Origin of the sequence: Roseofilum acuticapitatum BLCC-M154, assembly GCF_030068475.1 — a bacterium.
GTDB lineage: Bacteria > Cyanobacteriota > Cyanobacteriia > Cyanobacteriales > Desertifilaceae > Roseofilum > Roseofilum acuticapitatum.
Map to the genome: position 1 here is coordinate 1 of NZ_JAQOSP010000041.1, position 115343 is coordinate 115343.

General features: G+C 45.5%; 106 protein-coding genes and 1 pseudogene (1 of these 107 running past the window's edge). 49 read left to right on the plus strand and 58 right to left on the minus strand.

Features of this window, described 5'->3' with window-relative positions:
* The 8 genes from PMG71_RS05805 to PMG71_RS05840 all read right to left on the minus strand — a co-directional run.
* A partial coding sequence (locus tag PMG71_RS05805) for a XisH family protein (protein ID WP_283752707.1) occupies positions 1-415 on the minus strand: 415 nt, incomplete at its 3' end.
* Between the two features lie 34 nt (positions 416-449).
* The gene (locus tag PMG71_RS05810) at positions 450-611 is read right to left on the minus strand and encodes a hypothetical protein (protein WP_283752708.1); all 162 of its coding nucleotides are present in this window, start codon (positions 609-611) and stop codon (positions 450-452) included.
* The gene (locus PMG71_RS05815) at positions 601-891 is read right to left on the minus strand and encodes a nucleotidyltransferase family protein (RefSeq protein WP_283766274.1); all 291 of its coding nucleotides are present in this window, start codon (positions 889-891) and stop codon (positions 601-603) included. Before PMG71_RS05815 ends, PMG71_RS05810 begins: the two co-directional genes overlap by 11 nt.
* The gene (locus PMG71_RS05820; protein ID WP_283752710.1) at positions 891-1265 is read right to left on the minus strand and encodes a DUF433 domain-containing protein; all 375 of its coding nucleotides are present in this window, start codon (positions 1263-1265) and stop codon (positions 891-893) included. The genes PMG71_RS05815 and PMG71_RS05820 overlap by 1 nt, the downstream gene beginning before the upstream one ends.
* A gap of 54 nt (positions 1266-1319) precedes the next feature.
* Positions 1320-1673, minus strand: a complete 354-nt coding sequence (locus tag PMG71_RS05825; RefSeq protein ID WP_283752711.1) for a XisI protein — start codon at positions 1671-1673, stop codon at positions 1320-1322.
* Positions 1661-2077: a XisH family protein gene (locus PMG71_RS05830; RefSeq protein WP_283752712.1), complete on the minus strand. Its 417-nt coding sequence runs from the start codon at positions 2075-2077 to the stop codon at positions 1661-1663. The genes PMG71_RS05825 and PMG71_RS05830 overlap by 13 nt, the downstream gene beginning before the upstream one ends.
* 94 nt (positions 2078-2171) lie before the next feature.
* Complete coding sequence (locus tag PMG71_RS05835; RefSeq protein ID WP_347179211.1) at positions 2172-2438, minus strand: nucleotidyltransferase family protein; 267 nt, start codon at positions 2436-2438, stop codon at positions 2172-2174.
* Positions 2439-2622: 184 nt separating this feature from the next.
* Entirely contained in the window at positions 2623-3942 is a 1320-nt protein-coding gene (locus tag PMG71_RS05840; protein WP_430540998.1) for an ABC transporter substrate-binding protein, read from the minus strand.
* A 244-nt stretch (positions 3943-4186) separates the two neighbouring features.
* Here PMG71_RS05840 and PMG71_RS05845 point away from each other — a divergent pair, with 244 nt between their 5' ends.
* The 19 genes from PMG71_RS05845 (at position 4187) to PMG71_RS05935 (ending at position 25517) form a co-directional block, all read left to right on the plus strand.
* A complete protein-coding gene (locus PMG71_RS05845; protein ID WP_283752715.1) occupies positions 4187-4939 on the plus strand; it encodes a peptidylprolyl isomerase in 753 nt (250 codons plus the stop codon).
* A 43-nt stretch (positions 4940-4982) separates the two neighbouring features.
* On the plus strand, positions 4983-8063 hold the full coding sequence (locus PMG71_RS05850; protein WP_283752716.1) for a peptidase domain-containing ABC transporter: 3081 nt from the start codon (positions 4983-4985) through the stop codon (positions 8061-8063).
* Positions 8064-8135: 72 nt separating this feature from the next.
* Positions 8136-9632, plus strand: coding sequence for a beta-barrel domain-containing protein (locus PMG71_RS05855; protein WP_283752717.1), 1497 nt, complete (start codon positions 8136-8138; stop codon positions 9630-9632).
* Positions 9633-9665: 33 nt separating this feature from the next.
* Positions 9666-10214 carry a dTDP-4-dehydrorhamnose 3,5-epimerase gene (gene rfbC, locus PMG71_RS05860; RefSeq protein ID WP_283752718.1) on the plus strand — a complete coding sequence of 183 codons (549 nt, stop codon included), beginning with the start codon at positions 9666-9668 and terminating at the stop codon, positions 10212-10214.
* Positions 10211-11098, plus strand: coding sequence for a dTDP-4-dehydrorhamnose reductase (gene rfbD / locus PMG71_RS05865; RefSeq protein WP_283752719.1), 888 nt, complete (start codon positions 10211-10213; stop codon positions 11096-11098). The genes rfbC and rfbD overlap by 4 nt, the downstream gene beginning before the upstream one ends.
* Positions 11099-11109: 11 nt before the next feature.
* Entirely contained in the window at positions 11110-11340 is a 231-nt protein-coding gene (locus PMG71_RS05870) for a hypothetical protein (protein WP_283752720.1), read from the plus strand.
* Positions 11337-11627 carry a type II toxin-antitoxin system RelE/ParE family toxin gene (locus PMG71_RS05875; RefSeq protein ID WP_283752721.1) on the plus strand — a complete coding sequence of 97 codons (291 nt, stop codon included), beginning with the start codon at positions 11337-11339 and terminating at the stop codon, positions 11625-11627. Before PMG71_RS05870 ends, PMG71_RS05875 begins: the two co-directional genes overlap by 4 nt.
* A gap of 48 nt (positions 11628-11675) precedes the next feature.
* Complete coding sequence (locus PMG71_RS05880) at positions 11676-12749, plus strand: glucose-1-phosphate thymidylyltransferase (protein WP_283752722.1); 1074 nt, start codon at positions 11676-11678, stop codon at positions 12747-12749.
* Between the two features lie 167 nt (positions 12750-12916).
* Positions 12917-14362: an RNA polymerase sigma factor sigma-70 region 4 domain-containing protein gene (locus tag PMG71_RS05885; RefSeq protein ID WP_283752723.1), complete on the plus strand. Its 1446-nt coding sequence runs from the start codon at positions 12917-12919 to the stop codon at positions 14360-14362.
* A gap of 33 nt (positions 14363-14395) precedes the next feature.
* Positions 14396-15814, plus strand: coding sequence for a DUF1822 family protein (locus tag PMG71_RS05890; RefSeq protein ID WP_283752724.1), 1419 nt, complete (start codon positions 14396-14398; stop codon positions 15812-15814).
* Between the two features lie 83 nt (positions 15815-15897).
* The gene (locus PMG71_RS05895; RefSeq protein ID WP_283752725.1) at positions 15898-16143 is read left to right on the plus strand and encodes a hypothetical protein; all 246 of its coding nucleotides are present in this window, start codon (positions 15898-15900) and stop codon (positions 16141-16143) included.
* 175 nt (positions 16144-16318) lie between these two features.
* Positions 16319-19609 carry an nSTAND1 domain-containing NTPase gene (locus PMG71_RS05900; RefSeq protein ID WP_283752726.1) on the plus strand — a complete coding sequence of 1097 codons (3291 nt, stop codon included), beginning with the start codon at positions 16319-16321 and terminating at the stop codon, positions 19607-19609.
* Between the two features lie 18 nt (positions 19610-19627).
* Positions 19628-20920, plus strand: coding sequence for a hypothetical protein (locus PMG71_RS05905; protein WP_283752727.1), 1293 nt, complete (start codon positions 19628-19630; stop codon positions 20918-20920).
* Positions 20921-20984: 64 nt separating this feature from the next.
* A complete protein-coding gene (locus PMG71_RS05910; protein ID WP_283752728.1) occupies positions 20985-22484 on the plus strand; it encodes a hypothetical protein in 1500 nt (499 codons plus the stop codon).
* A 10-nt stretch (positions 22485-22494) separates the two neighbouring features.
* Entirely contained in the window at positions 22495-23103 is a 609-nt protein-coding gene (locus PMG71_RS05915; RefSeq protein ID WP_283752729.1) for a hypothetical protein, read from the plus strand.
* Between the two features lie 40 nt (positions 23104-23143).
* Positions 23144-23299, plus strand: coding sequence for a hypothetical protein (locus PMG71_RS05920; RefSeq protein WP_283752730.1), 156 nt, complete (start codon positions 23144-23146; stop codon positions 23297-23299).
* Positions 23300-23452: 153 nt separating this feature from the next.
* Complete coding sequence (locus PMG71_RS05925) at positions 23453-24133, plus strand: RodZ family helix-turn-helix domain-containing protein (RefSeq protein ID WP_283752731.1); 681 nt, start codon at positions 23453-23455, stop codon at positions 24131-24133.
* 316 nt (positions 24134-24449) lie between these two features.
* A complete protein-coding gene (locus tag PMG71_RS05930; protein ID WP_283752732.1) occupies positions 24450-24806 on the plus strand; it encodes a hypothetical protein in 357 nt (118 codons plus the stop codon).
* Positions 24807-25007: 201 nt separating this feature from the next.
* Entirely contained in the window at positions 25008-25517 is a 510-nt protein-coding gene (locus tag PMG71_RS05935; protein ID WP_283752733.1) for a hypothetical protein, read from the plus strand.
* Positions 25518-25621: 104 nt separating this feature from the next.
* Here PMG71_RS05935 and PMG71_RS05940 read toward each other — a convergent pair whose 3' ends face one another.
* The 3 genes from PMG71_RS05940 to PMG71_RS05950 form a co-directional block, all read right to left on the minus strand.
* Positions 25622-25906, minus strand: coding sequence for a hypothetical protein (locus PMG71_RS05940; protein WP_283752734.1), 285 nt, complete (start codon positions 25904-25906; stop codon positions 25622-25624).
* Positions 25907-25914: 8 nt separating this feature from the next.
* A complete protein-coding gene (locus PMG71_RS05945; RefSeq protein ID WP_283752735.1) occupies positions 25915-26943 on the minus strand; it encodes an ABC transporter permease in 1029 nt (342 codons plus the stop codon).
* Positions 26944-27028: 85 nt separating this feature from the next.
* Positions 27029-27550, minus strand: coding sequence for an adenine phosphoribosyltransferase (locus tag PMG71_RS05950; RefSeq protein ID WP_283752736.1), 522 nt, complete (start codon positions 27548-27550; stop codon positions 27029-27031).
* A 318-nt stretch (positions 27551-27868) separates the two neighbouring features.
* On the opposite strand from PMG71_RS05950, the gene PMG71_RS05955 reads away from it, so the two are divergent.
* Positions 27869-28474, plus strand: coding sequence for a DUF3038 domain-containing protein (locus tag PMG71_RS05955; protein WP_283752737.1), 606 nt, complete (start codon positions 27869-27871; stop codon positions 28472-28474).
* Entirely contained in the window at positions 28471-29946 is a 1476-nt protein-coding gene (locus PMG71_RS05960) for a DUF4335 domain-containing protein (protein WP_283752738.1), read from the plus strand. The genes PMG71_RS05955 and PMG71_RS05960 overlap by 4 nt, the downstream gene beginning before the upstream one ends.
* Here PMG71_RS05960 and PMG71_RS05965 read toward each other — a convergent pair.
* The 7 genes from PMG71_RS05965 to PMG71_RS05995 form a co-directional block, all read right to left on the minus strand.
* Positions 29931-31358: an ATP-binding protein gene (locus PMG71_RS05965; protein ID WP_283752739.1), complete on the minus strand. Its 1428-nt coding sequence runs from the start codon at positions 31356-31358 to the stop codon at positions 29931-29933. The two genes, PMG71_RS05960 and PMG71_RS05965, sit on opposite strands and share 16 nt — an antisense overlap.
* Positions 31359-31361: 3 nt before the next feature.
* Positions 31362-32684, minus strand: a complete 1323-nt coding sequence (locus tag PMG71_RS05970) for an SGNH/GDSL hydrolase family protein (protein WP_283752740.1) — start codon at positions 32682-32684, stop codon at positions 31362-31364.
* 102 nt (positions 32685-32786) lie between these two features.
* A complete protein-coding gene (locus PMG71_RS05975) occupies positions 32787-34016 on the minus strand; it encodes a hypothetical protein (RefSeq protein WP_283752741.1) in 1230 nt (409 codons plus the stop codon).
* A 207-nt stretch (positions 34017-34223) separates the two neighbouring features.
* The gene (gene moaA, locus PMG71_RS05980; protein WP_283752742.1) at positions 34224-35210 is read right to left on the minus strand and encodes a GTP 3',8-cyclase MoaA; all 987 of its coding nucleotides are present in this window, start codon (positions 35208-35210) and stop codon (positions 34224-34226) included.
* A gap of 42 nt (positions 35211-35252) precedes the next feature.
* Positions 35253-36221 (minus strand): tRNA epoxyqueuosine(34) reductase QueG, encoded by a 969-nt coding sequence (queG, locus tag PMG71_RS05985; protein ID WP_283752743.1) that lies wholly within the window; start codon positions 36219-36221, stop codon positions 35253-35255.
* A gap of 33 nt (positions 36222-36254) precedes the next feature.
* Complete coding sequence (locus PMG71_RS05990; RefSeq protein ID WP_283752744.1) at positions 36255-36683, minus strand: ATP-binding protein; 429 nt, start codon at positions 36681-36683, stop codon at positions 36255-36257.
* A 5-nt stretch (positions 36684-36688) separates the two neighbouring features.
* The gene (locus PMG71_RS05995; protein ID WP_283752745.1) at positions 36689-38386 is read right to left on the minus strand and encodes a SpoIIE family protein phosphatase; all 1698 of its coding nucleotides are present in this window, start codon (positions 38384-38386) and stop codon (positions 36689-36691) included.
* Between the two features lie 438 nt (positions 38387-38824).
* On the opposite strand from PMG71_RS05995, the gene topA reads away from it, so the two are divergent.
* Positions 38825-41413 carry a type I DNA topoisomerase gene (gene topA, locus PMG71_RS06000; protein WP_283752746.1) on the plus strand — a complete coding sequence of 863 codons (2589 nt, stop codon included), beginning with the start codon at positions 38825-38827 and terminating at the stop codon, positions 41411-41413.
* A gap of 346 nt (positions 41414-41759) precedes the next feature.
* On the opposite strand, the gene PMG71_RS06005 is transcribed toward topA, so the two are convergent.
* The 10 genes from PMG71_RS06005 to PMG71_RS06050 all read right to left on the minus strand — a co-directional run bounded on the left by PMG71_RS06005 (position 41760) and on the right by PMG71_RS06050 (position 55413).
* Positions 41760-42854, minus strand: coding sequence for a hybrid sensor histidine kinase/response regulator (locus PMG71_RS06005; RefSeq protein ID WP_283752747.1), 1095 nt, complete (start codon positions 42852-42854; stop codon positions 41760-41762).
* A gap of 51 nt (positions 42855-42905) precedes the next feature.
* The gene (locus PMG71_RS06010) at positions 42906-44672 is read right to left on the minus strand and encodes an EAL domain-containing response regulator (protein ID WP_283752748.1); all 1767 of its coding nucleotides are present in this window, start codon (positions 44670-44672) and stop codon (positions 42906-42908) included.
* Positions 44669-45787, minus strand: coding sequence for a hybrid sensor histidine kinase/response regulator (locus PMG71_RS06015; protein ID WP_283752749.1), 1119 nt, complete (start codon positions 45785-45787; stop codon positions 44669-44671). The genes PMG71_RS06010 and PMG71_RS06015 overlap by 4 nt, the downstream gene beginning before the upstream one ends.
* On the minus strand, positions 45756-47957 hold the full coding sequence (locus tag PMG71_RS06020) for a histidine kinase dimerization/phosphoacceptor domain -containing protein (RefSeq protein WP_283752750.1): 2202 nt from the start codon (positions 47955-47957) through the stop codon (positions 45756-45758). Before PMG71_RS06020 ends, PMG71_RS06015 begins: the two co-directional genes overlap by 32 nt.
* Before the next feature lie 186 nt (positions 47958-48143).
* The gene (gene mnmG / locus PMG71_RS06025; protein ID WP_283752751.1) at positions 48144-50051 is read right to left on the minus strand and encodes a tRNA uridine-5-carboxymethylaminomethyl(34) synthesis enzyme MnmG; all 1908 of its coding nucleotides are present in this window, start codon (positions 50049-50051) and stop codon (positions 48144-48146) included.
* A 72-nt stretch (positions 50052-50123) separates the two neighbouring features.
* Positions 50124-50579: a type II toxin-antitoxin system VapC family toxin gene (locus PMG71_RS06030; protein ID WP_283752752.1), complete on the minus strand. Its 456-nt coding sequence runs from the start codon at positions 50577-50579 to the stop codon at positions 50124-50126.
* Complete coding sequence (locus PMG71_RS06035; RefSeq protein WP_283752753.1) at positions 50563-50769, minus strand: hypothetical protein; 207 nt, start codon at positions 50767-50769, stop codon at positions 50563-50565. Before PMG71_RS06035 ends, PMG71_RS06030 begins: the two co-directional genes overlap by 17 nt.
* 146 nt (positions 50770-50915) lie before the next feature.
* Positions 50916-54251: a protein NO VEIN domain-containing protein gene (locus PMG71_RS06040; RefSeq protein ID WP_283752754.1), complete on the minus strand. Its 3336-nt coding sequence runs from the start codon at positions 54249-54251 to the stop codon at positions 50916-50918.
* A 91-nt stretch (positions 54252-54342) separates the two neighbouring features.
* Positions 54343-55005, minus strand: coding sequence for a Uma2 family endonuclease (locus tag PMG71_RS06045; protein WP_283752755.1), 663 nt, complete (start codon positions 55003-55005; stop codon positions 54343-54345).
* Between the two features lie 60 nt (positions 55006-55065).
* Positions 55066-55413: a XisI protein gene (locus PMG71_RS06050; protein WP_283752756.1), complete on the minus strand. Its 348-nt coding sequence runs from the start codon at positions 55411-55413 to the stop codon at positions 55066-55068.
* 160 nt (positions 55414-55573) lie between these two features.
* Here PMG71_RS06050 and PMG71_RS06055 point away from each other — a divergent pair, with 160 nt between their 5' ends.
* The gene (locus PMG71_RS06055) at positions 55574-56983 is read left to right on the plus strand and encodes an NAD-dependent malic enzyme (RefSeq protein WP_283752757.1); all 1410 of its coding nucleotides are present in this window, start codon (positions 55574-55576) and stop codon (positions 56981-56983) included.
* A 74-nt stretch (positions 56984-57057) separates the two neighbouring features.
* Here PMG71_RS06055 and PMG71_RS06060 read toward each other — a convergent pair whose 3' ends face one another.
* Complete coding sequence (locus PMG71_RS06060) at positions 57058-57630, minus strand: Uma2 family endonuclease (RefSeq protein WP_283752758.1); 573 nt, start codon at positions 57628-57630, stop codon at positions 57058-57060.
* A gap of 83 nt (positions 57631-57713) precedes the next feature.
* Between PMG71_RS06060 and PMG71_RS06065 the strand changes: the two genes are divergently transcribed.
* Positions 57714-58076, plus strand: a complete 363-nt coding sequence (locus tag PMG71_RS06065) for a hypothetical protein (protein ID WP_283752759.1) — start codon at positions 57714-57716, stop codon at positions 58074-58076.
* Here the strand turns inward: PMG71_RS06065 and PMG71_RS06070 are convergent.
* The 5 genes and pseudogenes from PMG71_RS06070 to PMG71_RS06085 all read right to left on the minus strand — a co-directional run bounded on the left by PMG71_RS06070 (position 58071) and on the right by PMG71_RS06085 (position 62923).
* Positions 58071-58730: an ABC transporter ATP-binding protein gene (locus tag PMG71_RS06070; protein WP_283752760.1), complete on the minus strand. Its 660-nt coding sequence runs from the start codon at positions 58728-58730 to the stop codon at positions 58071-58073. The genes PMG71_RS06065 and PMG71_RS06070 overlap by 6 nt on opposite strands.
* A 29-nt stretch (positions 58731-58759) precedes the next feature.
* Positions 58760-60076 carry a TMEM143 family protein gene (locus PMG71_RS06075; protein WP_283752761.1) on the minus strand — a complete coding sequence of 439 codons (1317 nt, stop codon included), beginning with the start codon at positions 60074-60076 and terminating at the stop codon, positions 58760-58762.
* A gap of 15 nt (positions 60077-60091) precedes the next feature.
* Positions 60092-60320 (minus strand): annotated as a pseudogene (locus PMG71_RS23840) (helix-turn-helix domain-containing protein); the annotation flags it as partial.
* Between the two features lie 286 nt (positions 60321-60606).
* The gene (locus PMG71_RS06080; protein ID WP_347179209.1) at positions 60607-62019 is read right to left on the minus strand and encodes an ABC transporter ATP-binding protein; all 1413 of its coding nucleotides are present in this window, start codon (positions 62017-62019) and stop codon (positions 60607-60609) included.
* Positions 62020-62095: 76 nt separating this feature from the next.
* Positions 62096-62923: an ABC transporter permease gene (locus PMG71_RS06085; protein WP_347179212.1), complete on the minus strand. Its 828-nt coding sequence runs from the start codon at positions 62921-62923 to the stop codon at positions 62096-62098.
* A gap of 228 nt (positions 62924-63151) precedes the next feature.
* Between PMG71_RS06085 and PMG71_RS06090 the strand changes: the two genes are divergently transcribed.
* Both PMG71_RS06090 and PMG71_RS06095 read left to right on the plus strand, forming a co-directional pair.
* On the plus strand, positions 63152-64594 hold the full coding sequence (locus tag PMG71_RS06090) for a circularly permuted type 2 ATP-grasp protein (RefSeq protein ID WP_283752764.1): 1443 nt from the start codon (positions 63152-63154) through the stop codon (positions 64592-64594).
* Between the two features lie 124 nt (positions 64595-64718).
* Entirely contained in the window at positions 64719-65303 is a 585-nt protein-coding gene (locus PMG71_RS06095) for a peptidoglycan-binding protein (RefSeq protein WP_283752765.1), read from the plus strand.
* Between the two features lie 149 nt (positions 65304-65452).
* Here PMG71_RS06095 and PMG71_RS06100 read toward each other — a convergent pair whose 3' ends face one another.
* The gene (locus PMG71_RS06100) at positions 65453-65668 is read right to left on the minus strand and encodes a hypothetical protein (protein ID WP_283752766.1); all 216 of its coding nucleotides are present in this window, start codon (positions 65666-65668) and stop codon (positions 65453-65455) included.
* A gap of 221 nt (positions 65669-65889) precedes the next feature.
* Between PMG71_RS06100 and PMG71_RS06105 the strand changes: the two genes are divergently transcribed.
* Positions 65890-66846: an alpha-E domain-containing protein gene (locus PMG71_RS06105; protein WP_283752767.1), complete on the plus strand. Its 957-nt coding sequence runs from the start codon at positions 65890-65892 to the stop codon at positions 66844-66846.
* A 19-nt stretch (positions 66847-66865) separates the two neighbouring features.
* On the plus strand, positions 66866-67726 hold the full coding sequence (locus PMG71_RS06110; protein WP_283752768.1) for a transglutaminase family protein: 861 nt from the start codon (positions 66866-66868) through the stop codon (positions 67724-67726).
* On the opposite strand, the gene PMG71_RS06115 is transcribed toward PMG71_RS06110, so the two are convergent.
* Positions 67723-68490 (minus strand): proteasome-type protease, encoded by a 768-nt coding sequence (locus PMG71_RS06115; protein WP_283752769.1) that lies wholly within the window; start codon positions 68488-68490, stop codon positions 67723-67725. The two genes, PMG71_RS06110 and PMG71_RS06115, sit on opposite strands and share 4 nt — an antisense overlap.
* A gap of 98 nt (positions 68491-68588) precedes the next feature.
* On the opposite strand from PMG71_RS06115, the gene PMG71_RS06120 reads away from it, so the two are divergent.
* Positions 68589-68960: a hypothetical protein gene (locus tag PMG71_RS06120; protein ID WP_283752770.1), complete on the plus strand. Its 372-nt coding sequence runs from the start codon at positions 68589-68591 to the stop codon at positions 68958-68960.
* A gap of 187 nt (positions 68961-69147) precedes the next feature.
* On the opposite strand, the gene PMG71_RS06125 is transcribed toward PMG71_RS06120, so the two are convergent.
* Positions 69148-70050, minus strand: coding sequence for a hypothetical protein (locus tag PMG71_RS06125; RefSeq protein WP_283752771.1), 903 nt, complete (start codon positions 70048-70050; stop codon positions 69148-69150).
* Positions 70051-70144: 94 nt separating this feature from the next.
* Here PMG71_RS06125 and folK point away from each other — a divergent pair, with 94 nt between their 5' ends.
* From folK to PMG71_RS06140, 3 genes are all read left to right on the plus strand, one after another.
* Positions 70145-70678, plus strand: a complete 534-nt coding sequence (gene folK, locus PMG71_RS06130; RefSeq protein ID WP_283752772.1) for a 2-amino-4-hydroxy-6-hydroxymethyldihydropteridine diphosphokinase — start codon at positions 70145-70147, stop codon at positions 70676-70678.
* Between the two features lie 61 nt (positions 70679-70739).
* Positions 70740-71636 carry a glycosyltransferase family 2 protein gene (locus PMG71_RS06135; RefSeq protein WP_283752773.1) on the plus strand — a complete coding sequence of 299 codons (897 nt, stop codon included), beginning with the start codon at positions 70740-70742 and terminating at the stop codon, positions 71634-71636.
* A 1-nt stretch (position 71637) separates the two neighbouring features.
* Positions 71638-72690 (plus strand): glycosyltransferase family 4 protein, encoded by a 1053-nt coding sequence (locus PMG71_RS06140; RefSeq protein WP_283752774.1) that lies wholly within the window; start codon positions 71638-71640, stop codon positions 72688-72690.
* A 61-nt stretch (positions 72691-72751) separates the two neighbouring features.
* Here PMG71_RS06140 and PMG71_RS06145 read toward each other — a convergent pair whose 3' ends face one another.
* The gene (locus tag PMG71_RS06145) at positions 72752-73495 is read right to left on the minus strand and encodes a class I SAM-dependent methyltransferase (protein WP_283752775.1); all 744 of its coding nucleotides are present in this window, start codon (positions 73493-73495) and stop codon (positions 72752-72754) included.
* Positions 73496-73593: 98 nt separating this feature from the next.
* Here PMG71_RS06145 and PMG71_RS06150 point away from each other — a divergent pair, with 98 nt between their 5' ends.
* The gene (locus PMG71_RS06150; protein ID WP_283752776.1) at positions 73594-74652 is read left to right on the plus strand and encodes a glycosyltransferase family 4 protein; all 1059 of its coding nucleotides are present in this window, start codon (positions 73594-73596) and stop codon (positions 74650-74652) included.
* On the opposite strand, the gene PMG71_RS06155 is transcribed toward PMG71_RS06150, so the two are convergent.
* The 7 genes from PMG71_RS06155 to PMG71_RS06185 form a co-directional block, all read right to left on the minus strand.
* Positions 74633-75325, minus strand: coding sequence for a class I SAM-dependent methyltransferase (locus PMG71_RS06155; protein ID WP_283752777.1), 693 nt, complete (start codon positions 75323-75325; stop codon positions 74633-74635). The genes PMG71_RS06150 and PMG71_RS06155 overlap by 20 nt on opposite strands.
* A gap of 9 nt (positions 75326-75334) precedes the next feature.
* The gene (locus PMG71_RS06160; RefSeq protein ID WP_283752778.1) at positions 75335-76081 is read right to left on the minus strand and encodes an SDR family oxidoreductase; all 747 of its coding nucleotides are present in this window, start codon (positions 76079-76081) and stop codon (positions 75335-75337) included.
* 66 nt (positions 76082-76147) lie between these two features.
* Positions 76148-76942, minus strand: a complete 795-nt coding sequence (locus PMG71_RS06165; protein WP_347179210.1) for a YdcF family protein — start codon at positions 76940-76942, stop codon at positions 76148-76150.
* 148 nt (positions 76943-77090) lie between these two features.
* Positions 77091-77414 (minus strand): hypothetical protein, encoded by a 324-nt coding sequence (locus PMG71_RS06170; protein WP_283752780.1) that lies wholly within the window; start codon positions 77412-77414, stop codon positions 77091-77093.
* A gap of 5 nt (positions 77415-77419) precedes the next feature.
* Positions 77420-78208, minus strand: a complete 789-nt coding sequence (gene cysH, locus PMG71_RS06175) for a phosphoadenosine phosphosulfate reductase (RefSeq protein ID WP_283752781.1) — start codon at positions 78206-78208, stop codon at positions 77420-77422.
* Between the two features lie 65 nt (positions 78209-78273).
* The gene (locus PMG71_RS06180) at positions 78274-79668 is read right to left on the minus strand and encodes a folate/biopterin family MFS transporter (protein ID WP_283752782.1); all 1395 of its coding nucleotides are present in this window, start codon (positions 79666-79668) and stop codon (positions 78274-78276) included.
* A 121-nt stretch (positions 79669-79789) separates the two neighbouring features.
* Positions 79790-80200: a hypothetical protein gene (locus tag PMG71_RS06185; RefSeq protein ID WP_283752783.1), complete on the minus strand. Its 411-nt coding sequence runs from the start codon at positions 80198-80200 to the stop codon at positions 79790-79792.
* A gap of 205 nt (positions 80201-80405) precedes the next feature.
* Here PMG71_RS06185 and glpX point away from each other — a divergent pair, with 205 nt between their 5' ends.
* The 5 genes from glpX to PMG71_RS06210 all read left to right on the plus strand — a co-directional run bounded on the left by glpX (position 80406) and on the right by PMG71_RS06210 (position 86276).
* Entirely contained in the window at positions 80406-81443 is a 1038-nt protein-coding gene (gene glpX / locus PMG71_RS06190) for a class II fructose-bisphosphatase (protein WP_347179213.1), read from the plus strand.
* Positions 81444-81681: 238 nt separating this feature from the next.
* Positions 81682-82980, plus strand: a complete 1299-nt coding sequence (locus PMG71_RS06195) for a glutamyl-tRNA reductase (protein ID WP_283752785.1) — start codon at positions 81682-81684, stop codon at positions 82978-82980.
* Positions 82981-83362: 382 nt separating this feature from the next.
* A complete protein-coding gene (locus tag PMG71_RS06200) occupies positions 83363-84262 on the plus strand; it encodes a Uma2 family endonuclease (protein WP_283752786.1) in 900 nt (299 codons plus the stop codon).
* A 142-nt stretch (positions 84263-84404) separates the two neighbouring features.
* Complete coding sequence (locus PMG71_RS06205) at positions 84405-84977, plus strand: pilus assembly FimT family protein (RefSeq protein WP_283752787.1); 573 nt, start codon at positions 84405-84407, stop codon at positions 84975-84977.
* A gap of 156 nt (positions 84978-85133) precedes the next feature.
* The gene (locus tag PMG71_RS06210; protein ID WP_283752788.1) at positions 85134-86276 is read left to right on the plus strand and encodes a citrate synthase; all 1143 of its coding nucleotides are present in this window, start codon (positions 85134-85136) and stop codon (positions 86274-86276) included.
* A gap of 92 nt (positions 86277-86368) precedes the next feature.
* On the opposite strand, the gene PMG71_RS06215 is transcribed toward PMG71_RS06210, so the two are convergent.
* Entirely contained in the window at positions 86369-86821 is a 453-nt protein-coding gene (locus PMG71_RS06215; protein ID WP_283752789.1) for a hypothetical protein, read from the minus strand.
* 230 nt (positions 86822-87051) lie between these two features.
* On the opposite strand from PMG71_RS06215, the gene nuoH reads away from it, so the two are divergent.
* The 7 genes from nuoH (at position 87052) to PMG71_RS06250 (ending at position 92248) form a co-directional block, all read left to right on the plus strand.
* A complete protein-coding gene (gene nuoH / locus PMG71_RS06220; protein ID WP_283752790.1) occupies positions 87052-88170 on the plus strand; it encodes an NADH-quinone oxidoreductase subunit NuoH in 1119 nt (372 codons plus the stop codon).
* Between the two features lie 47 nt (positions 88171-88217).
* Positions 88218-88811, plus strand: a complete 594-nt coding sequence (gene ndhI / locus PMG71_RS06225; RefSeq protein ID WP_283752827.1) for an NAD(P)H-quinone oxidoreductase subunit I — start codon at positions 88218-88220, stop codon at positions 88809-88811.
* Between the two features lie 5 nt (positions 88812-88816).
* Positions 88817-89428 carry an NADH-quinone oxidoreductase subunit J gene (locus tag PMG71_RS06230; RefSeq protein WP_283752791.1) on the plus strand — a complete coding sequence of 204 codons (612 nt, stop codon included), beginning with the start codon at positions 88817-88819 and terminating at the stop codon, positions 89426-89428.
* Positions 89429-89473: 45 nt separating this feature from the next.
* On the plus strand, positions 89474-89785 hold the full coding sequence (gene nuoK, locus PMG71_RS06235) for an NADH-quinone oxidoreductase subunit NuoK (RefSeq protein ID WP_271936106.1): 312 nt from the start codon (positions 89474-89476) through the stop codon (positions 89783-89785).
* 109 nt (positions 89786-89894) lie between these two features.
* Positions 89895-90818, plus strand: coding sequence for an NAD(+) kinase (locus tag PMG71_RS06240; protein WP_283752792.1), 924 nt, complete (start codon positions 89895-89897; stop codon positions 90816-90818).
* Positions 90819-90856: 38 nt separating this feature from the next.
* Complete coding sequence (locus PMG71_RS06245) at positions 90857-91558, plus strand: ComF family protein (protein ID WP_283752793.1); 702 nt, start codon at positions 90857-90859, stop codon at positions 91556-91558.
* Positions 91559-91591: 33 nt separating this feature from the next.
* Positions 91592-92248, plus strand: a complete 657-nt coding sequence (locus tag PMG71_RS06250) for a response regulator (RefSeq protein ID WP_283752794.1) — start codon at positions 91592-91594, stop codon at positions 92246-92248.
* Positions 92249-92293: 45 nt separating this feature from the next.
* On the opposite strand, the gene PMG71_RS06255 is transcribed toward PMG71_RS06250, so the two are convergent.
* Positions 92294-92485: a hypothetical protein gene (locus tag PMG71_RS06255; protein ID WP_283752795.1), complete on the minus strand. Its 192-nt coding sequence runs from the start codon at positions 92483-92485 to the stop codon at positions 92294-92296.
* Positions 92486-92824: 339 nt separating this feature from the next.
* Here PMG71_RS06255 and PMG71_RS06260 point away from each other — a divergent pair, with 339 nt between their 5' ends.
* Positions 92825-94225, plus strand: a complete 1401-nt coding sequence (locus PMG71_RS06260) for a GAF domain-containing sensor histidine kinase (RefSeq protein ID WP_283752796.1) — start codon at positions 92825-92827, stop codon at positions 94223-94225.
* Positions 94226-94823: 598 nt separating this feature from the next.
* Here PMG71_RS06260 and PMG71_RS06265 read toward each other — a convergent pair.
* Positions 94824-96455, minus strand: coding sequence for a CocE/NonD family hydrolase (locus PMG71_RS06265; protein ID WP_283752797.1), 1632 nt, complete (start codon positions 96453-96455; stop codon positions 94824-94826).
* A 269-nt stretch (positions 96456-96724) separates the two neighbouring features.
* Here PMG71_RS06265 and PMG71_RS06270 point away from each other — a divergent pair, with 269 nt between their 5' ends.
* Positions 96725-99199: a methyltransferase domain-containing protein gene (locus tag PMG71_RS06270; protein ID WP_283752828.1), complete on the plus strand. Its 2475-nt coding sequence runs from the start codon at positions 96725-96727 to the stop codon at positions 99197-99199.
* Between the two features lie 446 nt (positions 99200-99645).
* Positions 99646-100761, plus strand: coding sequence for a tetratricopeptide repeat protein (locus tag PMG71_RS06275; RefSeq protein WP_283752798.1), 1116 nt, complete (start codon positions 99646-99648; stop codon positions 100759-100761).
* 12 nt (positions 100762-100773) lie between these two features.
* Here the strand turns inward: PMG71_RS06275 and PMG71_RS06280 are convergent, their stop codons facing one another.
* From PMG71_RS06280 to PMG71_RS06305, 6 genes are all read right to left on the minus strand, one after another.
* Positions 100774-101085 (minus strand): DUF1830 domain-containing protein, encoded by a 312-nt coding sequence (locus PMG71_RS06280; protein ID WP_283752799.1) that lies wholly within the window; start codon positions 101083-101085, stop codon positions 100774-100776.
* A 301-nt stretch (positions 101086-101386) separates the two neighbouring features.
* Positions 101387-101767, minus strand: coding sequence for a response regulator (locus tag PMG71_RS06285; protein ID WP_283752800.1), 381 nt, complete (start codon positions 101765-101767; stop codon positions 101387-101389).
* Positions 101768-101777: 10 nt separating this feature from the next.
* The gene (locus tag PMG71_RS06290; protein ID WP_283752801.1) at positions 101778-102182 is read right to left on the minus strand and encodes a hypothetical protein; all 405 of its coding nucleotides are present in this window, start codon (positions 102180-102182) and stop codon (positions 101778-101780) included.
* A 113-nt stretch (positions 102183-102295) separates the two neighbouring features.
* Positions 102296-102682, minus strand: coding sequence for a response regulator (locus tag PMG71_RS06295; RefSeq protein ID WP_283752802.1), 387 nt, complete (start codon positions 102680-102682; stop codon positions 102296-102298).
* A gap of 3 nt (positions 102683-102685) precedes the next feature.
* Positions 102686-107632 (minus strand): PAS domain S-box protein, encoded by a 4947-nt coding sequence (locus PMG71_RS06300; RefSeq protein WP_283752803.1) that lies wholly within the window; start codon positions 107630-107632, stop codon positions 102686-102688.
* Positions 107633-107712: 80 nt separating this feature from the next.
* Positions 107713-109548: a response regulator gene (locus PMG71_RS06305; RefSeq protein WP_283752804.1), complete on the minus strand. Its 1836-nt coding sequence runs from the start codon at positions 109546-109548 to the stop codon at positions 107713-107715.
* A 201-nt stretch (positions 109549-109749) separates the two neighbouring features.
* Here PMG71_RS06305 and PMG71_RS06310 point away from each other — a divergent pair, with 201 nt between their 5' ends.
* Positions 109750-112914 (plus strand): ATP-binding protein, encoded by a 3165-nt coding sequence (locus PMG71_RS06310; RefSeq protein ID WP_283752805.1) that lies wholly within the window; start codon positions 109750-109752, stop codon positions 112912-112914.
* Here the strand turns inward: PMG71_RS06310 and mgsA are convergent.
* From mgsA to PMG71_RS06330, 4 genes are all read right to left on the minus strand, one after another.
* Entirely contained in the window at positions 112911-114200 is a 1290-nt protein-coding gene (gene mgsA, locus PMG71_RS06315) for a methylglyoxal synthase (RefSeq protein WP_283752806.1), read from the minus strand. The two genes, PMG71_RS06310 and mgsA, sit on opposite strands and share 4 nt — an antisense overlap.
* A gap of 79 nt (positions 114201-114279) precedes the next feature.
* On the minus strand, positions 114280-114540 hold the full coding sequence (locus tag PMG71_RS06320) for a DUF3146 family protein (RefSeq protein ID WP_347179214.1): 261 nt from the start codon (positions 114538-114540) through the stop codon (positions 114280-114282).
* Positions 114534-115193, minus strand: a complete 660-nt coding sequence (pth, locus tag PMG71_RS06325; RefSeq protein WP_283752808.1) for an aminoacyl-tRNA hydrolase — start codon at positions 115191-115193, stop codon at positions 114534-114536. Before pth ends, PMG71_RS06320 begins: the two co-directional genes overlap by 7 nt.
* Before the next feature lie 9 nt (positions 115194-115202).
* Positions 115203-115343: the 3' end of a TatA/E family twin arginine-targeting protein translocase gene (locus PMG71_RS06330; RefSeq protein ID WP_283752809.1), read on the minus strand. It continues 153 nt past the right edge of the window; 141 of the gene's 294 nt are visible here — the last part of the coding sequence; its start codon lies off the right edge, out of view; its stop codon occupies positions 115203-115205.

Below are 115343 nucleotides of genomic sequence, written 5' to 3' on the forward strand. Positions count from 1 at the left end.
TTTTCCATTGGATAATCATCTCCTGCTTGATATCAAATATTATTAAATTCAAGTCATACCTGCTGATTGATTTTTGAATAAAAGGATCAACAAAAAAATCTTCGTAAGTATCAGACGAAATCGCAAGATAGAGTTGGCGATCGCTTTCTATCTCTTCTAAGGCTAGACGATAGTTAAGAAACTGACCAAGGGCCAAATGAAACTCCGTCAAACTGGAAAGACCGACAAAGCTTTTGATTTCAACAGCAATTTTACATCCTTCTCGTTCTGCACCCAGAAGTTTTTCTGCTCCAATGTCCAGATACAATGCAATCTTCTCACTCACTCGAAGATAAAGCGGATCGTGAGTTATCTCCCAACCATCCTTTTCAAGGGCTATACGAACAATCTGGTGAAAAAGATCTCTAGCTGGCATCAGTGAGGATGAATTGTTTCATAGCTATTATATACTAAATACGAAAATCAATAATATTCATTACGGCGATTCTTAGACGAGAGCCAGAAACCGGGTTTTTTGGAAAAACCCGGTTTCTATTTTTTGGGGTGATTTCGGAGCAGAAGAAAAAGGCGCGGAGGATATCTTCCAAGTACAGACGCACACTACGCGACATAAATTGCCTCCTGTTCTACGGTAGAACGAATCAGAGGTTTGAGCATTACTCGACTCACCAAATCGACTCGCGTCCCTAAATGATCCTCTAGATAAAACTTGACATCCATATAGCGATCGAAGGTCACCAATCCGTCAAATTCTACTAAAATATCCACATCACTATCGGGTCTAGCTTCATCCCTAGCAACAGAGCCAAATATCGCCAGCGAAGTTATGCCAAACTCTTTTAAGGCTTGCTGGTGTTCTGCCAAAATCTCCAATACTTTGTCCCGTTGCATCATTTTTTAGCCTCACGTTTGGCTTTAGCTGCTTTAATTTTTGCTCGAATCTCTTCTTGACCCGGTTTCGGTGGCATGGCGGCAATTTTGGCAATCAGATCGCGATTTTTTTCTTCATAATATAGCCGCAGTTCTTCCGCTTCCTTCAAAACTTGCTGATATTCGGCTTCAACCAGAGCGCGATTTTCTTCAATATACGTTAAAGCGTCGTTGATTTGTTGTTCTGTTAGGTCAAATAATCCCCGGATAAACTTAGGGGGATATTGAGCGGTCACATAGTCCATAATATCGTAGATCGTAATCCGTGTTCCGGCGAGGGTTAGTCCTCGTTCTGTACGGATAATTCCGGTTTGTTCATTGGATGGGTTGGTCATGATTTTTCCCGAAAGTCTAGTTGCTGAAGGTCAATTTTATTTTAAACCAACAACTTAAGCTGTGGCAAATTCGGTGAACTGCCGTTTGCTAGGATGATGGAACCCTAAAACAATATCATTTTGAGGAATGCCCGCAGCGAGTAAATCATCGACAATACAGAAATTAGTTAAGTCTTGTTCCACCCAAACTTTGCTATCTTTAATTTTTAAATAGATAATGATATGCTGTACTAGCTTCTTATCCTTCCAGCCAAAGCGAAACCACAGATATTCATCTCTAATTTCATCTAAAGCTAGGCGATCGCTGACTTCACATTCAGGATTTTTCTGGACTTGATGAATCTTCATACCATAATATTCAGTCAAGATTCGTTTTATGATCCGGCGGTAATGTTCTAAGTCAGCCATTTGACCAGTTCCTCCTTCGCTGTATCTACTACCATTAACAAAACTCGATTATCTTTAATCACTGCTTGCACAGATTTTCTTTGAAAAAAATCTTCATAGACCAGATAATCAATTGCTAAATACAGGGTATATTCTGGTTCAGTACGTTGAATTAGATTTCGATATACAATGTATTGTCCCAATGCCCCATGAAAGTCATACATTAGGGATTTTCCCACAAAGCTTTTGACTTCAACAACTATTTTTTTGCCTTCTCGTTCTGCGGCAATTGGTTTTTCGGCTGCTAGATCCGCATAAAGTTCAGCATCTTCATATTTGATGAAGTAAGGATCGTCGGTAATCAGCCAACCATCTTTGATTAAGGCATTCTTGACCGCATCATGATAAATGTCTTTGGCAGGCATAGTGCAAGGGAGTTGGTAGTAATTTTATTGTACAGTACATATTTTAATGACTTTGGCACAACAAGTGAGGATATCTTCCAAGTACAGATGCACACTACGCGACATAAATTGCCTCCTGTTCTACTGTAGAACGAATCAGAGGTTTGAGCATTACTCGACTCACCAAATCGACTCGCGTCCCTAAATGATCTTCAAGATAAAACTTGACATCCATATAGCGATCGAAGGTCACCAATCCGTCAAATTCTACTAAAATATCCACATCACTATCGGGTCTAGCTTCATCCCTAGCAACAGAGCCAAATATGGCCAGCGAAGTTAGGCCAAACTCTTTTAAGGCTTGCTGGTGTTGTGCCAAAATTGTTCTTCTTGTTGCTCTTCTGGCGTTTCCTCTGGCATGGCTCAAACCGAGAATTTTACCCGTATTATAAGCCCTCTCCCTTTCATGTCCGCTTTGCGGAAAATCCCTCTCCCACGGGGAGAGGGACTTTTGCTCCCCATCCCCCCATCTCCCCATCTCCCTATCCCCCTATCCCCCCATCTCCCTATCCCCCACCCCTACTCAACAGGACGCGAGTTTCTTTCGCTGCCAATTCCATAGCTCTCTGGGGGGTTTCTCGACCGGTTAGAGCGGCACTCAGATACCGTTGCAGAATGTCTGAGGCTTGGGCATATTGGGGAATGGGAGGACGCAACACCGAGTTATCGAGAACGGGGAGCAAGCGGGGGAGATAATTCGATTCAGTGATTAATTGACTATCATAAAAGAGCGATCGCCGAGCGGGAACATATCCGGTTTGCTGAAAATATTGGCGCTGTACCTCTGGCTGGTTAAAATACTCGATCGCTTGCCAAGCTGCATCGGGATGTTGAGACGATTTAGCCATACCTAACCCCCAACCCCCTAAACACGCGCCACTCGTATTTCCTGGAGTATGCATCATCGGTTTAATGGCAAATTTGCCCGCCAAATCCGAATCCGAAGCCAGGGAATACACATAGGGCCAGTTGCGTAAAAAAGCCGCTTTTCCATTTTGAAATAGGCGGCGGGTTTCTTCTTCCGAATAGGTGGTTACCCCTGGAGGCGAAATCCCTTCTGCTAGAGTATCGCGCAAAAACTCAACTGCGGCGATCGCCTGAGCTTCATCTAATCCTACCGCTTGCATTTGCGGATCGATCCAAAATCCCCCATATCCAGCGAGAATTTCCACAAACATGGCCGACAACCCTTCATACTGCTTCCCCTGCCAAACATAGCCCCATTCCACTAAATTGCGCTCCTGTAGGGTTTTGGCAATAGTCATCAACTCAGCAAAAGTTTCTGGAGGAGCTGCCCCAATTTGCTCCAACAAATCCCGGCGATAATAGAGCATTCCCCCATCGGTTTGAAACGGGATGCGGTAGAGCTTCCCTTGATAGCGTCCCCCCTCAATATCCCCCTGCAAGTAAACATTTAACTCTTCTGGAGTCATGCGATCCGATAAATCCGCCAACCATCCCGCAGCCGCAAACTTTTGTACCCAGACAATATCCATATAGACCAAATCGTAGGGAGAATCCCCCAATAAAAAGGCCGAAGTATAGAGATCTTCGACTAAATTGGTATTATTGGGCCCCTTAACCACCTGTAACTGAATATTCGGGTGGGTTTGGTTAAACTGGGTTACTAGGGGTTGCCAGTGGGTGGCATCGATCGCCTGAATTAAGACTTTAACCGGTACTGGGGTTTGGGTAAAGGCAGGAGTCCCTAAGAACATGAACATAGCGCAGATCAAGGAGAATACTACCCCTAACCCATAAGCCCATAATCTGGAATCACTCAACCAACGCTTGACTCTAACTCTGATGTGACTCAGGTAAACCATCATCAACCCTCATAAAATGTCTTCTCTCCATTCCCCCATTCCCCCATTCCCGTCTCCAATTGACACTGAATCGCGATCGGGATGCTATCCTATTTTGGAAGTCTGTATCATTAAAAAAACTAAAAGGTCTATCCTTCCCTGAATCCGTTCATGTCCGCTTGCGGAAACTGTCCTCGTGACAGGAGGGAGAGGCAAGGAAACCGTTCAAACTCAACTAACTGCGATCGCTTATCGATGAGAACCCATGGTAGAAATCCTACAAGTCGGCAACCGAGTCATTCAGACAGACGAAATTTTAAACCTACTCACCCGCTATCAATTAATGCCCCATGTAGTCAGGGGATTAGTCATTGATGGGGCGATCGCCGATTACTCTTGCACCCCCGAAGAAATCGAAGCGGCTCTCAAATCCGTCCACGGTCAGCTCAAGTTTACCACCCCGGAAGACAAAACCGCTTGGCTGGAAAATCAGGGCATGAATGCCGAACAATTCCAAGAAATCACCATTCGTCCCCTGCTGATCGAAAAATTTAAACAGGCCAAATGGGGAAACAAAGTAGAATCCTACTTTCTCAGTCGCAAAACCCACCTCGATCAAGTCGTCTATTCCCTGATTCGCACCAAAGACCTGGGATTAGCCCAAGAAGTCTACTTTCGTATTCAAGAAGAAGAAGAAAGCTTTGCCGATCTCGCTCGCGAATACTCCCAAGGGCCGGAGAGCCATACAGGAGGCGTGTTAGGGCCGGTCTCCGTTGCTACTCCTCACCCGATCTTAGCCAAACTCCTCTCCATTTCTCAACCGGGTCAACTCTGGCCACCCCGTAATTTAGGAGAATGGTATGTTATTGTCCGATTGGAAAAGTTCATTCCTGCCAAATTTGATGATGCCATGAGACGACAACTCATTGATGAATTGTTTGAACTTTGGATGCGAGAAGAAGTCCAAAAACTAGGGCCCATTCGCTCCCTCTGGTCATCTGACAAACCAGAAACCTGATGCCACCCAATTTTTAATTTCTAATTTTTAATTTTTAATTGACATGACTCAAGCTGTCTCCCCTTCTCAAATCCAAGGATTTTTAGCGAAAATACCGCCCTTCGATCAGCTTAATCCCCATACCCTAGAGCAACTGACCTCTGGGTGTAAACTGCTGCGCTATGCGATCGGGCAACCGATTATCATTCGGGAAAAAGTGCCCGCCCAAGTTTCCATCCTTTATCAAGGTCAAGTGCGGATTTTAGGCTATGACCAACGGCGACAAACCACCGTGAGCTTAAAACGGGCTGAACCGGGGGAGGTGATGGGATGGGCGAGTTTGTTGCGCCAGAGTGGGTGTGAAACGGCCCTTGCTTCTACGGAAGTTATTTGTATCACTTTAGATGCCCAAGACTTTCTGCGCTTAATCGACCAGGAACCCCAATTTAGGGAGAGCCTAGGTCAACAAGTATCCCTGAGTGAGGTCTTTGAGCTGCTGAGTGTGGAACTGGGACGCAGAGCGGATGGCGCAGCCGACTTAAAAGAACTGACCTTTAAGGCGATCGCCAATACCACGGCCGTTAACCTGCCCTCTGGCAACCTGCAAGTCAGGGATTTGATTAATACCCTCAATCCCTCCCGCCTCTGGCTCGTCAGTAGTGGAACCGTAGGCGACTTTACCGCCGGCTCAAATGTCCCCCTGGATGACCTGGCCGAACAACCCAATCAAAGACTACCCATTAAAGGCAGATGGGGAGCCAGATTATTAGGGGTTGACCTCTTCCAAGAAACAGAAGACCCCATTGCCCCTCCCACGGGGCCCCAGACGGCTTCACCCGCTCCAGTCAAGCCCCCCCTGAAAAAAGCCCCCATTAGCACCCTATCCCCCAGGAAACAGCTAGAGGGAGAAGACAGTGGCCTCGATATCAGCCGCGCTCCGGAAAATATCCCAGAATTAGAACAGACCAGTGGCGATCGCATCAGCTATCCCTTTATACGCGGCAAAGGAGAAATCGATGCCCCCATGGCCTGCTTCAAAATGTTGAGCCAGTTTATGGGCTGCTCCTTCCGTCGGGATGTAATTCGCAAAATTCTGGAAAACCAACTGCGGAGCGTCGGCCAAATCTCTATAAACGCTTGTGGGGCGATCGCCGAAATGATGGGACTCCAAGCCCAAATGGTACAACTGCCCGCCGCCTCCATCAACCGCATCAAAGGCCCCGCCATGATTCCCTGGGGGCAAAGCTTTGCCATCCTCTACCGGATCAGCGAGCGGGAAATCGTCATGGCAGTGCCCGAAAAAGGCATCGCTCGCAGACGAGTCGCCGACTTCGCCGAAGAATGGGGCGTAGTCCAAGGACAAGTCTTGCTACTCCAGTCTCCCCCAGAGCGACAACGGGAAAAATTTGGTCTCAATTGGTTTGTTCCCGCCCTAATTAAATATCGGGGCATCCTAATCCAAGTCTTCATCGCCTCCTTCTTCGTGCAGCTCTTTGGCTTGGCTAACCCCCTGATCACCCAGGTGATTATCGATAAAGTTCTGGTACAACGGAGCATTGACACCCTAGATATTTTGGGACTCTTCCTCCTAGGGGTAGCCATCTTTGAAGCCATCCTCACCCTCTTAAGAACCTATCTGTTTGTCGATACCACCAACCGCATTGACCTAGGACTTGGCTCAGAAGTCATTGCCCACCTGCTCAGGTTGCCCCTAGAATACTTCGATCGCCGACGAGTCGGGGAACTGGCAGGTCGGATTAACGAGTTAGAAAACATCCGCCAATTTCTCACCGGAACCGCCCTCACCGTCGTCCTCGATGCCGTCTTCTCCGTCGTCTACATCGCAGTAATGTTCGTCTATAGCTGGCAACTGTCCCTCGTTGCCCTAGCGACAGTTCCCCTGTTTGCCCTAGTCACCATTGTGGCTTCCCCCATTGTCCGCCGCCAACTGCGCCATAAAGCCGAACGCTACGCCGACGTGCAATCCTATCTGGTGGAAGTGCTATCGGGGATTCAAACCGTTAAAGCCCAAAATATTGAGCTAAAATCCCGTTGGCAATGGCAAGAACGCTACGCCAAATACATTAAATCCGGCTTTCGCTCCGTTCTCACCTTCAGTACCGCCGGTTCCATTAGTGGATTCCTGAATAAACTCTCTGGACTATTGATTCTCTGGTTTGGGGCGCAAATGGTACTCACCACAGCCGCCACCGATAACCCCTTTACCCTGGGACAGTTAATCGCCTTTCGGATTATTGCCGGGTATACAACTTCGCCCCTCTTGCGCCTGATTCAACTGTGGCAAAGCTTCCAGGAGACTGGGCTATCCATTGAACGACTCTCCGATGTCTTAGATGCCGAACCCGAAGCTGATGAAGCCAACCGCTCCAATATTTCCATGCCTCCCATCCATGGCCATGTGAAGTATGAGGATGTGTCATTCCGGTTTGCTAGTGCCAATACCTGGCAATTGATGAATGTAAATCTAGAGTTTCCCCAGGGTAGGTTTGTGGGCATTGTCGGCCAAAGTGGTTCCGGTAAATCCACTTTGATGAAACTGCTGCAACGGTTGTATGAACCGGGTTCAGGCCGTATCTTGGTAGACCAGTTAGATGTGAGTAAGGTGGAGTTGTATTCCTTGCGTCGCCAAATTGGGGTGGTTCTGCAAGATACCCTGTTGTTTAATGGTTCGGTGCAAGAGAATATTGCTCTAGCGAATCCTGATGCTACGGAGCAGGAGATTATCGAAGCGGCGAAGGTGGCTGTAGCTCACGAGTTTATTATGTCCCTACCCCAAGGCTATAACACGGTGGTGGGCGAGCGGGGGGCGAATTTATCCGGGGGACAACGACAACGGATCGCGATCGCCCGTACCGTCTTGCAAAGACCTCGCTTACTGATCCTGGATGAAGCCACTTCTGCTCTAGACTATGACAGTGAGCGGCAAGTGTGCCAAAATCTAGCCCAAACCTTCAAAGGAGAAACCGTTTTCTTTATTACTCACCGCTTAACTACGGTGCGGAATGCGGATGTGATTATTATGATGGATCAAGGTTCCGTTGTAGAACAGGGAACCCATGAGGAACTGATGGCTCTTAAAGGGCGGTATTACTGTCTATTTGAGCAACAGGACTCTCAGTTGTAGATCAATTAAAAATTAAAAATTAAAAATTAAAAATTGATTCTACTGTACCCATACCCATTACTCATTACTCAAATGAAAGCACAAGCCAGATACACAGAAACTTATGTCGAACAGCCCATATTGCTAGAGCGGCCGGTGATTTGGTCTCAAGTCCTGGTTTGGCTGATTCTGTTGATTACGTCGTCGGGAATTGCTTGGGCGGCGATCGCCAAAATAGAACAGTCCGTTCCCGCTCAAGGGCAACTGGAACCCCAAGGATCGGTCAATGAAGTGAAATCTCCCACCAGTGGCATGGTGCGGGAAATCTTGATTAAAGATGGGGATGTGGTACAACAGGGTGAACTGTTAATTACGTTTGACCCCACGGCTCCCCAAGCGGATATTGAATCCCTGACTAAGCAACAAATTACTCTGAAAGAAGAAATACAAATTTACGATCGCATCCTCTCTGGGGGAGATATCCAAAGCGGCCCTCCAGAACTGGCTTCCTTAGCCCGTTTGCGCCAAACCCTATTGGCAGAAAATCAATACTTTAATGCCCAACTCGATGGCTATAACCCCAATCAATCGGTTGATGGCGATGTTCGCATCACCCAAGACCGCTTGCTGACAGCTTCCCGCGCTGAATACCAATCTAGGGTAGAAGCAGCACGGCTGAAAATTGCCGAGTTGGAGAAACAGATCAATCTGATCCAACGCCAAGCCATGGCGATCGCCCCTCGCATAGAGAAGACCAAAGAAACCTTAACCATTAACGAGAACACCTTAGACCGCATTCGCCCTGTAGTCGAAGAAGGGGCCCTCTCTCAACTCCAGTACGATCGCCAAGAACAGGAAGTGCTGCGCTATCAGGACGAGTTGCTGGCTAGGGAAGGGGAACTTGAACAACTCCAGCTAGAGGAACAACGGCTGCGGGTGGAACAAGCTCAGTCCCAGGAAGCTTTGTCTAATGCGATCGCCATTTCTGCCAAAGATATCTTAACGAGAGTGGCTGATAACCAACGCCGGATTGCCGAGATCGATTCCCAACTGGCTCGCGCCAAAATTGAAACCAACAAGCGGTTAGCCGAAGTCGAAGGGGAGCTGATCAAAGCTCAACAAGCCCTAGGTTATCAAGAATTGCGAGCGCCCGTTAGCGGAGTAGTCTTTGATTTACAAGCGGGTACGGGATACGTCGCCCAAGCCACAGAGCGCCTCTTATCAATTGTGCCGAATGAGGCCTTAGTTGCCGAGGTTTATATCCAAAACAAGGATATTGGTTTTGTCGATGAAGGAATGCAAGTTGAGTTAGATGTCTCCTCTTTCCCTTCTTCTGAATTTGGCACAATTAAAGGAACCCTGACCTGGATCGGTTCGGATGCTCTAGAACCTACCCAAGTGCGACCGTTCTACGCATTCCCGGCCAAAATTGAGTTAGACAAACAGTATTTCACAATTAATGATAAGCAACTGGATCTGCAAGCGGGGATGGATATTAGTGCCAGTATTAAAGTTAGGAAACGGACGGTTTTAAGTCTCTTGACCGATAAGTTTGACACCAAGATTCGTAGCTTGGAAACCGTTCGTTAGTTTCTATTCCCTGTTCCCTATTCCCTGTTCTCTATGCAATATATTCCTACAAAAATTCCTGATGTTCTGATCCTAGAACCCAAGGTTTTTGGAGACGATCGCGGCTTCTTCTTTGAAAGCTATAATCACCAACGCTTTGCCGAACTGACTGGCCAATCTGTGGAGTTTGTCCAAGATAATCATTCCCGCTCCGTCAAAGGAGTGCTAAGGGGTCTGCATTACCAAATTGAGCAGGCCCAGGGTAAGCTCGTCCGTGCTGCGGTGGGAGAAATCTTAGATGTAGCTGTGGATATCCGCAAAAATAGCCCCCATTTTGGCCAGTGGGTCAGTTGTCTGTTAACTGCCCAAAATCACCGCCAGTTGTGGATTCCGCCGGGATTTGCCCACGGATTTGTGGTGCTGTCGGAGATAGCAGAAGTGCTGTATAAAGCCAGTGATTATTATGCACCCCAGCACGAGCGATCGATTTTGTGGAACGATCCTGATATTGCCATCGATTGGCAAATTGATGGGTTAGAACCTACCTTATCAGCCAAAGATAAAGCCGGTAAACTCTTGTCAGATGCTGAGGTGTATTCATGACCCGAATTTTGGTAACTGGGGCCCAAGGGCAGTTGGGCCAAGAGCTAGTCACCCTGTTGAAACCCTTGGGAGAGGTGACGGGGATCGATCGCCAGGAACTGGATTTAACTGAGTTTGACAAGGTGGCAGCCTTTTGGCAAGACTTACAACCGGATATTGTAGTGCATGGAGCGGCCTATACCGCAGTGGATAAGGCTGAAGAAGATGCGGATCTGGCTATGCAGGTGAATGGGGAAGCACCGGGACAATTAGCCCGTTTAGCAGCCGCTTCTGGCGCGAAGTTAATCCATATTTCTACGGATTATGTATTTGATGGGGGTAAAAATCAGCCCTATCTGGAAACGGATAAAACCAATCCTCTGAGTTCTTATGGGCGATCGAAGTTGCGGGGGGAAGAGCTTGTACAAGAGAGTGGCGCAATGTTTGCCATCCTCAGAACCGCTTGGGTGTATGGGAATGGAATTACCGGTAATTTTGTCAAAACCATGTTCCGCCTCGGTCAAGAGCGGGAAGAGTTGCGTGTAGTCTACGATCAGGTGGGTTCCCCGACTTGGACGGTGGATTTAGCGGGGGCGATCGCCCAATTGATTCCCAAGCTGAACGCGGAAACTGTGGGTATCTATCATTACACAAATGCGGGGGTGACCAGTTGGTACGATTTTGCGATCGCCATTTTTGAAGAAGCAAGCAAGTTAGGCATTCCCCTAAAAATTAAACGAGTGCTTCCCATTACCACCGACCAATATCCCACCCCCGCCAAACGTCCCGCTTACTCCGTTCTTTCAGGTCAAAAACTCGCTGATCTCCTGGGAAACCCTGCCCCCCACTGGCGCGAAAGTTTGCAGAAAATGTTAGCCGAATATGCCGAAAACTTAGTGTATTAGGGGTAATTTTTATGAGTCAATATTTTAAAACATCTGCTTTTCAAAAAGTGATTGAGGAGATAGAAACCTTCTCTTTGGAAGATCAAGAAATTCTCCTCGATATCCTCAATAAGCGTTTAGCAGAACAAAAGCGATCGCAATTACTCAAAGATGTTGCTGAAGCAAGATTAGAATATAGAATGGGAAATTTTCAATTGGGAACGGTAGATGAATTTTTAGCAGCATTGGACGAAGAGGAATGAAGATTGCTTGGAGTCCTAAATCTCTACGTTCATTTAAACGTTTAACACGCAAAAATCCTGATCTACGCTCTTTAATTGAAGTAACCATAAGACAGCTCATTGAAGATCCTTTTCATCCCAGTTTACGAACTCATAAGCTCAAAGGAGATTTTTCAGGATGTTGGTCATGTTCAATTGATTATAGCTATCGGATCATTTTTGAGTTTGTACCAGATCAAGAAGAGGAGGAAGAGGAAGAAGAAGTTATTTTATTGCTCAATTTGGGCACTCACGATCAAGTTTATTGAAAATTAAATTCTGTCCTCTATAACAGAGAAAGCTGTTGTAATTAAATCATGAAAGCACTTATTTTATCTGGTGGTAAAGGCACTCGCCTACGCCCCATTACTTATACCGGAGCCAAACAATTGGTTCCTGTCGCCAATCAACCGATTTTATGGTACGGCATTCAAGGAATTGTCGCTGCCGGAATTACCGATATTGGCATTATTATTAGTCCCGAAACTGGGGAAGAAGTTAAAGCCACCACTGGGGATGGGGAAAGGTTTGGGGCGAAAATTACCTATATTTTGCAAGATCAACCCGCCGGTTTAGCCCATGCTGTAAAAGTGGCGCAGCCGTTCCTAGGAAACGACCCATTCATTATGTATTTGGGCGATAACATCATTCAAAGTGACTTAACCCCATTTTTGACCCAATTTAAGGAAAATAGCCTAGATGGGCTGATTTTGCTGCGTCCGGTGTCTAATCCCAGTGCCTTTGGAGTTGCTGAAGTTGATACTCAGGGAAGGGTCTTAAAATTGGTAGAAAAACCGAAAAACCCGCCCTCAAATCTAGCGCTGGTGGGGATTTACTTCTTTTCGACTGCCATTCATGAAGCCATTTCTAGTATTCAACCGTCACCACGGGGTGAGCTCGAAATCACCGATGCAATTCAAGTCTTAATCGATCGCCAAACTCAGGTCGAAGCGCGTCAAATCGAAGGATGGTGGCTAGACACCGGGAAAAAAGATGACCTGTTAGAAGCCAATCGCATCATTCTCGATACCCGCTTAGAATCAGAACAGCAAGGAACCATTGACTCCCAAAGTCAAGTGATTGGTCGGGTAAGCATCGGTGCGGGCACAAAAGTGATTAATAGCACAATTCGCGGCCCCGTTGCCATTGGCGAAAATTGTCATATTGAAAACACATTTATCGGCCCCTATAGTAGTATTGCCAGTGGCACAACCTTAAGGGAAGTTGATATTGAACACAGCGTGATTTTAGGAGAAGCTACCCTAGAAAACATTCAACAACGGATTGTTGATAGTGTGGTGGGTAGACGCGCTCGCTTAAATGTTGCGCCCCGTCGTCCCACAGCTCTCAGATTTATGATTGGCGATGATTGTCAGATTGAATTGGTTTAAGGGGCACACATCGCCTTTGTGTCATATGAAGGACTCACCGCCGAGTCAATCTAAATCACGTCAGTTTTGCAGAAACTTTTGCAGAAAATTGCATAATTCTATAAAACTACCCTGATAATTATGTAAGGTTTCAATAACACAGTAAGGATCAGGGAGATAAATAGACCATGAAATCGCGCAAAGATACTGTTGAATTATTTTCAACATTTCTTCAAATCGATGACCAATATGACCGAATTGGGCCGGGGTGGCACAAATCACCCCGTTTGGCCAAGTCCATGACTCAGAAGGTGGAGAAAGAGCCAGGAATGCACAAAGAATATTGGGCCCAATACTGGCTCAGAGCATCAATGGTAGAAGCTCCAGTTAATCGGCTGGCACGAGAACATCTGGCTGCCTATTTAGAAGAGACCTGTTGTCGGACAGCATGGAAAGTTTCCCAGCAGTATTCAGAGCGAAAAGTGGATGTTTTCCAGATGGCTAGAATGGTGGTACTAAATCCAGTTAAGCTGTTCAAAAGTTATGATTATAAAAGTAGTGGCGTGAAAACTTACGCTCAGTTTCCCCTGGAAAGTGCTGTTCGCGAACAACTACGGTGTAACGGTATGGAATTAGACAAATATAGTTGGCCGGCACTGCTACGAAGGATCACAAAAAAGAAGCTCAAAGAGGCTTTGTCTAAAGCTGATGTTAAAGAGCCTACTTTTTCTCGTTGTTTGCAAGCTTGGCAATGTTTTCGGGAGCAATATGTACCTAGGAAAGCTGATGGGCGTAAACAATTGCAACCCCCGGATCGGCAAGAATTAGACCAGATAGCCTCTCACTATCATCAACGCTATCCTTCTGAGGACTTTACCCCCGATGGTGCAATGATTCAAACCTTACTCGATCTAGCAGTTCAAGCGATTCGAGAGAGTTTTAATACCAAGATTGTAGCGCTAGAAGATAGTGTGTTTGAACCCGCTAGTGTTTCTGAGCCATCCCTAGAAGAGGTAGAAGAGGCAGAAGAAGAAACGGAGCGTTTTAGACAAATTGGTGCAGTTCTTTCTCGAAAGTTTGATGAATTTGTAGTAGCCGATCGGAGGTTGCTTAAGCTCTGGTATGGCTTGGGGATGACTCAATCAGATTTAGCGCTTATTTTTAGCTTTGAACAACAGTATCAAGTGTCTCGTAAAAAAGACAAATTGAAAAAAGTTTTGCTGAAATCTTTAGCTCAATGGAGTCAGGAAACTCTGAAGGTTACGATTACGTCTAACCAACTGAGCGAGACAGCTAATATTTTGGATATTTGGCTGGAAAAAATCGGTTGCTTTGACTTTTGCGCTCGCCTAAAGCAATCCCTGATGAATCAAGGCAATTTTGATGAGCTTAAAATCTTGAAGTTACACTTTGGTAAAGGATTGAAGCTTGAGGAGGTTGCCCAGGAAATGGGACGGGGACAAGGGGAGATTGAGCAGGTGATCGCCGAAATCAAGTCGAGGCTAGAGCAAGAATTATACACTCTAATTGCAACCGAGTTTCAGCTTTCTTTACAAGGGTGCAAATCAGACCACAAAGCGATCGCTAATTTTGTCCAGATGTGTCTGTATAAATTGCCTTATGGCTCCCTTTAAATAATCAACAGGAGGAATGAGACCATGTTAACGATGAATGAATCACTGATGCTCAATTCTAACCAGGTTTTGCTGGAAATTTCACCACAGGACAGGGAAACGGCTTGGCCGCCCGATAATCAATTTGCGACAGAAAAGGGACAATGGAATGCCTATTTGAACCGCCTCTGTCTCCAGGCGGTTTTGTCTTGGATGGCAGAAGAATCGGGGATTGAACCGCAAATTTACCCCAGTGCAAGGAATGCGGAAAAATTGTGGGAAGGGATTAATGGAACGGCGATCGCCCTGGAAGAGACTCGCATCGTCATGATTCCCAGTGAAGCCATCGATACTGAGGAATTTATTGTCCCTCAAGAATGGGTAGATATTCCAGATTGGAAAGCCAATTATTATCTGGCAGTCCAAGTGTTTCCCGATGATGGCTATGTGCGAATTTGGGGATATGCCACCCATCAACACTTGAAAACATTAGCCGTCTATGATGCAGGCGATCGCACCTACAGTCTAGATGGAGTGGATGTCATTCAAGACCTGAATGTGATGTGGGTGGCGAGGGAACTGTGTCCGAATGAACAAGTAGAAGTTGCAGCTTTACCGATTTTATCTGCCCAGGACGCTGAACAGTTGTTAGCGCAACTGAGTTCGCAAGCCATTCATTACCGCCGATTTGGGCTTCCTTTTCCCCAGTGGGCTGCGTTGTTGACTCAAGGAGCTTGGAGAGAGCAGGTATGGGAAACGACTACTACTCTAGAGAGAGTAGAGGCGATCGCCACTGATTCATATCCGCTTGCGGAAACCCTAACCAATTTATCCAATTGGTTGGAAAACCAGATTGAAACTCAGTGGCAAACCCTGGAGCAATTTATGGCATACTCAACGGGTAATTTAAGTTTGGCCTTTCGCAATCTAGACATGACCGTAAATCCAGAAGAACGTATTCCCATTCTGATTAACCGGATACAAACTAGTGCGGATGAAGGTCAAGTGAAAATTGCGGCCGAAGAGTTAGGCACAATGGGTCAAGGTCATCCGCAAATTATTCCCGTTCTGGTCAATTTAATTCAAACGACCGAAGATGAAGAAACCCGTTGGGCCGCAGCCGAAAGTTTATGGACAATTTCCCCAGACCATCCCGGATCGGGCGTTCGTAGAATTGCTGATTTAGGAATGCAATTTGGCAATTATCCCCTAGCTTTAATGGTGGCGATTTTACCTAAAAGAGAAGATAATCGGGCGATTCTCCTGCGATTAAATCCGATGGGGAACCAGATGTATCTCCCTCCTGGAGTCGAGTTAACGGTGCTGGATGACGAAGGGGAGACGTTCTTGGAAACCGAAAGCCGAGAGCGTGATAATTATATTCAGCTTAAATTAGGCGGCGATCGCGGCGAACGTTTTAGCGTTAGAGTCGCCCTTGGTGAGACGGCAATCACAGAGGGATTCGTAATCTAAAAAGATTCCGATCGGACGGACTGCATAAATTGCTGGAGTCATCCCGATAAGTAGATGTAGAGAAAAATTTAGGAGTCACTCCGATGTCTGCTTCTGAAACTGTGATGCACCAAATGTTTGCGAATCTGGTTGCCGAATATCATCCCTTTGCCAACTACCTCGGTTATCAAGAAGGCGAAAATGGCTTTATTATCATCTATGATGGCGGCAATGGCCGGCAAGCGATGGTGGTTGATACCCATGGCAATATTGTCCAAGATACGACCTTGGGAACCACCCGCACACTGGGATTACTGGCCCTAGGGGCTTGGTTATTGGGCGATCGCTAATCCTGAGCTGTATTCACATTCTGAAACATTCGCTGACAAGAAAAGTTACATTCTTGTCAGCGAATTTAGTGTATACTCCGTGACGAGGAAGATAGCGGCTAGATCAATTAAAAATTAAAAATGGGTAAGGTCGAAGATTGTTGACCCGATAGGATACTACATTCAGGCCAAGTTTATGACTCAATTAGTCATTCTCAAACTAGGGAGCGGTAGTTTCGCCCAAGGTTTTCCGGTCACGCTCCAGATTGGTAAAGACGGTTCGATTCCGTCAGTTGAAGTGAGGGGGACATTGCCTCCGGCTCCGAAATTGGGCGATCGCTATACGCAATGGCAAGTTGCCTATCGCGGTTTAGGGCTATCAGCGCGACTAGAGAAACCGAAGAAACAAAAGACTCAAGTCTCGCGATCGGGGCTATGTACGGAAGCCGCCCAGCAGCTTAAAGATCACCTCAATCAATGGCTCAACTCGGAAGAGTTTCGCCCCATCAAAGAAGCACTGCTGAAAAAATTACAATCCTCAGAAGTCATTCGCTTCATCATTCAAACCCAAGAGCTGCAACATCAGCAACTACCTTGGCACTTTTGGACACTTTTAGTAGAAGACTACACCAAAGCCGAAATTGCCCTCAGTTCCCCCGAATATCAGGACGTGGAGCGGATCGAACGTCCGGGAGAGCCGCTCAAAATTTTGGCAATTTTGGGCAATAGTGAAGGCATTGATGTTCAAGCCGATCGCGAATTGCTCCAACAACTTCCAGGTGCAGAAGTAACCTTTCTCGTGGAGCCAAAGCGCAAAGAACTCACCGATACCTTATGGGCGAAAGGATGGGATATTCTCTGTTTTTCTGGCCATAGCTCAACGGAGGGCGAGACGGGAAAACTAGCGATTAATCAGACGGATAGTTTAACCGTTGCCGAACTCAAAAATGCCCTCAAAACCTCTATTGCCCAAGGATTGCGCTTGGCCATTTTCAACTCTTGTGATGGCTTGGGATTAGCTCGAAATCTAGCAGATTTGCATATTCCCCAAGTCATCGTCATGCGCGAACCCGTGCCCGATGTGGTGGCTCAGGAATTTCTCAAATATTTCCTCAAAGCCTTTGCCAGAGGTCAATCCCTGTACTTATCCGTCAGAGAAGCCAGGGAGAGATTACAAGGCATTGAAGATCAATTTCCTTGCGCCACTTGGTTACCCGTCATCTATCAAAACCCGGCAACTCTTCCTCCCACTTGGGAAGACTTGGGGGGAATTTGTGCCGATATTGGCTCGGAAAAAATCCTCGCTTGTCCCTATCGGGGATTATCCGCTTTTCGGGAAGAAGATGCGCCCTATTTCTTTGGTCGAGAAACCTTTACCGAACAGTTAATTCAGGCAGTTCACGAGAAGCCCTTCGTGGCCGTCATTGGGGCATCCGGTAGCGGTAAATCTTCTGTGGTGTTTGCCGGTTTAATTCCTCAATGGCGCTCAGATAATCATATCATTCTCAGCATCCGTCCTGGAGACCAGCCCTTTGTCAGCCTTGCAACCGCTCTCATCCCCCACCTAGACCCCCAACTAAGCGAAACTGACCAACTCATTGAAGCCAAAAAATTAGCCAGCGCCTTATCTTCTCAAGCCATATCACTGCGAGAAGTGATTGAACGGATTTTATCAAGATCTACTCATACAACGGGGATCTTGTTAGTGATTGACCAATTTGAAGAACTGTATACTTTAGGTAAGAATCTTCAAGAGCGACAGCAGTGGTTAGAGAGTTGGTTAAGCGCCATCAAAGTCATTGCTCAACTGAAAGTGGTCATCACTTTACGCGCCGACTTTTTCACCCAAGCCATCGACGACCGACCCTTAACCGATGCTCTGCAAAATGCCGATGTCAAACTCGGCCCCATGAACCGGGAGGAGTTGGAGCGAACCATTACCCAACCCGCAGCTAAGGCGGGAATGTTGATTGAGCCAGGGTTAACGGATCGCATTTTGGAGGCCGTGCAGGCAGAACCGGGAAATCTACCCCTGCTCGAATTTGCCCTCACTTTACTCTGGGAACACCCCCGAAATGGCCGTTTGAATCATGCGGCTTATAAGGAGATTGGCGGCGTAGAATTGGCTTTAACTCGCTATGCTCAGGAGGTTTACGACCGACTTGATGGGACTGAGCAAGAAATTGCCAAACGGATTTTTCTGGAGTTAACCCAGTTGGGAGAAGGATCGCAAGAAACGCGCCGCCAGGTCTCGAAGCAAGAGTTACAGCGAATTGCCCCCTTTCCTTCTGTGTCGGGTACAGAAGAGCTAGTGGAGTCGGTGATTCAGAAATTAGCGGCGGCTAAGTTGGTGGTGACTAGCGAAACCTCGGTGGATATTGTCCATGAAGCTCTAATTCGCCACTGGCCGCTGTTGCGGGAGTGGTTGGAGGAAAACCGAGAGCAACTGCTGCGTCAGCGAGCCATTGAGGGAGCTGCGAAAGAGTGGCAAAAGCAGGGAGAACCGGAGGAGTTAAGTTATCTGCTCCAGGGGGTGAAGTTAGCGGACGCGGAGAGTCTGCTGGACTCGGAGGGGATTGCCCTGTCGAGTTTAGCTAGGGATTATATTATCATCAGCCAGGCTGTGCGCGATCGCCTCCTGCAAGAAGAAGAAGACAGACGCGAGCGGGAGTTACAGCAGGAGCGCAAAGCCAGAATTGCCGCCCAGAGAACGACCCTCGCGGCAGTTGCATCGTTTTTTATTATACTGGTGGCTGGGGGATTTTCCTGGTGGCAGCGACAGCAGTCCCTTCGCATTCTTCAGGATGTTTCGGCGGGTATCGAGGTGGGGACACCGCAACTGTTATCGCTGTTGCCGGATTTTTTCAAGATTGCCAACCAACAGAAGCGTAGGGGAGAGATTGACCGCGCTCTGGCCTATTACCGCACAACTTTAACCGAGTCCAAGCAGTTACTCCAGCCTGCCGAAAATGAAGCGATTCAACTCAGTGCTGCCGAGCAAGAGCAGTTAGAAAACCTGGTTCTGGACACTGAACAAGCCTTAGTCGAGACGATTGAAACCCATCGCCTACCGGAACTGGAGGCACAACTGAGTCAGGGGGAAATCGGCCAATTGCTCGATGAGACTTCTTTACTCGATTATGAGGAGCAATATACGGAGGGAGCGCTAAAAACCACTTACGCTATCCTCCTGCGGGAATGGGGAACTAAAGCGGATTTGAATGACAATGGGGAGCTGCAAACTCCAGAAGAAGCCGAGTATCTCCCTTGTGAGCTATTAAAGGCGATCGATGCTCTTTGGCGCAAGCATAGTGGCGATCGCTGCGGTTGGTTTGCTCAAGATTCTGCCTATCAATCTGCCGAATGTGAAGAGTTAGATGAATTAACCCTAACCCAGAAAATATTCCTCGTTCCTCCCTTTGATGCGGCCATTAATCGCCTGAATAGCTGTGATGTTACCCATGCTCCTGTCTCTCTCAACCCTTAATTCAACCCTCAAAGAACCATGATTAACCTACTCCATACCATCAGGAAAACGAAGAAAATTCTATTCGCTCTGGTGAGTCTTCTGACCTTAACCTTGATTCTGATAACCAGCCTTCCCAGTCACGGACTCATCCCCGATTTTGCCTACATCGTCAAATTCCAAGGCAGTCGCCTAACCCTAGGTGCAGGAAACAGCCGAAATCGACAACCCGTTCAATTACAAGACCGCCTCGAATCGAATCGTATTCTCTATGTTCCCGGCGATAATCAACATTGGGCAAACCTCGCATTTATCACCAATTCCCCTATAGATTCAACTGGATTAATGGTTACAGCCGGCCCCCATCGTAGTGCCACCCAATGGAGTTTTCCTTGTACAGCCAGAGGCCATTTTACGATTGGTTGGCAACGGGGAGGCGATAGGGGATGTGAACCCGGTATTCGAGTGCAATCAAGTGGTTCTGCAACCAGTCAATTATTGACACGAAAAGCGTTAACCGCTCAAAGCACAAATGAAGTTGTTGTTGTTCCCACTCCAGGAGAAAGTTTACTGCAAACTTCAGATAGTTCTACCGGAGTTGTGGTTGATGTTTTAATTGGAGACGTGCAAGTTCAGTCAGACAGATATCCCCAAGGCAGACTGATTAGAGCAGGACAAAGATATGCTTATCCAGAAGATACCGTAACTCCCATAGATTCCAATGCCATTCTCAATTCTCCAGAACTGCGAAACTTCCGCAATCCCAATAACTGGACATCACCGGATTTACCAGATAGAGCAGCCAGTAGTATTGTTTCCCAGTTAACTGAATTGGAAACAGCTTTGCGTCAATTACCACAGCAAACAGCGAGTCAATCTACACCAACTCAAGCAAGTAATCAACCTCAAACAACAACTCAATCGGCATTGGGGAATCAGTGGGCTCTAATGTACGATGTATTTGTTTCCAGCCAACTTACAAATGATTGCCATCAAGCGGGGGGTCTAGCAGCATTAACTTTAATTAACTCTTCTCTAACGGGCTACACGGGGTCGCTTTCAATACCCAATAAAACATGGACATTAAATGAACCGTCAATTCACTCAGATCAAATAAATGGCTCTATCAATGGAGACCAAGTACAATTAAGGTTTACAGACACCATGGATTATCCCTATTATTCTATTGATTATATACTCAATGGTTCAATTAATAACCAAGGTTTTTTTGAGGGAACTGGTAGAGTATCAGGGGGGGGGTGTGAGGGACGAACTTTCTATTTTAGATTAATGAAAAAAGAGCAAGTTGTAGAGTATCTACAGCGATCCTAAAATTTACTATGCTATAAACTAAAAGACTCAAAAAATAGTACGTCAACACTAATTTGAACTTAGCATGATGATCAATAGACTTTATATTCTACGCAGAGTTAAGCGATTACTCTTCGCTTTTGTCAGTCTCCTGACCTTAACCTTGATTCTCCTAACCAGTCTTCCCAGTCAAGGACTCATCCCTGATGCTGCCTACATCGTTAAATTCCAAGGCAGCCGTCTAACCCTAGGTGCAGGAACCAGCCGCAACCGCCAACCTGTCCAACTGCAAGACCGCCTCGAATCGAATCGTATTCTCTATATTCCCGGCGATAATCAACATTGGGCCAACCTCGCATTTGCAGTCGATTCTCCTAAAGATCATACCGGATTAGTTGTCAGAGCCGGCCCCCATCGTACTGCATCACAGTGGAGCTTTCCTTGTACTGCCAGAGGCCGTTTTACCATTGCTTGGCAACGAGGAAGAAATCGGGGATGTGAGGAAGGAATTCGAGTACAATCAAGTGGCTCTGCAACCAGTCAATTGTTAACACGAAAAGCCTTAACCGCTCAAGGCAGAAATGAAGTTGTTGTTATCCCCACTCCAGGAGAAAGCTTGATTCAAACTGCCGATAGTCCTACTGGAATTTTGGTTGATGTTTTAATTGGGGAAGTGAACGTTCAGTCAGACCGATATCCCCAAGGCAGACTGATTCGAGCAGGACAAAGATATGCTTATCCAGAAGATACCGTAACGCCCATAGATTCTAATGCGATTCTCAATTCTCCAGAACTGCGAGATTTTGTAAACCCTGATAACTGGTCACCAGACCTTTTCGATCGCTTTGCTAATGGTATTGTTGCACAGTTGACTGAATTGGAAACCGCCATCAGATCGAATCCTCCAACCCTGGCTTCACCCCCTCCAAGTCGTCAACCCAATACTCAACCTACAGCATCAACCACTGGAACTGATTTAAATGGTGATTGGCGATTTGATTTTGGTTGGTTTACTTATTCATCGCAGGAAGGATGTACATCTGTTTCTCCAGGAACGTATACCGGTCTCATGACTATTAGTCAAAATGGCAACCAACTGAGTATGTCACCTGATGGGCCAGTTCCAATGGATGATGGAACTTTATCAGGCAATCAATTTCAAGCTAGAGGAGGAACTCCCATGCGATGGGTAGGCACAGTCAGTAGTGATGGTAATGAAATTAGTGGAGATGGAATTTGTGATAGTTTTACTATGCCTTTTAAGTTGACACGCTTACCTGAAAATAATATTCCTGATGGGGCGATCGATATTTCAGGAAAATGGGTTTTAGTGATTTTAGGTGGGAGCAATATAAGAGCTGTAGATACCATCGTTCAAACAGGCAATGAATTCCAATTACTCTCAGGAATTTCGGGTCGTTCTATCAAAGGAGAAATTGAAAATAATGAAATCCTAATTTATTTTACCAATACTCCAGAGCGCGGAAGAATAAGTGCCGATCTCAACCGAATAGAATTTCCAGACCAAATTATGATCCGTTTGGGTTCACCAGGCTGTTCAGACTCCCAAAGTTGTCAAATATAGAATTAAAAATATGCCCTACAGCCAGTTCACCACCATCACCAAAGTCAAAGAAGCCTTCAGCCTCACCACAGTAGAAGGGGTGCGCTTTTTTCCAGACCTCCCACCCATTGAACCGAGTCAAACCCTTTCAGAAACCCTGAGCGAAACCCTTCCCCTAGCGGTAGCAACGGGTAGTGAAAAAGCCCGTTCCGAGTTAATCATTAGTCCCCTTTTAGTCGAAGTGCGCCGTATTCTTAAGCGTCAAATTAGTCTATTTTCTGGGGAAGAATTTAATGTTGATGAATCTTTAGGACTCAATGGGCGCTGTGACTTTCTGATTAGTCACTCTAGGGAACAATTGGCCATTGAAGCCCCAGCGATTCTGATTGTAGAAGCCAAACAAGCGGATCTGAAAACCGGAATTGGTCAATGTTTGGCGGAAATGGTCGCTGCCCAACAATTTAATCACAGTAAACAAAACCCTTTACCGACAATCTATGGTTCAGTAACCAATGGCTTCCAATGGCAGTTTTTAAAGCTGGCAGGTACTGAAGTAACAATTGATCTCAATCTTTATCCTCTGCCCCCCGTGGAGACGATTTTAGGGATGTTCATTTGGATGGTAAATGAAGGGAATTGATCTCAAATCCGTTACCCATTGTTAATTGTTAATTGACATTATGCCCTACAGCCAGTTCACCACTATTACTAAAGTGAAGGAAGCGTTCAGCCTAACCACAGTGGAAGGGGTGCGTTTTCTGCCGGACATTGAGCCAGTGTCCCCCAGTCCCATTTTACAGGGTCTGTTGGAAACCAATATTCCTTGGGCGATCTAGTTCAGTAAAGATCTGATTTTCCTCAGTCCGTTGCATAAAACCCTGGAGTCATCCCAACAAATTAATAGCAAGGGAAAAGCTACTCATTGACCTCTGTTGTAGCCAATACCTTGCTGCTGAAACAAGATTGTGCAACATTCTGAGGAAATCACCATGAAATTCGCCACCCAACTTCCCCAAGCTCTCGTTAAAGTTAGTTTAGCGGCTGCTGTTCTTTTACTCGCCAATGGCTGCTATCAACCAGAATCCCTTACTCCAGAAACCTCAGAACCAACTCCCTCCATAGAAACGCCTTCAGAAACCCCCAATCCAGAACCTGCGGCTTCTCCATCATCCATACCTTCTGAGGAGAACGTATCTATTGACGTGCAAACCCAAAACCCTCCAGTTATTCCCTCTGTTCCAGACTCTAATTCCACTCAACCCATTCCCAATTCTCCCTTACCTCCTTCAACTTATCGGCCTCCTCAGATAGATTCTAGCAGTCCACTCGATGGAATTTGGAAATTGCAATATAGCGTTCATGGAATCATTTATCAAAGTGTCTTAAAGATGGAAGGCAATCAAGGAAAAATGCTCACTCGTTTCTTTAATGTCAATGCGGGACAACCCGAAGAAGTCGAACAAACCTTAAAGATTGAACCTTCTGCTCACGGACTCCTATTACTCGGTTCTAACCCCGTTTATCCAGGGACAAATACTCCCTATCCGACGTACAGTGCTGATAATTTTCTGTTTACTGTCAATCCAGATGGTTCACGATTTGCCTATACTTGTGATACAGCTAATCGATGTTCTCCCGTAGAAATGGAGTATGTGGGAGCGAGTTTTTAATTGTAGTCGATTCGATTAAGATTGATACAATTATGATTGGTCTATTGTAGGGGCGGGTTTGAAACCCGCCCCTACAATGTTTCATTGTTAATCAAATTAACTTATTTATTAGATTAAATCCTTAAATAGTTGCTACTGTCTGTGTACTGTAGAGACATGGTGGGTTCGTGCGGGTTTAGAAAAATAGTTGTCAGTCTACAAGATTTGCGTATAACCCGCCCCTACAAATTTTATATAGGCCAGAGTCGGAGTGCATAAATCTAGATTTCTCTCCCAATAGATAAGCACAAGAACAAATCAAGTTGAGGGAAACACCATGAATCCTACTGGAGACAACAAAAACAAAATTGAAACTATCCATGCAGAACTGGAAGCCCAAAAGTTAACCCAAATGGTTAAACTCTCTGAGAAGAGTTTGTGGGCTACGATTGCTCTGGGTATTGTTTTTCCTATCGGAGGATATATTTATACTAGGCGCTGGCTGTCGGGTTTGGGATTTATGCTCGGAGGTATGGGTTTGGCGATCGCCGTTTACGCGGTCGAGCCAGACCAGTACAGAGCCGATCCCATGGCGTTCACATTATGCTCGCTTTACGGTGCGATCGTTTCCCCCCTCGATAATAGTCGTGCGATTTCCCGCGCTCGTGAACGAGTCAGCGATCTATCGGAGTAGATCTGGCTCAATCTGAATAGCCTATCCTACGGTAAACCCCCAGTTCTTAACCAACTGGGGGTTTTCTTTAACGCTACAAATTGCCAAAACAGCTTTTGGGTTGATCTGCATAATTTCTTGAACCTTTCCCTATAAGAGTACAGAAGCTAATCAAGCTTCAGGTTCAAATTCACTCTACTCGTTCATTCCAGGAGCAACGTTATGAATTCTTTTATCACCTCTTCTCTGCAATCTGTTTACCAAGCTACTACCAACTTTATGAAACCTAAAGCTACAGTTAAAACCGCGATCGCCCTCTTTTCTGGTCTGCTAGTTGCTGCTCCTACCGCCGCGTTTGCGAACCGCTATACGGATGTCGTCTACCAACAGTTAATGGATGCTGCTATTGGTTTGGGTATTTTAAGTAACTATCAAGTGGTTGATACTCCTTATGTAAATACCTTAGATGATAATCGCTCAGAAACGATCTCCGTCACCCTTTATTCTGGCCACTCCTATGCTCTACTGGGAGTGTGCGATCAAGATTGCCGAGATCTAGACCTGTATCTCTACGATGGCTATGGGAACTTAGTTGATTCTGATACCAGCAGAGATGATTATCCCATCGTTGAGGTGTCACCTAGCCGGAGCGGTCGTTTCTATGTTAAAACTTCGATGGCCAGTTGTTCAGCGTCTTACTGCTATTATGGCGTGGGTCTGTTTGGGAGATGATAAATAATACTAATTTTTTCTTGAAAAATAAGTATATTAACTGAATTAATCACTTCAGCAAAACTGAAGTGATTAATTGCTTTAGAGTCTAAAGAGCTATAACTTTAAATGAATGACTCCCGTGCCATGAATTCCACCCTGGGGATTAAGGGATCTTGAACTAACCCGACTCCCTGATATCCCCAACGATTTAAGAGAGCGCTTAATTGGGAACTTACTAAGGTTTCTACTGCAAATTTCTGGGTTAAATCGGGGGCGTGGGTGTTGAGATAACTGTAAGCTTCAAAGTCTTGTTGAAAGAGTAATATATATTGGTTATCTCCAAGATGAGCGGTGATGTATTGACCGTCATTTTTAGAGCGAATGAGATAATAGGTTTGAAAAGCCATAAATAGGTTTATTTGAGGTCTTCTAAGCGAATACGAGGGTCAGCGAACTTTAACATGAGGTCGGCAATTAGGTTGCCGATAATGAGCATGACTGCTCCCATCATCAGGCTGGCCATAATTAAGTATAAATCTTGGGATTGCACGGCACTGAGAATTAAGCGCCCTAAACCTGGCCAGTTAAAGAAAAATTCGGTAATAAAGGAGCCACTTAATAAGCTGGCAAACTCAAAACCTAACAGGGTGATTAGGGGGTTGATGGCGTTGCGGAGAGCATGAACATAAATAACCCGATTTTCGGGTAATCCTTTAGCGCGAGCGGTGCGAATATAATCTTGGCGCAAAACGTCTAGAAATTGTCCTCTGGTGAGGCGTTGGAGTCCGGCAAATCCGGTGATACTAAGAGCTAAGACGGGTAAAATCATGTGCCAACCAATATCCAGGATTTTGCCGGGTAACGTGAGGTCAGAAAAATAGATGCTGGTCATGTCTCCGACGGGTAAGAGGGGGGATACACTTTGGGCAAAAAAGAGGAGCGCTAGGGCAGTAATAAAGCTGGGAAATCCTTGGCCAATGTAGCTGAGAACTCGGAGACTTTGATCGAGTTTTGTGTTTTGTTTGAGAGCAGCAATAATACCTAATGGAAGGGCGATCGCCCAGTTAATCACTAGAGATATAATCGCTAACAGGAGGGTATTGGCCATCCGTTCCCACAGTAGCGAGGCTACGGAGCGCTGATAGACAAAACTCTGTCCAAAATCTCCGTATCTTAAAATACGCCACAGCCAGCGAAAATACTGTTCATAAGCAGGCTTATCTAAGCCAAATTGTTGGGAGAGTTGTTCCAGGGTTTCGGGGGAAATTTGGGGATTTTGCCGCAGGGTATCGATGTAGTTACCAGGGGCAAGTTGAATAATGGTAAAGCTTAGGGCAGAGGCTAATAACAGGGTGATTAATCCTTGTAAAACCCGCTTGCTAATGTAAAGGAAGACTTCGTTACTAAAGAGTCCCCGGAGATTGTAGGAGAGGGTAGAGTTCATGGATTGGAATGGGGGAGTGGGGGAATGGGGGAATGGGGAGACACGGCAATTACCTATTACCTATTACCCATTACTTATGACCCAATTAGTATTGGATGAGACTAATAATGGGGACATCGGGGAGGTTTTTGCGTCCTTCTAATGCTCCTAATTCAATGACGAAGACAAATCCGGCTAAGATGGCTCCGGCTTGTTCAATGAGTTCGGCGGTGGCTTTTGCGGTTCCCCCAGTAGCGATGAGGTCATCAACGACTACGACGCGATCGCCGTTTTTTAAGGCATCTTGATGCATTTCTAACTGATCCTGGCCATATTCGAGATCGTAACTCTGTTGGTAAACTGGGGCGGGCAGCTTTTTCGGTTTGCGTACTGGAATAAAGCCACAATTCAATTGATACGCCACTGGTGTACCAAAAATAAAGCCCCGTGACTCCATGCCCAAAATATAGTCCGGAGAGAGTTCTCCACAGCGTTGTGCCAAGAGATCGATGGTGGAGCGAAACCCTTGGGGGTGCTTCAACAGCGTAGTAATATCGCGAAACAAGATCCCCGGTTTCGGAAAATCGGGAATATCGCGAATGAGAGCCTGAATGTCTTGAATATCCATAATCCAATACTTTTGTGATGATCGAGTTATAGGAGTGTACGCTTCCAAATCCTAACCGATCGCCAGGCCAAATCTATAATAGAGAAGCACGCGATCGCCTCTAGGGGTTACTCTAGAACAAAGGGTGAGCGATCCGGTAATATGCACTTAGTATCCTAGACTAACTCCTAAACTATTTATTAGCGATCGTGTTCCCCTTGGATGGTCTAATTAACCTGGTTCATTCGTCATCAGAGATCCTGATAGTATGCCCTGGCAGTTGAACAGTTCAGCACAAGGGCAGTCGCTAACACGATTTGAATGTTTCTTGAGAACCCAATGCAAACCAACAGTCCACCCCTGAATACTACTCCCCTAATTCTGGAGAATTTGGTCGATCCGCCCCTCAATTCCTCAGAATGTCCCCGTCGTACTCGCTGGCATCTCGATTTAATTCTGCTGGCTCTCGAAGCCCTCGATTTAGGTGGCTCAGAAGCTATGCTCGCTGCGTCCCAAACCCTGCAACTCCAAGAAATCATTAAAAATCGTGTGACTCTATGGCGCTTACGCAGTTCTAACCCCTTTCGCCGTGCCCATATGCGCCGTTCTCTCAGTTTAGAAGAAGCCAAAGCATTAGTGGCGATCGCCGCTACTCTTGCCCGTAAACGCACCGTCCTCATCCGTCAACTGCTGGTTGCCTACGACCAACTCCAAGACAGAAATTTGTCTGTAGAACATCATTTTCGCCTTTCCGAATACCTCGATCGCTTCCGCGCTCATTTTCGCTCGCGTATGAACCTTAAACGCTCTGCCTTAGCCAAATATGAAGACGATCAAACCCTCAATGAACTGGGCATATCTTTGCTCAGTCAACTGCTGTTTTGCACCGGAACAAAAGGAATGCAACGACTATGGATGAGCTTATTTGATGGAGAAGTAGCATGAGTATCGAACGTCAATATCGTTTACCCAACTGCACCTTGACCCTCTGGGGATGGAGTGATGCGAACGAGGGAAGTTCCTTAGACTTCCAGTCCCTATCCATGCTCACCAATGCAGAATGTCAAATTGCCGGAGTCAAATTAACCGGGGGAAAAGAATTTTTTGAAAGCCTGGTTTGGGCAGTCAGCGCCTATGCTCAACAAGTCTTAAGTGGGGTTGCCTATCCCCAAGACCATCTCCCCGGCCCTAAATGGATACATTTAGAAAAACTCAGCGGCCACTACCATCGCCTGTGCCTAGTCCATCATAGCCCCGATCCTGCTGCCACTGCCGCGAACCCTACAGAAGTTAAATTAAGCGATGTGCAACTGTTTGACCTGGTAGAAGCAGTGGATCAATTTTTTGCCGATACCCAAACCCTACCGAGTCTCTCTTGGTCTCTGGCTCCCACCCCTAAACGCTATGTGCAATCCACTATTCCTGTGAGTCAACGGGCTGCTCCTGCGGCATTAGGGGTCGTGGGTTTGGCGGTGGCTGCTGGGGTGTTTCTGATGATGCCCGTGCCTACGGTTAACCGGCCCAATCAAGTGGAGGAAGTTAAACCCTCTAGTTCTTCTGAGTCCGGAGACTCGGATCTCCCGCCTTCCCCTTCCCCCAATACGGATGGGAATGAACAAGGGCGTAATGGAGAAGGGGCTTTAAATGTTTCTGATTCGAGTACGGTTAATCCTTTGAACACTGAGCGTTCATCACGACAACCGATTGAAGATATCGATCGCCTAGTAGAACAGCGATCCTCAATTAACGATCCCACAGAAATAGGGAGTTTAAACCGGAGATTACATGAAGATATTGACCGAGCTTGGCAAAGTCGCGAGGATTTAGAGAAGGATTTAACCTACCGGGTGGCCGTGGGAGAGGATGGCGCAATTTTGGGCTATCGAGGAACTGATGCAGCCATGAGTCCCCAAGATGATCAATTAACTCCGTTGTTAGAGTTAGCTTATATTCCGACGGCCGATGGGGGGACGGAAACGGAATCTATTGCCGAGTTTAAGGTGGTCTTTCGGAAAAAAGGGGTGGTTGAAGTTAGTCCTTGGAATGGTTTTCCCCCAGGTTCTCAAAGTTTAGGCCCGGAAATTACCGATCCGTTTTTGCTGGAAAATTTGAATGAGGAACTCTATGACCAAATCGATCGGGCCCGGATTCGGAAAGTGGATTTTCCCAGGGAACTGAATTATCGGGTGGCGGTGAAACGAGATGGGGAGATTGCTGATTATGAAGCGCTGAATCAAGCGGCGTTTGATTATTTGGATCGAACTCCTCTACCGAGTTTACTGCAAGTGACTGAAAATACTAACTCTGCTGGAGAGCAAGACAGTGCGAATGAACCTTTAGCTCAATTTAAGGTGGTGTTTACTGCGGAGGGGATTTTACAGGTGAGTCCTTGGCGGGGATATTATGGGGTTAATTGAGTTTTTTTGCTGTTTTGAATCTGGGGTAGGCTGGATAAAGCCCGTTGTAAATGGTCTAGGGTAATGGGGGTTTCTGGGGATTCAAGGGTGGCGAAAATAGTGGCTTTATGGGCGATCGCCTGAATTTGTCCTCCAGTGAGTTTCCAGCGCTGTGCTATCTGTTCCCAGTTTAAGGATGAACTGACTTGAATAGGGGGAGGAAAGGCTTTTTGCCAGAGTTGGAGGCGATCGCCTGCTTGGGGAAGGGGAAAGACTAAAATTTGCTCGATTATGCCTTCTCGAATCCATTTTTGTAACCCAATAGACCCTTGATAGGCGGGATCGAGGGTTAAAATAGTGATTCCTGGCTGTTGCTGGCGATCGCGCAAAAAGGGAGTGATGGAGGCTTGAATGCCTCGTTTTAACCACAAATGAGCCGATTTAATCAGCAAAAGGGGAGCCTTGAGAGCCTGAAGATCGGATAATCCGGCGATCGGATCGGGCCAAAGCTGAAGATCGACTTGCGTGATATTTTGGTTAACCTCAGTGGCGATCGCTTCAGTCGCCGTAGCTTTTCCGGTTCCAGCTATTCCCGAAAATACAGTAATTTCTCCCGGATGGATTGCCCCCCGATCCTGTTGATATCGGTAAGCGATATACTTGAGATTTTCTTGTAAAGTCGAAGACACTATTAAATCTGACCAAGATTTTTGGGGGCTATAGGATTGAAGCTTGAGCGCTTCTCTTTTTGGGTATAATAAGTATTCTAAACTTTGCTCATCGGGGCGATCGGCTAACAGATAGTTAATTAATCTCGGCGCAAGTTTAACCCCACTATGTAAAAAAGTCTCGGAGTTTGGCGGCCAAAATTCGACTAAACCCAATTGAGTTAAAATTGATGTAGAAGTGAGACAAATTCGGGCTTCTCTCCATTGATGATCTCCGCGACAAAATAAGCGTAAGATCAGATCCACTGTGGGTAAATCACTCTGCTGATTATCTTGTAAATACTGGTAAAGACGGGAATAGCGATGATTGACTTCTGGGGCTAAACTGGCTAATACGAGATGTTTTTCAAATAGAGTTAAAGGGGCGCGATCGCACAGCAAAGGTAATCCTAATTTTATCCCCTGCTCATGGCTGGCGATAATCTTTTCTTGGAGTTGCTGCTGATAGTTTAAGCCCTCTGACTTATGGGCAAAGACTTCGAGTTTACCGATCTCATCTCGTCCCACCGTTCCTTCTAGGGTAACTAAGCCTTTCCACCAATCACTACTGGCGCGATCGCCTGGAGTTTTAGCCACCCGATCGATGGCTGTTCTCTCCCGTTGTCGTCTAGCGACAGCTAAACGGAGAATGCGATCGAGCCAATTGAACTCGGTTCTTAAATAGCCCCAGTTATCACTAAAAGCAGTGGTGCGATCGCTTGACATTCTTCAGTTTTCCTTTCTATCTACCGTGGAACTGAGGAATTGACAGACTTGGGGGGTTAAGACTTGGGCAGCGATCGCATGGCCGCGATCGTTCCAATGTCCCCCACATTCTACTGCATTAGCAAACCCATGTAAGCAGACCTGGTTCTCTTGGGCGTAGGTTTGCAGAGTGGGCGCTAAATTGACCACCGGAAAATTGAGGCGATCGCCTAAAGCCTTAATCCGATGATCGGGGTAAAATAAATCCGTAATTCCATTACTAGCAACAAACCCATCCCGAAAAGCTGGATTGGGGTTCACTTGCACCTCATTGGTTAAAGTAACCACCATCAACTCTGCATTTTTTTCTTGCACTTCTTGATGCATTAACCCCATTACATCCTCGGTCACTCGCCAAGCATTTTCCCAAGTCTCATCCTCTGGTTCCCGATACAAATAATTATAAGTATACTGGCGCAGAGCTTCTAATTCTCGGTTTTTCATATCCTTTTCCACATTTCGCACCAACTGCAAAATCCGAGAATGATTCACTAACCAACTGGGCAACATATCCACCCGCGATAGATTATAGGGCGGTAGGGTTTTATCGGGATTGCGGAAGGACATATCTAGCTCTAACTGGCCCTGAGTGTTATAGACAAAATAGGGACGATTGCGAGCATCTAAAGGTTTATAATTATCGGCGATATCATTACCGGTAAATACGGCTAATAAGATCATATCCGGGCTATAGGGCCATACATCTCGACGCAAGCGTAATAATTCTTGTGCGGTTCCATAGTTGGTTACGCCAAAATTAATCACCTCTGGGGTTTTTCCCTGGAGTGCCGGACACTTTTGTAAGCCTTGTTCCATTAACCACCAATAGGTTTGTTCTAGGGGCACTTGTAGGGCTTCCGAAAAAGAATCCCCTAAAATGGCAATGCGGAAGGTATTGGGCGGTTTTTCTAGAGGATGTTCGCGATCGCGCAATCCAACACTATTAATCTCAATATAGGCTTCTCCCTCTGCTGTCCACCATCCCGACACCCCCGGTTGATGACTCCATCCCAAATCCTCATCCGTTTGGAAAAAGTTCGGTTGAGGGCTTCCCGGTGCAGGTTTGGGGGGTGTATTTCTCTGGGAAGGCAGAATATTTTCCTGTACTGGAGGGGGTGAAGGTGCGGGAGTGGGAGAGGGTTCTACAGGAGAAGGAGTCGGTTCTGGAGAACTCGATGCTTGGGGTTGGGGTTTGGCTTGAGGGGGAATATTAGCGATGCGTAACCCCACTTCAGCCATTAATAGGGCAAAGAGTACACTTCCTGCGGCTAACCCCAGGTTCCCCATCCATGTTTTTAACCCGTTTGTCTTCATTGAGCGTTTGAGCGTTGAGAGTTCTAGAAGCTCTGATTTTAGCAGTTGGTTGAACCGGTGATGGGAAATGACACCCTAATCACAAGGATGCAATCGACTTACTCCCCTACGAATGCGTAACCATTCACTGGCTAATCGGGTTTCCCCTGGTTGAATTCGGCGATCGCCTAATTGGGGATTTCGAGCATAAAATATGGCATCAGCCACCCGATCTAAATCTTGGCTCTCTAAGTTCACACCATCGCGAGATAAGCTATCATAACTTGCCAAACCGACTGAATGCCCCAGCCTACTTTGACATCCATGATTCTCGGTGACTAGAAGCTCATTCATTACCCTTTGAATGGCATTCCATTCTTGGATATACTCAGTTTCATCCGGTCTAATTTTGCGCTCTGACAGTTGGGGATTGACACTGTAGAAAAAATGATCTGTCCAGTCATCAATCGCCTCTGATGGGATTGACTTTCGAGCCTCCGTCATATACCCCATTTCTTGTAGGAAGGTGCGTAACTCCGAAAAAAATGAACGGCGATCGTCATGCTGATAAACTTGCTCTATCCGTTGCCAGCCATCTTCTGATTCTCCCAGTAAATATTTAGTGGCTAAATACGCCCCTAAAAAGCCCCGCACATTAGAGGGATCATCTCCATATTCTTGCTTTCTCTGTTGATAATATTTCCAGAGTTGAGTGGCATGGCTATAAACCTCTTCAGGAAAAAGAGTAGTAACTTCTCTCAAACCGTCTGAATCATATTGCCAAATTTGGGGAGGAAAGCCAGAATTAGCATAAGCCGTAAATGCATAAGCAAAACGAGAATCCATGCTGTCAAATTCTATGATGCCATCGCCATCTAAATCTTTGAGGATAGGGATAGCGGCTCCATCTCCCCAGTCATGGGTAAGATAAGTATAGGTTTCAGAGGCTGGATCGTAGCGGTAAATCAGGGAGTAGAAACAACAGTGAGCGCCACCAGTAAAGAGAGTTAATATAATTTCGGGTTCTGAATCTCCATCTAAATCTTGAACCCAAGAGGACGGATTATTTTCGCGAAAGTAGGGGCGATCGAATTCTTCACTTCTTCTAGGGACGAGCTGATTGAAGAGGATTTTACCCTCTCGAACAATTTTTAAGCGCAGGTTCAAAGCGCGAAAACTATTTTCTTCTTGGTCATAGGAAATTTCGGCTTCAACATTCTGGAATTCAGCCCTGTGAATGGTGGCATGGGCTTTTTCTGGAGTGAGGAGGAATAGGGCGCTAATGAGAGCAGAAATTCCACAGGTTAATAAGGAGGATGTGTTCATCTTACAGTTTCTTTGAGTTAATTGTAGTGTCATGACCGCACTAAAATAGGGCATTAGCGTAGGGTGGGTTAGGCGGCTAAAGCCTAGACTGTGAAAGCAATCTATCAATCCGTCGTAACCCACCATTTTAGGGTTGTCACTACAGTAGTTTGGAATGACTCTATTAGAGAAAGGCTATAGTGAAATGTTTGAGCTAAATATAACGCATCATCCTCCAATTTGGGACATGGTGCGAGTATATGTGCCTTGTGTTCCAGAGTCTCGTTGCTTGAAATTAATTTCTGGTTTAATTTGTAGGAGATCGGCGACTTGTTGGCGTAATTCGGTTAAAGGAGTGTGCGATCGCAACCCAGTTTTGAGATCGATCTGTCCCGTTTCATTGAGCAGACAGGGACGCAACCAACCATCTGCCGATAATCGCATTCGATTACAGCGATCGCAAAAACATTCAGACATTTGACTAATAAATCCTAATGTTCCCTGAGCGCCAGGAATTTGGAACACATCAGCCGGCCCATTTCCTCGCACCTCACCTTCCGTAAGTCCCCAACGCTCCCGAATTCTCTGGCGCAATTCCTCCGAAGGTATCCAGGCTCGCTCGGTAAATAAATGATCATTGCCAATAGGCATAAACTCAATAAATCTTACATGCCATTGCCGCTCTAGGGTCAATGCTGCTAAATTTAACACCTCATGGTCATTGACCCCAGGAATCACCACCACATTCAATTTTAAGGGATTGAACCCCACCTCATACGCCTTCTGAATCCCTGCCCAGGTGCGTTCCCAGCGACTTTTCCCCCGATTGCCGATAATTTGGTCAAATGTCTCTGGTTCTAGGGAATCCAGGCTAATATTAATCCGTCTTAAACCCGCATCATAGAGGTCTTGTGCCAGGGTATCGAGTAAGAATCCATTGGTGGTCATGGCTAAATCTTGGGTTTGGGGCAGTTGGGCAATTTCCCGCACCAAATCAACGACACCGGGACGCAGTAAAGGTTCACCTCCAGTCAAACGAAAGCGAGTAAAGCCTACGGGGATAAATACCTCATTTAAGAGGGTGAGCAGTTCATCAGCAGTGAGGAGATCTTGACTTAAAATATAGTTGAGTTCTTCCCCCGTCGGCATACAATATTCACACCGAAAATTACATCGGTCAATTAAGCTAATGCGAAGGTAATCTACGGTATTCATAAGTATTGACAAGAAGGATCGGATGAGCTAATAAAACGTATTCTAGATACTTTTCTCCGTATTTTTCAATCGGGACAAATTAGCGCGGGCATTTCTTCTCCACATTTCGGGTTTGATGCGTCTGAGAGCAGAAGCGCGAAAGCGTCGATCCCACTCTTGTTCGGAGAGGTTGGCTAAATCGATCAGTTTGGGGGCAAGGTTTTCTGGATAGGGGTGGAAGTCTTGGATCTCGGTGGGTTTAGCAAATCTCTGATTCCAGGGACAAACCTCTTGACAAATGTCGCATCCTGCTACCCATCCGTTCAGGTTTTGGGCGATCGCCTCTGGCAGTTCTGTAGCCCGGTTTTCGATCGTGTGATAAGCAATACAGCGATTGGCATCCACCACAAAGGGTTCGGCGATCGCCCCCGTCGGGCAAGCCTGAATACAGCGCACACAAGTGCCACAATGCTCTGTATGGGGTTTATCCGGTTCTAAGGGCAAATTCGTCAAAATCTCCCCTAAGAACACCCAGGAGCCAAATTTACGGGTAATTAGATTACCATTTTTCCCCACCCACCCCAAGCCTGCCCTTTCGGCCCAGAGTTTATCTTGAACCGGGCCGGTATCCACATAGGCTTTAAGTTGGATATCTTGCCCCTGTTGCTGTAACCACCCACTCAAAGCCTTTAACTTTTTGCCCATGACTCGATGATAATCCCGTCCCCAAGCATAGCGAGAAATTTTGCCATACTCTAGCCCTTGGGGTTGAGCATAGGGAGCATAATAATTGAGTGATAAACTAATAATCGAAGCCACCTGGGGGAAGGCGGTGCGGATCTCTTGGCGTTTCGGATTAGCCATCCAATCCATGTCTGCATGATAGCCCTGAGCTAACCAGTTTTGTAGTCTTTGAGCTGCTTTTTGGGCGATCGCCCCCTCCACTACTGCTATCCCCACTTGACTGAAGCCCAGATCGAGCGCTTTTTCTTTCACCTGTTCTGAACTTAAGGTTCCAGAATCATCAGACATGAATCCTACCCAAACTCACCTTTTATGTCTGAGTTATTCTTTCTTCAAAGCGGGGACACTTGCTTCTAGTTTCAAGCAATTGCGACCCTCAATTTGCAAGCGATACTCGACTCTATCCATCAACCGATTCATAATCAGCCAGCCATAACCCCCTTCTTGTTTTTGCTCTGGATCGGGAGGTAAATAGGTGGCTAAATCATAGCCTTGACCATGATCCCAAACCTCTAGAGCAATATCACTATCCTTCATTTCTAAACACATCACCACCGGTAATTCTGCCTTTTCTTTATGGGCATGACGAACCACATTAGAATAGGCTTCTACTAAGGCTAATCGAAACCGAGTCGATTGTCTTGACCAATCCGGGGATTCCCCCAGTTCCACTTCCAAACAGCCCAATAACCAGGACTCAACTATTCCTAGAAATTTCAAATCGCTTGGTACATTTAGCTCAGTTTTCATCAGACCTACAAAACCTCCAAAGATAGCAGCGTTTGATCATCTTCTTGTATAGCATTATCTGCGCGAACACTATCAAGCAGTTGGGTTAAATTTAATTTTCCGGGTTGTTGAATCAACAGCCTCCATAACCCTTCTTGATTGAGCATAGCCTCCGAACTCGATTGACCTGCACCCGGATCTTTTGCTTCCGTAATGCCATCACTGGTGAGTAACAGCACATCTCCTGGTTCCATTTTCACTTGTCCAGACTGAGCCTTCCAAACAGGCAATATGCCCACCGGAATACCCCGCACTTTGAGAATATTGGGTTCTACCGTTACCGGTTCATTGGCAGCCAATTGCTCCATCAGTTTTTTGTGAGACCAAATCAGGGGATAAACATGGCCGGCACTGGCATAGGCGAGTTCCTGAGTTGAGGGACGATAGCGAGCTACTGCCATGGTGATGAAAGAGTTGTTATTCGTCAAATCATCAATCAGGGAACTATTGAGGTTGCGGATGACTTCATTCGGCTCCTGGGAGGTGTCCTGAGAGAGTTCTCGACGCAGTACGGAAATGGCACTAGCCATAAATAGGGCAGCCGGAACGCCTTTACCGGATACATCGCCAACGGCTACCCAAATATCGCCTTGGGGATGGACATAGACTTCAAAGAAATCTCCGCCGACTTCCCTTGCGGGATAGCAATAGGCTTGGACATCCACTGCATCAATTTCGGGCCAACTTTGCCGCAGCAGGTTTGCCTGAAATTGACGAGCAACTTCGAGTTCTGATTGCAATTGATTGGCGAGTTTAGTTGCTCTTTCATAGAGTTTGGCTTGGGAGAGCGCTAAGGAGGCTTGTTCGATGATGCTCTCTAGGAGTTGCACATCCTCATCGGGCCAAAGTCCATCGGTATCATATTGGTAGAGGGAGAGGATACCAAAGAGGTTCTCTTGATAGCTTAGGGGGACGGCTAAGTGCAGATAGGGGCGATCGCCTTCTCCATACCGTTGACTTTGGGTTTGATGACTCTCGAAAGCCGCTTCAATTAAGGCTTGAGAGTCTGGAGAATTGAGTAAATTGGTCTCGTCTGCCTCTTCAGACGGATTACGATAAGTAAACCGATGTTGGGTTAGCTTATTGTCTTCCACAGACTGAAGGCAACAGAAATCCGCTTCAAAATTCTTGCCCACTGTTTCGCTGATATTTTGCAACATGCTGTTGTAATCCAGCTTATCTCTGAGGGTGGTCATCACCGTATTTTGAATCGATTCCCGTCGTAGCGATCGCCTCAAATTATTGGTGCTTTGTTTAATCACATCATAGGTTTCTGAGGCTTGCTCAATTAAGGCCTTCAGTTCCGTCGGGTTCCAGGGTTTAACAATATACTTAAACACCTTGCCCGCATTAATGGCCTCAACCAGGTCTTCTACATCCGTATAACCTGTTAACAAGATGCGGATCGTATCTGGATACTGTTCTACCGTTTTTCCCAGAAACTCCGTACCATTCATTTCTGGCATCCGTTGGTCAGAGATAATGATCGCCATTTCTCCTTCTTGATCCAGAACCTCTAAAGCCACCTTTGCACTTTCAGCGCGGTAAACTTGAAAATCTCGTCGAAAGGTTCGATACAGTAGATCTAAGTTATCCCGCTCGTCATCAACGACCATTAATTTGGCCTTTTTGCTCCGTCTTTCTCGGCGTTCACCCTGACTCATGCCACGCTCCCATTGCAGGTTGGTTTGACACTATGGTACAGAAAGTCACCCAGTGGGGATAAGACTTTCGGTTTAACGGGCCCTTCAAAGCTGCTATCTTTACTAGATTTCATGAGGTTTGTCAAGGTCATCTCAATCTACAGGATCATTTGCTCCAAGCAGTTGACTATTTTGGGATATTGATCCGCATTATTAGACAGTTTACACTGACTCGACTAGCCCTGGATAGGGGGAGATGGGGGAATGGGGGGGATGGGGAGATGGGGGGATGGGGAGATGGGGAGATGGGGAGTGGGATATAACTAAGGAAAGGGAAATGGGCATCGCCCATAAATCTTAATAATTTATCCCTTGACAATTGCACAAAAATCTTTCAAGTTGACAAACTAGCTAGAGATTCATTCATCCATCTCAGCCGATCTATTCCCCCAATGCCCTATGTCAACTCTCGTTATTGTTGAATCTCCAACCAAAGCGCGAACCATCCGCAACTTTTTACCCACAGGCTATCAAGTGGAAGCCTCTATGGGTCATGTTCGTGACCTCCCCTCGGCGGCTGATGAAATTCCCGCCAGTGTTAAAGGCGAAAAATGGGCCCAATTGGGAGTCAATGTAGAATCGAACTTTGAACCGCTTTATGTGATCCCCAAAGATAAAAAGAAAGTGGTCAAGGAACTCAAGGATGCGCTCAAAAAAGCGGATGAGTTGATTCTGGCCACTGATGAAGACCGAGAAGGTGAAAGCATTAGCTGGCATCTGAAGGAACTACTAAAACCGAAGGTTCCCATCAAACGGATGGTCTTTCATGAGATTACCCAGGAAGCGATTCGGGCAGCCCTACAAAACTGCCGGGATATTGACTTGCAATTGGTTCATGCTCAGGAAACTCGGCGGATTTTAGACCGTTTGGTGGGGTATACGATTTCTCCTTTGTTGTGGAAAAAAATTGCGCCGAAGTTGTCTGCGGGCCGGGTGCAGTCGGTGGCGGTGCGGTTGTTGGTCGCTCGCGAGCGGGAGCGGCGAGGGTTTCATCAGGGGTCTTATTGGGATCTGAAGGCGACTTTAGAACAGACCAAAATGGCGTTTGAAGCCCGGTTAACCAGTCTAGATGGGACGAAGATTGCTACAGGTAGTGATTTTGATCCAGATACGGGGAAAATTATTAAAAATCGTAAGGTGAAGCTGCTGAATGAGGCGGAAGCGAAGGCGCTACAAAAGCAGTTAGAGGGGAAAACTTGGACGGTGACGGAGGTGGATGAAAAGCCGACGACGCGCAAACCTTCTCCTCCTTTTACGACTTCGACTTTGCAGCAGGAAGCGAACCGAAAATTGGGGTTGTCGGCGAAGGAGACGATGCGGACGGCGCAAAATTTGTACGAGCAGGGTTATATTACTTATATGCGGACGGATTCGGTACATTTGTCGAAGGAGGCGATCGCCGCCGCTCGCAGTTGTGTAGAACAGAAATATGGCTCGGAATATCTCTCGCCTCAACCGCGCCAATACAGCACGAAAACGAAGGGAGCGCAGGAAGCTCACGAAGCGATCCGTCCGGCTGGGAATCACTTCCGCACCCCCCAAGAGACGCGGTTAGAGGGTCGGGAAGGGAAGCTTTATGACCTGATTTGGAAGCGCACAGTGGCTTCTCAGATGGCGAACGCCCAGTTAACCCAAATTGCGGTTAATCTGCGAGTGGAAACGGCGGAGTTTCGTTCTTCTGGTAAGCGGATTAATTTTCCTGGCTTTTTCCGCGCTTATGTGGAAGGTTCGGACGATCCTGATGCAGCGTTGGAAAATCAGGAGGTGATTCTGCCTGAACTGAAGACAGGGGATCATCCTGATTGTAAACAATTGGAGGCGATCGGTCACCAAACTCAACCTCCGGCTCGGTATACGGAAGCCTCCTTAGTCAAAACCCTGGAAAAGGAAGGGGTGGGCCGTCCGAGTACCTACGCCAGCATCATTGATACGATTATCGGCAAGGGGTATGCCCAAATGATTAATAAGGCTCTTGTGCCTTCGTTTACGGCTTTTGCGGTGACGAACCTGCTAGAGCAACATTTTCCCGATTTGGTGGATACCCAGTTCACTTCGCGCATGGAGCAAACCCTAGATGATATTTCTACGGGGGAAGTGGATTGGTTACCCTATCTGAAAACCTTTTATCAGGGTGAAACGGGTCTAGAAACCCAGGTTAAGGAACGGGAGAGCCAAATCGATCCGAATACGGCCAAAACCCTGGAATTGGAAGGTTTAGAGGCGAAAGTCCGTTTAGGGAAATATGGCCCCTATGTGGTGGTGGAAAATGGTGAGGATGAACCGCTCACGGCTTCTATTCCTCCGCACCTCACTCCCGATACCCTCGATCGCGAACAGGTGCAAACTCTACTGAAGCAAAAAACGGAAGGCCCTGACTCTGTTGGTGTTCATCCGGAAATGGGAGAGGAAATTTTTATTCTCAATGGCAACTATGGCCCCTATGTGCAGCTTGGGGAGGTTTCGGAAGAGAATAAGAAACCTAAACGCGCTTCTCTGCCGAAGGGGATGAAACCGGAAGAGGTGACGCTAGAGATAGCTGTGGGTTTGTTATCTTTGCCGCGACTGTTGGGTAAGCATCCTGAAACGGGGGCTAATGTTAAGGCGGGGTTAGGTCGCTTTGGCCCCTATGTGGTTCATGACCAGGGTAAGGAGGGCAAAGAGTATCGCTCTTTGAAGAAGGAAGATGATATCTTAACGATTGGCTTGGATCGTGCCCTGGAATTACTGGCCCAACCGAAACGAACGAGGGGAGCGGGTCGCGGAAAGACGAAGGAACCTCTACGAGAGTTGGGCAAACACCCAGAGGATGGGGAGGTGATTAATGTCTATGATGGCCCCTATGGCCCCTATGTGAAGCATGGTAAGGTGAATGCGAGTGTACCCAAGGAGCGGCCGGTGGAAGAGGTCACTCTAGAAGAAGCTCTGGAGTTACTCAAGGCGAAGAAAGGGACGAAAACGACCAGTTCGCGGGGTCGTAAGAAGGCCTAATCCTCAATTTGTCTCTTCCCCCTCTTTTGTCTATTGGCTAGAAGAGGGGGAGTTTTTTCCTCAGAGCCTTGTGGAAAAACGCAAGATCCTGTGGAAAAAATGGGGAAAACTTGGTTCGATCGGGGGTGATACAGCGCTTTGCGCTGTGATGGGGGGATGAGGGGATGAGGGGATGAGGGGATGGGGGGATGGGGGGATGTAGGGATGAGGGGATGGGGGGATGGGGGAATGTAGGGAGCAAGATGCTCCCACTCCAGTAATATCACTCAGATTGAGGGAGTGCGGGCATCTTGCCCGCTAGTTTTTTCATGTCCGCTTGCGGAAACTGGACTTGATATGAGAGCGCCTAATTACTCACGGGTAAGGTAATGGTGATGGTGGTTTCTCCATCGGGTACACTGGCAATGGTTAAATCTCCTTGATGGATTTGGGCTATCCGTTTGGCGATCGCCAAACCTAAGCCTGAACCCTGTTGTTCGTGAAGCTTACGATTAAATTGCATATAGGCTCCTACTTGCTCGATTTGTTCTGGACTCATCCCCCGTCCGGAGTTGATAATAGTTAAGATGACGGAGCGATCTTTGACCTTTGTCGTTACCTGTACTGGGGTTCCATTTGGGGAGAATTTGAAGGCATTCTCGATGACTTCTTGTACCAGTTTATGCAGTTGAGTGACTTCGATCTGGACGGGAGCATCTTCTAATTGATATTTCAGATCGCTTAAACGCTGCCATTGGTCGGCAGTTATGCCGATTGCTTCTTCGACGGTATCGCGAATTGATTCAGTGGATTGGGAGCGCCATTGATTGATGCGATCGCTGTTTTTGCTGGCTAATTCCAAATCAGCATATAAGAGAAAATTCTGAATTAAACGGTGTAATCTTTTTCCCGATACCAGAATTTGCTCGGCCATCTCGCGGATCTCTTCTGGTTTTAAGTCTTCTGCTTCATAAATCATCAGTTCCGCAAATCCCATAATTCCATTGAGGGGAGTGCGTAATTCATGGGGAAGCGATCGCGTAATGCTCTGCCGTAGCTCATCCAATTGTCCCTGAGAAGCTTGTTTAATCCGGGCTTGTTTATCTAAACGGGTATTAATCGCTTTGAGCAATTCATCCGGTAAACAGGGTTTGGTTAAATAATCATCTGCTCCTAACTCCATACCAGAGCGGAGATCGTTTTTTTCTGCTTTCGCTGTTAAAAAAATAAAGGGAATCATCGCCGTTTTTGGGTCGGAGCGCAATTGCTCTAATACCCCATAACCATCTAATTGAGGCATCATTACATCACAGAGAATCAGATCCGGGATTTCAGTTTTAGCGATTTCTACCCCAATGCGGCCATTTTCTGCTCCTAGTCCTTCAAAATCCTCTGCTTCTAAGAGATCGAGAATATTTTCTCGAATCAGTTCTTCGTCTTCAATGACTAATACTTTAACCATCCCTATCGTCTCCTCAAGTCTTACATACTCAGTGTTTTTTCTAGTTTAACCTTAATTTTTGATGTATTTCTCCCAATCTTTACCCCGATTAGCCAGGAGCATCTTAGGCAGTTGTTTTTGGGTGTTCAGGATTTGTTCTTCAAAATCCTCCTGAGCGAGAGGCTTACTGAAATAATAGCCCTGAATGATTTCACAGTTCTGAGCCTGTAAAAATCGCACTTCGCCTTCCGTCTCCACTCCTTCAGCCACTACTTTCAAGTCTAAGGCTTGTGCCATTTTGATAATGGCAGATACGAGGGATTGTTGTTTCGTACTATGTTCAATTTTCTTAATAAAACAACGGTCTATTTTTAAGATATCAAAAGGAAAATCCTTGAGGTATTCTAGGGAGGAGTATCCAGTACCAAAATCATCTAAGGCTAGTTTAACACCAATGGACTTAAGGGAATTTAAGATTTTTAAGGCTTCTTGTTTTTGTTCAACTAAGGCAGTTTCAGTTAACTCTAATTCTAGGGTCGAGGGAATATACCCAATTGAAATCAAAGCATCTAAAAGCCATTGATGCAGGGGAAGTTGAGTGAGTTGACGAGGGGATAAGTTGACGCTCATTTGAAAATCGGGGTTGAATTGTTGCCAGCGTTTGGCTTGTTCGCAGGCTTGCACGAGTACCCATTTACCAATGGTATCAATTAATCCGGTTTGTTCGGCGATGGGGATAAATTTAGCGGGAGATACCCATCCCCGTTCTGGATGTTGCCAGCGAATGAGGGCTTCTGCGCCGATGACTTTGCCGGTTTGTAGGCTGACTTGGGGTTGATAATGAACTTGTAGTTCTTGGCGATCTAGGGCATATCGCAAGCTGGCTTCTAGGTTTAGGCGATCGCCTGAACCGACATAGAATGTGGGAATATAGAATTGATATTTATTACCTCCCCGTTCCCTGGCTTGATTAAGGGCGCGACTGGCATTTTGAATGAGGGGATCGATGTCTTGGCCGTCCCTGGGATAATAGGTAATGCCGATACTGGCGGTAATGGCTAGATTTTCACCGTTAATGTTGAAGGGTTTAGAGAGTTCTGCGATCAGGGTTTCCATCTGTTCCATGACTTCATGGCGGGCGATCTGTTCTCCTAAAATGGCTACAAATACGTCATCACTGAGGCGAGCGAGAAGGGGTGAGTGGGCTTTGAGGATTTCGCCAATGGATTGAGCTACAGCTTGCAGGAGGCGATCGCCGATATCATAGCCCAGAGTGTCATTAATCCGATCAAAACGGTCTAAACCAATACATAATACTGGGATGAGTTGTTCTTGTCCCACCACCAAGGTAGAGCTGTTTTCCACCAAGGTTTGGAAAAGATCCCGTAAACGGGTACGGTTCGGCAGATGGGTGAGCAAATCTTCTGAAGCTTGGCGTTGTAGTTCTTGCAGATAGTGGGCATTGAGGCTCGCTTGTTTATCCAACCGTGCTGCCACTGCTCGCAGAATTTCATTGGGGAGACAGGGTTTCATCAAGTAATCATCCGCCCCTAGCTCCATGCCATAACGAAAATCCAGGCGATCGCTTTTTGCCGTCAAGAAAATAAACGGAATATGGGAGAGCATTGGATTCTCCTGTAGCGTCGTTAATACGGCATAACCCGTTAACTCCGGCATCATCACATCACATAAAATCAAATCCGGTATGGCATTTTGGGCAATCTTCAACCCCTCTCGACCATTTTCTGCACCCAGAGCTTCATATCCCTCTGATTCGAGCAATTCGAGCAAGTTTTCCCGAATGGCTTCATCATCTTCAATGACTAGAATTTTTGTCATAAGTTATTTACAGATAAGTTTAACGGTAAAACCACAGTGAATGTGCTACCCACTCCCACCTCACTTTCTACTGTAATCTCTCCCTGCTGTAAATCGATAGCCCGCTTAACAATTGCTAATCCTAACCCCGTTCCGGGAATATTTTCCACCGCATTACCCCGATAGAAAGACTCAAACAAGTGTTCTTTTTCCGATGAACTAATCCCCATGCCCCGATCTACCACTTTTAAGATTAACTTTTGAGGATCATTATATAGCTCCACAACTACACGGGAACCCGATGGCGAGTATTTGACTGCATTCGAGAGTAAATTATAAGCAATATGATCCATTAATTCTGGGTCTAAATAAACTTGATGAGTTTCTAAAGCATCCGTTTTTAACTCAATTTCTACCTTGGTTTTAGGAGATGCTTTGATTTTCGCGATCGTGTGGGTACATAGATGTTGAATATCCATCCATTCAGGTTGTACTTTTACTTGGTCAGACTCAACTTTACCAATCACTAAAATATCTTCTAGAATCTGAGTCATGCGCTGGACACCTGACTTAATTCGTTCAAAATGCACTTGTTTTTTGTCTTCTGTCCATTTATAACTATATTTTTCTAATAAACCCGTAGAAAAGAGAATGGTTGCTAAGGGAGTACGAAATTCATGGGAAACCATTGTCACAAACCGAGATCTTAATTCCAGTAATTCCCGTTCTCTCAATAGATTTTTGGTCATTTCCGCTTCTACTTGAGCGCGAGATAAGGCGATTTCTAATGTGGTATGTAAGTCCCTTTCTTCAAAGGGTTTAACTACATAGCCAAAAGGATTCGTTTTTGTCGCTCTCTCTAGGGTACTGGGATCGGTATGAGAGGTTAAGTAAACTACGGGTATATTAAACTCGTGCAAAATTTTCTCCCCTGCTTCTATGCCATCCATATCTCCTTTGAGAACAATATCCATTAATACCAAATCTGGCTTAACTTTTTGAACTTTTTCTAAGGCTTTTTCTCCGGAGCTGACTATCCCTAACACTTCATATCCCATCCGCATTAAGCTATTGCGGATATCCATCGCAATGATTCGCTCATCTTCAACTACTAATATTTTGATTGAATTCATCATTTTGATCTGCCTTTTGATTATGAACCCAAGGAAAAGTAACCTGAATTTGGGTTCCTTGATTCCCTATGATATTTAAGTCTCCTTCAAGTTGCTCGACTAGATTTTGGACTAATTGTAATCCCAAAGAATTGATTTGTTCTAGATCAAAATCTTGGGGTAATCCTCGACCGTTGTCTTCAACACCAAATCTGATTTCCCTAGGAGATTCCTGTATAAAATAAACTTCGATAGTTCCAGTAGATCGTCCTAAAAAAGCATACTTAAAACAGTTAGATACTAATTCATTGACTATTAATCCACAAGGAATTGCTGTATCTACATCTAAGGCAATTGATTGTAGGCTAAAGTCTATTTTAATTCGTTCTGATGATATGCCATAGGAACTGACTAGATTGTTGACTACTGTATAAATATAATCTTGAGCATCTACTTCTCCCATCTCTTGGGAACGATAGAGTTTTTCATGAATCAAACTCATGGATCGAACGCGATTTTCACTATCTTTGAAGAGTTCTCGATCTTGGGGATTTTGCACATAACTCGATTGTAATCTTAGGAGACTGGCAATGACTTGTAAGTTGTTTTTGACGCGGTGGTGCAGTTCTTTCAGTAAGGTTTCTTTTTCTTGGACGGATGACTGAAGTTTTTCGTTGAGATGCCGTAATTGAGCCGTTCTTTTTTTTACTCTAGACTCTAAATCTTCATTCAAAGATTCTAGGGATTCGGCGGCTTTTCGCTGGCTGGTGACATCACTAAAACAATGAACTCGACCGCGAATCTGACCACTGAGTTCATAGGGTCTAGAGACCAGTTCAATTACGCGATCGTCAATGAGTTCAATGAGATTTTGGTGAATTTCTGTGGGGTCTTGATAATCTTGATTGATCAAGTTGATAAAGTCTTCTGGATAGCGGACTTGATCGAGTAAGAAGGCATTAACTAACTGGGAGTCTCTAGAGGATAAGATCTCTGGAGGAATGCGCCACATTTGCACATATTGTTGATTAAAATTGAGGATATCTCCTTCTGGATTTAAGACTAAAATGCCATCAGCCGTAGAGTCTAATGTGGCTTGCAGCAGGGAAATCGAGCGCTCTAAAGCGACTTCGGTTTGTTTGCGTTCGGTGATGTCTTCGGAAATGGAGGCTAAACGATAGACGCGATCGCCAGACGGATGACGCACGGGGAAACATCGGGTACGAATCCAACGAGTGACACCACTGGGGTGTAAGATGCGGTATTCCTGTTCCCAGGGGCCGTGACGTTGAGCGGGTAAGGTGACTTGAATGCGATCGCCTTCTTGAGGATGAATCATCCTTAACCAGGATTGGGGGTTTTCATATAAACTATCACAGGATTCGCCCCACACTTTTTCATAGGATGGACTGACATAAATCATTGCTTGGCTCTCGATGTCCATGAGCCAAAAGACTTCATTGAGATTTTCTACCAAATGGCGAAACCGCTCTTCTGAATCTCGCAGCGCTTCAATATTGAGGGTAGTTTCAGTTAAGCTATTACCCAGGCAAACTTGACCAACCACTTCTCCATCATCATTTTTCATCACCATCCCTTTGATGCGGTAGGGAATGGGCCCCGCACGAGTGAGCAGCAGGGTATCAATTTCATGTTGTCCGTCTTGAAAAGCTTTTTGGATATGTTCCCGCATCATCGGTTGCTCTTCAGGAGGAAAGAGATTTAAAACCGATTGATGTATTAAGCGCGTTGGGTTTAAACCGGTAACTTTTTCTAGAGCTGAGTTCCACCGTTTCAGATAATATTCAGTGTCGATGGAATACAGAATATCGGGTAAGCGGTTAAACAGGCCTTGGCGAGCGTTTAAGCGTTGCGATCTCTCATAGGCCGATAAGACTAACCGTAAAAACTCCTCTTGTTCCTCCCGATTGTCCTCCCCTAAGTTAGCACAGGCAAGCTGATGGCCATGCACCACATCTACTACACTGATACCGGAAGCTAAAGCCAATTGTCCTAAAAAGATATTGGCAGATATGGGAAGGGTAGGAACAAGCAAGCCATTTTTCTGACCTGTTGCTAAGGTTTCACAGGACTGGGTATCCTCTGGATGAGTGGCTTTTCCCTGAATATAGGCATTCAATTCTATGGCATAACGCTGATGAAACTCAGCTAATGTCTCATCTTTTGAGACCATTATCCCTCCAGACTACTGATATTGTAATAATTTCTATAGGGGTTTGGACATTTGGATTGCATGATTATTATTCTACCGCAGTTGGATCGATGGGCGATCGCCGATCGCAGCATGAGGGGATGACAGGACATGGACTTGGGACAGAAGAGAGACCCTTCTTAGCCATGAGCCATCACCCCATCAAGATTAATGGTTCAGAGTTAATTTACCCAGACGATTTTGTACCTCTAAATAAATCAACAACGCATTCATATCGGCAGGATTAACCCCACCAATTCGAGAAGCTTGACCCACCGTCAATGGACGCACCTGGTCTAACTTTTCCCGCGCTTCCATCGACAGAGTTTCAATTTGGAAATAATCCAAACTCTCCGGCAACTTCTGATTGGCATGACGGTTAATTTGGTCGATCTGATTTTGTTGGCGTTGGATATAACCCGAATATTTAATTTCAATCTCTGCCCCTTGTTTTTCCTCCAAGGCTAACTCTGGATTGCCCAATTCATAGCGCTCTAAATCAGCATAATGAAAGCGGGGACGGCGCAATAAATCCGCCAGGGTAATCGACCCCTTGATTTTTTGCCCGGTATCGGCGACAATCTGCTTGCCTACGGGATCGAGTTCTTTGACACGAGTTTCATACAGCCGTTCTTTTTCGGCGATAATCTTCTCTTGTTTCTGGGTGAAAAGGCTCCAGCGTCGGTCATCAATTAGGCCAATTTCTCGGCCCAAAGGTGTTAACCGTTGATCGGCATTATCAGAGCGCAACAGCAGACGATATTCTGAACGGGAAGTGAGCATCCGATAGGGTTCGCGCAGTTCTTTGGTACACAAATCATCAATTAATGTCCCCAGATAACTTTGTTCGCGGGCAAAAATAATCGGCTCTTGTCCGCGTACTAAGCGCACGGCATTAATTCCGGCTACTAATCCTTGAGCGGCTGCTTCTTCATAACCGGTTGTGCCATTAATTTGTCCCGCGCAAAACAAGCCTTCTACCTTCTTCGTCATCAATGTGGGATAACATTGGGTGGCGGGTAAATAGTCATATTCCACCGCATAGGCTGGACGCAACATCACACAGTTTTCTAAGCCGGGTAAAGAGCGTAACATCCTCAATTGCAACGTTTCCGGTAAACCCGTAGAAAATCCTTGGATATATAACTCCGGAATGGTGCGGCCTTCGGGTTCAATAAAGATCTGATGGGAGTCCTTGTCGGCAAAGCGAACAATTTTATCCTCAATACTGGGACAATAGCGCGGCCCTTTGGCATCTACCCATCCGCCATAGACGGGGGAAAGGTGCAAGTTATCACGAATGAGTTGATGGGTTTCGGCGGTAGTGCGGGTAATATGACAGTCCATCTGTTCCCGTGTAATCCACAGTTCCGGGTCAAAACTAAACCAACCGGCTTCATCTTCTCCGGGTTGCCGCTCCATTTTGCCATAGTCCACGGAGCGCTTATCCACCCGCGCAGGGGTTCCGGTTTTCAGCCGTCCGGTTTCAAACCCTAAGCGGTTCAGGGTTTCCGTGAGTCCCACGGCGGGAAATTCTCCAGCTCGTCCGGCATCCATGGATTTTTTACCGACCCAAATTTTACCACCGAGGAAGGTTCCGGTGGTGAGAATGACGGCGCGACATCTGAAGGCGACTCCAAAGTAGGTTTCTACACCAATAATTTCATCGTTGTTTCCCAGTACCAAGTCGGTAACCATGCCTTCGCGCAAGACCAGGTTTTCTTGGGTTTCGACGATGGTTTTCATGACCGCAGCGTATTCGCGCTTATCGGTTTGAGCGCGTAGGGCCCAGACTGCGGGGCCCCGTGAGGCATTGAGGATGCGTTTCTGGAGATACGTGCGATCGCTCATTTTACCAATTTCTCCCCCCAACGCATCCACCTCATGGGTCAATTGGGACTTAGCCGGGCCTCCCACAGCCGGGTTACAGGGTTGCCAGGCAATTTTATCCAAATTCAGCGTCAGCAGCAGGGTGCGACATCCAAGGCGGGCCGAGGCGAGGGCTGCTTCGCACCCGGAATGGCCTGCACCGACAACAACGATATCAAATTCATCTTGGAAGTCTACGGAAGTCATGGCGTTGCGGTTGAACGGAAAACATAGACTTTTATTGTAGCAATCTGACAACCTGAAGAAACTTGATTTTCGTTAAGATATCAACTTGCTCGGATCGATCGCCTCAATTTGAGAACACCAAGCAAAATCCTTGGTATTAAAAGTATAAATTGTGCTAATTTTATGGGCTAACATAATGGCAATATGAAGTAAATCAAAGACTCCTCCATTGGTGACAGGACGTTCTTCCAATAAAGTGATCCAACTCTCAAAGAGATCCACCGGAGTTGACAGCAAGCAGATATGGGGCATCTGACAAATCCGTTTAATGCGGATAATTGCTTCTGTTGGCTGTAAAGGGGTGGCTAAAATAGCCGGATTAGTAATATAGGAGTAAAATTCTGCTAAAACCTGAGATGAAACACACAAAATTTCCCGGTCGGTAGGTCTAAATATTTCTAAGGCGGCTTGATGTTGAGGAGCTTTGAGATTAGCAACATAAGCGAGTATATTCGTGTCCAGATAAATTCGTTTAGCTTCTGTTGCCATAAAGCATCGTCCGATTAAAGGGCTGGAGAATTTCGCTGGCAAAAAACAAGGAATTTAGGTCTGATTCTGAGGAATTTTCTGGGGTTAATTGCTTCTGCTGTTGATTTCGCGTTTTAAAGGTTTCTATCATCAGAGAAATTTGCTCGATTTGTCCTGGGGTGAGTCCAGTGATATCAATAGTTTGAGTCATTTTTGAGTTGGGTTCTAGGGGTTGTTGACATTTTAGCTAATTTTGGCGCTCAGGGTCAGAAAGTGGGTTTCTTGGGTGCTTAAATCTCCTCTAATACTAAGTCTACAAGAGTCATGGCACTGCGGTTGAACGGAAAACATAGACTTTTATTGTAGCAATCTGACAACCTGAAGAAACTTGATTTTGGGTTGGGAAGTGCGAAGACCAAATATACGAGCCAAATAATAGTGATCTGTGTGTTCGGAACAGTCCCACTCAGCGCGACTGACGTAAAATGGGATGCGATCGCACTGAGATTCATCTGTAACTGTTGTTTTTGCGTCAATATACAAAAATTCTGCACCCTGTTCATCCAGAATTACAAAATCATAGGGTTGGCGTTGTTCTCGCTCTTGGTTAAGCCAATGAACACGATCTTCACCAAATTTTTCCACCAACCGATGATATAAAAATTCTTCCCCTTCCCGACCAATTTCAGCAAGATTTTGTTTATAGTAACTGATACTGACTGGGGATAAATCTTGAATCTGAATAAAACTGAATGGGTCTGAAAATTGCACCTTTTTCGGTGGAGCAAAGAGATGAACGACAGCCTCATAAATTCCCAATTCATGCAAGGCAAACACTAAGCTAGAATCATTGCCGATTTCTGCCGCATCTTGTAAAAGATTAACTACCGATAATTTTTCCTTACTTTCAATTAACTCAGTCACTTCCTCTAACGTAACCTCTTGCACTAAACGATTAAAGCTCTCAAACTCCCGATCGGTCATTTCCTGTCTCACCGCTTGAAAGTCTTTAAATTGCTGCGTATTTTGGGCAAAATAGTCTAGATCTTGCTCAGAAACCTCTGGATTTTCTGCCAAGCGACTTAAAGCCGAAAGTTTATCCTGGTGATTGAGAATCTTAAAAATACCGGTACTGACTTCTGGATCGTTCACAGTTTTCAGTAATAGATTGGCTCTGTTTTTATAAAAATAGCGAAATATATCTTCAATATACGGATCTGAGTAATGATTAGACCATTCAAGTAATTTCGTGATTATTCGAGTAAACTTAGGATCTCCAACTTTATCTTCTCTCTCCCAATTTTCTAGCGCTTCGTCAATCTCTCTAGCAATATCTTTAATCGTTTTGATCTCTTCTTGCTTATGAAAGAGATTTTCAGCATTAACGAATCGTTTATCCAACAGAAAATCATTCCAATAGTCAGACGTGAGCATTTCTAGGGCTTCTTTTAACTCTTCTGGGATATTCTCATCTTTCTTGAGATCTTCTTTCTGCATCAATTTACCGCATTGATTAGGCAAAAGGCAATGCTCTTCAAAGATGGATTGATCTTGTTGATAAAGAAAACAGCAAAATTGATCTAGCCATGCAATCACCCGATCTTGCTCCCAGTCAAAATATTGCACTAAACTATCAAGCGTTTCTTGGTTTTTAATATCAGCAGCAATAGAGCTAAAAATCCATTCATGAACGAGACTCCAGGAAAAAGACCCCATATTCTCTAAGTGTTTTTTATCGGGAATTTCTCCAGGATAAAAATCATGGGAAAATTCCCAAATCTGATGTTTGATAGAGGTTTGAGGCTCGGAGGTAGGGAAATAGCTAATTAAATGATAGATGGGGCGACTCAAGTTCCAATACTCTGAAGCATCTTCTTCCTTTTTCGCAACTTTAATACAAGCATTAATTTCATCAGAAATATTTTTAACTGCCTTCTGATCAATGTGATTTTCAAACCCTGTAATTCTCCGATCTAAGAGAATTTCTCGACAGGGTAAACTCAGCATTTCCATCACATCTTTCAGTTCTTCTGGAATGCGATCGTCAAGGTAGCACCCTTCATTGTTGATTAATATCCCCTTTTGATTCGGGAGAAGACAGTATTTTCTCAGGAATTTATCATGATGATCTCGAACAAAGTGAAGTACAGAATTCAGCCATTGCAGTGTTTGTTCAATACTCTGATCCAGATGTTCTGCGAGTGCTTCAACGGTTTTGAGCCGATGAATATCTTCTAACAAGTTCTCAAACGTATATTTGATATCCTCTGGGAATTTTTGACCCAAGACTGATTTAAGAATGTCGTGCCAATCTAAAATCTGATCGGCTTGGGGTAAATATTCAGGATAAAACTCAGAGGCTAACTGAGCAAACTGTTGGACTTTGGATCGGTTTTTGTAACTGGGAATTAGGGCTTCTTTAAGGGGAATTCTTCCTCCGGCAACGGTATCGACTAAGGTTGTATTACTCAGTTGAACGACTAAGTTATCTAGAATTTGCCTGTTGTACCATGGTTGGTCAATATTTTCTGGCAGTTTAGCACCCTCTTTTAGTTTTGCTAATAGGTGAACTTGATGCCAATTGGAGGAGACTAAATGGAGTAATTCAGCATAAAGAGCGTTTGCTTCTTCTAAAATTTCTTTATTCTGAGGGGTTTTGATGGGATTATCAGGATTGAGTAAGATGCTATCTCTGGGTTCGGTGGGATTGAATAAGGGACTATTGATGACGACAGGATAGGGAAAAGTTTCTGAACCAATGAGGGGAAATTCACAGAAGAGGGTTGGGATTTCGTCGGCAATTTCTTGGATGGAATAGAGATGATTTTCTCGTGGTTCAACTGCAATTGCAAGGGTAAGGGTTTCCTGAGAATTGGATAAGCAAGCAATGGTTTGTTGGTGTTGTTCTGAATCCCCCTTTTGTTGCACAATGGTGACGATTGATAGGTTATGGATTTGATGACGCTCTAGGGTGGTGTAGCTGTAGGTGATATCTTGCGTTCGATCGCATAGGGTGACGGAAGTAATGGTAGGGATAAAAGCCAGTGCATAGGCGATCGCATGATGCAAGTCCTGAATCCCAACTTGAGCTACCTTAAAGCCAGCTTCATCTAATACATAGCGAAAGCAGGTATCACAGGTTTGATTGGGTTGATAGTTCTCGATGGGAGGATAGGAGCGATCGCTATCGATATCTTCAAAGAGCGCAAACGCATCATCTACGTTTTGGATCATTTCGTCTAAGTCGGTTGCACTGCGATCGAGAAGAATCTTAAATGGCTTGTAAATCAAGGTTTGATCGTCCTGATTTTGCAACACTCCACTGACTTCAACCTTACGCGAGAGTAAGTGAGTCGTCATGAAGCCTGTGCCAAATTTTCCTGTAGTTTTAGGCGTTTGATGTTCTTCCCGTTTGCGCTCTTTACTAGAAACCTGTTCAATTAAGTAAGTAATATTTTCAATAGAAAAGGGATTACCATTGTGTCGAAACTCTACATACTCCGGAGTCAAGATGATTTCCACCTTAACTTGCTCATTGGCTACATCTTTAGCATTTTGGAGCAGTTCCCAAATCCACCGTCGCTTAGAAGATGCTCGGTTAAAAAGCTGATCGATCCCATCGAGGAGTTTAGTCGCGATCACTTTCTGGTAGGCTTTTTTCCTCGCCTCTTCTGCCTGCTGTCGGATACCCATGTTTTCCCTGATATGTGAGTATCGCTTATTGTATCATACTCTAGCTTGACTGCGATCGCCCCCTACTCCCGAAAAACCTTGGATCTAAACCTTATGTTGGCTGACTCTCTAAAATTTCTCGGATTCTCTCCCGAAACGATCTCACCGCCAAACGCTGACCAACTTCTTTACTTTGCTCAATGAAACCGGGTATTTCATCCAAAGGTAAAAAGGGGAAAGCTAGACTTTTATCTGACCGTTTATATTCCCCATCGATCAGTTGATAAACTTGTAGGGTTTCCTTCGTATATCTCCACAGTTCCGGCACTCCCAACGCTGCATAAATCGTAAATTTCTTCAGGGATGAGCGAGTGTAATCTGACTCAATTGCCAAATCTGGAGGTGGATCGTTAGGCAGTTCAATATTTTTACTTCTGACTAAAGCTTCATTCTGAATATAAAAGCACGTATCAGGTTCAATAGCACGACTTAAATCTTCCCGTTCTAAGAGCAATGAACCAACATCCATCACCTCAATTTCTAATTCATCCGCGATCGCATGAATAAAACGGGCTATTAGTCGATTAGGGACTTCATGCTGTTGTAATGGCATCCTCAGTTCTAATACTCCTTCCTGATAAGCAATTCTCCACCCCCGATCCTCGCCCACATCTGCCATCAGTGCCTGATAGGTTGACCAGCTTACATTGCGTAAAATGATGCGATTTTCTGAGGAAACTTGCTCTTGTATGGGAGCCAAAGTTTTACTTGCCATTCTCAGTCTCCTTGGACTCATAAGCTTACACTGAAAGATTTTTTTCATCCTGTCAATGGGTCAGCCGACAGCATAATCAGTCATTTCTCGCATAATTGGAGGGAAAAAACCAAAAACGATATCCTGTTTAGGTACACCCAAGTCAACTAAATCGGCTGCCATATCATGCTCGGTTGAGTTAGCAAAAATCCAGATTTTTTCATTGCGAATATCCATATGCATCACACAATGATGTACCCAGCGCTTATTGAGCCAACCGAGATAAACAATTTGATAATGATTTCGCTGGGTGTCAAAAATAGTCAGCACTTCAATTTCACCATAAGCTGGCTTGACTTTTGCGTAATCGATTAGCAATTGCTGAACGATTTGTTGATAGTGGGTTAATTTATCGCTCAGTTCTTCCATAGGGCAATTTGCTCCAATTCAATATTGTAAACAAGAAGCTTAACGGATTTTGCGTAAATCACTAAACTAATAATATTATAAGGTATTCTAAATGACGATCGCCAGAACCAATCTGGTTAACACTAATCACTGAAGCGATCTTTTACATTCGAGGACATTCATGACTGAGCCATCTCAATCCGCTAAACTCAATCCTAGCTCTAGTTTTAGCGTCAAAATTCGGGTTAAACTCCATAATCGTGCGGGCGCTCTCGCAACGGTTACTGGTGCGATCGCATCGGTTGGCGGTAGTTTAGGAGAAATTAACCTTTTGCAGCGTACCCTAGATTTTACCCTGCGGGAAATCACCGTAGACGCTGCCTCAACCGAACAAGCCGAGGAGATTGTCCAAGGGATTAAAGCCTTGCCAGACATTGACGTATTGGAAGTCTCCGACCAAACCTTTGACCTGCATAAGGGCGGTAAGATTACCATTAATAGCAAAATTGCCATTAAAGGTCAATCTGACTTGGCGATGGCTTACACTCCTGGGGTGGGTCGGATTTGTAAGGCGATCGCCGAAAATCCCCAAAAAGCCTTTGATTTAACCATCAAAAGCAACACTATTGCCATTGTCACCGATGGTAGCGCAGTTTTGGGATTGGGCAATCTCGGCCCCTTGGGCGCTCTGCCAGTTATGGAAGGGAAAGCCATGCTATTTAAGGATTTTGGCGGTCTCGATGCCTTTCCCGTCTGTCTAGATACCCAGGATACCGAAGAAATTATTGCCACCGTTAAACGCATGGCTCCCGTATTTGGGGGCGTGAATTTGGAAGATATTAGCGCTCCCCGATGCTTTGAAATTGAGCGCCGTCTTAAGGAAGAGCTAGATATTCCCATTTTCCATGATGACCAACATGGAACGGCGATCGTAACTCAAGCTGCCCTCTATAATGCCCTGAAATGGGTTAAAAAGAGCCTAGACAAGGTACGAATTGTGATTAATGGGGCCGGGGCCGCTGGGGTGGCGATCGCCCATTTGTTGCAAGAAGCAGGCGCAAAACATATCGTCATGTGTGACTCCAAAGGCATTCTTTCTAAACAACGCTCTGACCTGAATGCCGCTAAACAAGAATTTGCAGTAGATGAATCTGGCTCTTTAGCTGATGCCATGAAAAACACCGATGTGTTTGTTGGCGTGAGCGTGCCAGGGGTGTTAACTCCAGAAATGGTCAGTACCATGGCCAAAGATCCGATCGTCTTTGCCATGGCTAACCCCATTCCCGAAATTCAACCAGAGCTAGTCACCGATCTCGTCGCAGTTATGGCCACTGGACGCAGTGATTATCCCAATCAGATCAATAATGTCTTAGCCTTCCCTGGGATATTCCGAGGTGCTTTAGATTGCCGCTCCCGCACGATTACACGCAAAATGTGTATTGAAGCAGCAGCAGCGATCGCCTCTTTAGTCAGTCCCATGGACTTAGGCCCCCATAATATCATTCCCTCCGTGTTCGATCCTCGTGTTGCTCCTGCCGTATCTGCGGCAGTGCAACAAGCTGCCCGGGCCGAAGGGGTTGCCCAATGTTAAAAGAGTAGGTGATGGGAATGGGGAAGATCAACTTTTGCCTATTCCCCATTCCTTAAAAGAAGTCAAGAACGAAATTAATCAAACAGATCCAGATTCAAACTAAATCCGGGTAATATGGACTCGCCAGATAATTCTGTAGGTAAATTTCGTACTTCTACTTCTTTTTGTGGCCGATAAATTTCGACTTGTTGCTGTTGGGGATTAATCAACCATGCCAATTGTACACCCGCATCCATATATTCCCTCATTTTGGTACGCAACTGTTCTAAACTATCCGTTGCTGACCTTAATTCAATCGCAAAATCGGGCGCAATGGGCGGAAATTTCCGTCGCTGTTCTGGCGTTAAGGCTAAATACCGTTCCCGGCGAATCCAAGCCGCATCTGGAGAACGATCTGCACCATTGGGTAACTTAAAGATCGTAGAAGAACTGAAGGTATAACCCAGGTTAGTTTGCCGATTCCAAATCCCCAAATCAGTGATTAAATCTGCTTCTCGCTTTCCGCTATCACCTCCTACGGGGGGCATAATAATGAGTTCTCCTCTAGCATTTCGTTCAAAGTTTAACTCGCGGTTATTTTGACATAAGTGATAAAATTGATCATCACTGAGGTTAACGGTATCTAAATGTAATATCAAAGGACTCATAAACCCATTCTTAACCAAAACTGACGTTAATATTATATCGCTATCTAATTTCCTATTCCCGAAACTGTAACGCCCAGATAACCATGAAAACTCTTTCCCATTGGATCGGTACTACCTTTAGCACCCTTATTCTGAGCTATCCCTTTGTGGCTTGGGCAGGGCCAACCCTATACTATGAAAAATTATGGTTAAATCTGTCGGTTCCGGCTTGTTTGCAGAAAGCAGAACAGGCGATCGCCTCTACGGAGGTTCCCGTCTTAAATATCAATGCTAACCGCGTGTTAGCCGTCAGTCCCACCGTCTCCGTGGCTATTGACTGTGAGGCGATCGACAATAGAACCCGCAGTATCATTATGGTCAGCAGTGATGGCGATCGCCCCATGACAGCTATTAACCTAACCCAAGCCTTAAAAGAAGCCATGAGCCACATGAATGAGTTCCTATAATTCTAGGCGATCGCTCGTTACCCGCTCCATTTGCTGACGATCGTGACTTGTCCAAATACAACATCGATAAGAATTGTCCCCCATCCAACGATCGATTAACTCTTCTACTTGTTCTGTCGTTTTTGGGTCGAGAGATGCCGTAGGTTCATCTAAAAACAAAATCATCGGATGCAATTGTAGAGCGCGAATTAAACTCAGAATTTGCCGCTCTCCTCCAGATAGATTCATCGCTGACTTTTGCAGAAAATCTGAAGAGCGATTGAGTTGGGTGAGCAAGATTTGAACATCCTCTAGGTTATAGGTTTTACTTTGATGAATTCCTAGGCTATAAACAATCTGTAAATTTTCTTCAACTGTACCTTCAAATAGACTCGGTTGTTGATGAATATAAATGGCTTGGGAACGATAATAGGGTAACAAATTTGGGTTCAGATTACAGTTTTTTCCTAGCTCTTTTGACCATAAAATACGACCCTCATCCAGAGGATCTAATCCTGCGAGAGCGCGTAATAATAGAGTTTTCCCTTTTCCAGATGCTCCCACTAAACCCAGACGAGATCCTGGGTTTAGGCTAAAAGTTAAGTTCCTCCAGAGCCATTTTCCTTGAATTCTGCGCCCAATTTGATGAACCGATAAACAAGTATTGCTATTCATATGTCTATTGCCTATTCCTCACCAACGACCTAGCTTTGGCTATAGCGAAAGGCATTATCCCATAAATAATCTACGATCTCTAAGGAATCATCTAAGGATTTAACTTGGCACTTTCCCCACTCATCATAGCTGAGTAAAGGAACATCGGATTGGGGTTTTCCCTGCATAGTGTTTAATCTTCCGCGAATATGATATAAATTATTTAGGGGGCCATTAATGTCAAAATCAATGCGACGATTCCAAGTCGTTTCCATCCAGGACTCAATACGATCGTCTAAGTCTTCTGGAGTCATGGGTTTGCCACTGGTAAGCAGATGATAGTAGACCAAAATAATCTCTTTACATTCTTCTTCCTCTGCGGCATCGATGAGAGTATGAAAAACAGTGGTATTATTGGCTAAATTCTTAAAAAATAGGGTATCAGTTACTTTTTTCTGAAATTTGAGTCTCTTAGTTTTGTAGCTACTATATTGCTTAAATGCAAATCCCCCCAGAGTGAGCAAAAGAGAGAGGGTCGTGAGCAAAACTGGAGTTAAATTCCGTACCTCTTCTTCATTCGCTTTCAGCTCTTCCATTCCCGGTAGAGTGCCGGTGAAAAATAGGATGATACCAACAATAATTACAATTTGGGGCAAAACCTTGATAACCAGAGGAACGGCTGCACCAATCGCTGAGGCAATTAAGATCAATCGGTCTTTCCAAGTCATGCTGACTTTGACATTGGGAAAGAGAAATTCTAAATCAAATTTAGGAACATTTTGATAATAAAAGAGGTAAATTTTTCCCGGACTAAAATTGAGAGCTTTATGACCTGCGAAATAGGAGTTATCTTTGAATTTCATGGCGATAACTACTCGCTCAAAGATGTCCAGTTTCTCCTCAATACTGCGAAACCACTTTCTACGGGTAATCAGTTCATAAATATCTCCCTGACAGTAGAATAGAATTCGATCGAAGTCGTTGAAATCAACATCAGTGTTCAGTTCAATCAGGGATTGTTGATTAAAGGCTTGTTCGAGAGTCTCTTGGGAAAGGGGAAAATAATTAGCCCGTTCTAGAACTTGCTCAAAATGGTTAAAGAAATCAGCTTCCATCTGCTGCTGCTCCCTAGAGGTAAATCCCTGAAACTCGGAGAGAGTTTCATAAGGATTAAAGGGGGTATAATAGTGTTTGAGATCTTCTAAAATTGAATGGAAGTGAAAATGGTAATAGGCGGATAAAAGCTGACAAAATTGGCGAAATTTATCCCGATCGCCTTTGGACAGCTTTCCATCTCTGAGACATAATTCAATCAGATGATGGCGGTCAAAGGGAATATGGGCTTCGCGATCGCTATAATGAGCCATAGGTCAGAGAATCATTAGAGATTGCTGCAACGGAACGGATGAAACACCAGACAGCCAGCTTCTAGTCTCACTCTTCTTTACCTGAGTCAACATTGCAGAAAGTTTGTTGTACCCAGGGTATTTATCGGACACAACGAGAAGCTAAAGCGTCGTTCCACACGACCCGAACACAGCCAAACAACTGAGCTAGGCTCTGTCGCTGTTGGTCGGTTGGATAGAAACTGTTTTGATATCTCGCTTTCATTGCTTGTGCTAGAATTGGTTTGTAAATTTATTCTAGCTTGGTCTACCGGAAATGGCAACCCATTTACGCAAGGAAAGAAACAGTATTTCAAGCCTTAAAGTTCACTGGGTTTGTGTGACTATGATATAATTTTGTCCACTTCAGCGAGAGCGTCTCCTAAATGGTGGTGCGATCGCCCGAAAACGGTAAACCCGATGTTCTGGGTCTAAATAGGAGAGTAATTGCTCAATGCCTACGCTACCAACGCCGATGTAGAAGAACGGTAGTCTGTAGGGATTTAAAAAAATCAGCTCTTATCATCTAGAACTTCCAGTTTATAACCTGGATTGTCTGTGTATTGGCTTTCAAAGGTTAACTTAGGATCAATCTTGAAATCAACTGTGCCATTGCCGCAAACAGCTTCATCGGGATTAACCCGAAACATAGCCGCATCAATACAACGAGCTAGATAAATAAATTCTTCATCGACTATTCCGGAAACTCCGGCATTGAGGAAATAAACTCCAGGATGAAGGAAGCATTCAAAGGAAAATTGAACGGTAATCACTTGATTGGGTTCAAAGTGAGCAATTTTATGGAAAGAAGGGCTGACAGAGGCTCCACCTAATTCTAGTCCACTGATGGTTTTAATTAACATGCCAAAGCGCACGTTTTGAGCCATTTTGGAAAAGCGGACTTGGAAGGTGTAAATGTAGGATTGTCTGCGAATCAGATGATTGACCACTCGACCGGAGAGGGTTTCAATATGAGGGTCAAGAATTTCTGCGCCTCTGGTGGTGTAGGAAAGGGTATGTTCGGGGTTAAGATGGGGATCGTAGTAGTCTCCTAATGTGGGTATGGATGGGGAAGAGTTGGAGTCTTGAAGAGGGGAAGATTGACCGTTTGTTTGTGCTTTTTCTGGAGTTTGAAGGCTTTGCTGTTGATGGGATTTTTTCAGTTCTTCGCGCAGGATGTGGCTTTTGTCTGAGGGAGCGTAGATCAGTTCTTGATATTTAGAAACAACAAATTTCGGTTTATTGTTGAGGATAATTTCACCTTTGTCCATGAGAATGGCTCGATCGCATAATTCCACAACCGACGAAGCAGCATGAGATACAAATAACACTGTACCGCCGCGATCGCTAATTTCCTGAATTCGAGCAAAACACTTGCGCTGAAACGCTTCATCTCCCACGGATAAAGCTTCATCGACTACCAAAATATCCGGCTCCACACTCGTTGCCACTGCAAACGCCAAGCGCACAAACATCCCACTAGAATAAGTTTTTACTGGCTGCTCAATAAATTCACCAATATCGGCAAAGGCAACAATGGAATCAAACTTAGTCTGAATTTCATCCTTAGTTAAGCCCAACAACTGACCATTAAAAAACACATTCTGCCGACCGGTAAATTCCGGATTAAATCCACTACCCAACTCCAACAGCGCCGATAAGCGACCATTGACCTGAACTTCCCCCGTCGTCGGAGTCAAGGTGGCGGCAATAATTTGCAGCAGGGTACTTTTTCCCGAACCATTACGCCCGACAATGCCCAGAGTTTGCCCTTGGGGAATTTCCAAATCAATATCATGCAGCGCCCAAAACTCCTGCCCCCTTGTTTTTCCGGGTAGCAATAGCTCTTTGAGGCGATCGCCCGGATGGGCATATCGCTTAAACGACTTAGAAACACCTTTTAGTGAAATCACCATTTCACTCATGGAAACACAATATCTTTAGTCCGTGCGATCGTCAACCAACCCGACACTCTATCACCAATAACCATCCGTCCCTCCCCTAGATCACATCAGCAAACGCAGGGCGCAGTCGTCGATAGACCCATAAACCCCCTGACAACAGTACCAGAGAAACGCCCAAAGCACTCATCCATTCTCCCCAATGTTGCATCTGCCCCACTAAGATCAAATCCCGATAAGTTTCCGAAATAGCCGCCAAAGGATTAAGCCAAAACACCAACTGTCGCCAAGGTTCAGGAATAATGCTCACCGGATACACAATCGGAGTCATATAAAACCACAAATTGGTAATCACCGCCAAACTTTGGGGAATATCGCGCAAAAAAACCGTTAAGGCCGAGACCAAATACCCCAAACCGGCCGTGAGCAATAACTGGGGTAACCAAGCCAAGGGCAATAATAACAGCGTCGGATGCAGCGTCTGGGTAATTAAGCCCGTTAAAACAATTAGGGCAATTAACCCCATAGAACTTTCAATAAAGGCGCTCAGAACCGGCACAAGGGGCAACAAACCCAGGGGAAAGACCACTTTCTTCACTAAATTCGGTTGACTAATCACCGCATTCGAGGACTGAAGCAAACCCGTCATAAAAGCAGTCCAGGGCAGCAGTCCCGCAAATAACCATAACCCAAATGTGAGGTTGTTGGCCGCCATGCCCTGAAGATTGAGCTTCACCTTCAGCACAATCGAAAACACATAGGTGTAAATCAGCAATTGGGAGAGTTGATTGAGCAACGGCCACAAATTTCCCAGTACCGAACCCTGGTAACGGGCTGCTAAATCCCGGTGAACTAAGCTTTTGAGTAAATTAGCTTGCAGCAACCATTGACGTTTTCCCCAAGATTTGGCGATCGCCTCTAACCCTATTCCTCCCTTATTTGCCCTCAACAAAATGTGTCCTCTCTCACCACTCAACAATAGCGCAATCCCAGACTCCAGAGAGTATGGCTCTCAAATTCTGACACTCTCCCCGACTAGCGTGCAACGGTGTCTTTACCCAAAGTTTTGTAAAATCGTAGTCTCGGTTACAGCAATCTAGTCTATCCCATCTCTATATCATAAAGTGTTCAACTCACTCGAATTTTATCCATTAGTGTGAACTTTGATTCCTACAATCCAGGGGACTTCTACGATGAACTCTTCGGCCCCGACGGTAATCCCCGGCCCGAATGCAAACCCCTTATAGACCACTTAAATCATCTCTCTCGCGAACACCTTCACCAACGCCAACAAGCTGCCCAGATTGGACTCTTCAAGCTGGGAGTAACCTTTAATGTCTATGGTGCAGAAGAAGGAACCGAGCGGATTTTTCCCTTCGATCTCATTCCCCGTGTCGTCTTATCTCACGAGTGGAAAACCCTACAACAGGGACTCAAACAACGGATTGAAGCCCTGAATTTATTTATTGCCGACATTTATGACCAGCAAAAAATCATTAAAGATAAAGTCATTCCCGAAGAATTAATTCACTCGGCCACCGGCTTTCTCAAACCCTGTATGGGACTCAAACCCCCCAAAGGAGTCTGGTGTCATATTACTGGAACCGACTTGGTGCGCGATAAAGACGGAAAATGGTACGTTTTAGAAGACAATTTGCGCTGTCCTTCCGGCGTTTCCTATGTCCTAGAAAATCGCCGGGTCATGAAAAGTACCTTTCCTCAAGTCTTTAGCTTGATGGATATTGAACCGGTCGATCAATATGCCGGGGGTTTACTCGATACCTTACTTAACCTAGCCCCCAGCCATGTCCCTGAACCAACAGTAGTCGTATTAACTCCTGGAGTCTATAACTCGGCTTATTTTGAACATTCATTTTTAGCCCAGCAAATGGGAGTGGAATTAGTGGAAGGCCGGGATTTAGTCATTGCTGATGGCTACCTGCAAATGCGAACCACCAAGGGACTGCAACGGGTGGATGTGGTTTATCGTCGCATTGATGATAGCTTTATCGATCCAACCGTGTTTAATCCCGATTCCTTATTAGGGGTTCCCGGTTTAATGGAAGTCTATCAGTCGGGACGAGTGGCCTTAGCTAATGCTCTCGGAACTGGGGTAGCTGATGATAAGGTGATTTATTCTTATGTTCCCGAAATGATTCGCTATTATTTGGGCGAAGAGCAAATTTTAGCCAATGTTCCGACTTATTTATGTTGGGAGCCAAAACAACAAGAGTATGTCCTCAACCATCTGGAGGAATTGGTTGTTAAAGCAGCCGATGAATCCGGAGGTTATGGGATGTTAGTTGGCCCCAATTCTACAGCCGAGCAACGGGAAGAGTTCGCCCAACGGATAAAGGCCAATCCCCGTAAATATATTGCCCAACCCACCCTCTGTTTATCTAGGGTTCCCACGCTTTTAGAGGGCAATATTGAAGGCTGTCATGTGGATTTACGTCCCTATATTCTCTATGGTGAGGAGATTTCTGTAATGCCGGGAGGCTTAACCCGAGTTGCTCTCAAGCGAGGCTCTTTAGTTGTCAATTCTTCTCAAGGGGGGGGGAGTAAAGATACTTGGGTTTTACGAGATGAGCTGGTTTAACGAGGTTGAATGTCATGAATATAACAATAAGTGAATTTTCGTGAATTATTGCTAACCCTCAGTTGGCGAAACTCAAGATCATCTCGTATGCTGACAGTAATGAGTTTTTGATGACATAACAACGATGATGGAATCACTTGCATTGACCCATGCTTCCCTGGCTTATGAAGATCCGAACCCTGCTCCAGAATTACGGTCTTTTGAAGTCATCAATTTATCCCTAGCTAAAAGTGCTGTAGGCGTTCTGGCTTTAGGTGTGGCGCTGTCGATTTTTAGTGCAGCAGAAAATGCTATGGCCTATCTAAGTTATGGGTCTAGGGGTAGTGATGTTGTTTATCTGCAAGATTTACTAAAACGTGCAGGTTATTTTCCCTATACGGTAGGATCGACAGGCTACTATAGTGATATTACTTATGATGCAGTAGTAAGCTATCAGTACGATATGGGTCTAGCCGTAGATGGTGTTGCTGGGTCTCAAACCTTTGCTTCTTTAGAAGCGGGTGGTGGTGACCCCAACATGGGTGGTGGTAGCCATATGGTGGTAGCTGGAAGTGGCTTAAATGTCCGTTCAGGGATAGGAACATCGTTTCCCGTTATTGGTGGACTCGGCTATGGACAACGGGTTTATGTGGAATACTTTGACCATAGTGGTTGGGCGAAACTTGCCGGTGGTGGATATGTGTCCGGTGACTATCTGGCGGCACTTTAATTTCTAAGCTGGCTGATTGACTATGGCGATCGCTCCTGTGGTATCAATGTGGGAGCGATCGCTCTGTATACTCTTTTTTAAAGATAGTATAAGTTATTGTCAATTTCGGACGCTGGGGTAAACCTTCAAAGTACCAACGGGGTCAAGCCTTAACCGGCCAAAGAAGAAGGAATTAAATGGACTTTCCCTCGCTGTACTGCTCGCAGCAAACGGTTAATAGACTTGCGTTCATGAGATTCTAAATGAGAATAGCTAGAAACTAGTTGCAGGGTATGATAATCCGCGAAAGACATAACACCGGTTGCACCTACTGAGCCAAAAATGTCGGAAATGCGGTCAGATAACTTTTCGGTTGGAGATAACATAGCTTTTGGTCATCAACTCATCTTATGTCCCTATTCTCCTCCCCTTTCGCTGAGTGTGGGGTGATAACCCCCACACTAGGTTTGTGATTTACGTTGGATATGTTGGTGAGATGGGGGAGATAGGGAGATGGGGACTGGATTTCCGTTTACAACGAGCAGAATTTTGCCCATACGATCCGATAATACGGAAGTTAGGGTTTAACTTCTGTGTCAGGTAGTCTATGTTAAGTCGTGTAGCAGATGCAATCTATTGGCTCAATCGCTATGTGGAGCGAGCGGAAAATACGGCTCGCTTTATTGATGCCAATTTGACCTTGATTTTGGATTCCCCCGTTGGGGTAGCCCATCAGTGGGAACCCTTGGTGATTACCACGGGCGATCGCCAAGTGTTTTGGGATCGTTATGGGGAAGCAACAAAAGAGAATGTGCGCCACTTTCTCACATTCGATGCTAAAAATCCCAATTCGATTTTATCTTGTTTGTGGATGGCTCGTGAGAATGCCCGCTCTATTCGAGAGGTGATTTCTTCGGAGATGTGGCAGCAGATTAATGAGTTTTATTATATGGTCAAGGAGACTTCACCAGAGGGGTCAATGGTGGAGCTATCGGATTTTTATGATGAAGTGAAGCGCTGTAGTCATTTGTTTACAGGCTTAATGGATGCCACCATGTCCCATAATGAGGGATGGCATTTTGGTTTAATTGGCCGGTTGCTAGAACGAGCAGATAAGACTTCGCGAATTTTAGATGTAAAGTATTTCATTTTGTTACCTTCGGCTCAGGATGTGGGCACAACCTTAGATGAAATTCATTGGATAGCCCTATTAAAGTCGGCGAGTGCCTACGAAATGTATCGCAAACAAATCCACCGTCACCAAATTACTCCCATGGGAGTGGCGGGATTTTTGTTGCTCGATCGCCATTTTCCCCGTGCGGTGCGCTCTTGTCTGTTTCGCTCTGAGCAATCTCTGCATAGAATTAATGGTACAGCACCGGCTACCTGGAGCGATCCGGCCGAACGGGCCCTAGGTCGTCTGCGATCGGAATTAGAGTATATTACCATTGAGGAAATTGTTAAGCAGGGATTACATGAATTTGTAGATCATTTACAACAAGAGTTGAATTTTGTGGGTGAGCAGCTTTATCAAAGCTATTTCTGTTTAGAGTCAGTCTGTTAAATCACGAAAAAGCCAAACCATGCGCTATAAAATTATTCACTTTACTCAGTATATTTATAGTGAGTTTGTAGCCCTGAGTCCCCATTGGCTGCGATTGCGATCGCGCTCCGATGGTCAGCAAACCCTGCATCACTTTCAGCTAGAAATTGACCCACCACCCACAGGCTGCTCCTCTGTCCTGGATGCAGAAGGCAATGTACTCGAAAAAATTTGGTTTGACCGTCAGGAACTCAAAGCGCTGAAGATTACTGCCATTTCAGAAGTAGAAACCCACTGTACAAACCCATTTAACTATCTCTTAGAGCCTTGGGCGGTTCAGTTTCCCATCGATTATCCTTCGAGTTTATTAGCTCGGTTATCCCCCTATTTTGCACCCAGAACCTTACCAAATCCAGTCGATCCGAAGGTTTATGCTTGGGCGGTGGAAATCGCCGATCGCGTCCAGTATCAAGTTGTGCCCTTTCTGAGTGCCATCAATCAGGACATTTATGAACGGTGCGATTATTATATTCGCGATACCGGCGATCCCTTTCCTCCGGGCGTTACCTGGGAGCAAAAAGGGGGAACTTGCCGAGATTATGCGGTCTTGTTTATGGAAGCTTGTCGCGCTATGGGATTAGCCGCAAGGTTTGTCAGTGGCTATCAAGAAGGCGATCGCGACACCACAGACCGTCACCTCCATGCTTGGGCAGAAGTGTACCTTCCCGGAGCGGGATGGCGGGGCTATGACCCTACCCTCGGTCTAGCTGTTAGCAATGGCCATATCGCCGTCGCAGCCAGTGCCATCCCCCAAAATACAGCTCCAGTTTCTGGTACACTGCACCGCTCCCAGGTACAGAGCCAAATGGACTTTGATTTGGCGATCGAATTTCTAGATTAATCCGTACTTAAATCGCTCTCTTCTCCCTGGGCATAATACTCCCAATCAATATTAGGAATACTTTCGACCGCATGGTTAAGAGCAACTTCCCAAGTTTTGCGAAGTTTGCCCAAATAGGGGTCTCTCAAGGGTAGCTCAAGCTGGTGGCGAACCACCAAACTATCCCGTTCATACATGACCAGATTAATGGGCGGGCCCACGGAAATATTGGATTTCATAGTAGAATCGATGGACAAAATCGCCGCTTTCGCTGCCACATCTACCGGAGTGTCGAAGTGAACCGTGCGATCGAGAATCGGTTTACCATACTTAGTCTCCCCAATTTGTAAAAAGGGAGTTTCTGGAGTCGCTTGAATGGAATTGCCTTGGGTATAGATCAGATACAGTTCTGGATCTTCTCCCTGAATTTGCCCCCCCACCAAAAAATTACAATGGTAGTCAATACCATCTTTTTCTAACCAAGGTCGGTCTTGCTCTAGCAGTTGGCGGGTTTTGCTCCCAACGTAGCGGGCAATTTCATGAAACGTGGGCAGAGAATGTAAATTAACATCCTGCTGTACTTTAATATCTTTCTTCAAACTAGAGATCACCGCTTGGGTAATGGAGAGGTTCCCCGAAGAACAAAAGATAATCACTCGTTCCCCCGGTAGGGAAAAATCAAACAACTTGCGATAGGTGGAAATATAATCCACTCCAGCATTGGTTCGCGAGTCAGCGGCCAGCACCAGTCCGGAATTGGTGATAATGCCAAGACAATAGGTCATAAAAGCTAGATAACAACACCTTACTGATTGTACGGAATTTAGGGAATGTGGTAGGGCTGAGGTGTATATTGACCTATTGAGTTCATCAGGAAAAGGGTATGAATGCCCTGAAAACTACTGCCTTAATCTTCACAGGTGCTTGCTTCAGCCTCTGTTTGACTGCCTCTCCAGCCCAGCCACTGCAATTGCACTTTCAATCTCCGGATGGTCGGACAAGTGCAGATCTCTTGTTTGGAGACTATGTTACCAATTTTAATCCGGCTTGGACAAGTTACAATGCCGTGGGGATCGAACTTCATCAAGATCCCACTAAAGACCCAATTGATTCTTTTCTCAAAGGTGAGAGTTATAAGGCTTATTACCACAATGGTTCTCCCGATCCCAATTTGATTGAGCTAATCAAGACTAGTATTCAGGCTAATAAACCTTACAAGTGTTCTCCCACGGAATGTTTATTCCCCCTTAACTAAGGAACACAACTTAAGTTAAGGAGGAAACTTACCCCTCTTTTGTCACTTTTTCTGTAGAGAATTTTAGGAATCTGGCGTTACTTAGGTGTATATTTACTTAATTGGGCTTGTTGTTGTTCGGGAGTTGGGGGTGGTTGAAGTATCGGAGAAGTTAAATTATAGAATGACGGTGAGTATCTCAACTCCCCTATTCTCCTTCCTTTGCAAATCGCTCTAATAGATCTTCGCGAGACAGGTGTAGCAACAGAGGAGTAAACTCTGCTGATGGCAGAGTTGCTATTTGCTCCACAATAGCTGCCAGTTCCTCATCTACTTCTTGGAAACGGACGCGCAAAATATCTGCTATCAACCGGAGGGTTGCTCGTTGTTCTCCCTCTTGTCGCTCTTCTTCACGCAGTTGAGCGATCGCCTCTTCATACAATTGAGTTAGAGTCACAATTAGCACCTCATCATCTCGATCGGCTTCTTGGTTTTGCCGCGTGGCTAAAATAGTTAAAAGATTATAGACCAATCTTATCACATTCCCTCGCCATCGGTTAGTTTGCGGTAGGCTCTGCAATTCTTGAATGGCTTGTTGTTGCACTGTTCCTCTGCCTAGAAGTCTTAACCATAAGGTTTCTGGCGTTCTCCGCAATTGATGGATAACGATGATGGCACTTTTATACAGATCGCCTAAATAATAGACTCCTGGAGGGCCGTTTTCTGCCTCCTTTGCACGAGCATTATCTAGCAAATTCTTGGATGCGGTTGGCGTTAATATCCACAGTCTAGGTAGATCGGTTTCCCTAAGTTTTCTGCTCTCTTGATCCCGTTCCCATTTGGCTTGCACCATGAATAATTTCAACAGACAAGTGCGAATCTCATTGGCGGTTATGGGATTACGAAAGGGTTCAAAGAGTGCTGGAGTCGCTATCAGTTGTCCCAATAATCCGAGTTCCCTGACATCGAGATCGCAAGAGGAGGGCGTAAACCAAACATCGACCTCGCGCACTTCTGAGGCAATCTTTTTGCTCGTTTCTACTGTTCCGAACCGGGAGAGTAGTTCACTGAGGTAATCTTTGGCGAATTGATCGTGAATGAATCGAGTCACAATGGGCAGTTGAGCAACGAAATAAGATTATAAGCGATCGCCTCGAATAACCTGATAGACTGTCGATCGCTACTCTCTACCAGGGAATATAAGGATGGTCACATCCAATCATAGGGAAACTCCAAAATCGACAAAGAGCGCGATCGCCTTGGGAAGTAACTTGGGTGACTCGAAAGCAACCCTTAACAGCGCTCTAAGCATCCTCGATCAAACGACTGGAATTAGGGTTCAAACTTACTCTAGCTACTACCATACTGCACCGATCGGGCCGGCACAACCAGATTTCCTAAATGCCTGTGCTATTTTGCAGGTAGAGTTAACACCTCAAGCCTTACTCAATCATTTACTCCGTATCGAACAGCACTTTGGTCGAATCCGTCGAGAACGTTGGGGGCCTCGAACCCTTGATTTAGATATCCTATTATTTGAAGATTTAATTCTCTCTACCCCTGAACTGCAAATCCCTCACCCCTGTATGACCGAGAGAGCATTTGTGTTAGTCCCATTAGCAGAAATTGCTCCAGACTGGATAGAACCCGTTTCTAAAGAGGCGATCGCCCAATTAGTAAAAAAGATAGACTGTTCTGGAGTCACTCTATCTATCCAGAAAGACTCCACAGCCACTTAAAAACAGTTTCAGGATTCACCGCAAATATGGTTTGATGTAGAGAAACGCCCTAACTTTTATCATGTCGGACAAGACTCAACCCCTAGTCAGCATTATTATTCCAGCCTACAAAGCTACAACAACGATCGCCTCTACGGTTGAAAGTCTCATTAATCAAACCTATACCCATTGGGAAGCCGCGATCGCCTCCGATGATAACCTAGACTATCTTGCCCTTCTCGCCCAACAAGGCATCACCGACCCCCGCATCAAACAAACCTTCACCGGCAGCATCGGCAATGGAGAAGCCGTAGCACGCAATGCAGCCGTCCAAATCAGCAACGGAGAAATTTTAGCCAACCTTGATGCCGACGATGCCTACAGTCCCAACCGTTTGCAAGAACTGGTTCCCTTAGCCCTAGAATACGGCGCAGCCATCGATAACACAGGAGTCTACAATACAGAATTAATCCTCTACAAACAGCCTTTCCCAAAACGAAACACCCTCACCTTTGCCACCCCCGATGATATCCTCCAACCCCGCGTTCCCTTCTTCCCCGTCTTCCAAAGACAATATCTCGGTACAGGCTGGACAAAAGTGCCCTTTGCCGCCGACGTTCTCTTTAACCTAGAACTCCTTAGTCGCATCCAAAAAGTCGCCATTCACCCCCAACCCCTTTACCAATATTACAAGCGCGAAAACTCCATTACCCAATCCACCAACGCTTTTGAAACCGCCGAACGCGCCTATCAACAAATTCTCGCCTTATTAGCAGAAGAAAAATTCGATCTCACCCCAGAAATTCGCCAAGCCGCTAACGATGAATTTTCCCAAAACTTACTCCTAAATCGGCTCTTTCGCCAGTATATGGAATCCGGACGTTGCCAAAATCTAGAACAATTTCTCGACCTCACAGAAAATGGTCATGCCCATTGGTTAAAACCCGAATTAGAATCCGTTACCCTTCAGATTTTTTAAAATGAAATTACTCTTTATCTCTAGTCCTGTCAGTTCCTTAAACTCTGGTCGTCTGGGAGGGGTCGCCCTAAATCTCAAGACCATCGCCACAGAAATGAGCCAACGAGGACATCAAATCCAAATCATTGCCCCTACAGACTCCACCATAGCATCCCTACCCATCAAAGAAATCCCTGGAGAACTGCAACCCTTAATCCCCGAACCCACCTATAACGACCCCGTAATCATTCCCAATAACTCAGTTTTGGCCAATATGTGGGATTATGCCCATCAAGTTCAGGCTGATTATGACCTAATTATTGACTTTGGTTACGAATGGCTACCCTTTTACTTATCACCCTTCTTTAAATGTCCCGTTCTTCACTATGTCTGTATCGGTTCCTGGACGGGTGTGATGGATCGGGCCATTGAAAGAGTCGCACACCTCTGTCCAGGAACTCTGGGGGCCCATACCAAAGCTCAAGCTGCTACCTACTCAGTAGCCGAATCCTTTAGGATTTTAGGGGGTGCTATTGACCTAACTCAATATCAATTTTGCCCAGAACCTGGGAATAGTTTAGCTTGGGCAGGGCGAATATCAGCAGAAAAGGGACTCGAAGATGCAGTGGCTGCCGCTCAAAAAATAGGTATTCATCTGCAAGTATTTGGCTATCTTCAAGATCCAGAATATTGGCAACAGATATGCCAGGACTATCCCCAGGCTTCCCTAGAGTATATGGGCTTTTTACCCACCCAAGACTTTCAAAGCAAATTAGGAAAATGTCGAGCTTTACTGATGACCCATAAGTGGGTAGAAGCTTTTGGTCGCGTAGCATTAGAAGCCCTGGCTTGTGGCGTTCCTGTGATTTCCTATCGTCGCGGTGGCCCCTCAGAAATTGTGGTAGATGGTCAAACGGGTTGGTTAGTTGAACCGGATAACCTAGATGAATTAGTTAGAGCCATTAAGAATATTAACAAAATCGATCGCCATCAGTGTCGCCAACGGGCAGAAACAGAATACTCGTTACCAGGATTTGGCGATCGCCTGGAACAATGGTTTCAGGATGTTTTGTAATTGTTGAAGTTTTAAATAGCGAAACTTGCTATGAATAAATTGCTTCTCAACTCCTCAAGTCCTACTTCCAGCACTCAATGCCAACCATATGTGGATATTGAACGTAATCTTGCCAGAAGTCTTCCCCCAATTCCCGGATTCCTGCCTCTGAAAGAGTCTGTTCATGCCAGTGAATCTCCTTAAATCCCACTTCTCTAAATGCCCATTCATAAGTCGCTTGGCTGAGGTAATAGTCTTCAATAATGACCGTTTTTCCTTCCAACTTGTATGCAAGAGTAGGTAAAGGCTGCCCTTCCTTCAGGGAGTCGCTAACAGTTTCCTCAGATCCATATTCTTCCAAGAATCGGTAGGACTCAGGTGCCCGATCCAGTTTATTGTTAATCGCGACAAAACGACCTTCCGGCTTCAGGTTGGCAGATATAGTCTGACACATTTCGAGCAGTTGTTCTTTAGTTTGGGCATGATTCAGGGAATAGGCAGCAGTCACTAAATCAAATCTGCCAATTTGTCCAAGTTTCTGCATATCGCCGAGAATATATTCAATTCCCAGAGGCTTTTTCGCTTCTTCTTCTTTGGCTAGTGTTATCATGCCCTCGGATATATCAACTCCCACAACTCGCGCAGCCCCTTTTTCCTTAAACTTGCGGCTGTAAATACCTTCTCCACAACCGAGATCCAAAATGGATTTTCCTGTAATGTCGCCCAGGAGATTAAAGTAAGTCGGTTGCTCAATATACTGATTAAAAGGTGTGTTAGGGTGACGTTTTTCTTTGTACTGCTTGGCGATTGGATCGTAAACTGACATGATTGCTTTCTAAGATCTAAGAATAACGTATAAAACAAAAATAGCATATAGTAGACCCTATCATTATACTGATTATTGTTGTTTATTTAGAAGAATGAATGAAACTGCTTTTTGTCGCTAGTCCAGTTGGGACATTAAAGTCGGGTCAGGTGGGTGGAGTGGGTATCAATATACTGAATATTAGTCAGGAAATGCTCCGACGAGGACATCAACTAAAAGTCCTAGCCCCTGTTGGCTCTGCGATTAAGTCTTTGCCTATCGAAGAAGTTGCTGGAGAGTTTCAACCCTCAGCTCCTAACCAGACTTTTAGCGATCCCGCGATCATACCCCAAAATGCTGTCCTGGCTAATATGTGGAATCGGACTCGCGAAATCCAGAATCAATATGATATTGTTTTTAACTTTGCCTATGACTGGTTACCTTTTTATCTAGCCCCATTTTTTAACAGACCTCCACTGCATCTGATCAATTTAGTGTCTTTGAGTTCAGTCATGGATCGGGCGATCAAACAAGTGGCCTATCTATGTCCAGGAACTCTAGGGGTTCATACAAAAGCGCAAGCTGAAACTTATCGAGTGCCTTTAGAATTTTTTCGGATTTTAGGTGGAGCGATTGATATTGATCGGTATGAATTCTGTCCAGAACCTGGAGATAGCTTGGCCTGGGCAGGACGAATTTCGCCAGAAAAGGGACTTGAGGATGCTGTGGCGGTAGCTGTGGCTTTAGGGATCAAGCTCAAAATATTTGGGTATTTACAGAATCCAGAGTATTGGCAACAGATTTGCGATCGCTATCCTAATGCCCCTTTGGAATACATGGGTTTTTTACCGACGGAAAACTTCCAAGCGGAATTAGGAAAATGCAAGGCTTTGCTGATGACTCATAAGTGGGTGGAGGCTTTAGGCAGAGTTGCACTAGAAGCATTAGCTTGTGGCGTACCTATAATTTCTTACTGTCGCGGCGGCCCATCAGAAATTGTGTTGGATAGTAAAACTGGTTGGTTAGTGGAACCCGATAACCTAGATGAATTAATTGTAGCTATAAGGCGGATTGACCAAATCGATCGCCATCAGTGTCGCCAACGGGCAGAAACAGAATACTCGTTACCAGGATTTGGCGATCGCCTAGAACAATGGTTTAAGGATGTTCTCTATTGATTCTAGCCAGAGCAATATTGCCATCTTGAGTCTCGAAGTCAACATTTAGGAGCTTTTCCCATCGTTTGACAATTTCTTGTTCGCCCTGCCGATTAACATCATCAATCACAATCGTACAATTCTGACTAAAAAATGGCACAAAATAAGGAACTGCGGGATATCGAGAATACTGCGTCTCTTCGGTATAAGCTGTGGGGCCATCGACCAATAACAGATCGATCTTTATATCTTGAGGAAGCTGTTTCCTCAGTGCTTCTGGATCGTACCATGGAATATCATCCAGACCCAAGCCACTAGATTTCAAAGGAGCTTCAATGAGCATGACACTATCTAGCAGTCCCTCTTTTTTTAATCCCTTCTCTAAAAAATCAAGCCATTCCTGATTGTGTTCTATGGTATATAAATGACTGTCACTATCCTTGAGTAATCGAGCCATATAAAAGGTAGAAAGCCCTCCACCGCACTCGACAATAACCCTGCGGTTATTAATCATAATATCATTGAGAACATTAACCAGTCCACTCGGTCGCAGAGCATATCCACTCCAGGGCAGGTAATTGGTGGATAAAGGAGCAAGATAATGGGTCGCCAATATATCTTTCTGCTGCTCTATTATCTCATTGAGTTGATGCACAGAATTGGCTGGATTAAATGATGATAATTGATGTTTCATAGTTTTTCACTAATTTACAAGATATTCTCCACCATCAAGGGTGATTGTACTCCCAGTGAGAAAGTCTTGTTGCAGTAAAAATAAGGCACAATCTGTAACTACTTGAGGATTCCCTGGAATTTTTAAGGGAATTCTCTGATTGGCATACTCTTGCATAAATTTTGCCGGATCGGGATCGTTATGAGGTTCAAGAATTTGACCCAAGGCTAAAGCATTAACCGTGATTCTGGGAGCTAATTCTAAGGATAACATTTGGGTCAGATCCCACAATCCTCGCTTGGTTAATCGATAGGAAAAATTACCGGGTTTAGGACGGGGAATCCGAGCATCATTAATATTGATAATTTTGCCTTGACTATCGGGGGGAAGCTGCTGGGCAAAGGCTTGGGAAAGTTGGAATGGGGCACGCAAGTTAATGGCAAAAATTTTATCCCAGGATTCTACATCAATCTGGTTAAATTGATCGTCTTGAGGATAAATGGACGCACTATTAATCAAAATATCAACTTTGCCGAAGGCTTCAACAGCTTTGGGGATAATTGTATCGGTAGCGGATGCATCAGCCAAATTGGCTGCATAAGTCACTGCTCGTACTCCGAAAGATTCTGCTTTTTCTTTGACTTCAGAGGCTGCATCAGCCGAATTTCCATAATGGATGAAGACATCACAACCTGCTTCTGCCAGAGCTAGAACGAGAGCGCGGCCAACACGAACGCCACCACCAGTAATCAGGGCTACTTTGTTCCTTAAGTCCATGAGATTAACTAATTATTCGCCTTTCTAGTCATAACCACAAGATGAGCCATTTTACAAGCTGAGGGTTTAAATCCAGCCTTTGAGACCATAGACGAACAACCCGATATATTCTTTTAAGGCGTTGGTGGTATCTCGGAGGCGACTGCTATCAGGGATGAGACTGAGTAGGGCTGATTCCCAGCTAGTCTCGGTTTCAGTGGGATTACGACCGGGGGGACTGAGGAAGTCGGTGGGGGCGGGAATGGCTTCGATACCTTGTTTTTGGAAGACGAGGAGCGATCGCGGCATATGAGTTGCAGAAGTCACCAATAATACCCGATTAATCCCCTCTTCGTCCAGAATTTGGCGCACATTCACCGCATTTTGATGGGTATTTAAGGAACTGGGGTCTTCTAAAATTGCCTCTTTTGGAACCCCCAAAGCTATGGCAATTTGGGCCATATCTGATGATTCTGGCGGCCCACCATCCTTCCAATCAATGCGTCCACCCGTGAGGATTAACCGGGGGGCTTTCCCTTGCAGATACAACTGAGAGCCATGTAGAATGCGATCGCCAGCCTCCGAAACATCCACCCAAGGCCGGGGATAAATTTGGGTCTTAATTCCCCCTCCCAGCACCACAATCGCCTCCGCAGCAGGCAAATCCTCCGGCGGAACATGGCGCAGTTCCAGAGACTGAATCAACTCCCGATTCACCCAACTATTTCCACCCAACAATAACACCAACAGCGCCAAAGACAGGGAAATCGCCGCTCGTTTGGGCCACTTCCACAGCAACACCAAAGAAACAACCATTAACACACAACTTAACCCCATTGGGTAAACAAATAAGGGAAGTAACTTAGAGAGAAATAAAAACATATAGTTAGATCGAATCCTGAACAACCCCCTTAAATTTTGGGGCTAGGGAGCGAGACGCTCCCACTCCAGTCATACACAACTTTTTCACGGACACGACAAACTGATGTACGTTCCTTGAAATTCTTACTCATTACTCATCACTCATTACTCATTTCCGCCACTTTTCTCCCTTCGTGCGATTTTGGGACAAAGAATTATTTTCTGCCCTCGGATCAGTCGGTAAACTTCGAGCATCTTCATTCACCTCTTCCTCTATTTGCCAAGAAGTTTCAATCCACCAACTGGCCACTCCTCCCACAACGCCCCAGAGTATACTCATTGCAGGAGAAAAGTTAACCAACAAAAAAGCGATCGTAAACCCCAAACCCATCAGCACCCCTGGGGGCAGTCTTCTCTTCAATTGAGAGGATACAGGGGTGTCTTCAGTTACTGGAGAGGGAGTATTAGGCGGCTGTTCCCCTTCCTTTACCATAGCTCTTATAAACCACTAGAATCAAGACTTTGGGCCTCATCTTGACTCGTTGGTAAATGTAATCCACACTCTTGTTTAAGACCTTGGAAGCGAGTATCTCGTTCATGTTCATCGTCCAAACTGAGCGGACGAGAAGAATGCCAGTCTCCCACCGTCATATACCCCTGATCAAACAAGGGATGATAGGGCAAATCATGGGCCACTAAATATTGATAAACATCCCGTGAATTCCAATTCAGAATCGGTAAAACCTTATAAATATCTCCTTGACGGTTGATAAACTGTAAACTCTTACGATGATCCGTTTGATCGCGACGCAAACCCGCTAACCAAGCCGTTACCTTAAGTTCCTTAAGCGCTCGTTGCATCGGTTCAACCTTGCGGAGTTGATCGTATTGATTCAAGGATTCCACTGTCCCTTGTTCCCAGAGCTTGCCATAAATCGCTTCCATATGGGCAGGACTCATGGGAGATTGGTAAATTTTTAGGTTCAGATTTAGCTTGTGGGTTAAATCATGGGCAAAGCGATAGGTTTCTGGGGGAAGATAGCCCGTATCAACCCATACAATCGGGATATTGGGCACAACAGAAGTAACCAAATGGAGCATCACAGCCGATTGGATACCGAAACTGGTACTCAGGGCTAGACCTTCGCCAAATGTGCTGGCAGCCCATTGAACAATATCCCTAGCTTCTATATCCGACAGTTGTTGGTGTAGGGTTTCTGTATCAAGGTTGGGTAGGGCGGTGATGGTTGAGTTCATTAATAATTCAGGTTCCCAATGGGTAGTCATGGACTTGATTATTGATATCAGGTTATCAAAGGATGGAGACAAGAGGGGAGAATTTAAACCTTAAGTTAACTGAGGATTGAGATTGGCTCTGGAGTGCTTTCTGAGTCATTTTCTTCATCTAGAAGAGGATGAAAGGAGTTTTCTGTCACTTGTGGGGTGCTAAGGGTGTCATCACTGGGCAAAAGTTTTAGGAAGGGAAGGGGCAGAAGGGAGGAGAGATTAGTGAGGGTAACGAGCAGGGCAAGGTTATCGAAGGTATTGGGGGTAATGGCAAAGCTATGCATGAGGATAGCACCTAATTCTTGGGAGAGAACATGGGCAAGGTTGGTAATGGACATGAGGAGAGCAAATAAGGTGGCTTCGATACCGGGGGGGCAAAGTTTGGCGCAGAGAACGAGAACGGGCATAAAGGCGATTTCACCAATGACGGTGAGGATGACGCTATCTCCTAAGCTAAACCATTGATCGCCGATGCCTAAGAGTCGATTGGTATGGGTAATGAGGATGACGGGGGTGAAGCCAAACAGAACGGCTATAAGGGTACTCCAGGCGAAGATTTTCCGAAAGGGAACGGCTTTGAGGAAGCGTTGAAAAATCCAAATGCCGATTAATGCAGCAATGCTGGTGAATAGACGCACCCGGCCGAGAAATTCGGGTTGAAAGCCTAATTCGTTGGTGGTGAAGAAGAAGAAGGCTGAGTCGGAGGAGGGGGTGGCTTGCCAAAGGAAGAGGAAGAGGGTGGGTTTCCAGATGGAGGGGAGCAAGATGGCTTCTTTGAGTTGTCTGACTTGGTGTTTTACGGTGTTCCAAGCGGGGGTAGGGTCGATGATGGGGGATTCGGCGATTAATGCGGCTCCTAGGGCGACGATGAGGGGGAAGATGGCGGTAATACCAAAGACTTGTTGGGGGGTGAAGAGTTCTAATAACCATCCACTTAAGTAGGCTGCGATCAGTCCGCCCAGGGCTGATGTTGCCCAACAGAGGGATTGCAGGGAGCCGAGTTGACTGGTGGTTTCGGTTCTGGCTCGTTCGACTACGAGGGAGTCGGCGATTACGTCACTGATGGCAACGGAGAGGGAGCTAAGGGCGATCGCCCCGGTTGCTGCTCCTGCATTATCGACTACTGTTGCCAAGAGTCCCCAAGATAAACTGCCCATTAAACCGGACAAAATTAGATAGGGGCGGCGACGATAGCCAAAAATGGGCAAACCATCAGAGATAAAGCCCCACAGGGGTTTAACGATCCAAGGCAGGGCTGCTACGCCAGTTAGGGCGGCAACTTGGGCGGGAGAGAGACCTAAATCATCTTTGAGAAAAAAGCTAATGGCTAGTCGAGCCAGACTTAAGACCCCTTGAACGAAATACACCAGCAAAATGCCGAGTAATTCTGGGGTGGGTTCATTACCCAATAGCAGTTTTTTAAACAGACTCTGGGAGCCAGAGGACGAAAAGCCGATCATGTTACAAATCTTTATATTCTTTGGTAACTATGATAGCGCTCTCTTTGGGGATGGGGGGATGGGGGGATGGGGGGATGGGGAGAAATTGCCTCTTCCCAATTCCCAACTCCCCATTCCCCATCTAATCTCTGGATTTTCGGGCCCCTGTCGCGGCTGCACCGTAATTAATCCGACAGCCGATGTTAAAGACGCTTGCGCCACATTCTAGGGGTACAACCTGATCGTTAAGAATGGCGCTACAGCTCACATATTCGTCACCATTGGTGTCCTTAACCATACATTCAATGGGGGTTGCGCCAGCTTGTGATGACCAGAGCTTCATACCCAAACTGGCCACTTCATGTTGCCAAAAGAAAACCGTCAGAGCGATCGCCACCAGCACCGCGCTCACCAGTCCCACCTTGACTTGCCAACTGCCCAATAAATTGCCCAACTTCGTTGGCAGAGGCTCCAGAAAGCTGGTATCCTCCTTCTTTTCGGTCACCGTTTCCACGGATTTAGACGATTCTGAATTTCCTTGAGTTTCAGACATAGTATGGCTCCTGTAGTTTTCAGCTCAGGTGAGTCTTTGTCGATAATTATAGGAGATCTCAGCAGAACGCCCAGAAGATGCAAAACTTAACATAATCTCAGAGAGCCTCTCGTCGAACTTTGTCCCCAGACTCTGATAGACTAATACACTGAAACCGGCTAAATATAAGCATTTCACTGAATGACCTCTTGGGAGAAAAACTGTGATTGAAACCACATTGGGATTAGAAATTATAGAAGTCGTCGAACAAGCGGCGATCGCCTCCGCTCGTTGGATGGGAAAAGGAGAAAAAAATACTGCTGACGAAGTAGCCGTAGAAGCCATGCGCGAACGGATGAACCAAATCCACATGCGCGGACGCATCGTCATCGGAGAAGGCGAACGGGATGACGCTCCCATGCTCTACATCGGCGAAGAAGTCGGCATTTGCTCCCGTGAAGATGCCAAAGAATACTGCAACCCCGACGAATTAGTAGAAATCGACATCGCCGTTGACCCCTGCGAAGGAACTAACCTCGTAGCCTATGGTCAACCCGGTTCCATGGCCGTACTCGCCATTTCCGAAAAAGGCGGACTCTTCGCTGCTCCCGACTTCTACATGAAAAAACTCGCCGCTCCTCCAGCCGCTCGAAACCATGTAGACATCCGCAAATCCGCCACCGAAAACCTCAAACTCATCTCCGAGTGCCTCAACCGCTCCGTAGAAGAACTCGTGGTTGTGGTCATGGATCGCCCCCGTCACAAAAACCTGATTAACGAAATTCGCAGCGCTGGCGCTCGTGTTCGCCTAATTGCCGATGGAGACGTATCCGCAGCCATTTCCTGCGCCTTCTCCGGAACCAATATCCATGCCTTAATGGGAATTGGAGCCGCTCCCGAAGGAGTCATTTCTGCGGCTGCCATGCGCTGCTTAGGCGGTCATTTCCAAGGGCAACTGATCTACGATCCAGAAATCGTCAAAACCGGCTTAATTGGTGAAAGCAAAGAAAGCAACCTCGAACGTCTACGCAGCATGGGCATCGAAGACCCCGACCGTGTATACAATGCTGAAGAACTCGCCTGTGGAGAAACCGTCTTATTTGCCGCTTCCGGCATTACCCCAGGAACCCTCATGGATGGTGTACGCTATTTCCATGGCGGCGCAAGAACTCACAGCTTGGTCATTTCCAGTCAGTCTAAAACCGCTCGGTTTGTAGACACCGTTCATATGTTTGACTCACCAAAAAGCATCCAATTAAGATAGGATAACTTTTCAACTACAGTAATTTCTGCTGTCGAAGATCCCCCCAACCCCCCTTAAAAAGGGGGGCACTAACATAAACTGCTCCTTTTTTAAGGGAGAACTGTACAAAAGAGTTCCCTTTTTTAAGAGAAAGCCGCACAAAAAAGTCCCCCTTTTTAAGGGGGATTTAGGGGGATCGAACTTTTCTTCATAAATCCGCCCGAAATCTTAGCAAGTTGCCATTAACAAACATTAAAAAATGAATGTTGCAGTTATCGGTTTAAGTCATAAAACAGCCTCCGTTGAAGTTCGCGAAAAACTCAGTATTCCCGAACCTCAACTCGAACAAGCCATAACCACCCTCAAGCTCTATCCTCATATCGAAGAAGTAGCCATTCTCAGCACCTGTAACCGCTTAGAAATTTATGTGGTGATTAGCGACAATCAACAGGGAGTCTGGGAAGTTACCCAATTTCTTTCCGAACATAGCCAACTGCCTCTGGCTCAATTGCGTCCTCACTTGTTTATCCTCCTCCATGAAGATGCAATTATGCATCTAATGCGCGTGGCAGCCGGATTAGACAGCTTGGTACTCGGTGAAGGGCAAATTTTATCCCAAGTTAAACAGGGACATAAACTCGGTCAACAGTATAAAGGTGTAGGTCGGATTCTCAACCGCTTAATGAAACAAGCCATTACTGCGGGGAAACGGGTACGCACAGAAACCAATATTGGTACAGGAGCCGTTTCTATTAGTTCAGCAGCCGTTGAACTGGCGCAAATGAAACTCGAAACCCTGGAAGGATGCAAGATTGCCATTATCGGCGCGGGTAAAATGTCCCGGTTATTGGTACAGCATTTGCTCTCCAAAGGTGGGACTCAAATTAGCATCGTCAATCGCTCTATGCAGCGAGCGGAAGAACTCGCTGGTAAGTTTAGCGATGCTTCTTTAGCACTCCATCCCATGGGAGAAATGATGGACGTGGTTCAGGCATCCGATTTAGTCTTTACCAGTACCGGAGCAACTCAACCCTTATTAAATCGCGCTAATTTAGAACCCATTGTTAACCCAGAAAAGCCCTTAACTTTGATTGATATTTCCGTTCCTCGGAATGTGGCTGCTGATGTGAGTGAGTTGCCCTCAGTCAAGCCCTATAATGTGGATGACTTGAAGGCAGTGGTGGCTCAAAATCAGGAAAGTCGCCGCCAAATGGCGATGGAAGCGGAAAGCTTATTGGAAGAAGAAGTTGAAGCTTTTGAGGTGTGGTGGCGCAGTCTGGAAACTGTACCCACGATTAACGGTTTGCGCCATAAAATTGAGACCATTCGCGAGCAAGAGTTAGAAAAAGCCCTTTCTCGTTTGGGGTCTGAGTTTGCGGAGAAACACCAAGAGGTAATTGAAGCGCTCACCCGTGGAATTGTGAATAAAATTCTTCATGACCCTATGGTACAACTACGGGCGCAACAGGATATTGAAGCCCGCAAGCAAGCCATGGATACCTTGAATACGTTGTTTAATTTGGAAATTGAGGCAGCTTCTAGTAATCAATATAGCTAGAAGGAATCCATGAATAATTATTCATGGGGATTTCATAGTCATTCAAAACTAATATCCTGGATCTGTAGGGGTCAACAGCCGTTGACCCCTACTGCCGTGACACAGCGAAAAATGTGCATTAGCGTAGGGTGGGTTAGGCGGCTAAAACCTAGACTGTGATAGCAATCTCTCAATCCGCCGTAACCCACCATTTTAGGGTTGTCACGGCACTACAATGCACAGAGGGAGTTATATCAAATTTTGATATGATATCAAGTCCGGTTTCCGCAAGCGGACATGAAAATTTGTTAAGAAGCGGGCAAGATGCCTGCACTCCTCTCCTCGTATCGCCGCACTACAATGAAGAGAAGCGACGCAACCGAAGTGCGAAGGAGGATAATCTATGACTCAAAGTACGGAAAAAATTATCTTACCGCCTCCTTTCCCCGACCATACGCAACTGCCAGAGGAGGATGGTACTTTTGTGAAAAATTTTCAGGAGCATCCCCAGAGTATTATCTTGACGGATTCTCTCGGCCCGATTTTAGAGCAACTTCATCCAGATGGGCAATATGCGATCGGGCAAGATAGCGGCATTTATTGGCGGGAAACCGACCCACCCCAAGATGGAGCCGAAGCGCCAGATTGGTTTTATGTCCCCAATGTCCCCCCAGATATTGATGGACAATATCGCCGTTCTTACGTGATCTGGCGGGAATTGATCGCCCCCTTAATTGCCATAGAATTGGCCAGTGGCAACGGGAACGAAGAGAGAGACACAACAGCTTTATCCCAACAGAATTTAGAGGAGAAAAAACGACCGGGAAAATTTTGGGTGTACGAGAATATTATCCGCATTCCTTATTATGGAATTTATGTGATTCAAACCGGAGAATTGGAGGTTTATAATCTAGTTCGTGGCTCTTATGAACGGATGAGTCCGAATGAGCGAGGACATTATCCCATTGAGCGATTGGGAGTAGAGTTAGGCTTATGGCAAGGCAACTATCAGAATCAGAACCAACTCTGGTTGAGATGGTGGGATAGTGAGGGAAATTTGTTGCTCACTGGATGGGAACAAACGGCGCTCGAACAGATGCGGACTGAACGAGCCGAGTCTCGCGCTCAGGAAGCTGAGTCTCTTGCTCAACAGGAGCGAGAACGGGCCGAGCAAGCTGAATCTCGTGCCCAACAAGTCCAGCAAGCAGCCGTGTCTCGTTTATTAGCCATGGGATTGAGTGCAGAAGAGGTGGCTGCAACCCTTAATTTAACGGTGGAACAAGTCAATTCAAGTCAAAATTAAGATTCTGTCAGGGGCAAGGAAGGTATCAATTCTCTACTTGTGCAAATCCCCCTTTTCTGGTGGTTGATCTGAAAAGGGGGATTTTTCTCGGATTGTAGTATAATTTATGGATGTATCGATTCAATGATTATTCTGGTCGCCAATGTTGAGAAATGGGTGCAGAGAATCCGGTTTTACCCTGATTGAGGGATTGGTAGTTATTGCCATAATTAGTATTTTAATGGCGATCGCCCTACCGAGTTATTTGCGGTTTGTGCAGATTCAGCGCCTCAACTTAGTCAGAGAGCAGATTCATCTCGCCCTTAAAGAAGCCCAAAGCAACGCCAAACGGGATAAAATCGTGTGGCAAGCCAGTTTTAGGAATAACCCCCATCCTCAATATAGCGTACATCAACGGTTACCCAGTGGCTCTGATTTAACCGGCTTAAATTGGCAAGACTTAGATCGGAATATGCTCATTATTGATGGTAATAATCAAAACGAAACCACATTTTATCAATACACCAGTGGTGTAAATAAAGGCATCTGGCGGATGCAATTTAATCATCACGGTCATCCCAATGGTCAATTAGGTAGAATTACAGTAGGCTTTAAGGATAGCGATCCAGAAAATAAGCACAGACCTCTGCGGTGCGTGATTGTCTCCACCTTATTGGGAGCCATGCGAACATCCCATGAACAAAGGACAAAGCAAGATAGCAGATATTGTTATTAATCGAAAGATAGCCCAAGGGACGACTTGAGAGGGCTACATGCGCTTCTAGGATCAGAATTTTTTCCAGAATTGGAATTTTGTGTAAATAGGCATACATTTTCTAAAGGGTTCTGGTACTCTGAGACAGTACACTTCACAGGCATGGTAAATAAAACTATGGCGACAATCGCTTGTGAGTATAAGCCAGGGTTAGAAGGCATTCCCGCAAGTCAATCAAGCATTAGCTATGTTGATGGGGGAAAAGGACTTTTGGAATATCGAGGCATTTCCATTACCGAACTAGCCCATAAAAGCAACTTTATTGAAACGGCCTATCTCTTAATCTGGGGCAAACTCCCCACCAAAGAGGAATTGGCGCAGTTTGAAGCCGAAATTCGTCATCATCGACGCATTAAATACCGGATTCGGGATATGATGAAATGCTTTCCCGAATCCGGACATCCGATGGATGCTCTGCAAGCCTCAGCAGCAGCATTAGGCTTATTTTATTCCCGTCGTGCTTTGGATGACCCTCAATACATTCGAGATGCGGTGATCCGCTTAATTGCTAAGTTACCCACCATGGTAGCGGCATTTAAGTTGATGCGTAAGGGTAACGATCCGATTCAACCACGCGATGATTTGGATTATGCGACTAACTTCTTATATATGTTGACCGAAGAAGTCCCCGATCCGATCGCCGCCAGGGTATTCGATGCCAGCATGATCCTTCATGCCGAACATACCATGAATGCCTCAACCTTCTCAGCGCGAGTTACCGCTTCTACCCTTACAGATCCTTATGCAGTGGTTGCTTCTGCGGTTGGAACCTTAGCCGGGCCTCTCCATGGAGGAGCCAACGAAGAAGTCTTAGAAATGCTAGAGGAAATTGGTTCAGTGGAAAATGTACGCCCTTACATTGAAAACTGTGTTGCCAACAAGAAGAAAATCATGGGTTTTGGCCACCGCGTGTATAAAGTCAAAGACCCCAGAGCCAAAATTTTGCAAGAATTAGCGGAACGGCTATTTAAGCAAAAAGGACACGATCGCTATTACGATATCGCCGTTGAAGTCGAAAAGGTTGTAGAAGAACAATTAGGAGCCAAAGGCATTTATCCTAATGTAGATTTCTACTCCGGACTGGTGTATCGGAAAATGGGTATTCCCAGCGATTTATTTACCCCCATTTTTGCCATGGCACGGGTGGCAGGTTGGTTGGCTCACTGGAAAGAACAACTGGGAGAAAACCGGATTTTCCGACCGACTCAGGTCTATGTGGGGAACCATGAGGCTGAGTATCTTCCCATAGCTGAACGATAACTCATATCAAGTCCGGTGAATGGGTTAAGAAGTGGGTTAACCTGGATCTGCGGGTTAACCCCCTTTTTAGACCAATCGCCTACTTACCCATTTCAGTCATCTGTAGCATCATCTTGCTGATTCTGTTGATTGAGTAGAATATCGAGGATGCGGCGATTCTCCGTTTGCAGTCCACGAGTCTCTTCTTGGAGTCTCCGAATCTCTTCTTGTCGTTGATCCATTCTCTGAAATAACTGTCGCCGCTCTTCCCCGGCTTCTGCTGCGGCATTGGCTAGAGCTTGAATCACACGAGCATTACTTTCGATCAGGCGATCGTAGTTCTTAGCTTTTTCAAATAACTGTTGCCGCTCTTCCCTCGCTTCTGCTGAGGCCTGGGTTAGAGCTTCTATCATACGACTATTGCTTTCCAGGATGCGCTCATGCCTCTCGGCTGCACGAGCATTACTTTCCAGGATGCGCTCATGCCTCTCGGCTGCACGAGCATTACTTTCAATGAGATCGGCTAAACGGTCTAACCGTTCATCATCCCAACGCCCTGTACTCATCCATGTGTCTCCTTAATTGCTCATATCATTTTTTGATCTTACATAACCGGAGCTTGGGTGTTGCGATCGCCGGCCGCCAGGTCTCTCCCCATTCCGCCAGGGGACTATTTATGGTCAAATAGGAAGCATGTTGATGGGTCTAATTAGAAGATCAGACCCAAAAAACCCTCAATAAACTCTAAAATCCATAAAGGAAGCCTGACTTCCTTTCACTGGAATCGCGAGGAAAGATGAATTTAGGAATTGACTTACAAAGAAGTTTTATCGAATTGCTGACGAACTTCGGTCTACCCCAGGGAGCTGCCAAAGCCTTGTGGATTCCCCTACCCATGTTAGTGGTTCTGGTGGGCGCAACAGTCGGCGTATTGGTCACCACCTGGCTAGAGCGAAAAGTATCAGCAGCCGTGCAACAGCGCATTGGCCCCGAATATATGGGCCCCTTTGGGGTCTTAGTTCCCGTTGCCGATGGTCTCAAACTCTTGCTCAAACAAGATATCATCCCCGACAAGGCCGATCCCATTTTATTTACCCTAGGGCCAGCCCTAGTGGTGATTCCGGTCTTTTTGTCCTTTCTGATCGTGCCCTTTGGAGAAAACCTGATGATCTCCAATCTGGGAATTGGGATCTTTTTGTGGATTGCCCTTTCTAGTGTGGCCCCCATTGGCCTGTTAATGTCAGGCTATGCCTCCAATAACAAGTATTCCCTCTTGGGAGGACTGCGGGCAGCCGCGCAATCCATTAGCTATGAAATTCCCTTAGCATTCTGCGTACTGGCGATCGTCATGATGTCCAATAGCCTCAGTACCATCGATATTGTCGATCAACAATCCGGTTATGGCATCCTCGGCTGGAATATTTGGCGGCAACCCGTAGGCTTTATCATTTTCTGGATTGCTGCTTTGGCTGAATGCGAGCGCCTACCCTTCGATTTACCCGAAGCCGAAGAAGAATTAGTCGCTGGATACCAAACCGAGTACACCGGCATGAAATTTGCCCTGTTTTATCTCGGCTCCTATGTGAACCTGGTACTCTCCGGTCTTCTCGTAGCCGTTCTATACTTAGGGGGATGGGAATTTATTATTCCCATTGAGCAGGTCGCCCAGTGGTTAGGCATACCCGAAACCACCGCCTGGTTACAAGTGCTAATGGCGAGTTTGGGAATTACCGTGGTAATTTTCAAAACCTATTTACTGGTCTTTATTGCTGTTCTCTGTCGGTGGACGCTGCCCCGCGTGCGGATTGACCAACTGTTAGATTTAGGATGGAAATTCCTTCTACCAGTTTCCTTAGTCAATCTTCTATTGACCGCAGCTCTGAAGTTAGTCTTTCCCTTTGCCTTTGGCGGATAGTGGACAGTTATCTATTTTGTGGAGTTACGAGGGATTAATCCATCATGTTGAAGTTCTTAAAACAAGTCAGTGATTATGCAAAAGGGACAGTAGAAGCAGCCAAGTATATTGGTCAAGGTTTGTCGGTGACGTTTGACCATATGCAACGCCGTCCCATTACTGTGCAATATCCCTATGAAAAGCTGATTCCTTCGGAACGGTATCGGGGACGCATTCACTTTGAGTTCGATAAGTGTATTGCCTGTGAAGTTTGTGTTCGGGTTTGTCCGATTAATCTTCCGGTGGTCGATTGGGAGATGAATAAGGAGTCGAAGAAAAAACAACTGAAGCACTACAGTATTGATTTCGGAGTCTGTATTTTTTGCGCCAATTGCATTGAATATTGTCCGACCAATTGTTTGTCAGCGACGGAAGAGTATGAGCTGGCGGCCTACGATCGCCACGAGTTGAACTATGATAATGTAGCCCTGGGCCGCATTCCCTATAAAGTCACCAATGACCCCATGGTTCAACCGATGCGTGAATTTGCTTATCTGCCCAAGGGAGTCATTGACCCTCATACCGTATCCCACACGGAGCGACGGGCTGGACTACGGCCAGAGGAAATTCTGGAACAATCGGAAACACGAAATAAGGATTAAAGAACGTGAATTTAGCTGAAGGGGTTCAATTGGTATCATTTGGGCTGTTGGCGATTATGGCGATCGCCGCCGCCCTCGGCGTAGTCTTACTGAAGAATATTGTCCACTCTGCCTTTTTGTTGGCAGGAGTGTTGATCTGTATGGCTGGGCTGTATCTATTGCTGAATGCTGGGTTTGTGGCGGCGGCTCAAACCCTGATCTATGTGGGGGCAATTAATGTCCTCATCCTGTTTGCTATCATGTTGGTGAATAAACAGGAAGACTATCAACCCCTGGTGCGGGGTTGGATTCGCAAGGGTGCAACGGCTGCCGTTTGTGGGGGCTTATTTGCTCTCTTAGGGACAATGGTTGTACAAACCCCCTGGCAACTCTCCCAAGAGGCGATCGCCGGAGATAGTGCCACAACCCTGATTGGGTTGCATTTCTTTAGTGATTTTCTCCTGCCTTTTGAGTTGGCATCCATCCTCCTATTAATGGCTTTGGTGGGGGCAATTATTCTCGCCCGTCGGGAAGAAATTCCTGAGCAACGTCCCCAAGGCAAAGGTATTTCCGATATTTTACAATTACCAGAACGACCCAGAGAATTGGTCTCATCTGGTGACAAAAAAGAATCCTAAAAGCTCTAGAGCTGGTTGATTACATTGGGAGAAAAAGGAAAGACGATGGTTTTACAACTCGAATATTTTTTGCTCATTGCCGCCGCCCTATTTTGTATCGGCATTTATGGCTTGATTACCAGCCGAAATGCGGTGCGAGTTCTGATGTCCATTGAGTTATTGCTCAATGCAGTGAACTTAAATCTGATGGCCTTTTCTAACTTTTTAGATCCGCAAGGCATTCGCGGCCAAGTGTTTACAGTGTTTGTGATTACTGTAGCAGCCGCCGAAGCTGCTGTGGGCTTGGCGATCGTGCTATCCATTTACCGTAACCGCAATACGGTGGATATGGAGCAGTTTAACTTACTCAAATGGTAAGGGAAATTCAAGGGGTTGGGTGAACCAGCCCCTTAGTTATTAAGTAATGAGTAATGAGTAATGAGTAAACATCATTTTTAATTTTTAATTTTTAATTTTTAATTGAATTGTGGAACTTAAACAGGTCATTATTTCCCATAAAGCCGGAGATGCAGAGAGTCGTAAATGGGCCGAGCGGTGTGCAAAAGAGTTAGATGCTCTCGGTTGTCGGGTACTTATGGGGCCATCGGGAGCGAAGGATAATCCTTATCCGGTATTTTTGGCTTCAGCGCCTGAACCCATCGATCTGGCGGTAGTTTTGGGGGGGGATGGCTCTGCTCTGGCGGCCGCTCGACAGTTGGCGGCCGAAGGTATCCCAATATTGGCGGTCAATATTGGCGGACATTTAGGGTTTTTAACGGAGTCTGCGGATAATTTTTATGACACGCAACGGGTTTGGGAGCGGTTGCAAGGCGATCGCTATGCGGTGCAGCGTAGAATGATGCTAGAAGCAGCAGTTTATGAAAGCAATTTGCGGTTTGTACCTCCCGTGAGCGATCGCTTTTTGGCCTTGAATGAAATCTGTATTAAACCTGCTTCCCATGACCGTATGATTACCTCCCATCTAGAAATTGAGATTGATGGGGAAGTCGTCGATCAATATCAAGGGGATGGTTTATTGGTCTCAACGCCCACCGGTTCGACTTGTTACAATCTCTCGGCCAATGGCCCTATTATTCATGAGGGAATGGAAGCGATGACGGTTACTCCTATTTGTCCCTTAAGTTTATCGAGTCGTCCCATTGTTATTCCTTCTGGTTGTATCGTCAGGGTCTGGCCCCTCGCAGACTACGATTTAAGTACCAAACTCTGGACAGATGGGGTGATGGGTACGGCGATTTGGCCGGGTCATCGGGTAGATGTGCGGATGGCCGATTATCAAGCCAAGTTTATTATCCTAGAAGAAAATCACTCTTACTATCGCACCCTCCGTAATAAGCTTCAATGGGCGGGGACAAGAATTGAGTTTAATAATAATCACCGCAAAAATTAAACACGAACCTGTGATGAGAACAAGAGAGGGTAACTTTTATGGGATTTTGGACTCAATTCACCAATAGTCTTCTGAACCTATTTTTGCGCCCGAATTGTCCGATGTGCGATCGCCCCACGGAAGGAGAAGTGCTATGTTCCGCTTGTAGTCGCTCCTTGCGCCAATTGCAGTTTTGCCCCTCCCATCGCCAGCTCTACACTTGTCACTCCCCGTCAACTCCCGTCTGGGTTTGGGGAAAATATCAAGGACAGCTCAAACGGGCGATCGCCAGCTTAAAATATGACAATCATCCCGAAATTGCCCAACCCCTAGGTCAATGGTTAGGAGAAGCTTGGAGAGCCACCACAATCTCTCACCGAGTTTCGCCCCTTGTCATTCCCATTCCCCTACATCCAGAAAAACTCAAACAACGAGGATTTAACCAAGCAGAACGCCTAGCCGCCAGTTTTTGCCAGGTTACGAGTTTACCCTTATCTGCAAACGGCCTCATTCGGTCTCGTCAAACCGAAGCCCAATTTGGCAAAAGTGCCGATCAACGCCATGCTAATCTTAAAAATGCCTTTACCGTGAACACAGCTCAGATTTCCCGTTATCGTTCCTCCCCTGTGCTATTGTTAGACGATATCTACACCACAGGGGCAACCGTACAGTCTGCCACCCAAGCCTTACGTCATCAGGGGATATCGGTTCATGGTGTAGTGGCGATCGCCACAACGGGTGTAGCGCAAGCTCCCAGTTAATCCTTCCTATTTTCTTCATTATCAAATGCAACTATGCCTCCTTCCCCAGAACACCCCACTCTCTTAAGGGTTCTCATCGTTGAAGACGACCCCATGATGCAGCTTGGCTTAGAACAAACCTTAACCGAATTTCCCCACTTGGAAATTATCGGCCAAGCCGAAGATGGTTATCTAGGAGTCCAAGCCGCCAAACAGCTCAAACCCGATTTAATCGTCATGGATATTGGTCTACCTCGCTTAGATGGCATTGCCGCTACCCAACAAATTAAAGCGGAACTCCCCAACACGCGGGTCGTCATGCTCACCTCCCACACCACCGAAAATGAAATCATTGCCGCCCTCTCCAGTGGTGCAGATGCCTATTGTATTAAAGGGGCTAATGTAGACCGACTGTTAGCCGCCATTGCCGCAGCCCAGGAAGGGGCAACCTATCTCGATCCCCAAATTGCCCGTCAAGTCATTAGTCATCTCAAGCCGCCCACACCCCAAGGCAATATTGCCAATTTATCCGAACGGGAATCCGAAGTGCTGAAATTAATGGTAGAAGGCTATAGCAACCCCCAGATCGCCCAACAGCTCTATCTCAGCCCCAATACCGTTAAAACCCATGTACGGGGCATTATGAATAAGTTAGCGGTCGATGACCGGGTACAAGTCGCCGTCAAAGCTTTAAGAGAAGGGCTGGTGTAGTGATGCCTGTGCCCTATACCCTTCTCCTTGTCAAAGGAGTGAAGTCTAAGCCTGTCGATTTTTCTCGGTTAACCCTAAACCAGCTACTTCCATCAGGAGAGCTGTACCGGGTAATCCAGGGGGGATACTTTTAAGCGCCAGCAGCCCAGAAGCCACACAGCCACCACCGAGCAAAAATAGGGCAGCACCGCCGGTGACTAATCCTTGGGCAACTTTGGTTTGGAGTTCAGGTTTCATACGGTTCTTTAAGTTTTTTATGTGCTTTAGGGAATTTTGAGGCTTGTAATGTTAAGCAATAATAAGTCTTTTTGAGGATTTTGTCATCTCATTACCGCCTGAGAGTCAGACCGATCTCATAGAAACTTTACCCTCTGGGACTCTCGCCCTCCGGTATCGGTCACTTTAATAAAGATTAAATTTTGTTATAACTTTAATGAGAAATTCTCAAGTTGATTGAATTTTCACCGAGATCAAACGGATTACCGGTCTAAAGTTAGATACCCTTGTAAAAGATAGTTCTTAGACCTGGTACTAAAGCTAATCTTGATTCTAAACGACTTGCAACTAGCTACAGCCATGAGCATTCAGCCTCCGAATTCCCATCCATCTTCTTTAACGTCTGACAAAAGTTCACCGAACCTGGACAGAGTTGAGCAACGAACCAGTCAACTGGAGCAAGCTTTAGAGTTTGAGGCTATGCTCAAGCGGATTACGGATAAAGTCCGAGATAGTTTAGATGAAACCCAAATTTGGCAAACTGCGGTGCGGGAATTGACGTTAGTGTTGGGGATTAAAGGGTGTAATGCCTCTTTGTATGATTTAGAGAAGGGAACCTCGACGATTTGCTCGGAATATGCGGCTACTATTCCGGCGATTCATGGACGGGTGGCGAAGTTAGCTAAGTTTCCTGAATTGTATCAACAGTTGCTGCGAGGACAGTATTTTCAGTTTTGCTCTTTGTTGCCGAATCCAGAACGGGGGCGATCGGCGATGTTAGCTTGTCCAATTTTTGACAATCAAGGGGTACTGGGGGACTTGTGGTTGGTTCACTCTGCGGAGTATGAGTTTAGCGATCTAGAAATTCGATTGGTGCAACAGGTGGCGAATCAATGTGGGATCGCCGTCCGCCAAGCGCGTCTGTTTCAATCTTCACAAGCTCAGGTGAAGGAATTGGAAAAACTGAATAATCTCAAGGATGATTTTCTCAGTACCGTTTCCCATGAGCTACGCACCCCGGTGTCTAATATGAAAATGGCCATTCGGATGCTCAATATTTCCTTAGAGCGATATTTGGCTCCTGAATTGAATCCGCCACCGGAGACTCCTAACCCCCAACGGGAAGCCTTAGAGAAAAAAGTGACCCATTACTTGCAAATTTTAGGAGCTGAATGCGAACGGGAAATTAATCTGATTAATGATTTGCTCGATCTACAACGGTTGGAAAATCAGGAAGCTCCCAATGAACTAGATCGGATTAACTTAGGGAGTTTTATGGAAAAAATTCTACCCTCATTCCGCGATCGCGCCCACAGTCGTCAACAGAATCTTGCCGTTGAAATTGCTGATGAGATTCCGGAGTTTCTCTCAGAAACCTTTAGTTTAGAGCGAGTGATTGCCGAACTGCTCAATAATGCTTGTAAATATACCCCTCCAGAGGAATCGATCCGATTGAAGGCTTGGTTACAGGAACCTCCTGAATTTTTACCCACCAATCCCGATCGAATGGCGATCGCTCGTCCTAAACTGTGGATTGAGGTCAAAAATACAGGTATAGAAATTTCTGAGTCTGAACTCGATCGGATTTTTGATAAGTTTTATCGTATTCCCAGCGCCGATCCTTGGAAGCAAGGGGGCACAGGTTTAGGACTGGCTTTAGTGAAAAAATTGAGCGAGCGTTTAGGGGGAAAAATTCAAGTCACCAGTGAGAGTAAATTTGTTTGTTTTACGGTGGTTTTGCCGATTCAGGTGGTTGTGTAGCACTTGGGTAGGATATTTTTGATCTCCAATTAAAAATCCAGGGAGCAAGATGCTCCCACTCCGGTAATATCAAGGGATTAGAGGAGTGCGGGCATCTTGCCCGCTAGTCATACAGCGCAAAGCGCTGTATCGGTGGACAGTAGGAAAAGATCCCCCTAAATCCCCCTTAAAAAGGGGGGAATAGGAAAGTCCCCCTTTTTAAGGGGGATTTTCCGCAAGCGGACATGAAAGGGGGATCAAGATGTCCGACATAAAGCGCGAAAACTGCTGTATCAAGTCCGATTGTTCATGTCCGCGAAGCGGAAATACCATGATTAAAAACTTAGGGAGCAAGATGCTCCCACTCCAGTAATATCAAGGGATTGGAGGAGTGCGGGCATCTTGCCCGCTTCTTAACAAATTTTCATGTCCGCTTGCGGAAACCGGACTTGATATCATAGCAGAGGAAACTGCTGTATCCCTAAAAACAACTGCCTCCTCTATAAACAGAAGGAGGCAGTTATTTTCGAGCTTATCCTGTAGCCAGGGCTATTCTAGCTCACCCTTTTGGGCAATATGGTAACTATGACTACGGGGATCGCACTTAAATAAGGAACATTCAAAAACTTGATTCTAGGGGTAAGAGGAGACGGGAAGGAGAAGTGCCGCCAGATTGAAGGGAGAAGCTGATAACCTGGGCATCGATTAGACGGGTTTGACCAGGGTTTTGGCCTGTACCAGGATTGACGGGATAGGCGGGGAAACAAGCGCCACTTAAACTTAACCGCAGACTACTGCCAACCGGTAGTTGTATACAAACTGATTGCAGGCGAATTTGTTGATAGTTCTGGGGTTCTGTTACACAGAGATAACCTTGAGTAAAGTTATAAACTCGACCATCGGGTTGAACTTGGGAGAGGATGGCGCAGAGGTCAAAGCTGTGGGTAGAGGCTTGTACATAGACTTCAACGATCGCCTCTCCTAAGATACACATGGCTTCCGTTAAGGGTTCGCTGGTATAGGTTACGGTATCGGTGCGGCACTCTAGCAGGGAGCGATCGCACGCTCCAAAGGGACTATAGACATGGCCACCCAAAGCCGGAAAGGGTCGCCAGGGGTCATGAACCCAGCGATCGACACTAGGATTAGGAGGCGGATTTTCAATTAAAAATCCTTCCTTATCGCTCATATTCGCCAGTCCCGTACTAGAGAGATAAAAGGATTTATGGGGATGTTTGGGCCACTTAGAGAGCGATCGCCATCGGTTACTTCCCATCTCAAACACGGAAATGGGGGGCATATCCAACCGTCCCGTATCTTGACCTTTGAGAAATTGATTAAACCAATTCACTTGAATCAGATCCACCGGACTGGCTGCGGCTGCACCATAATCCAATTCTCCCACCTTACGCCCCCAAGGGAGATGGGCCCAGGGGCCAACGATCAGATGTTGAGGATAGCTACTGCGTCCGGCCAGCTCATGATACCAGCGCAATGTGCCTCGCAAATAGGGATCGAACCAGCCGCCAATATGGAGCATAGGCAGATCGACTGCATCTAGTTTTGGCGATAAGTCTTGCCAATAGTCATCGGGTTCGGCATGTTCTAGCCAGCGATAATAAAAGGCATCGGGGCAATATTTTCGTAGGGTTTCATCTAAGCGCGGTTCTCGGCCGTGGATAGGAAGATTTCGGGAGGCACTGTAGAGAATTTGGTGGGCGATCACATCATTTTTTAATCGTGCGGTTTCAGCCGCTAATTGCAGGGCCCAACTTAAATTACCCGCTAAACAAAAGGCTCCCCCTTCATAGGCCCAATCTGCATATAAATCATAGGCAATCATGGCGGGACAAATGGTTTTTAAGGCTTTCGGTTTCCCGGAAGCGGCATATAATTGGGTCATTCCCTGATAGGAAAACCCATACATTCCCAGCTCTCCCGTACTTCCGGGGAGTTGGGCCGCCCAATTGATCGTATCAAGGCCATCTTCGAGTTCATGGGTAAACAGGTGAAATTCTCCTTGGGAGGTTCCCCGACCCCGTACATCTTGAATGACGACAATATAGCCATGGGCTGCATACCATTGGGGGTGAGCATAGACGACCGTTGAGGCAATTTCCCGACCATAGGGTTGCCGCATCAGCAACACCGGATAGGGGCCGTCTCCTTCGGGTTGATAAATATCAGCATCGAGTCTGACTCCATCACGGGTAATCAAGGATGCAGTTTGTTTGGGACGCAGAGTTAACATAATTGCCTGGAAATTCTAGGACTGGGGAATACCATTACTAATAGCGTGCCTAAGCATCCCACGGGAGAGGGATTGAGGGAGAGGGCATTTCCTGTTGCACAACTCATTTAGACTAGCTATAACTGTGAATATTACTGGAGTAAATGCATCTGGCTCCCTAAATTTTAAATTATGGTGTTTTCCCTTCTGAGTCCTCTTCCTAGCGCATCACGCTATACAATATACGATTAGCGCCTGTAGAGTAGAGGGGAGTGTTAACTACTGTGAGTATGATTGAAAATCAACAGCTTGAGGAAGGAATGAGCGATCGCATCCTAACATCGTTTCTGCAAGCAATGCTTCCCTCATGCGACTCCTTCAATAACACCATCTCTGACAACGATGAGATGTTTCTCATGGCTCTAGAGAACACAGACGGCGATCGCACCCAAGCCGCTATCCGCTATCATGGCAATGGACTCCGCATCTTCCAAGCCATCCAACAAATTATCAGCCATCACTTCGGCAGTTGGGATCAGCTCTCCACCTTCCTCGACTTTGCCGGAGGATATGGACGCTTTACCCGCTTCCTGACTCAAGTTCTCCCTGCCGAACAAATTTGGATCTCCGATATCTATCCAGAAGCCGTACACTTTCAAATCGAACAATTCCAAGTTCAGGGTATTCCCTCCACCCTCACCCCCACAGAATATCAAATCGATCAAAGCTTTGACTGTATTCTTGCCAGTTCCTTCTTTAGCCACATTCCCGAAAGTACCTTTATCCCTTGGCTCAAAACCCTCTACCAGCATCTGAATGACGGGGGATTACTGATTTTTAGCACCCATGACATTACTCTAGCGGCTAACCCCTTCACCCTCTCAGCTTCTGGAATTCACTTTATCCCCCAAAGTGAAAGTCGTACCCTAGATCCCTCGGTGTATGGTACAACCTATGTTAGTGAAGAATTTATTCAACATGCCCTCAATCAAATTTTAGGGCCCAGTGCCACCTATCACCGTATCCCCAAAGGACTCGCCGACCATCAGGATCTGTATATTATTAGTAAAAATAGTAGCCCAGACTGGTCAAGCTTTACGTTTATCTATCCTCCCCAAGGCTCTCTGGAGAGTACAGAACTGACTTCTTCTGGAGATTGGGAATTTAAAGGGAAAGTCTGGAGTCTGAACCCAGGAAACGCCGCGAAATCGATTGAATTGTGGGTGAATAATCGGATCATTCATCGCGGTGTTCCCCGTAGTGAAGGCTCTTGGGTGTGTCATCTCAACCATACTCAAGTCGAGCGCTCTGATGTGGTGATGATTAAAGCGATAGGTACGAATGGAGAGTTACAACGGATGCTGGTTTGCCAAACTTTGGAAAAATTGGCGAGTTTAGAGTCGGGACACTCATCGGGTAAAGGGTTGGCTGAAGGGATCTTTATTCTGGGGGGAATGCACCGCTCTGGCACTTCTCTTACTGCGTCGTTGCTGAATAATTTGGGGGTTCATTTGGGCGATCGCCTCGTAGCCACTAAAATAGGTAACGATCGCGGTCATTTTGAAGATCTAGACTTCGTAGAATTCCACCAAAATGTTCTCCGCTCCCAAGGCCTAGAAATCGACGGACTCAGCCTAGAATCAGAAATTATGGTCGCCTCACGCTACCATCAAAGCGCCAAACTGCTGCTGAAAGAGAAAACCGAGCGCTCGCTCTGGGGATGGAAAGATCCCCGGACTACCCTATTTCTCAAGTTTTGGTCTGAGTTACTCCCCTCAGCCTATTTCCTCTTAGTCTATCGCTCTCCCTGGGAAGTGGTAGACTCCCTCTATCGTCGCGGTTCTGATGAAGTCGTGGCTGCTTATCCAGAAAAAGCGGTAGAACTCTGGATGCATTACAACCGGCAGATGCTCGAATTTGCCCAAACCTATCCAGATCGCTGTTTAGTTGCTAATCTTGATGCTATTGTTGATCATCCCCAGGCTTGGATACAAGCTATTGAGGAAAAATGGCAGCTCTCTTTGGGTGAACCGGATTCATCCTTGATTGAAACTGAACTGCTCAGACGGGATGTTTCCCAAACGGATAAACCCGCCTTAATTCAGGCATTTTTCCCAGAAGCGATAACCCTTTATCAGGAGCTGGAAACCCTAGCGGGTTCTTTGGCAAGTGTAGACTCAACTGTACCTGCTCATCTCGATCTAGAGGTAGAGTTGGAGAAAATTGCATCTTTAAGTCCCCAAGATTGGGCGTTTCGCAGTTGGCAGGAAGTGGGAAGTGCGGCAAAATATCAGAAACTGCTGAAACTGAAACAGAAGGAACTGGATCGACAAGCTCAAGAGTTGCGAAGGATGCGATCGCAGTATGAAGAATCAGAATACCAAAAATCTCTGATTCAGAAGAAGATGCAGGAAAATAAAGCGCTCTTACAACAGGCTGAAGACTATAAACATATGGCCAATCAACTGCGATCGCAACTTGAACAAGCCAATTATCACCTGGAACAAACCCAAAAAGAACTGAATCAATCCCACGCGGAAGCGGTACAAATTAATCAGCAATTGATTAATACTAACGCTGAACTCCAACATACCCATAACCTTTCAGCCGACATTCAAGCTCAACTCAATGCTCAACTCCAGGACTTAAATAGTCAACTCCATCACCGTAACCTGGAATTGGCAGCGATTAAAGCCAATAAAACTTGGCGTTTGCGGATGAAATGGGTACAACTGAAGAAAAATCTCGGTTTGATTAAGGAGTAAGGAAAGGCAAAGCTAGTAGTGCGAGCGTCTCGCTCGCTGTCTATCTCTAGCAAGCAAGATGTTCTTTGCCTATCTAGTAGTGCGAGCGTCTCGCTCGCTGTCTATCTCTAGCAAGCAAGATGTTCTTTGCCTATCTAGTAATGCGAGCGTCTCGCTCGCTGTCTATCTCTAGCGAGCAAGATGCTCTCTTTGCCTATCTCTAGCGAGCAAGATGCTCTCTTTGCCTATCTCTAGCGAGCAAGATGCTCTTTGCCTATTTAGTAATGCGAGCGTCTCGCTCGCTGTCTATCTCTAGCGAGCAAGATGCTCTCTTTGCCTATCTCTAGCGAGCAAGATGCTCTCTTTGCCTATCTCTAGCGAGCAAGATGCTCTCTTTGCCTATCTCTAGCGAGCAAGATGCTCGCACTCCTTTAAATTGATACTCAAGAGATTACCCGGACATGATTATGACTCTAACTCCCAACCCCCGACTCCTGACTTCTCAGCGTATAGTGCTATATCTAGCTCCTTGGATTATTGGCTGGGGAGGGTTATGGATGTTGCCCGTTGCCGCCGATTCTGTAAACTCTGAAGAGCTGGATACATTCCATCAGCAGGCACTAGAGTTACTGAATCAGGGCGATAAACTCGCAGCTTTTCAACTTTGGCAACGGGAATTAGAGTTACGCCAAGGGTTGGGAAAAATTGAGGAAATTCAAGCCTTGTCGAGAGTGGGAGAAATTGCTTGGTCAGAAGGGGAGTCGGCGATGATTCGAGCCATTATCGCTCGCTTAGACGAAATTCAAGGGGAAGTTGAGGAGGGAGATAGTGAAACTTTACGGGAATTGGGAATAGCTTATCAGCAGTTGCGATCGCCCCAATCTGCCCTAGTAGTCTATCAAAAACTGTTGGATCTGGCCATTGAGGAGTCTGATGAGGAGGAACAAGCAGCGCTACTGATGCAAATTGCCCAAACTCAGCTCAACTGGTTTGACTATCCCCAAGCCATTTCAGGCTATGAAGCGGTGTTGAAGTTTGCCCAACAGCAGGAGGATGCTCTGACTCAAATTCAGGCTTATCAACAGTTGGCTTATAGTTACGAGCAGATGGAGGACTGGGAAGGGGCGATCGAAACTCGATTGAATCTGATTAACCTGTATAATCAGTCAGGGCAAGTTAGTGAAATTTCCAAGGAGCAAATGGCGATCGCCAAACACTACCAAACCCTAGGAAACCTCAAAACCAGTGCCCAACTCTATGAGCAAGCCTACCTGAGTGCCTTTCAACAACAACAGCTCGCCCATGCTGCTCAAGCCTTACAATCCCTTGCTCAACTCTATCAACAACAAAAGCAATTTCCCCAAGCCCTAGCCGTTTATCGGTCTCTTCTCGGCACTCAAGCCCAAGCCTATGATGCCTATGGTATGATGAATACCTATGAACAAATTGCCCAGATCCATAAAGATTTGAACCAACCCAATCAAGCCTTATCAGCCCTAGAACAAGGACTAAAATTAGCCCAGCATCTCAACTTAAAAACCGATTATTTCTCCCATCTGATTCAAACTCTTCAAAACCCATAATTTCGATTCCGGTTAAGCACTACGGTTAATTGAAACAACCTTTAAATTCGCCCGGCCGCTCAATTCCGAGTCTAATCCATATCGAACCCGAATTTGATAACAGGGAAGAACTTCTACAATTTTCTCTTCACCCACCGATTGATAATGAATGCGTAATTGAGCCATTTCTGGTACTTCAAATGCCAATCTTTCTTCTGGACAAACTAGCCGCTCAAAGTACCAATCCTCCACATTATCAATCGTTAAAATTTGTACTTGTTGACTTTCATTTTTGTAGTAACACAGCATCCAGTTTTTTTGGTCAAAGGTTTGGGGATATAACATGATTAATGTCTCCTAAATGAAAAAGTGATGAAGCGATGTAAACAAGGATGAATTTATGCACCCATAGCCAACATTTTTTGGTTTTTATACCTGAGCCATTCTTCAATAAATGGGGAAGTCATAGGACGATGACTGTCTAATGGTCGCATGAAACTAACTGGCATTTCTTGATGACAATGACTACAGTACCAATACATTCCTGTAGAGCTAATATGTCTGAGTAATGGATAAGAGCAACAAGGACAATTTACTTCTAACATCAGGTCTCCTCCTGTGGAGTTTAGTCAACTAAAGCAAAGGATTAAACATAGGTGGGTTGATCCAGCAAATAAGTCTGAATATTTTGTCGCAATTGGTCAATATTGACCGGCTTAAACAAATAATTATCTACTGTATAAAGAGATTTACGATGTTCAATAATATGAGCCGGGTGAATTACCGCAATCAAGGGAATGTGAGGACGTTCAAAACTGCCATTAACCTGTTGTGAAAATTCATATCCATGTAATTCGGGAAGTTCAAAGTCCACGAAAATCATATTGGGGGATAGATGATCGCATAACTGTAATGCTAAGGAAGGCTCAGTGGTAGAAATAAAATTAAATGTTGCAAAAGAGCGAATCTCATTGAGCAACTCCCGCAGTTCTCCAGTCTGTTCAATCAATAGTATCTTTGGATACATGACTATTCTCCTAGATAGACAAGCGAGTTGAGGCAAACCAGGCTGTCGTCCGAGGATCTCGATAATCCCAATCAGATTTGGATACAGAAGATCGATCCTGGAGATCGACATAAGGCATTAAGCAGCCTGAATGGTCTAAGATCCACTGATGGGTATTTCGATCAATCTGAGCGAGTTGATCGACAGCATCTTGAAGAACTCCTTCGATTTGGCTTGGTGTAGGCAAAACCATCAAGAAATCAGTCAGCGAATGGATGAGAGCGGGATCTTGAGTTTTGAGAACATCGATCGCCAGGTTAATATAGTCGATGTCCGTCCATAGTCCGTCAACAGATGGTGAAACCTGCATACTTTGCCCTGCTGCACCGCTCACTTTACTATCCCCAGTTGTAGGACTCCCAGATGTATAGCCCATAACTGTTTGACCCCTGAATTAATCTTTGCCCCCAAACTATAAAAAACAAATGTGAGGATTTTGTGATTCTGTTTGTCTAGGGAATAAAAGTTAACAATTCTTTATATATAGCCCTAGAGTTCTGACCAATGGAGCAGTGAACACATTTGTTGCACTAACCCCATCGCATCAAAGGGTTTAGTAATCACCCCAGTCACCCCTAGATCTTCAATAAACTGCTGTTTTTCACTATTTTTGGCCTTAGCCGTCAGGAGAATGGTGGGAATCTTCTGAGTTAAAGGATTGGCTTGTAGTGCTTGGTAAGTTGCCTTACCATCCATGCCTGGCATCATCATATCTAAAAGAATGGCATCCGGCTGTTCAATCGCTGCCACCTCTATCCCCTCTTGCCCTGATGAAGTAGGGATCACATCCCATCCAGCCGCCGCTTCTAGGGAAATCTGAATAATTTCCCGCACGCCATCATCATCATCAATCACTAAAATTCGTTTGCTTGCCATAATTTACCCTTCTCCTGGGCTATCAATGGGTAGGGAAAAAGAAAACCGACTCCCTTGGTTTAACTGACTTTCTACCCAAATCCTGCCCCCATGTTGTTCGACGATACTGCGGCAGATGGCTAGACCTAAACCCGTGCCTCCCTTGCGACGGGAGTCGGAGGCATCCACTTGATGGAAGCGCTCAAAAATGGACTCTAATTTATCTTCTGGAATACCCCGGCCACGATCTTCAATGCTAAAGGTGAGATGGGAAGCAGAACTCACCCTGACCATTAACTTTACGGGATCTCCAGGATCGGAAAACTTAATCGCATTACTTAACAAATTGGTCAGCACTTGTAACATACGGTCTATATCCGCATAAAACTCTACGCCTGAAGTCTGTTCCGAGACCACAAGGGTTACTCCGGCGCGGCTGGCCATCACCTGCATTTGCTCTACTGCAAGAAGCAATAATTCGTTGACGGCGATCGCCTGTTTTTGTAAACGGATTTTACCGGACTCTAGGCGCTCTAATTCCAGAATATCATTGACTAATCGCACTAAACGTTCCGCACTATCAGCCGCAATATCGATTACATGCTTTCCTTTGGGCGAACTGGGATTGACCAAGCCACTCGATAATAAATTTAAGCCTCCATGAATGGAAGTTAAAGGGGTGCGAAGTTCATGGCTGACTACAGAAATAAACTCATCTTTCATCCGCTCAATGGCGTAGCGTTCTGTAATATCTTCACCAATACTCATTGTACCGATCGCCTCACCCTGGGCATTCTGTAACTGAGTGCTATTCCAGGCAATCATTTTCTCTTCTCCCGACTGGGTAAGTAAGGTTTGTTGATAATGGGGATTGCCTTCAGGAGTCAGAAGCGCTTGCAGGATACGACGGACTTTGGTGTAAGCATGGGCGGGAATGAGAGTATCAAACCAGTTTTTACCGATGATTTCGGAGGCTTGATAACCGGTTAACTCCAGAAAAAAGGGATTGACATATTCGATGGTTCCCTGACAATCTAGCCCTACGACTAACAACCGTACATTTTCCAATAGTGTCCGCCACCGGCGCTCGGCTTCCTCTAAAATAGCCTTACTTTGTTTTTGATCGGTAATATCCTGCATCACCACCATACCGGCAAAGATCTGGCCCTGCTCATTTTTCAAGGGATTGGCGCGATAGTGATAAATTCGTTCTTGGTAAGTAATTTCTGTGGTGACAGTCTGGCCTACTAAGGCAGCATGATAGATAAACTCTGTACTTTCGAGCAGCTCAGGGGGGAGAACCTGGGCAATGAGTTGCCCTTCTAGGTTTTCTGCCTCAAGTCCCATGGCGGCTAATCCTACACCATCGGCAATGGTATAGCGAAATTGGCGATCGAAGAGGAAAACGGCCCCTTGGGGAAAGTTCTGGACAAGGGTGCGATATTGTTGATGGGAATTTCGCAATTGGGCTTCTGTTTGTTGTCTTTGTTCGAGTTCAACTCTCAGCCGTAGATTGGCTGAAGCGAGTTCAGTGGTTCTTTGAGCGACTCGGACTTCTAGATGTTCGTTGGTGCGTCTGAGGAGTTCTTCTGTTTCTTTGCGGGTGGTAATATCTTTGGCAATTCCTGCCCGTCGATAGATTTGGCCGTTAGCATCGACAATGGGAAATCCTCGATCCCAAATCCAGCGAATTGAGCCATTGGGTTGTTCGATCCGATATTCGAGATCGAAGGTATGAGAGGATTGGAGAGCAGTGATTATTCTGGGGCGATCGCTCGGATGTATGGCTTCTACAAAAGACTGGGGGCGCTGATACAAGCTCTCTTGAGTGCGTCCCCAAATTTTTTCATAGGCAGGACTGACATAGAGGACTTCTTGTTGATTGCCGCTCGTCATCCAGAAGACATCATCGATATTTTCGGCCAATTGGCGAAATTTTTCTTCGCTTTCTGCATGGGCATGATGGGTTTTCAGGGCAATAATCCCATAGGTGACATCTTCACTCAATTCAGATAAAAGTTGAATTTCAGAGGCATCAAAGGCATCGGCTTGACTGGAGTAGAGGTTAAGGACGGCAAATACACCTTGGTCAGTCTTTAGGGGGAGAGCGATGGAGGAGCGATAACCCCGTTGTTCGGCTTCTTGTCGCCAAGGGGTATAGAGGGGGTTGGTGAGGATGTTTTGGAAGGCACAGGGCCCCGCAGTGCGAACTGCGGTTCCTGTGGGGCCTCGGCCCAGTTGGGTATCGGCCCAAGTAAGCTGGATCTGGTCGAGATAACCGCGATCGTACCCGGCTTTGGCGATGGGGGTGATGCTTTTCTGGGGGTCTTGTTGGACATAGCCGATCCAAGCGAGGCGATATCCACCCACGTTCACCAGGATCTCGCAGATGCGATGGAGGAGGTCGGTTTCCGTGGTGGAAAGGAGGATGATGTTTCGCATGGCTGAGGCGATCGCCTGGTTACAGTTGCTGAGGGTATGCAGGGCGCGGTTGAGGCGATGAAGTTCGGCTTCATGGAGGATGCGATCGCTGATATCGGTGTAGTGTTCGATGCGTCCACCGGCGTATAAACCGGATTGGATGGGTTGGCTCAGGTGTTCTAACCATCGTTCTGGATGGGTTTCATGGGCGAGGATATGGCATTCAAAGTTTTCGATATAGGTGTTATTGTCGTAGGTGGCCAGGACGGTATCATGAAACCGTTGGGGGTTGGCGAACAGGTATTGAATGCGATCGCGAATCAGGTCTCGTTTATCCCGACCGATAATCTCTTCTCGCTTGATGCCAAAAAACTTTTCTAGGGTTTCATTGACCCACACGACCTTAAATTCGCCGTCGAGAATGAAAATACCAACGGCAGATTTATCGAGTACATCATTGGTGAGGGAACTATAGCGGGCTTCACTTTCTCTCAGGGCTGCTTCTGCTTGTTTGCGATCGCTAATATCCGTGTGCGAACCCACCATTCTTAGCACATTCCCCCCTTCATCCCAGAGCGCTTGTCCCCGGTCTAAAATCCATTTATAAGTTCCATCTTTGCACTGTAATCGATGCTCATTCATATAGAATGGAGTTTCTTGATTAAAATGCTTCCGAATGGCTCGCACAGCCCAGGGTAAATCATCCGGATGGACTCGTTTCGTCCATTCATCTAGGTTATCAGCAATTTCCCGATCGCCATAGCCTAGCATTTCTTTCCATCTTGGGGAAAAAAAGACTTCATTGGTTTGTACATTCCAATCCCATATTCCATCATGATTGCCTTGAATAGCCAGTTGCCAACGTTCTTCACTCTGCCGAAGCGACTCTTCCACTTGCTTGCGATCGCTAATGTCAATCACTTGCGAAATTAGATGTAAAGGATGTCCCTTATCATCATAAATTAAGGAGACTTTCAAAAGAGTATAAACAATTTCTTTGTCTTTATTGATCAATCTTTTTTCTAAGGTGTAATCATTAATGGTACGATCGATAAGTTGACGACAAAAATCTTGCTCAACATGCAGATCGTCAGGATGAACAAAGTAACGACTCGGTAATTGCTTAAACTCAGCAAAACTATATCCTAAAAGATGCAAATAGGCTTCATTGACTTGGACAACTGTACCATCTAAATTATTTAAAATCATCCCAATAGGCGACTGTTCAAATGTGATCCGAAAATGGGCTTCACTTTCGCGCAGAGCCGTTTCTGCCTTGTGGCGATCGCTCACATCCTGTACCAAAGAAAGAATCGATAACACATTCCCTTCTTCATCCCGCAGAACAGAGTGATACCATTCACAATAAATAACTGTTCCTTCTTTAGTCAAATTCCGATAGCTAGAAATTTGTCGATCCTGACTGCCATCAATCAGGTTAAAAACAGATTGCTTAAACTCTTCGAGATCTGGTGCAAAAACAAAGGAAAATTGAGACCAATGTTGACCTTGTACCTCCGCAAAACTCCAGCCTAAAATATGCTCGGCTTGCCTAGACCATTGACTTACCCGAAATTCTTGATTCCACTCAATAACGGCTAGGGGAGAATTTTCAAAATGGAACGTCAGTTTTTGGGCAACCAGACGTAATTTTTCCAGAATAGCAGATTGGGTAATCGCAATTCCGGCTTGATTACTTAACTGCTCAATTAAATCAATTTCCCAAGATTGCCATTTGCGGGGATGGGCACATTGGTGAAGAATAATAAATCCCCAGAGTTGATCTTGACTAATAATCGGAATGACCAAATTGGCTTGAACTTGAAAATATTCTAAAAAATCTCGATAACAAGAATCTTGATTGAGGCTTTCAATTTGGTTTAATTGACCAATACGGCCTTGAAGATATTGGGAGGTATAGGATTGCAAGCAGGGGTCATAAATTTTCTGTCCCAATAAAGACAGCCATCCCGGAGCAACGGATTCTTGAATCACCAGAGCCGAGCCATCGGTTTGCAGTTGTAAAATTAAAGTACGGTCAGTGTGGAGTAATTTACAAAGTTCAGTGGTGGTTGCTTCTAAGATGTCGGCTAAATCTAAAGACTGGCGAATTTTGAGCGTGATTTCTGCTAGAAGGGAAGGAAGACTCGCCGGTGCAGAGAGGAAAGTCTGGGGACAAGAAACCCACAGAATCGTATTTTCAGCGTAAGGGTAAATTTGTGCTTGAAAAGAGCGCGTCAGTTGGTTGCTATGGGTTAATTGATATTCAAAGGATTGGGAAGTTTGAGTGAAGATCGCCTCCTGCATCAGGCGAAACACACAATCTCTGGATAATTCTTGTATGGTTAGTTCTATCCAATGACTCTGTATATTCGTAGGAATTACCTTAATCTCGTGGCGATCGAGATCGATGATGAGCATGAGGTGTTCCATAACAGCCAAAGCCTTATGAATTTCCCGATCAGTAGCCAATTGAGTCTTAAACCGCTCTGAGCATGGGTTGCGGTTTGTCTCTTCTATAGAATTGCATCGATAATTTGAAAACACCATATCCGATCGCCTGATAAGGATTATCTCTGTTTGGTTCCATGAACCAGAATCCCTTTATTCTATCTCTGCTCACTCCTAAATTAGTCCCTAGGTAAATAGCGCTGAACTAAAGAAGGTTGCTTCGATCGACGCTCCAAACGGTTGAGAATGCGGGCGATTAACTCCGGTTCTACGATCGGTTTTTGGATATAATCATCAGCTCCAGCCAAAAAAACTTGCTGAATGGTTTGGGAATCTCGATGACTCGATAGAAACAACACCGGAAGCGCCATCCATTGGGGATCGTTTCGTAGCACTTGACATAGTTCAATACCCGTGACTTCAGGCATTTCAATATCCAGGAGGACTAAATCCGGTTGGGTGTCTTGCAGAGTTTGCCAAAACTCTTGGGGATGGTTGAGCAGGGTGATTTGAAACCCCCAAGGTTTGAGGATTTGTTGCAAATAAGCTAAAAGTTGGGCATCATCATCCACAATCAGCAGTTGGGGAGATTGGGTTCGATCTCCCCTTAAAAAGGGACGCAAGGAGGCGATCGCTTCTTGAGCTGAAATGGGTTTTTGGACAAACCCTTGTCCTCCCGCTCTAGCCACCGCTACCCGGTCATTTAAGGTATTTTGTTCTGCTAAAACCACCACTGGTATGGGGGGTTCAACACTACTGAGGAGCGAAATCCATTCTAAAACTTGTGTTTGAGCTGTTTTAGGTAAGGATAACTCTATGAGGATGAGATCGGGTGGCTGCTGTTCTACTTGCTCTTTTCCCCCGGATAAAGTAGAGACCACAACCGGCTTAAGATGAGCGCGAATCGCTTGCTCTTTCAAGGATTCAGCCAAAATGGGATCGGGTTCTATAATCAGAATTTGAGGTAAAGTAATAGGTTCTGGGGCAAGCAAAGCAGGTTTAGAAGTCGTATTCTGGGTTAGACCTTGATGCAATTCCTTCATGTGAGGCGCTACAGTTTCTAGCAGTGTTGCTTGATCTGAAGCGGTTTTCAGGGTGTTCTCAATTTGCCGTGCCACTTCTGAAAGATGATTGAGACCAAAACTACCCAGGGAACCCGCCAGGGTATGCGCTTCTCGAATCGCATCCTGGAGGCAATCGGGATTCAGTAAACCCGTAGGTAGATCATCTAGGGTGGTTTGGATCGATTTTAGGCGATCGGCATATTGATGCTGATACCGTTCCCAAATCGGCAAAAACGCAGGCGGAATATCCGAATTTTGGGTTTCAGGAAGCTCTTGAGCTAAAGCCTTAAGACGATACCCTAAACCATAGACGGTCTCAATTAAATCATTATCACTACCCGCTTTTTTCAGTTTTTGGCGCAAGCTTTTGATGTGGGTGCGTACCGCATTTTCGGAAGGTGGGTCATCAAAAGACCATAAATGATCCAGAATGGCACTTTGGCTAAAAATACGTTGAGGATGACGTAGAAACAGCTCTAGCAGCTCATATTCTTTAGCCGTCAGTTTCAACAGGTTTCGATCGTAAGTCACTTCACATTTACTCGGATCGAGATGCAACTTTCCCCAGCTTAGAGTCGGCAGTCGCGTATCATTACCCCGACGCAAAAGGGCGCGAATGCGGGCCAAAAGTTCTGGTAAATCAAAGGGTTTGGTTAGGTAATCATCCGCTCCTGCATCTAACCCGATAACCTTTTGGGTACTAGAGTCTTCCGCCGTCATTAGCAGAATTGGAGTGCGATCGCCCTTTTTTCGTCGCTTCTGACAAAACTCAATCCCATTGAGTTCCGGCAATCCCACATCCAGTAAAATTAAATCATAGATAATCCCTTCCGCCAGTTGCCAACCCAAATGGCCATCAAAAGCCACATCTACTAAGTAATGGTGCATTGTCAGTTCATTTTTTAACAGTTCAGCCAAGGCCTCATCATCTTCAACCAATAAAATTTTCATCACCCACTCTTCTCTGCGATCGTCTATTATGGCTGTTGTAACGTGGGAGACGTTTCTTGGCAATAGGCAGAGATACAAAAATCACCGTTTCATTGGGAATTAAAGATTAAATTTTGCCCAACTTGAACCCACAGATTGAAATAAAGGGTTTAAAGTAGAACATTAGATCTAGAAGTATTGACTTCAAACTATGGGGGACTAATGAATTACAAACGACGCTGGTATCATCTATCCTTACAAACTGTTTTTATTATTCCTTTTCTCGTGGAGATCTTAGTAATTGTTGGATTAATCGGCTATTTTTCTTATTATAATAGCCAAAAATCAGTTCAAAAAATTGCCTATCAATTGCTAAATGAAAAAAGCGATCGTATCCAAGAAAAAGTTCATCATTTTTTAGACGTTCCTGAAACGATCCTGCAAAACCATCAAGCTCTGGTTAATAATAGTTTTCTGAACCTGCAAGATTTGGATGCATGGGTTCCTTATTTTTGGACTCAATCTCAATATTATCAATCTTATTTTATTAGTTCTATGCAGGTGGCTAATTTGCAAGGGGAATATCGAGCTTCAGGAACCAGTCACGATAGTCAAGGCAGAATCCGACAAGGTATTGCAGTTTCCACAAAAGAAAATAACTTTAGGATGGATGTTTATTATCATTTAGAAGATTTTTTATTGGATAATTCTCCCAATGAATTTAGAGGATATTTTTCAGCTAAAGATCGCCCTTGGTTTAAAGATGCTATGGACGAAAAAAAGATGGTATGGACAGATATTTATTTTCGATTTATTGACAACCAGACATTGGCTATTAGTTTGTCCGCTCCAATCTTTAGCCTTGATGGTAATGAAATTGAAGGTGTAAGTGCGATTTTGTTAGACTTAAATTATATTAATAAATTCCTGAAATCTCTTAAAATTGGTAAAACAGGTCAAGCTTTTATTGTTGACCAATCAGGGCAATTAGTTGCTACCTCTTTACATGAAGACTTGGTAATCCAAGAAAACGGGGAATTGTCCAGGGTGACGGCAGTTCAAAGCCAAAATATTATCACCAAAACGATTGCTAAACAGCTTGAATCAAAAATAATAAATTCAGCCAATCATCAAGAATTAAATATCTATCCTATAACAATCAATCAAGAAAAATATTTTGTCAACAAATTGTTTTTTTCTTATGAAAACGATCTCAATTGGTGGGTTATAATCGTGATTCCAGAATCTGATTTCATGGACGAAATCAATCAAAATACTCAAAACACGATTAAGCTTTGTCTTTTAGCTTTAGTTGGAGCCATTGCCATTGGTACACTTACTGCTCGTTGGGTGACCCAACCCTTAGTTAATTTGAATAACTATACTCAAAGAATTGCCCAAGGGGATTGGTCAACTCACTTGACTATAGATCGCAAAGATGAAATTGGAGAATTATCCCAATCTTTTAACACTATGGTTAAAAAAGTCAAAACATACTTGACTCAAGTTAAAGAAAATGAACAACGTCTTCAACAATTCTTAGAATCCATTCCTTTAGGAATTGCCATTCATAATCTAGATGGGACAATTTATTATATGAATCAAAAAGGTCGTCAACTTTTAGGGATTGTTTCCGATGAACAAACCCAGTATAGTTTTTCCCAAATGAATCAATACTACCAAATCTATCAAGACCATAATGATAGACTCTATCCCATGGAAGAATTGCCCATTTCTAAAGCTCTTTTAGGACATAAAGTCTATCTTGACGACTTGGTTATTAAACAGTTTGATAAACCTTTATATTATGAAGTTTGGGCGACTCCTATTTACGATCGACATGGAGAAATTATTTATGCGATTGCCATCTTTCAAGATATTACCCAGCGCAAGCAAACTGATTCTATTCTACGTGACTACAATCAACATTTGGAAACAGAAGTTAAACAGAGAACTGAACAACTTTATCAAGCCAAAGAAGTCGCCGAAGTTGCTAACAAAACGAAAAGCTTGTTTTTGGCTAATATGAGTCATGAACTCCGCTCTCCCCTGAATGCTATTTTAGGTTTTTCTAACCTCATGCTACGTTCAGAACATCTCAGCGCTGAACAAGAAGAAAATCTCCAGATTATTCATCAAAGTGGGGAATATCTCCTCAGCCTGATTAATAATGTTCTGGATTTATCCAAAGTGGAAGCTGGAAAAGTAAGTTTGAATGTGAAAAACTTTAATTTATATAACCTACTAAAAGAGGTTGAACAAAGTTTTCAAAATAAAGTCACTAATCAACTCTTGCAATTTAGGATGAGTTACACGCCCAGGGTATCTGAATATATTTGTACTGACAAAATTAAATTACGTCAAATTTTAACCAACCTCTTAAGTAACGCTTTTAAGTTTACTGAAACTGGATCTATACAGGTCACTATCGATCAACAAAATTATGCCGAAGTCGCTCGACTAGAGTTTACCGTATCGGATACTGGACAAGGAATTGCACCTGAAGAATTGCCCCAATTATTCCAACCTTTTCATCAAACCCAATCGGGAAAAAAGGCTAAAGAAGGTACAGGTCTAGGCTTATCTATTAGTAAAAAATTTATTGACTTGATGGCAGGAGAGATTAGAGTGGAGAGTGAAGTTGGAAAGGGAACAACCTTTTTCTTTACCATTGAAGTGACACCCATTGCTGCCGATCAAATAACTGATTTAAAAGCTCCTCCTAGAGTTGTCGGATTGCAAGCAGGTCAACCCAATTATCGAATTTTAGTGGTTGACGATTGCCCCACAAATTGTAAATTATTAATGAAGTTTTTGCAACCGGTCGGATTTTATGTAGAAACTGCTCATAATGGGGAACGGGCTATCGAAATTTGGCAGCAATGGCAACCGGATTTAATTTGGATGGATATGAGAATGCCGGTGATGAATGGCTATGAAGCGGTTAAGCGAATTAGGGAGCAAGAGGGAGAGCAAAAAACGATTATTATTGCCCTGACTGCAAGTATTGTGGAAGAGGAAAAAGTTTTAAGTTTATCTGCTGGATGTAATGATGTGGTATCTAAGCCTTTTGAGGAAGATCTAATTTTCCAAACGATCGCTAAACATTTAGATGTACGCTATATTTATAAACAAGAAAATCAGGATCGGCGATCGCCCACTACTCCCCACCCACTCACCCCAGAAGATTTACGCCATCTCTCCCCCCAATGGCGACAAGATATGGGCCAAGCAGCCATCGAACTCGATGACCAGAAGGTGTTACGCTTGATTAAGGATATTCAAGCAACCGATCCAGAAATTGCCCATACCCTCACCCAGTTTATCAATGACTTTCGTTTCGATCGCATCAGTCAGTTGGTGTGTCTGTCTTCCAAAAGCGCTTAATCATTGATTCTTTGGTTAGCCGGAGGAGCAAGCACCGTTAACCCCTTGGGAATGCATTCAACTTCAATGGGAGTTGTGCCAATAATTTCCCCATCTAAGACTACTTTCTGAGGGGGATGGGTTGCCACTTTGACTTTGCGAGTCCTTACTCCAAGGGTGTCGTCCCGTTGAATGGGGGTTTTAGTCAGTCCAGAACCAAATAAATCAATCATGGCATTCACGGTGGCTAGTTTAGTCTCTGCCGTAATAATTACGACTTCTAATAAACCATCATCAGGGATCACTTGCCCCATCCCCTGGGCCATCACTGAGGTCGGAGGTGCAGCATTGGCAATGGTAATCGCTCCCGCTTGGAAGGTTTTTAAAACTCCATCGATTTCCATTTCTACCTCGAAGAGTTCTTGCTCTCGCACTTGTTTCCATCCCGCCATAATATAGGCTAGGGGGCCCCAACGATTTTTAGCCTCGCGATCGGCTTTTTCAATGGCTCCCGCTTCATAACCGACACCAGCTAAGAGAATCATCGTTTTGCCATTACATAACCCCACATCCACCACACGAGTCATCCCGGTGACAATGACATCGCAGGCACTGCGAATGGGGGTTAAGCTGGAAATGATGCCTAAAGCATTAGCAAAGGCGTTGGCGGTTCCTCTGGGAATGACACCTAGGGGAATATCAGTGTTAATTAAGGCTCCAGCGACCGCCGATACGGTTCCGTCACCTCCGGAGGCGATGATCAGATCGGTTTCTTGGGCGATCGCTACTTTCGCCAGTTCTTCTGGTGCATCATCTGGGGTCGTCATTGATACAGTAAGCTGAAAATAGGGTTCCAACAGTTGTCGAATCAATAACAAGTCTTGTTGGGAATTCCCTTGACCCGAAACCGGATTAAAGATTAAATGCGCTCTACGGGTACGTCGCAGACTGGTAATAACAGCTTCTGCGGTAGATAAGTTCGTGGCAAGAGCCACATTATGCACTTCACAAATCCGTAGCAGAGCATTAATATCCGGTTCATGGGGTTGAGCGTAGAGAGGATCGATCAGAAAAATAACTGCCCTAACTTTTCCGGTAGCGACTGCTGCGGCGATTTGAGCATCCCCCCCCATGGGGCCCGATAACATTCGTTCTACGGTTAATCCGGTGGCAGAGGCGATGCGCTCTCCCGTGGTTCCGGTGGCGATCAGAGGATAGCAAGAGAGTAATTTGGCATGTTTTTGGGCAAAGTTAACGATATCGTCTTTTTTGCTGTCGTGGGCAATCAGGGCAATTTTTTGAGACATGGCAATGGGTGAGCTTAAGAGCTAATCTTGTGGGGGTTTTAATTCATAGTATATAAAAAGAATCGACAGCAAGATGGAGTTAAAATTGGGCGCGAACAGTAAAGGTGTAATCACCGCCCGGTTCGAGTTGATAATCTCGCTGTTCTAAAAATCGACCCAGGGGTTCTTGAATCAGGGCGCGTCCTAGGGAGGGTTTGACGAGCAGTTGTCCATGGCGAAAGAGCCATTGAAATTCCCATTGATATTCGTCGGCTAAGACTTCTCCTTCAAGTTTTCCTTGTTGCCAAGAGTGGCGCAATACGCGGACGTAAACGGTGGTTTCGGGTAGGCGCTTCACGATCGCTGTTCCAATGCTGCAAAGAGTCGGTTATTGTACAGATTCATGGCTTTTTCTACTCCTTGTTTAAGGCTGATTTCTATGGCATCGGCTGCTCCTGGAATTACATCATTGATGATTTGGGCTTCCGATGGGGAAAATTTGCCTAAAACGTGGGATACGGTGTCTTTGCTGTTGGTGTCTGGAGATTGGGATGAGCCGATACCGACTCGCAGACGCGGGAAGTCTTGGGTTCCTAAGTGGGCGATCGCACTTTTCATGCCATTATGACCTCCCGCCGAACCGGATAAGCGCAGGCGTATCCGTCCCACGGGTAGATCCATATCATCGTAAACAATGAGGACGGAATTCTGTGGCAGTTTATACCAATCGAGAACGGCGCGAATGGATTGTCCGGAGCGGTTCATATAAGTGGAAGGCTTGAGCAGGCGAAGTTTCTGCCCGTTAGTCCAAGGCGCTTCGGCAAACCATCCTTGAAATTTTTTGTTGGCACTCCCGGAGGCATTCCAGCGCCGGGCGAGTTCATCGACAATATCAAAGCCGATGTTATGGCGTGTGCCGTCGTATTGAGTGCCAGGGTTGCCTAAACCGACAATGAGTTGGGGAATGACCGGAGTAGGTTGCTCTTTGGGTTTAGGCGATCGCTCGCTATTCATAGCTCTGGGTTAGCTGGTAGGTGTCGAATTATTACTTTGAGTGAGTGTTTCCTGGGGTTGGGTTTCGGGGGACTGACTGGCCTCAACGCTCGGTTGAATGGTGGGTTGCTCTTTTACCGAGGCTTCGAGTTGAGAGGCTTCCCGCTTAAA

Excerpts from the sequence above, each read along its gene's own strand:
- PMG71_RS05850 (WP_283752716.1), top strand. The coding sequence starts at position 4,983 with ATGACTCAAGCTGTCTCCCCTTCTCAAATCCAAGGATTTTTAGCGAAA.
- PMG71_RS06295 (WP_283752802.1), bottom strand. The coding sequence starts at position 102,682 with ATGGCAAGCAAACGAATTTTAGTGATTGATGATGATGATGGCGTGCGG.
- PMG71_RS06260 (WP_283752796.1), top strand. The coding sequence starts at position 92,825 with ATGAGCATTCAGCCTCCGAATTCCCATCCATCTTCTTTAACGTCTGAC.
- PMG71_RS06275 (WP_283752798.1), top strand. The coding sequence starts at position 99,646 with ATGACTCTAACTCCCAACCCCCGACTCCTGACTTCTCAGCGTATAGTG.
- PMG71_RS05975 (WP_283752741.1), bottom strand. The coding sequence starts at position 34,016 with ATGAACACATCCTCCTTATTAACCTGTGGAATTTCTGCTCTCATTAGC.
- PMG71_RS06145 (WP_283752775.1), bottom strand. The coding sequence starts at position 73,495 with ATGTCAGTTTACGATCCAATCGCCAAGCAGTACAAAGAAAAACGTCAC.
- PMG71_RS05825 (WP_283752711.1), bottom strand. The coding sequence starts at position 1,673 with ATGGCTGACTTAGAACATTACCGCCGGATCATAAAACGAATCTTGACT.
- PMG71_RS06065 (WP_283752759.1), top strand. The coding sequence starts at position 57,714 with ATGAAAACTCTTTCCCATTGGATCGGTACTACCTTTAGCACCCTTATT.
- mgsA (WP_283752806.1), bottom strand. The coding sequence starts at position 114,200 with ATGTCTCAAAAAATTGCCCTGATTGCCCACGACAGCAAAAAAGACGAT.
- PMG71_RS05840 (WP_430540998.1), bottom strand. The coding sequence starts at position 3,942 with ATGGTTTACCTGAGTCACATCAGAGTTAGAGTCAAGCGTTGGTTGAGT.
- PMG71_RS06135 (WP_283752773.1), top strand. The coding sequence starts at position 70,740 with ATGTCGGACAAGACTCAACCCCTAGTCAGCATTATTATTCCAGCCTAC.
- PMG71_RS06035 (WP_283752753.1), bottom strand. The coding sequence starts at position 50,769 with ATGACTCAAACTATTGATATCACTGGACTCACCCCAGGACAAATCGAG.
- rfbC (WP_283752718.1), top strand. The coding sequence starts at position 9,666 with ATGCAATATATTCCTACAAAAATTCCTGATGTTCTGATCCTAGAACCC.
- PMG71_RS05810 (WP_283752708.1), bottom strand. The coding sequence starts at position 611 with ATGTCGCGTAGTGTGCGTCTGTACTTGGAAGATATCCTCCGCGCCTTT.
- PMG71_RS06165 (WP_347179210.1), bottom strand. The coding sequence starts at position 76,942 with ATGTTTTTATTTCTCTCTAAGTTACTTCCCTTATTTGTTTACCCAATG.
- PMG71_RS05940 (WP_283752734.1), bottom strand. The coding sequence starts at position 25,906 with ATGGCTTTTCAAACCTATTATCTCATTCGCTCTAAAAATGACGGTCAA.
- PMG71_RS06155 (WP_283752777.1), bottom strand. The coding sequence starts at position 75,325 with ATGAAACATCAATTATCATCATTTAATCCAGCCAATTCTGTGCATCAA.
- PMG71_RS06280 (WP_283752799.1), bottom strand. The coding sequence starts at position 101,085 with ATGTTATATCCCCAAACCTTTGACCAAAAAAACTGGATGCTGTGTTAC.
- PMG71_RS05885 (WP_283752723.1), top strand. The coding sequence starts at position 12,917 with ATGAAATCGCGCAAAGATACTGTTGAATTATTTTCAACATTTCTTCAA.
- PMG71_RS05845 (WP_283752715.1), top strand. The coding sequence starts at position 4,187 with ATGGTAGAAATCCTACAAGTCGGCAACCGAGTCATTCAGACAGACGAA.
- PMG71_RS06185 (WP_283752783.1), bottom strand. The coding sequence starts at position 80,200 with ATGTCTGAAACTCAAGGAAATTCAGAATCGTCTAAATCCGTGGAAACG.
- PMG71_RS05880 (WP_283752722.1), top strand. The coding sequence starts at position 11,676 with ATGAAAGCACTTATTTTATCTGGTGGTAAAGGCACTCGCCTACGCCCC.
- PMG71_RS06115 (WP_283752769.1), bottom strand. The coding sequence starts at position 68,490 with ATGACCTATTGTCTTGGCATTATCACCAATTCCGGACTGGTGCTGGCC.
- PMG71_RS06245 (WP_283752793.1), top strand. The coding sequence starts at position 90,857 with ATGGGATTTTGGACTCAATTCACCAATAGTCTTCTGAACCTATTTTTG.
- PMG71_RS06080 (WP_347179209.1), bottom strand. The coding sequence starts at position 62,019 with ATGAGTGAAATGGTGATTTCACTAAAAGGTGTTTCTAAGTCGTTTAAG.
- PMG71_RS06020 (WP_283752750.1), bottom strand. The coding sequence starts at position 47,957 with ATGGTCTCAAAAGATGAGACATTAGCTGAGTTTCATCAGCGTTATGCC.
- PMG71_RS05935 (WP_283752733.1), top strand. The coding sequence starts at position 25,008 with ATGAATTCTTTTATCACCTCTTCTCTGCAATCTGTTTACCAAGCTACT.
- PMG71_RS06140 (WP_283752774.1), top strand. The coding sequence starts at position 71,638 with ATGAAATTACTCTTTATCTCTAGTCCTGTCAGTTCCTTAAACTCTGGT.
- PMG71_RS06160 (WP_283752778.1), bottom strand. The coding sequence starts at position 76,081 with ATGGACTTAAGGAACAAAGTAGCCCTGATTACTGGTGGTGGCGTTCGT.
- topA (WP_283752746.1), top strand. The coding sequence starts at position 38,825 with ATGTCAACTCTCGTTATTGTTGAATCTCCAACCAAAGCGCGAACCATC.
- PMG71_RS06200 (WP_283752786.1), top strand. The coding sequence starts at position 83,363 with ATGACTCAAAGTACGGAAAAAATTATCTTACCGCCTCCTTTCCCCGAC.
- PMG71_RS06010 (WP_283752748.1), bottom strand. The coding sequence starts at position 44,672 with ATGACAAAAATTCTAGTCATTGAAGATGATGAAGCCATTCGGGAAAAC.
- PMG71_RS05960 (WP_283752738.1), top strand. The coding sequence starts at position 28,471 with ATGAGTATCGAACGTCAATATCGTTTACCCAACTGCACCTTGACCCTC.
- PMG71_RS06265 (WP_283752797.1), bottom strand. The coding sequence starts at position 96,455 with ATGTTAACTCTGCGTCCCAAACAAACTGCATCCTTGATTACCCGTGAT.
- PMG71_RS06250 (WP_283752794.1), top strand. The coding sequence starts at position 91,592 with ATGCCTCCTTCCCCAGAACACCCCACTCTCTTAAGGGTTCTCATCGTT.
- PMG71_RS06310 (WP_283752805.1), top strand. The coding sequence starts at position 109,750 with ATGAATTACAAACGACGCTGGTATCATCTATCCTTACAAACTGTTTTT.
- PMG71_RS05945 (WP_283752735.1), bottom strand. The coding sequence starts at position 26,943 with ATGAACTCTACCCTCTCCTACAATCTCCGGGGACTCTTTAGTAACGAA.
- PMG71_RS06285 (WP_283752800.1), bottom strand. The coding sequence starts at position 101,767 with ATGTATCCAAAGATACTATTGATTGAACAGACTGGAGAACTGCGGGAG.
- PMG71_RS05815 (WP_283766274.1), bottom strand. The coding sequence starts at position 891 with ATGCAACGGGACAAAGTATTGGAGATTTTGGCAGAACACCAGCAAGCC.
- moaA (WP_283752742.1), bottom strand. The coding sequence starts at position 35,210 with ATGAATACCGTAGATTACCTTCGCATTAGCTTAATTGACCGATGTAAT.
- PMG71_RS06105 (WP_283752767.1), top strand. The coding sequence starts at position 65,890 with ATGTTAAGTCGTGTAGCAGATGCAATCTATTGGCTCAATCGCTATGTG.
- mnmG (WP_283752751.1), bottom strand. The coding sequence starts at position 50,051 with ATGACTTCCGTAGACTTCCAAGATGAATTTGATATCGTTGTTGTCGGT.
- PMG71_RS05920 (WP_283752730.1), top strand. The coding sequence starts at position 23,144 with ATGCCCTACAGCCAGTTCACCACTATTACTAAAGTGAAGGAAGCGTTC.
- PMG71_RS06300 (WP_283752803.1), bottom strand. The coding sequence starts at position 107,632 with ATGGTGTTTTCAAATTATCGATGCAATTCTATAGAAGAGACAAACCGC.
- PMG71_RS05875 (WP_283752721.1), top strand. The coding sequence starts at position 11,337 with ATGAAGATTGCTTGGAGTCCTAAATCTCTACGTTCATTTAAACGTTTA.
- PMG71_RS06070 (WP_283752760.1), bottom strand. The coding sequence starts at position 58,730 with ATGAATAGCAATACTTGTTTATCGGTTCATCAAATTGGGCGCAGAATT.
- PMG71_RS06075 (WP_283752761.1), bottom strand. The coding sequence starts at position 60,076 with ATGGCTCATTATAGCGATCGCGAAGCCCATATTCCCTTTGACCGCCAT.
- PMG71_RS05895 (WP_283752725.1), top strand. The coding sequence starts at position 15,898 with ATGTCTGCTTCTGAAACTGTGATGCACCAAATGTTTGCGAATCTGGTT.
- PMG71_RS06015 (WP_283752749.1), bottom strand. The coding sequence starts at position 45,787 with ATGATGAATTCAATCAAAATATTAGTAGTTGAAGATGAGCGAATCATT.
- PMG71_RS06005 (WP_283752747.1), bottom strand. The coding sequence starts at position 42,854 with ATGGTTAAAGTATTAGTCATTGAAGACGAAGAACTGATTCGAGAAAAT.
- rfbD (WP_283752719.1), top strand. The coding sequence starts at position 10,211 with ATGACCCGAATTTTGGTAACTGGGGCCCAAGGGCAGTTGGGCCAAGAG.
- PMG71_RS06180 (WP_283752782.1), bottom strand. The coding sequence starts at position 79,668 with ATGATCGGCTTTTCGTCCTCTGGCTCCCAGAGTCTGTTTAAAAAACTG.
- PMG71_RS05890 (WP_283752724.1), top strand. The coding sequence starts at position 14,396 with ATGAATGAATCACTGATGCTCAATTCTAACCAGGTTTTGCTGGAAATT.
- PMG71_RS06030 (WP_283752752.1), bottom strand. The coding sequence starts at position 50,579 with ATGGCAACAGAAGCTAAACGAATTTATCTGGACACGAATATACTCGCT.
- nuoK (WP_271936106.1), top strand. The coding sequence starts at position 89,474 with ATGGTTTTACAACTCGAATATTTTTTGCTCATTGCCGCCGCCCTATTT.
- PMG71_RS05995 (WP_283752745.1), bottom strand. The coding sequence starts at position 38,386 with ATGAGTCAGGGTGAACGCCGAGAAAGACGGAGCAAAAAGGCCAAATTA.
- PMG71_RS05915 (WP_283752729.1), top strand. The coding sequence starts at position 22,495 with ATGCCCTACAGCCAGTTCACCACCATCACCAAAGTCAAAGAAGCCTTC.
- PMG71_RS06055 (WP_283752757.1), top strand. The coding sequence starts at position 55,574 with ATGACTGAGCCATCTCAATCCGCTAAACTCAATCCTAGCTCTAGTTTT.
- PMG71_RS05950 (WP_283752736.1), bottom strand. The coding sequence starts at position 27,550 with ATGGATATTCAAGACATTCAGGCTCTCATTCGCGATATTCCCGATTTT.
- PMG71_RS05930 (WP_283752732.1), top strand. The coding sequence starts at position 24,450 with ATGAATCCTACTGGAGACAACAAAAACAAAATTGAAACTATCCATGCA.
- PMG71_RS05820 (WP_283752710.1), bottom strand. The coding sequence starts at position 1,265 with ATGACCAACCCATCCAATGAACAAACCGGAATTATCCGTACAGAACGA.
- folK (WP_283752772.1), top strand. The coding sequence starts at position 70,145 with ATGGTCACATCCAATCATAGGGAAACTCCAAAATCGACAAAGAGCGCG.
- PMG71_RS06095 (WP_283752765.1), top strand. The coding sequence starts at position 64,719 with ATGATGGAATCACTTGCATTGACCCATGCTTCCCTGGCTTATGAAGAT.
- PMG71_RS06255 (WP_283752795.1), bottom strand. The coding sequence starts at position 92,485 with ATGAAACCTGAACTCCAAACCAAAGTTGCCCAAGGATTAGTCACCGGC.
- PMG71_RS05830 (WP_283752712.1), bottom strand. The coding sequence starts at position 2,077 with ATGCCTGCCAAAGACATTTATCATGATGCGGTCAAGAATGCCTTAATC.
- PMG71_RS05990 (WP_283752744.1), bottom strand. The coding sequence starts at position 36,683 with ATGAAAACTGAGCTAAATGTACCAAGCGATTTGAAATTTCTAGGAATA.
- PMG71_RS05905 (WP_283752727.1), top strand. The coding sequence starts at position 19,628 with ATGATTAACCTACTCCATACCATCAGGAAAACGAAGAAAATTCTATTC.
- PMG71_RS05870 (WP_283752720.1), top strand. The coding sequence starts at position 11,110 with ATGAGTCAATATTTTAAAACATCTGCTTTTCAAAAAGTGATTGAGGAG.
- PMG71_RS06110 (WP_283752768.1), top strand. The coding sequence starts at position 66,866 with ATGCGCTATAAAATTATTCACTTTACTCAGTATATTTATAGTGAGTTT.
- PMG71_RS06215 (WP_283752789.1), bottom strand. The coding sequence starts at position 86,821 with ATGAGTACAGGGCGTTGGGATGATGAACGGTTAGACCGTTTAGCCGAT.
- queG (WP_283752743.1), bottom strand. The coding sequence starts at position 36,221 with ATGTCTGATGATTCTGGAACCTTAAGTTCAGAACAGGTGAAAGAAAAA.
- nuoH (WP_283752790.1), top strand. The coding sequence starts at position 87,052 with ATGAATTTAGGAATTGACTTACAAAGAAGTTTTATCGAATTGCTGACG.
- PMG71_RS06205 (WP_283752787.1), top strand. The coding sequence starts at position 84,405 with ATGTTGAGAAATGGGTGCAGAGAATCCGGTTTTACCCTGATTGAGGGA.
- PMG71_RS05955 (WP_283752737.1), top strand. The coding sequence starts at position 27,869 with ATGCAAACCAACAGTCCACCCCTGAATACTACTCCCCTAATTCTGGAG.
- PMG71_RS06195 (WP_283752785.1), top strand. The coding sequence starts at position 81,682 with ATGAATGTTGCAGTTATCGGTTTAAGTCATAAAACAGCCTCCGTTGAA.
- PMG71_RS05855 (WP_283752717.1), top strand. The coding sequence starts at position 8,136 with ATGAAAGCACAAGCCAGATACACAGAAACTTATGTCGAACAGCCCATA.
- PMG71_RS05925 (WP_283752731.1), top strand. The coding sequence starts at position 23,453 with ATGAAATTCGCCACCCAACTTCCCCAAGCTCTCGTTAAAGTTAGTTTA.
- PMG71_RS06270 (WP_283752828.1), top strand. The coding sequence starts at position 96,725 with ATGATTGAAAATCAACAGCTTGAGGAAGGAATGAGCGATCGCATCCTA.
- PMG71_RS06040 (WP_283752754.1), bottom strand. The coding sequence starts at position 54,251 with ATGGGTATCCGACAGCAGGCAGAAGAGGCGAGGAAAAAAGCCTACCAG.
- PMG71_RS05965 (WP_283752739.1), bottom strand. The coding sequence starts at position 31,358 with ATGTCAAGCGATCGCACCACTGCTTTTAGTGATAACTGGGGCTATTTA.
- PMG71_RS06045 (WP_283752755.1), bottom strand. The coding sequence starts at position 55,005 with ATGGCAAGTAAAACTTTGGCTCCCATACAAGAGCAAGTTTCCTCAGAA.
- PMG71_RS06050 (WP_283752756.1), bottom strand. The coding sequence starts at position 55,413 with ATGGAAGAACTGAGCGATAAATTAACCCACTATCAACAAATCGTTCAG.
- PMG71_RS05910 (WP_283752728.1), top strand. The coding sequence starts at position 20,985 with ATGATGATCAATAGACTTTATATTCTACGCAGAGTTAAGCGATTACTC.
- PMG71_RS06100 (WP_283752766.1), bottom strand. The coding sequence starts at position 65,668 with ATGTTATCTCCAACCGAAAAGTTATCTGACCGCATTTCCGACATTTTT.
- cysH (WP_283752781.1), bottom strand. The coding sequence starts at position 78,208 with ATGACTACCCATTGGGAACCTGAATTATTAATGAACTCAACCATCACC.
- PMG71_RS05970 (WP_283752740.1), bottom strand. The coding sequence starts at position 32,684 with ATGGGGAACCTGGGGTTAGCCGCAGGAAGTGTACTCTTTGCCCTATTA.
- PMG71_RS06170 (WP_283752780.1), bottom strand. The coding sequence starts at position 77,414 with ATGGTAAAGGAAGGGGAACAGCCGCCTAATACTCCCTCTCCAGTAACT.
- PMG71_RS06060 (WP_283752758.1), bottom strand. The coding sequence starts at position 57,630 with ATGAGTCCTTTGATATTACATTTAGATACCGTTAACCTCAGTGATGAT.
- PMG71_RS05900 (WP_283752726.1), top strand. The coding sequence starts at position 16,319 with ATGACTCAATTAGTCATTCTCAAACTAGGGAGCGGTAGTTTCGCCCAA.
- PMG71_RS06305 (WP_283752804.1), bottom strand. The coding sequence starts at position 109,548 with ATGAAAATTTTATTGGTTGAAGATGATGAGGCCTTGGCTGAACTGTTA.
- PMG71_RS06150 (WP_283752776.1), top strand. The coding sequence starts at position 73,594 with ATGAAACTGCTTTTTGTCGCTAGTCCAGTTGGGACATTAAAGTCGGGT.
- PMG71_RS06290 (WP_283752801.1), bottom strand. The coding sequence starts at position 102,182 with ATGGGCTATACATCTGGGAGTCCTACAACTGGGGATAGTAAAGTGAGC.
- PMG71_RS06120 (WP_283752770.1), top strand. The coding sequence starts at position 68,589 with ATGAATGCCCTGAAAACTACTGCCTTAATCTTCACAGGTGCTTGCTTC.
- pth (WP_283752808.1), bottom strand. The coding sequence starts at position 115,193 with ATGAATAGCGAGCGATCGCCTAAACCCAAAGAGCAACCTACTCCGGTC.
- PMG71_RS06210 (WP_283752788.1), top strand. The coding sequence starts at position 85,134 with ATGGCGACAATCGCTTGTGAGTATAAGCCAGGGTTAGAAGGCATTCCC.